Here is a 115,343-nt window from a genome sequence, read left to right as displayed (position 1 = left end):
TTAATGGTAAATAAGGCGTCACAAACCGATATTCATATATTTTATTCCTTGTAAACTCTATTTCATCCTCAAAAATTTCAATCTCTTTCTGAATATCAAAAATCAAATTTCCATCAATATCCAAATAATCAATATCTTCAAAAATTTTTTTATTTATCTCAGTAACATCCTCACCAATTCCCATTACAGAAAGCGTATTTTTATCAATTTATACTGTAATTTAGGATACGAATAATTATATCCGTCTAACAGATGATTATGAAATAATACATTTTTTTTATATTTATCTGCCAAAAAACCTCTTAATTTTTCTAGGTCTCTCATTGTATGTGTTTCTTTTCGTTTGAATTTTAATATCGAGTATTTCACTAGTACAACTCCTTGTTTTTTTACAAAATTTTATTTAAAAGTTATAAAAATCTTGAAATTTAATTTTTTATAATTACTTGTCCAAATCCATAATTAGAAAAATCTCCTATTCCGTTAAATTTAGCAAGCATTAATATCGCATAAATTAAATTTTTATATTGTTTTTCTACTATTTCAATTTCAATCTCTCCTAAATACGAAGTTTTATTTAATCCTCTTATTTTCACATCTTTAGTATAATATTTTTCTTTTTTCACAATAAAAATTCTCTCTTTTTGATTAATTATCCAACTAAAATCTTCATCACAATATTCAGAAAATTCTTCTATAATTTTATGGAATATTTTATCAAATCCAAATATAAATTTACCTTCATTTGTATCAATTATTGGAGTAACAATTTTCACTCTAAAATTAGAGCGTAATTCTTCTTGATTATTTTCTATTATTTCTTCTAAATTATAATATCCTGTCCAAATTTTATCATTTGAAATTATACCCTTTATTTTAAATTCATTTTTACCAATAAAAAAGATTTCTTTATTTAAAGCTTTTCTAAATAATTTTTGAATAATTGAAGAAAAATATTCTGTTTTCTTTATTGTTATCATTATCTTATAATTTTTTTCTTCACTTAATAGGAAATTATTTTCAAAAAAATATCCAAAAAATGAAGATACTCTAAAATCATTTAAATTTATTTCAGGAAACATTCTATTAAAAAATTTATGTATTTCTATATTATAGTTATCTTCTGTAATAACAGTATTTTTAACAGGCGATAATGAAATTAAAAAACTATTCATTAAATATTTACCTCTTCTACTTTTATTAATGCCCATCCCATAGGATAATTATTTTCATCAAATATTGTTCTTGATTTTTCATCTGGTTTTTCTGTAACTAAATTTATTGTTTTATTATTAAATCCTGTATATTTTCCTATTCTGATTAAACTTATATTATTATCTCTATTTTTGAAAGTATCAAATATTTTTTTCAGAAATTCATAAAATCCTTTTATATTGTAACTATCTTTTTCTCTTTTCTTTTCAGTTTCAAAGTTTATTATATTTTCTACTTTATCATCTAAAGAATCTATTAATTCTTTCATTCCAAAGCTCTTTTTATAACCCATTTTTAAATTTTCTTTCAAAGAGTATTCTGTTGACACAATATTAAAATTTATTCCTTGTTCAAAATCTATTTCATTTCCAAAATTCTCTTTTTCAAGTTTATCAATTTCATTATATATTCCACTTAAAACTTCACAAAATAAATTCCCTTCTTTTATTTGAAGCACATTTACAGAAAATTTTTCAAGTTCAATTTCTTCTGTATCAAAAATCTTGACTGTTTTAAAAGGATCTTTTTTAGGCTCTAAACCTGTTATATTTTGATTTTTATCAATCCTTTTAGCATTTAAAATATTAGCTTCCATTATTTGAGCTTCATTTTTCTTTTTTTCTACTTTATATTTTTTTTCATTTTCTAAAAAATAACTATATATAAAAGCTGTTCTTAATGCTCCTTTTATTGAACTTCCTGGAATATATTTTTTATCATTGTATCCAATAAACTCAAAAATACTTAGCTGACTATTTTCTTGACTTCTGTCATCTAATTTCTCTTTATAATACTTCTCAAAATCAGAAGACACTTTTTCTTTGTAAATATAACCCCATTCCTCCCTGTAATTATCGTGTATCCAACTTCTTATGTTAAAAAGGTTATTCTTTTTAAGTATTTTATAAAAATTCTCTTTTTCAGAATCACTCATTTTATCAAAAACTTCTGACATATCAATTCTATACATGTATTCAGCTTTAACTGTATATTCATACGCCTCTATATCTTTTCCACTTCCAATATGAATATCTGTCAATGGAAGTAATTTCACATTATATTTTTTTGCTACATTCATTAGTTATCAACTCCCACAACAAAAGGAATAAGGCATTGAATACTTTTATTGTCATCTATTTTTAAATTCTCCAGTACTCGCCCTTTTATCAAATCAGATTTTCCTTTAAAATAAGATCCTTCTGTATAACAAATAAAATAATTTTTGAAAGGATTCTCTGTCATATATGCTTTAGGTTTTTTAGTAAGAAGATTGGAATTTATAACTTCTATATTATCTTCTTCATTTGGAATATAATTAGAAAGAACTATAAAATTACCTTTATCTTTTCTCTTATTAAATATTTCCTCTTGTTTCATTTCAATAATTTCAAATTGTCCCTTTCCTGTACTTGCACTTTTTCCATATCCATTAAAAGATATATATTTTAATCCGTTTTCAAATTTTTTTATATCAAAATTATCTCTTATTTTTACAAAATTTCTATTTCTGTTTCTTCCAAAAATCTAATTTCATTTTGTTCAAATAATCTCGTGTCATTCTCTTCTTCTTTAATAGTTCCGAGTCTATTTATTTGATTTCGTATTCTACCTTCTATTATAAATGATTTTCTACTTTCATTTATTATTTTATTTTCATCTGTTTTCCCATTTAGTATTTCTTCTAAAAAATTTTCATTGATTTTTGGATTACTTGGATTACGAAGACTTTTTCTTTTTTCTAAATTAGAAAAATCCCTTTTTCCTTCTAAAACATCTAAATAAATCTGTTCTAATTTTTTACCATTTAAAAGTTCTTCAAATACACCTCTACTAATATATTTTTTCTTTTTAATAGCTTTGTAAAACTCTATTTTTTTTCTATCAAATTCTTTTAATTTAACATTATCTATTTCATCTAAGAACTCTTTACTTAGTTCTCCAAAAATAGGATAGTTTCCATTAATTATCGGATTTGAAAAAATGAAAGGCGGATTATAATTTTTTGTTTCTTCTACAAGAGTTTCAATAAATTCTTCTCCTTCTATCATTTTTAAAGCCCAAATCATAGATCCAAATAAAGTATCAGACTGAATAGGTGTTAAAAATGAACTCTTAGGTTTTAATTTTATTTTCCAAATACTATAATTCATTTTCTAATCTCCTAATTTTATATCATCTAAGTCTATATTTTCTTCCTGTCCATTAAACAAATTTTCTATTTTCAAATTCTCAAATTTTATTTGTCCGCTTCCTCTAGAAACTGAACCTCCAAGTCCTTCGATTTCAACTAATTTTAAACCATCTTTTATCATTTTTTCTATTTCATTTTTGTTATCTATACTTAAAACTTTAAAATTAATTTCCATATTAAAAACTAAATTTCTTGGAACTCTTTCTAGATTTCTTGGATTAGCACTTGAATCAAGTCTATTTATACTATTTTCTGTTTTTAACTCCGTATCCGTTCCCTTTTTCTCTTTCATTCTTTTTACTTCTTTTTCTGAATTTTCACTCAAAAATACATCTTTCACTGTTATTCTTGTAGGTCCTTTTTTACCGTTTCCGCCTGCTGTTGCTCCAAATACATTTAAAAGTACGTCATTTTCAATCCCTTCTGGTAATTTATCGTATACTTTTCCATTACTATTAATATTTCCAGTATACCATTCTAATAAATATCTCATTTTTCCTTTTAAACTACTTCCTGGTATATAAGGATTTCCTGTTGATACATCTCTTACAATTGGATTATCATTTCCTCCTATTTCAATGACACCTTCATCTCCTCCAATATGTAATCCTGTTTCTAATTTTATTTGTCCACTTATTTTATATATTTCTACTAATTTATATTTTGACATTTCTTTTCTCCTTTTCTATCTATTATTTACTCCACCAAGTCCATATGTATATCCTATGACAGTTTCAAAAAAAGTTTTAAAGTCTTTGAAGTATATTTTCTTATCATTATTAACAATGTAATCAATATTTTCTTTCATAAATATATAAAAATTTTTTGGCAATTTATTATTACCACTTTTACCTCTTCTATATTCTAGTTTTGATTTTAAAATTAATAATTCTATTGCTAAATTTCCTAATTCTTCTTGATTTTCTTTTTCATCATTTCTATCATTTTTTATATATTTTAATTTTAATTTATTTATTTCATTAAAAAAAGCTCTCAATTGTGAATTACTTAATTTTTCTTTCGATAATTCTTCAGCTATCTTTTGAGATTCTTCAAAAATAAGTTTTTTTCTTAAAATATTTTTTGATTCGTTTCGATAACCTTCTTTTTTTATACTATCCATTATTTTTTCTATTTCAGACTTTGAATCCTGACTTTGATTACTGTTATAATTTCTATTATTCCTATCTCTTCGAGGATTTCCTTGATAACTACTTTTTTTTTCTCGAGTTTCTGAATTACTTATTTTCTTAAATTCATTTAAAGATATTTTACTATTTCCCATATTCTTCACCTGCTACTTTCTATTCAAATAAATTATATAGTTTAAAACTATTCTCATATATTTTGTTAAAAAATTACCTTTTTCTTCATTTATTTCTTCCATAAATTTATTTCTCAGTTCTTTAATTATTTCAATTTTTTCTTCATTATCTTTAATTATTTTTTCTATTTTATTTTTTTCTTGATTGTCTTTTGCTTTTTCCAATTTCTTTCTATTTTTTTCAATTTTAGATTCAAGTTCCTTTAGTTTTGGCAATATATTTCTACCATAATCATATTCAAATTTTGAAACGTATGTTAATAAATTAAAATCAATATCTTTTCCAGCTTTACTACTTTTATCAATTCCTGATAAAGATTCATATAACTTCTCAGCCATTTCTGTATAATTCAAACATCTATACAAAAATGCTTGTGTAATTATTCCCCTTTCTTCTTTATTTCCATATATTTTTTGTAGTTTTTCAGCAAACTCAAATATTTTTTCAAATTCATCCCATTTAAATGATCTATCAAATAAAGTAAGAGCATTTTTATCTTTGTCAATTTCTTTAGCTTTTTCTTCGAGTTCTCCTGCCATATCTATACCATTTATTATTTTTAATTTAGGATGGGAGATTGCTATTCCTCCTGATAAAGTTATCTCTTCATTTTCTGTTACGAATTCTTCAAATTTTTTTCTTATAAAATATGACACATAAATTATTTTATCCCAAGGGCCTATTATAACTAAGTCATCTCCACCTGAATAAAGAACATAAATATTACTAAAATCAATTTCTTTTTTTATTTTATTAACTAACCAAATTTCTGCTTTTCCTATTTCAAAGATAGAATTCATCCAATATGAGAAAAAGTATTCCATATTTCTACTTAAAGTTGATATTCTTGAAATGGATCTAAAGTCAGTTTTTTTGTTTTTCTCATCCTCTTCTTCTAATTCTTCATCTGAAACATTTTTCTTCTTTTTAAATCCTATACTGAATATCATTCCAAGATTATCTACATCTGCTTTATAAACCGCTATTTTTTTATTTCCTGTCGCTGCATTAGAAATACTTTCAAAACTTTTCAATGAACTTTTATCTTCTTCTAAAGGTGCATAATTACTAATAAATCTTAATATCGTAGGATAATTTTCAACTATTTCAACATTATTAAGAGATATTACTAAATCTATTTTCTCGTTTTTCCCTGAAATATCAATATCTTTTTTTGATTTAAAAAACTGAATAGACATGTTTTCAATAACTTCAAAACTTTCTTTATTATCTGCCTTATGATTATACCTTATTCCTATAAACCTAGCTTTAGGAATTTTTCCTCCCATTTCTTTAAACTTTTCATTTAACCTATCTAAAGCCGTTGTTCCATCATCTCTGTATTCTACATCAAAAATTGGATTTTCCTTTATTTGATTGAAAAATCTTTTATCTTTTTGCCAATTTAACTCCCTATTTCCTTTTTCAAGAATTTTAGTAAATTTTTTAGCTATTTCATCACCATTTGCTTCAAGTGTTACAATATTTACAAAGAGTTGTCCAAAAAATTCTTTATACAAATAATTATTTAATTTTTCTTTTATCTCTTCAATTTTTTTCATTGAATCTTCTGTATTTTGAAGTAAAATATAAAATTTCCCACCAGCAGTTAAAATAATATTTGTTAAATTTAATTCAAATTCTCTTATTAAATGTAATGCTATTACATCACTTATCATTTTTACAAAAAATGATTTTCCTCTCAATATTTTTGCAGCACCTTCTGATTTTATTCCATCATAAATAAAATTCTGAATTCCACTAACATCTCCTACCAAAACTGTAAATTGCTCTGTTTTTTCTCTAGGTTGATTTCCTGTTTCTAAAATATTTTTCTCTTTATGGTACTTATAAGAAGCCAGTACCAATGCTGATGTGCTTTTCAAATGATCAAATAATGAAATATCAGATATTTTAGTCTGGGTATCTGAGGCAATACACCACATGTATTTTTCCATTAATAGATACAAATGTGAAAAAAACACATCATAACTGCTACTATTAATTTTCTTTACTTCTTCAAAAAAATTACATACATGTTTGTACAATTCCTCTTCAGTATTTTCTTTAAAATTATTTGCATCTTTTCCTGATGCAAGTCGTTGAGAAAATATTGTCTTATAATTAAGTGTTCTTAATTTATATGCATAATATGATGATACACTTTCATTTAAATCTTTTTTCAAAGAGATTGTTTCAAATATTGGATTTAAAGGCCTTCTCATCCAATGAGTATTTTCCTTTTGGTTATTTTCTACAGGTTCGTCTCTTCTCTCAGTAGCAGAATAGTTATCTGCTCTTGCCACTATGTTTCCTATTCTCTGTAATTTTTCATTTTCAATATCTTTAACCGAAAGTTTAACTTCTTTAAAGTTAAGACTTTCATGATGTTTTAAAACAAGTTCTTTCAGATTTTCTAATAATTCAGAATTTTCTATAATTTTATTTTCTTCTAAAAAGCATATAAATTCTTTTGACAGTACAGGATGTTTATATGTTTTGTATTCTTTATTTTTTATATTTTTTACATAACTTGACGACCTATTAGTAAACTTTCCAAAATCGTGTAATAATCCTGCTAAAGAAACAACTTGTTCCATATTTTCTAATCTAAACATCTCTCCTCCTTTTTTATTAATATTTTTCTTAGACTTTTCTATTTTATTTTATTTTATACTATATTTTTACTAAACAATAATCTTTATATAATAAATGTTAGTTAGTTAGTTAGTTAGTTTATTTATATTATATGTAAAATTATAAATTTCAATATAATTTCTTAATGAAATATTTTTCAAGAAGTGTTTAAATATTCATTATTTTCATTATTCAGAGTCTTATCTTCCAAAAGTGTAATTTCAATACAAAACTATTCATTAATTTTTCCTTTCTTTTTAAGATTTTTATTCCATTTTCTTTGTTGTCTATTTTTACCTTTATTTATTCTTTCATAATTTAAATTTTTATTCTCTCCCTCTAAGATTAACCTAAAAATTTAATAAAGTCAATAGTAATATATAATTTTTTATGTAAATATACTATTTTAATTTATTATCTTGTATTTTAAATCAATTTTAATTTTTTATATTTTTTAAACTTTAGATTTTAGAAATTTCTTATCATTAATGTAATTTCTATTTTTTAATAAGACTTAATAAAATATACATTATCAATATAATTTAAAACAATACAAAAAGAGCTGTCTTAAACCTGGACAACTCCTAAAAAAATCTTTTTATTTGTATTTTGTAATTTCAATCCTTATTTTAATGGATATACTACTTTTACCATATTTTTGACAAAACCCTTTATTCATTAGTATTACAGAGATTTTTTCAGACATTAAAATTGAAATTTTTTGACTAATTTTTATCATTTTTTGCTGTTTTTTTAGCATTTTCCGTAACTCCTAATGTTTATTTTTATTGGTTTTGAGAGAAATTTTCGCAATTTTTTCATTTTTTGTAGTGGTAGGAATTTTACTACAAACTTATTTTACCATACTTTTTGATTTTTCAAAGTTTTTTAAAAATTTATAATTGTAAACATTACTTTTATAAAACATATTGTTTTAATTTAGTAATTATCAAAAATCTATTATAAATAAAAAAAGAGAAAATTAGCTACAATTCATGTTATTGAAAAAAGTATTTTCTCTATTGTTTTTATATTTTTAATGATTACCTTCCACAAATTTTTTTATAATAACAGTCTCTGCATTTTGTTCCGCCTTCTACTTCTAGCGGGTAGCGTTCTGTCTCTATTAGTTCCAATATTTCAGAAATTTGTTGTTTTATTTTTTTAAAATCTTTTTCTGTATATTCAAATTTTTTCAATGAATGTCCATTTAAAAACAATATATAGCCCTTTTGAGAGTTGATGTTATAATTTTCTTCAACTAACATAGAAAACATTGCCATTAGATATTTGTATTGGTTTTCTTCTCTTGCGGTATATTTGGAATTGTGATAATAAAGCGGGACTATTGTTCCGTCTTGTAAATAAAGTATTTCATCTATTTTTCCATAAAAATGATATTTTTCTGAATCTAATTCTTTATTAAATTCTTTATTTTCCCATTGTGATAAGTTTTTTATGTCCTGTTTTCTTAATTTTAATCTTTCCCATATCCACTTTCTATTTATTCTTCCTTTTTCTTCTAATCTTTCTTCTTCTGCCTTTTTAAAATCATTCATTTTTTTTTCAAATATTTTTAATACTTCTTCATAATATATAATTCTAGGACAGTATATATAGTCTAAAACTTCAAACATTGATATTTTTTGAGATTTGATAACTTCCATTTTTATTCACCTCTTTTAAAAAAATAACACTGGCTTTTCATCTTTAACAATGTCCTCTTCAAAAGACAAACCTAGCAATGTTGCCTTTTTATAATCCGCTTCACAAATTGGAAAAATATATACCAAATCTTCTTGCAAATCAATAACTTTTTTACTTTCTCTTATAATTTGATCTATTTCATCCTTTTCTATATTTCCTAAAAATACTGACTTTTGAACTCTGTATAATCCATGCTTTTGTGCTATCTTAATTAATCTATTTCTATTTCTATCATCTGTTATATCATATATGAACCATGTCATCATTTTCAATCACCTACTTATGTATTTTTAAATTTACTCAATCTTAATTTATTAATAATTTTATTTTGATATTAAACAATTTGCCAATTCATGACATTCAAATTGTAATTTATCCAAACTTGATATATTCCTGTTATTATACCGTACCTTTTTTTCCAATCTGTTATAAAAACTTTCCACCAAAACTTTTTTCCCGTCACCTACTAATGTAATTCCATCTCCTTCTCTTTTAAAAAAATATTTCTGAATTCTTTTCTGAGTAAAAAGTGAAAACACAGTTCTGCTAACCAAATGTCTATAACCTTCAATAATATCAAAAACAAGTGATTTTTTCCCATAATTGTCCGTGTGGATTATTCCAATATAAGGATCTAGGCCCGCTATTATACAGGCTTTTTCAACTTTACTGTATAATATTCCAAAAGCATAGTTTAACATTGCATTGAATTCATCTTGAGCAGGGTGCATACTTCTTTTTTCAAATTTAAATTCTTTTGGCATCAATTCTGACAATGTTTGATAATATATTTTTGCTGCATTTCCTTCATATCCCATCAAAGTCCCTCTTTTTGCACTCACATCTCCTTCTACTAATTTAATTTGATAAATATATCTTTTCATTTCATTTACTTGTTTATCTAAAAATGCTTTCTTTGCTTCTCTTTTTATTTTCGAATCTTCCAAATGTTCTGCACAATTTTTAATCTTTTGTATCAATATCTGTTTTGCTATCTCAACTCCTTTTTGAGTACCAAATATTTCCAACTGTTTTCTTCTTATATTAGCTGTCGATCCAAATTTACTTTGCCAAAATCTTCCATAAGGATTCCCAAAATCATCAACAATTACAATATCAATATTATTTTCCACTGCCAATTTTATGACATCTGTTGTCAAAAATATCCCTTTTGCCAACACCAATGATTTTATCTTTTGCGGAGCCACCGCCACCCTTTTCTCACTCGTCGTTATCTCAAACAAATCATCTCTTTTTTTCACCATTGTCCCTAAATCTGTTATATATAGTTCCATAGTTTTTTATCCTTTCCTATTATATTTTTCAAGATTCTTTAAAAACATTTATATTTAACTAACTAATTCTTATATAGGAACTCTTGTTTGCCTTTAATTTTTCTTATTAAAGCCTCATTATTTGCTTTTCTAATGATTATTATAATATTTATTTTTACGTCTTTTCATCACTTTATCTAAAAAAAACCTAAAAAATAACTAAAGTCAATAGCAAACCCAAAATTTTTATTCTATTCTCAAATAATCAAAAAAATAACCATTGCTTTTTCACAATGATTATTAATATTTTTTATTTCTTATTTTACTGGATACACTACTTTTGTGAAAATCCTTTATTTATAACTATTACAGAGGTTTTTTCAGACATTAAAGTTGAAATTTTTGGACTGATTTTTATCATTGTTTACTGTTTTTTTTGGCATTTTCCTTAACTCCTAACGGTCAATTTGATTGGCTTTAAGTGAATTTTCTTTCCTTTTTTCATTTTTTGTAGTGGTAGGAATTTTTTCTATAAATTTGTTTTACCACACTTTTTTGATTTTTCAAAATTTTTTTAAAAAAATTTTATACGGAAGTAGATTGTAAATGCCACTTTATATAAAACATATTATTTTAATTTAGTAATTATCATTATTTTGTATATTTTATTCATATCTAATAAATTTTACGTGTTTGAAATAACTGATTTTTTTTACAGTTTCACCATCTTTTATTTCTTCAACATTTCTTTCAGTATAGCTGTACACAGGAATTAATTCATTTTCTATTGACCATTTCACAAGATTGTAAGTATATCCCCAGTTGCCTTGTATTAAAATTATATCTCCTTTGCTAAAATTTTCTTTAACAAATTCTTTTATTTTTTCTAAATTCTCTTTATAATCTTTTTTTATTAAAACATTTGACCACATATTTTGTAATTCGTTTGGTAAACTTTCAATTTTTTTTACTTCATATTTTTCGATTAATTCTTTTTCCTGATTTTCTGTTAATTGATGCGAAAATACTAATAACGCCTTTTTATTTTTCATTTCCTATCTTTTTCCTTTCATTTTCGTAAAAATTAATTTTTTTTCGTAATCTATACACACTATAATTAATATATAATCATAAAGGAGGTGATAAATATGCTTACTACTATTATTGTTACTCTAGTTATTACACTTTAAATAAATTAATCACTTTTGTAAGTTAGCTGTTCATTTCGTAATCTTTATCGTTTATAATTTATACAAATCACAAAGGAGGTGTTAGTATGAATCCTATTATCATGGGTGCCATTGGTACAATTATTACTGCTGTTATTACTGATACTTTAAATAATCTTTAATTCGTAAGTTCATTGTTTGTTTCGTAATCTTTACCGTTTATAATTAATACATAATCGTAAAGGAGGTGATAAGTATGAATCCAATTATTATCAATGCTGCTGCTATTGTTACTACTTTAATCATCAAGGCTATAAATGACAATTAATTTTATGCTGCCTTATTTCTCTTATTACAAATATAAAGGAGGTGTGTATTTATGAATCCAATTATTATCAGTGCTATTGCCACTATTATTACTACTCTGGTTACTGACGCTTTAAATGATCTTTAATTTTTGTATCTTTATTGTTTATATTTTTAGGAGGTGTTTTTATGATTACTAATATTCGTGATATTCTTCTTATTGATATTATTCCTATGATTACTAATTGATTTTTTATCGTCTAGCCAGTGGTTAATTCCGCTGGTTTTTTATTACCATTGAAATTTACCTGAAATAAATATGCTGTAATTTGCTTTTTGTGAATTCACCAGTATAAAATCTTCTTCTAAGAGATTATTTTTTTTCATTTCTTCTTTTATCAATTTATTAATTTCTTTTATTACTGATTTTACTTCATTAAAGATTCTAGATATTGGAGATGGATTTTTAGCTTCCTTTCTTAATTTTCTATCTCTATTTTCTAAAATATTACGTACTTCGTTAGATCCTAACTTTCTTTCAGTATTAGCCACTTCAAGCAATTTATAAATAGGTATGTATTTTATATTATTTGCTTTTAAATTCACATTTATTTCCAAAAAATTATTTTTTGCTTCGAGACAAGGAATTTTTATAAAAGTTTCTCCGAAAGTCAGTTTTAGAGTTTCCTCTTTCAACTCTTTTTCAAAATCAAAATCAATAACATCTTCGTCTTCATATATATAGTTTGTTATTTCATCTAAATTATTAAATTCTTCTTCCATTCCATCAGCTTTAATTTCGTCATTTATTTTTTTGACTACTTCATTTAAATAAATTTTATTTCTTTTACCTGATAAGAAATATACTTTTGCCATTAAATAATAATAATATTTATCCTTATCAAATTCAAAATATTCTTCCTCAAACTTTTTGAAATCCTTTTCTTTTATACCAAAAACTTTATCATTAAATTTAAACCACTCAATTTCTCTTTTTTCAAAATCTTCATAATCTTCATATAAAATTAAAAATAATAAAAAACATATAACTTTTTTTAACTTATTTTGTGTTTCCTTTTCATAGGATCTCTCGTAATTAAAAATTTTTTTCAATATCTCTTCTAACTTGTCATAAAAACTATAACTGTCCTCATCCAACATTTTATCAAGATCAAAAATTTTACTTATTTCACTATAAAAAAATGCCATATCATCTCTTCCTGTTATCTTATAAAACTTCGCTACATTATGATAATCCATTTTTTCTATTGCTTCATTAATCATTGTGTATATGCTCAAATGTTCTTTTATAGGCTCTTTCATAAAATTTAAAGTCATAGTTGGATATAAATGTATATTCCCATTAGCTTTCTTTATTTCTCCATTATTTACAACATATCTTGAAATTTGCTTTTCATTCCAGTTAATTGCTCTAATTTGTCTTTCCGATGAAATTCTATACATTGCTGTAGATAATGTTTTCATTCCCAATGTAGTGTCAAAAATAGTATCTAATTTTGATATTTTACCTGCATAAATTAATTTTTTTATTTCTTTATAGCTTTCTTCGATAGTATTTCCAACTATCTGAATACCAAATGATTTTATATTTTTCCCTTTCATATCTTCTGAAATTTTGTTAAAACTTTCTATAGTTTCTTTAGTATACAAAAAATATATTTTTTTTACATTTTTAAATATCCTTAAATCCTTTTCAAACGGCAATTCAGAAAAAATATCTTTCTTTTCCGAATAACTTACAGCCGACACAATTTTTGTAATTCGAAAATTATCAAGATCAGCTTCTTTTGCAAATTTTTCTCCCTGTTCTTGAATTATATTTTTATAATCCCTTTCCAATAATAATTTCTCTTCAGATGCCATTTCATTATTTTCATAAAAATACAATTTCAAAATTAAATCCATTAACTCTCTATTTGTTTCATAACTTTCATCAACCATATTTAAAACTTCTTTTTTTATACTATCAAGTGTTAGTTCCATGTTTATATTTCCTATTCTGCATAAAAAATAATTTCTTTTATTTTTTTGAAGTTTTTTTCTAGTGTATTTCTAAAGGTTAAACTATCTGTTCTAGATCTTGGTTCCCCATTTTCTTTATTATCTTTAAGATTAAATCCTCCATGATTTATATCATTTCTAATATTTTTTATATTTCCATAAAGAGATTTTAGTTTTTGAAAATCTATTTGTTTTTCATTTAGTTCTCTAACTATATTTTGCATCTTTTCAATATCTCCTGAATATTCCTTTATATTTTCAAGACCTATAAAATTTGAAAGTTCTTCTCTATTGTTTTTATTTGTATAATCAATATTAGCTTTATTTAATAAAAATGTTATTAGGCCCTCTTGTAACATCGTAATTCCTTGCTGAAATAGTTTTTTTTCAATACACCATTCTACAGCATAAAAAACATTATTTACATTTTTGATTTTAAAATTATGAATATCTTTTTCTATTTTATCAATAACTAAAGTAAATGGAGGATATAAATCTTTCTTAACTTCTCTCATTTCTTCTTTTATAACTGCTATTTTATTACCTTCTACTATATTAATTCCCCTATTTGTATATATATCCAATGCTATATCTTCTAATTTTTTTGAAATATTTCTAAGATTATTTTTATCTCTATTAACATCTTTTGACTTAGATTTGAACTCTTTCTTTGCTAAATCTGAAAAATGTTCTGCCATTCCAGTTTTTACAAAAGAATATCCTGATAAAGACCAATCTTGTAATTTTGAAAAACTAGTAAAATCCATAATTGGACTCACTTCTATCTCGTTACCATCATCATCTTTTGCCGTATATTTCATTTCAAAAGCACCATAACATAGTTTTTTTACTTTTATATTTTTTAAAAATTTTGCATGTTGTAAAAGTAAAAGTCCCAACATAGGCAAAAATCTATAACTATGTGTTACATCAAAAGTCACTTCATCGTTTTCTTCTAAAACATCATAAATTTTCTGAAAAATAGACCATATCTCCTCTTCATCTTTTCCTTTTACAATTTCAATACTTTTGTACTTATAATTTTTTTCTTCTTCTAATTCTTTAAATCTATTTTCATAGGCTTCTTTTGTACAAAAAATATATTTCTCATCAAAAGTATTATTTTCGATTTCCACTACAGCATTTTGAATAAATTTAACATTTTTACTAATCTTATCTTTTTCTTGATCAATGTAATTACTCGGAACATATCCACCCTTTGGTCCTAATCCCAAAAAACTTAAAAATACTCTTCTCGATTTTCCTTTTTCCATTTCATATCCTCTCCTTATACAATAATTTTAATATTCTTATTTTTCTAAAAGTCCATTTGAATATTTATTTTCATAATAATTAATAAATTTTTTATCATACATTACAATTCTTAAAAATTCTATAGAATCTTTTAGATATTTTATATCATTATTTACTTGCATTCTTTTGCCTAAAGAATGTGAAATATCATTTCTTATTTCTTGAGATTTAAATAAAATTCTACATAATCTATGTTCTTTTTTTTCTAATTCATTTTTATGTCTTATACTGTTTAATTTTCTTTGAGAATAATAAAAATGATCCTTTATTTTCAAACCTATCCCTTTTTCACAATTCTCCAATCCAAGTATATCAATCACAAAATTCCTTATACTTTCGTTTATATTAATTGCAACCATAGCATATTTTTTTTGATTAAAATACCAGTTACCCAGTTCTAAAAGAATCTCGTAATCTTTTTCTGATTTTTTAAAATGTTTTAAAAAATTCTCAACTACATTTGGTATTATTAATTTCCCTGGACCTTCTACCATATTTATTTGATTATGCAGTTCCTTTAGGGATTGTATATTTTGTTTTATACTTCCAACATAATTTAAATTCAAGCTATCAGAAAAATCTTTTATATTATCCTTAACTTTATTATCTTCCATTATTTCTAATAAACTGTAACTATTCCCATAATTTTTAAATTCGTTTGCTCCCTTTATCCATTTCATCAAATCATAAAAAGGTTTTAGATTAATTACCGATGCTACTTTTATTGAATTTCCCTCGTCATCTACATCATCATCCAGTTCTTCCAGCATACCATAAGTTATTATTTTTATCTTAATATTTTTATCAATAACATCCGTTATATAATTCATTACCAAAAACATCCACATTGCATTTGATCTAAAAGAATGTGTTATATCTAAATAAATTTCATCATTTATATCCAGAGAATTTATTATCTCCATAATTTCTGAAAAATTTTCAAAAATTTCATTTTCATCCATTCCATATTTGGTTACAATCATTTCCACATTTGAAAATTTACTGTTAAACTTATTTGCATCTATTAAATTTATTTCTGTATTTTTATTGGCTTTTTCTGTAATATTTCTTAATTCCTTTTTATATTCTTCATCTATTGTTATTTTATTTCTTTCGCAATAATGCACATACAACTTATCCCACATAGAACCCGCTGTTCCAATATATATCGTTTTATCTATCTCATAATGTTTTTCCAAAACTGATGTAACAAAATATTCATCTTTATATATTTTATATGTTTTTAGATCTTCATTTTTTATTCTATAATCAGCTTTTCTATAATCTCTTTCTTTACTATTACGATCTATCATCCCTTTACCCAATCCCGCTATAAGTATCTTCGCCATCCCTATTTTCTCCTTCTTTTCCAATTTATTTTTTCAACAACCTTATCATTCTCTTTACCAATCATTATTTTAACATTTATTTTTTATCTAAGGATAACCTAAAATTTTAACAAAGTCAATAGCAATCTATAATTTTATTCTATTTTCTACTATTTTTCTATCAACTTTTTATTTTTTATAAAAAAAAATAATCATTGCTTTTTACACAACGACTATTATTGCTTACCTTGTTTTAATAGATATACTACTTTTACATACTGAAGAAAAATTATTTGCACCAGACAGATTGGATGCAGTTTCAATCCTTGTTTTAATGGATATACTACTTTTACCGTACTTTTGCGAAAATCCTTTATTTATAAGTGTTACAGAATTTTTTTCAGACATTAAAATTGAGATTATTTGACTGATTTTTAGCATTTTTTGACGTTTTTTTAGCATTTTCCGTAACTCCTAACATGCATTTTTATTGGATTTGAGTGTATTTTCTTTCCTTTTTTTCATTTCTTGTAGTGGTAGGAATTTTTTCTACAAACTTATTTTACCACATTTTTCTCTTTTTTCAAAATCTTTTTGAATATTTTTTCAAAAAAAATGAGAACCACTAATTAAAGCTCTCATTTTCATACATTTCCAAACTTAAATCAAGTCATCCGCATTCACTTCTTCATCAAATTTAAAGTCATCATCATGCAAATGCACCACTTCCAACGCCTTTTCATAATTCGTAGATTTTTTCGAGAAAAAATCGTGCTGCGTTGTTTCTACATTTAATCCATTTAGCACAATTGGATTTACATTCTTCACTTCAAATTCTTCTTCAAATCCTAGATTCATCAAGGCTTTGTTCGCATTATAACGGATGTATTCCTTCACATCGCCTGTAAGCCCAATATCCCCATAAATTTCATCAGTATATCTTGCTTCATTTTCGTACAAGTCGTACATCAATTTTTTCAGTTCAGCTCTCATATCTGCTTTTTCCTCTTCGCTGAAAGAATTGTATAGCTCTTGGAACAATAGCCCGACAAAAACTCCGTGAATCGACTCATCAGCTATGATTTTCTTGATTATATCGCAACTTGCAACCATTTCTCCCTGTCCTGCAAGCCAAAGCGGCAAAAAGAATCCACTGTAAAACAAATAAGTTTCCAAATAAACCGAAGCTGCCAGAGCCATCGCAATATCTCTTTTTGAAGCCTCAGGATTGTTCATTTTCTGATAATATCCGTCAATTTTATTAGCTTTATACTGCAAGTGCGGATTTTCCTGAACCCATCTGAATGTTTCATTAATCTCCCTTGTAGACGCAACCGTTGTAAATATTGTCGAATAAGACTTTGCATGAATTGTTTCCATCATACACATATATGAAAGCACCGAACGATTTTGCAGCGACTCAATATGATCAATAATTTTCGGCATCCCTGTATGGCTCTGTAGCGTATCCAACAGCGTTAATCCTCCTAGTACATGCAAATACGCCAATTTCATGGCAGGCTCAAGCGAATTCCAGCTATCAATATCCTTCGACGGAATATACTCCGTATCAATCCAAAACTGCTTCAAATTCTGCTCCCAAAACATCTCCACATAATCATTTTCCGGTGTGTTCCAGTTTACTGCCTCATATATTTTTTTCTCCATTTTTTTGTTTTCCTTTCTAAAAAACTCATCTCTTTTTAAAAATTTACTGTCCATTTAACTCCCCGTTTTCTTTGAAATCTAAAATAATTTTTCATAATTTTATTTCTATTTATCCCAATCTCTTGGAAAATCCCTCTCTGTCTCTGAATAATCCTGAAATCTCTTTTGATAAACTTCTTTCGGATTAATTCCATTCTTTTTTAAATATTCTTCAAACTTCATTTTTGTATCTTCATCAAAATATTTATAATACATCCAAAAAGTATTTTCAACACTCTTTTCTATAAAATCAGCAAGTAAATTGTAATTTGATTCAACTTGTGCTGTTTCTAAAGCAGTATAGTATTCATCTCTATCTTCATTTCGTATAACTGTAATCGGATAACCATTTTTCATAAGCTCCAAATTCAAAAGTAATCTCCCAGTCCGTCCATTACCATCAATAAATGGATGAATCTTTCCAAAATCAGCATGAAAACAAGCAACCTTCATTATCAAATCATTATTTTCACTACTATTGAATTTTTCAATCAACTCCGTCAACTTCTCTTCAACAAGATAATAAGGTGTCGTTTCAAATCCAGCACCCAAAATTTCATTATTACTTTTCTTAAACTTCCCTCTATTCTCAATATCATCATTCAACACAAGAGCATGAAATTCTCTTATCAACCTCAGTGATAAAGATTCATTTGTTTTTATAACTTCCTTGAGAAAATTAAGAGCATATTCCTGCCCCTTCACTTCCTCATGTTCTTTCAAACTTTTCCCTTTCACAGTAACCCCATATTGAAGAATAATATCCGTTTCTTTCAAAGTAAGAGTGCTACCTTCAATCGCATTTGAATTATAAATAAAATTTGTTTTAAGATTATTTTCCAATTTTGTCAGAATCCCTTTATTTAAGGGTCTTTTTTTTTCTAAAAAGTTTTTTAAACTTTCAATTTTAGATATTTTAAACATTTTTTATCTCCCTCCCCTTTTATTTAATAGCAAAAAATTTTGATGTTATTTATATTCTCATAAGCAAGTTTTCATAATTCTTCCGACCGCTTCAAATCATCAACCTGATTAAGTCCAACTGCTATTTTCCAACATTTTTACTTTTTATATTTGTAGGTTGTTTCTTGTATTTTCTTAATATTTGCTTTCTATAAATAACATCTCTTTTATTTTTATTTATACTGTTTTTTTAGATATTCTTCAAATTTTATTTTCGTATTTCTATTAATTTATCTTTATTAATTTATTTCTTTTATTTCTAATTTATTTTTTAGTTTAGTAATTTCCTTATGTTTTTTTAAAGCATACTTTTTTATTAAAGAGTTTACACTTCTTTCACAAGAAAAACCACTTGAATATAAAAATATCAATTTTATAGCTTTGTTATTCTCTAAATTAATCAAATCAAAAAGATCTTCAAAAAAAGTATAGTCAGCATCTGCAAATGAATGTCCATAAAAATATATTTTAGAAAAATTATTTGTTTCTATTAATTTCTTCCATTTTTCTTCAAGTTCCTTTCTTCTATTTTTTTATAAAACCTTTAAGTATTTCTTTAATAAACTCATCTTTAATTTGTACATCATCTATACCAAAAATTAAATTCGATTCTATTTTTCCTATTTTGTTTATTTCTTTTTTAATATTATTCTCTAAATTATTAAGTTCATCTATAATATTTTTACCTTTTGTAGATTTAATTTCTATATTTTTTAAATTAGGTACTACACTGTTTAATAATGTAAGAGTATATCTCAAACTCTTAGACTTGTAGTTTAGCTGTGATACTTCCATAATTTTTTTTATCTCGTTTTCTATTGATGCAAAATAAATTTTTGGATTTCCAGTAAAATCATTTATATCTCCATTGATATTAATCATTTCTTCTATATTTAAATTATTTTTATCATTAATAAATTCATTTAAGTAATTTGTATAATTAAAATTAATTATATATTTTTTTTCTTTTCCATTTTTAAAAAAATTATTTATACTTTTAATTATTTTAGAAGCCATTTTTTTCTTTAGTGCTTTATCTACCGTAACTTCAGTTTCTTTATTTTGAATTTCTAGTCTTAAAAATTTATTTTCAAAACTTTTATTTTTATTAATTTTACCAGATATATCTTTAAGTGTTAATATATTTTTTACGTCATTATTTATCTTTAAAACATATTCTCCGAAATAATTCTCAAAAATATTAAGTTGTTCTTTTAAATATATACATTTCTTATCATTTTTATTTATTATTTTTAATTCATCTTTTTTAAAATCTATATCTTTATTATAATCTGTGAATAAAATCTCTAAAAGAAAATTTAAATACTCTATTTCAAATATTAAATTTTCTACATAGTTTTGATATTCTTTTATGCTTATTTTATTATTAAAATATTCCTCTGTTTTTTAAAATTATTTTTAGGACACTTTCCATATTATCTCTTTTAATTTTTTCATTTTCATTAAAATTTTTCAAATATCTTTTTTTTACTTTTTCAAATTTACTTTTTCTAAAACTAAGTCTAACTAATTTTATAATTTTTTCTAATTCTAACTCTAAATCATTCCAATTATCTTTTATAAAAAGTGTTAATTCATTGAATCTATTATTGAATATTTCTATTAAATCTTGTATATAACATAAAATTTGCTCCTCAACCCATTGCCATTCATTTTTTTCAACTTTAATTAATAATAAAAATATAATAAATACTCCATATTCATCTACAAATCTATTTGTAGTTCTAGATTTCAATGTTGAAATTATTTCTTTATGAACACAATAAATATTCTCTTTTATTTGTTTCTGATTTTTTTCATTAATAGACTCCTCTAATTTTAATAAAAAATTATTTTCTTTTAATTCATAATCATATTTTTTCAGTTTTTCACTAAAATATTCCAATCTTTTTTTATCATATTTTTCAATATTTTTTCTATCTTCTCTTACTACATTAATAATATTTTTCATATTATTGATGTCAATATATTCAAAAAAATCATTATAACTTGTTTTCAATCCTAAGTTTAAATCAAAGCCATTTCCAATTACATACAATACCTTCTCGGTTCCTATACTCATACATGTTAATCTCCTTTTTTTTAATACTAATCTTTGTTTATCAGATATTTAACTAAACCGAACATGAAATACACTCCTCAATCGTAGCCTTCCTAGTTCTCGTATAATAAAGCGATTTCAACCCCAATCTATGAGCATAAATATAAAGCCTAGCCAAATCTCTAGTGCTATCCGTACTCTTCGTATACAAGATAGTCGAAATTCCCTGATCCACGTGTCTTTGAATTACAGAAATTAGTTTCAAGATATTTTTTTGATCCATATCGTAAGCGGACTTATAGAAGAAGTAGTTGTCGTTTGTCAAGTACGGCATTGGATAGAATGTCGTACTGTCTCCGTATTCTCTTACTTCGATTGTGTCAACTACTGGCATTACTGAGGCTGTGGAGTTCATTATGTAGGATGTTGACTGGTTTGGGGCGATTGCCATTCGGTAGGCGTTGTAGACTCCGTGTTTCATTACTTGCTCTTTTAGGTTTGCCCAGTCTTCTTTTGTTGGGATGTAGATTCCTTCAAATAGCTGTTTTATTTTTTCTGTTTGTGGCATGTATTCTTTTGTAATGTATTTGTCAAAGTAGTTTCCGTTGGCATATTCAGATTTTTCAAAGTCCTTGAAAGTTTCGCCTTTTTCTTTTGCGATTTCCATTGAACGTTCCAATGAATAGAAGTTTACCATCATAAAGAATACGTTACAGAAGTCAAGCGCTTCCTTACTTTCGTACATAATAAAGTTTTTAGCCAAGTACCCGTGCAGGTTCATTGCTCCCAGCCCTACTGAGTGCAGCTCGTCGTTTGCTTTTTTTATTGACGGAACAATATCAATGTTTGTTAAGTCTGATACCATTGTAAGTGAATCAATCGCCGCTTTTGTGGCTTCTTTTATTCTCTTATTTTCCATTACAGTTGCAATATTTAATGAACCTAAATTACATGAAATTCCACGTCTTATCGTATCTTCCTCATAATATGCATTAATGTCTGAAACTTCTGATAATTGCATAATTTCAGTACATAAATTTGAGAATTTAACTGTTCCGATTTCTTTTAATGCGTGTTCTTTATTTGCATTATCTTTAAAGAATAAATAAGGGTATCCACTTTCTTTTTGAGTTTGAGAAATTTTTACAAGAAGTTCCCTTGCGTTTATTTTTTTCTTTTTAACATTTGGATTATCAACCAGTTTTTCATACATTTCATTCATATCCATCTCATCCAGATATTGCCCATATTCAAGGAATACTGTGTGTGGATTAAACGTGTAACAAACTTCATCTTCCATTGCCAGCTGCATAAATTTATCTGGAACAATAACTCCGATTGACAATGATTTTATTCTGATTTTTTCATCTACATTTATTTTTTTACTATCCAAAAATTCATTAATATCAGAATGGAAAACATTCAAATAAACCGCTCCAGCCCCAGCTCTTTGTCCTAACTGATTTGCATACGAAAAAATATCCTCTAAAATCTTCATAATTGGTAAAACTCCAGAAGCTCTACCTTCAACTCCTTTTATTGACTCTCCTCTTGCTCTTACTTTAGAAAGGTTAATCGAAACTCCTCCACCAATCGAAGAAAGTTTCATTGAAGAATCAAAAACATATCCAATTCCGCTCAAATTATCTCCCATTTCATCAAGAAAACAAGAAACAAGCTCTCCAGAACGTTTTTTTCCAGAATTTAAAAAAGTTGGCGTAGCAGGCTGATATTCTTGATTTATCAACATCAAAGCATACTCTTTTGCCTTTTCAACATTTCCCTGTGCTAAGTATAGCGAAACCGTTGCAATCCTGTCCTCATATCTTTCCAAAAATTTTTCTCCAGTGTCATCCATCAAAGCATAACTTTGATAAAACTTAGACGCACTCATAAACGAAGCAAATCTAAACTTCTTATCATAAACCAGCTTAAACACTTCCTTTATCTCATCGTGGCTATACATCTCATAAAAATTAATATAATAATCATTTTTTATCAAATATCTCATCTTTTCCTCAAGATTATGAAAAAACACCGTATTTTTATTCACATAATCCACAAAATACGAATAAACAGCCTCCTTATCTTTCTCCAGCTGAAAATCCTCACCTTGTTTTACCATTATCTCGTTATTTAAGTATATCCATTTTTTTGCTCTTTTATCTACCATCATCTTCTCCTATTTTTTTATTTTATAATTTAGCTAAATTCAATGATTACATAAAATTAAAAGTTAGTTATTTTCCAAATAATCTATATAATTTTCCACTTCCGTACTTGTTCCCGACAGCTCAAATTTCATCAATACTGGAATTCCATATTTCTCTTGAATTTTATCAGCTGCTAGTGCGAAAAATTGTCCCCAGTTTCTATTTCCGCTAGAACTCACTGATTTTATCAATTTGCTATTATTTCCATTTTCTAAAAACTTGTCTGTTGTTTCTGGAACTTCTCCAATTTTTGTTGTGAATGTTAGAAAATGCCCTTCGTTTTTGATTATCATAGTTGGATTTATTTTTATAAAATGCCAGTCTGGACGTTGTGATTGCATTTTTTTTATAAACCGCTCAACATTTCCTGTTTTTGAATCATAATATATATACATTGATTTCACCTTACTTTTTGGCATTTATTCTATTTTTTACTGAATAAATGGCTAAAATTTTGTTTTGTTTTCCAAATTTTGACATAAAATATACTCAAAACTAAATATTTTAATAAAAATTGTTTTGAGTATTATTATTAATTACTTTAAATTGTCTTTTTAGATTGTTCCAAAATTACATCATTGAGATGATTTCATTGATTTCTTCTGGCTTAAAGCCGATTGTTCTTTTTATTTCTTCGTTTTCTTCAAATAAAATTACTGTTGGAACGCTTCTTACTCTGTATTTTACAGCGATTTCTGGATTATCAAATGGATTTATTCTTTCATATTCCACACCTTTTTTATCTAATAGATCTGACACCATTGCACATGGATTACAGTCATTCTTTTCAAACTTTATTATTTTTTTCATTATTCTTTTCTCCTCCTATTTTTACACATAAAACACAATATGTAGTGTTTTTTCTGATTTTTTTATCGTATATGTAGTGTATCTTATTTTTAGAATTTTTTCAATAAGATTATATTTAATTTTTGATTAAATAGTTTTCTAAGTTGATGGATAAAGGGATTTTATAGATTATATATTTTATATATTTTATATATCAAAATTCTCTTATTTATTACTATTCAAAAAAGTTGTGAAAAAATAATAGTTTTAATAATAGTATCGTTTTTTTATTTAATATTAATGTAAAATTATAGTCAATCTACTTAATTGGCAATTATAAAAACAAAAACGATAAAGATTGAATAACAGCAGTATTTAATAGATTCCTTGTCAAAGAGTGGAGAACAAATCTAATATGAAATTTAACACATTTCATAATCGAGTACAACACCTTTTTAACGTATTTTACAAATAATTAATATTTCTATATACACATACGCCTTTTTATGATAGAATAAAAATAAAGTTTAATGACAGGAGCTGAAAAAATGACAGAAAATAAATATAGGAACTCATACAATTTGTTACAGAATGATTTAAAATATAAAATATTACTGCTGGATGGAGCAATGGGAACGATGATTCAGCAGGAAAATCTAACTGCCGATGATTTTGGCGGAGAAAAATATGAGGGATGTAATGATTATCTTGTGCTGAAAAGACCTGATATTATTAAGAATATTCATAAAAAATATCTCGAAGCTGGAAGTGATATTATTGAAACTAATAGTTTTGGGGCTTTGGATATTGTATTAAAAGACTATGACTTGGAAGATAAAGTTTTTGAGATGAACAAAAGGGCTGCTGAACTTGTAAATGAGGCTATTGCAGAATATAAAAGCGAGAATCCTGAAGTTACACGAAATCTTTATGTGGCAGGTGCATTAGGACCTTCTAACAAGTCGATTAGCGTTACTGGAGGCGTAACTTTTGAAGAGCTTATTCATAATTATTATACTGCTGTTTCAGGGCTTATGGCTGGTGGAGTTGACTTAATTCTGTTTGAAACTATTCAAGATACGAGAAACTTGAAAGCCGCTTATTTAGGGCTTAAAAAGGCAATGGAAGAAAATTATACTGTTCCATTAATGCTGTCTTTTACAATTGAAAGTACAGGAACAACACTTGCAGGACAGACTGCGGATGCCTTTTATTATGCTGTAAATCACATGAATCCATTTTCTGTGGGACTGAACTGTGCAACTGGACCTGAATTTATGACACAGTTTTTAAAAACATTGAATAATATTTCAAATACGTATATTTCAGTTTATCCAAATGCTGGGCTTCCTAACGAAGACGGAGAATATGAGGAAACTCCAGACACATTGTCAGCAAAAATTGAGCCGTTTTTCCAAAATAATTATTTAAATATTGTTGGTGGGTGCTGTGGAACTACTCCTGAACATATTCAGAAAATTAAGGAAAAAAGTGTAAACTATTCTCCAAGAGTTATTGATGAAAACAAGGATTTTAACGATGTATCAGGGCTAATTGCTCTAGAAATGCCAAAAGATAGACCAGTTTACGTAGGTGAACGTACGAATGTTATTGGTTCACGTATTTTTAAAAACTTGATTGCAAGTGAGAAATTTGATGAGGCGACAGAAGTTGCAAGACTGCAGATTAAGGGGCGTGCAGATGTAATTGATATTTGCCTTGCGAACCCTGACAGAGATGAGATTGCTGATATGAAAGCATTCTTGGATAAAGTAGCAAAATTTGCGAAAGTTCCGCTTATGATTGACTCAACTGATATAAATGTCGTTAAGGAAGGGCTTACTTACTTGCAAGGAAAAGGAATTATAAATTCGATTAACCTTGAAGATGGGGAAAAGAAATTTGCTGATATGGCAAAAGTTATTAAAGATTTTGGGGCTTCTGTCGTTGTAGGGCTGATTGATGAGGAAGGTATGGCTGTTTCTGTTGAGAAAAAATTGAAAGTTGCCAGAAGAAGTTATGAGCTGCTTACGAAAAAATATGGAATTGACGAAAGAGATATAATTTTTGACACATTAGTTTTCCCCGTTGCTACAGGAGACCAGAAGTATATAGGCTCTGCCACAGCAACAATTGAGGCAATACGTCAAATTAAAACTGAAATGCCAAATGTAAAGACAATTTTGGGAGTGAGTAATATTTCATTTGGGCTGCCAATCGCTGGAAGAGAAGTTTTAAACACTTATTATATGCAAAAGGCTTACGAAGCTGGACTAGACTATGCGATTGTAAATACTGAAAAAGTTATTCCTATGAGTGAAATTTCAGACGAAGAAAAGGAATTATCAGAAAATATTTTATTTCACACAGATGACGAAAACGTATCAAAATTTGCAAACTTCTACCGTGAGAAAAAAGCCGTTCAAAAAGTTGTTGACACAAGCAATCTAACTACTGAAGAAAAGGTTTCCAATCTAGTTGTCGAAGGAAGTAAAAAAGATTTGACAATATATCTTGACGAATTGTTAAAAAAATATTCTCCAATTGATATAATAAACGGTCCTCTTATGACTGGAATGGATGAAGTTGGAAGGCTGTTTAACAACAATGACTTAATTGTTGCCGAAGTGCTACAAAGTGCCGAAGTTATGAAAGCTTCAGTTTCTCATCTGGAACAATTCATGGAAAAAGATGAATCGTCTGTAAAAGGGAAAGTAATTATGGCAACAGTAAAAGGGGATGTTCACGACATTGGAAAAAATCTGGTTGGAATAATCATTGGAAATAATGGTTACGAAGTAATTGACTTAGGAATAAATACACCTGCCGAAAAAATCCGTGAAGCAATTATTGAACATAAAGCAGACTTCTTGGGTCTTTCTGGACTTCTTGTAAAATCTGCCACAGAAATGGTGAATACTATGGGCGTTCTGCATGAAGCTGGTATTGATATTCCAATATTTGTAGGAGGTGCGGCACTTACGGAAAAATTTACTGTAAATAAAATTGAGCCTGCCTACAAGAATAACATCGTAATTTACTCAAGAGATGCAATGACAGCTCTTGCAGACTTGAACAAAATGATTGATGAGAAAAAATTTGAAGAGTTTAAGGAATATTTGCAAAAACGTAGAGAACTCGTAACAATTAAAGATGCAAAAAAACTTGAGCAGCTAAAAGTTAAACCAACGGTAAGTGATATTAAGGATGCTGACGGAACATTCGATTTTTCAAAAGTTGAACTTCCAAAATATGACTTTGAAAAAATTTATAAGCCGCAAACATTAAATAAACAAATTATAACAAATATAAAGGCGAAAGATGTATTTCCATTCATAAATTTACAAATGCTAATTGGAAAACATCTCGGAATGAAATGGATTGTAAATAATCTAATTGAAAAGCAAGATCCTAGAACAATAAAATTATACAATGAAATTCAGGATATTATCGAAAATGGCGACGAATACTTTGATATAAAAGCTATCTACAAGTTTTTCCCTGTACGTCGAAAAGCTGGAGAAAGAAAGGAAGATTTCAAAATCGAAGTTTTATCAGATGACTTGTCAACTGTATTAGAAACATTTGATTTTCCAAGACAAAAATATGGACAGTATTTATCATTAAATGATTATGTAAATCCAGATGGAATTGACTATATCGGATTCTTTGTCGCAACTGCAGGAGAAAAATCAAGACTTGTTTCAAATGAACTTAAAGAAAAAGGTGAATTTTACAGAGGGCACATTGTAAACTCTGTAGGACTTGAACTTGCTGAAGCAACATCAGAATATATTCACAAGATGATGCGTCAAGACGTAGGGATTATCGACAAAGACATTAGCATAAACGAAATATTGAATGCTCAATATCAAGGAAACCGTTATTCTTTTGGTTATCCAGCCTGCCCTGATTTGAGTGACCAAAGAAAATTATTTAATCTTTTAAAACCAGAAAGATACGGAATCTCTCTAACAGAAGAGTTTATGATGTATCCAGAAGCTACAGTAAGTGCGATTGTATTCTCACAGCCGTTCTGTAAATATTTTAATATGTAGTTTTTTAAAGTTTTTGTAAGTGAAGTTTATTATTTTAACTTATATAATGCACTTTTCTTATCAAAGGAGAAACAAAATGTATCAAATAATAAAAATGATTTTATTAAGTTCAATTTTTATGGATTATATTGATATTCAAAAGTTGGATAAAAGCGGACTTACAATACATATTATTGAAATAATGCTTGTTTTGTCACTAATTAATGGAATTATAAATTTATATGACGAGAAAAAATTTTTTATAATTGAATTTTTTATGATTATTTTATTTCACTTAAATGGAAACAAGATTATTCTAGAAAATTTTTCATTTTTTTGGCAGTTAATGAAATTAATCGGCGTTTATATTCTTCATCTTCTCATTACAACCGATGTTGGAATGGATGACAATAATATCAATCCTTTTTCTAAAACTGAATGGACAATAGTTTCAATTACTGTTTTAATATTTTTACTACTAATGTTAATTTTTAATATTGAAATTAACAGTTTAAACATTCTATCACTTTATTGCATTACATTATTTGAATTAAAAGGAATTTTTATAAACATTACAGAATATATAGAGAATCAAAAGAAAATCGAAAAGGAAAACAGAGATAAATGGCAAAAATAATAATTCGTGATAAATTAAAATTTAGGATATTCCCAAAAATAATATGGATTGATAATGAAAAGATAAATTAAAAGCAAATTCAGAAAAAGCTGCCTATGTACTTATGCAAAAATATCTTAACGAAGGAATTCCTAAAGAGAATATTACTTTAGATTCTGTTGATATAAATAGATAATAGCACATAATGATTATAAATTTTATTGATCACGAGGGTAAAGTTTATTTTATCTCTATGGAAGGTCTTCAAAATAGACAAACATTAATGGAAATGGCAAAAGTTATTGAAATTTGGAAGCCAACTAAATAAAATTTATAACAAAAAATTGGAAGAAAATCTAAGATTTAAAAACTTCCAATTTTTTTTATTACTTTTAACTAATCACATTTATCATAAAAAGTAATTTTTTTATAATTTATTTTCTTTTTCCTGCTTTTTTTACTTCTTTCTTCTCCACAAAAACAATCTTTTTCACATCATCATAAGTTTTCGCAAAGTAGAATTTCATCTGGTCTGCAATTTCCTTTGGCAATTCCTCCGTATCAACCTTGTTATCCAAAGGAAGCACAACATCCCTTATGCCAACTCTATGAGCTCCAATTACCTTTTCTTTAATTCCACCAACTGCCAGAACTTCTCCAGTGATTGTAATTTCTCCAGTCATTGCCACATCTTGTCTAACTTCCTTATTAGTCAATACTGAAATTATTGCCGTTGTAATTGTAATTCCTGCTGATGGTCCGTCTTTTGGTACTGCTCCTTCAGGAAAGTGTAAATGAACATCTGTTGTTTCATTGAATTTTTCTTTTATTCCAAGTTCATTTTTTATGTGCCGTACATAAGAATATGCCACTCTAGCTGATTCCTTCATTACATCTCCCAGCTTACCAGTAAGCTGCAGCACACCTTTTCCTTCCATTTTTACCGCCTGCACTTCCATAGTTGTTCCTCCAACCGCTGTCCATGCAAGTCCATTTACAACACCAATTTTACCTTCTTTTTCTTTAATTTTATCAATTCTGAATTTGGCATTTCCCAAATATTTTTTGACTTTTGCTTCAGAAACAGAGATTTTCTTGCTGTCAGATTTTGATAAAAGTATTTCCTTTGCTATTTTTCTAAATAATTTACCAATTTCTCTTCGTAAATTTCTAACTCCAGCTTCTCTTGTGTATTCATTTATAATTTTCATGACTGCTTTATCAGAAAATGAAATTTTAAATTCTTTTAATCCATTTTCTTCTTGTGTTTGAGGAATTAAATACTTTTTAGCAATATTTAATTTTTCAAATTCTGTGTATGACTCGATTGAGATAATCTCCATTCTGTCACGAAGCGGTCCTGGAATTCCGCCCAAATCATTTGCTGTACAAATGAAAAATACATTTGACAAGTCAAAAGTATGATCAATGTAATGGTCTTCAAATGAGTTATTTTGTGCAGGATCTAATACTTCCAGCATTGCTGAAGCAGGATCTCCTCTAAAGTCAGAAGCCATTTTATCAATTTCATCAAACAGCATTACAGGGTTATTCACTCCAACCTGTTTCAGTGAGTTTATGATTCTTCCTGGCATTGCTCCCACATAAGTTCTTCTATGTCCACGAATTTCAGCCTCATCTCTTACTCCACCAAGTGAGATTCTTGTAAATTTTCTGTTCATTGAACGAGCTACCGAATGTGCAAGCGATGTTTTCCCTACACCTGGAGGCCCTACAAGACAGATAATTGAACCTTTTAACGTTTTATTTAATTTTTTGATTGCCAAAAATTCCAAAATTCTTTCCTTTACTTCTTCCAATCCGTAATGATCTTCATTCAGTATTTTTTCAGCTTTTTTTATATCAATTTCATCGCTAGTAGAAACTTCCCACGGCAATTCAAGTACAGTTTCCAAATATGTTCTAATCACTGAAGATTCTGCAGAAAAATCAGGCATTTTCTTCATTCTTGAGAGTTCTTTCACTAATTTATCCTTCAAATCTTGAGGAATTTTAGCATCCCTTACTCTTTGATCAAGTTCTTCTAATTCCTCGTCAGAATCTGTTCCTTCTCCCATTTCTTCACGCATTACTTTTATTTTTTCACGTAAATAATAGTTTTTCTGAACTTCTGCCATCTGTTCCTTCACACGATTTTCAATTTCACGTTCAAGCATAAAAATTTCAATTTCTCTTTCAAGTATGCTTAAAATCTTATAGGCTCTTTCTTCCACGTCCAGCGTTTCAAGCAACCCTTGCTTTACATCTGTCGCAATCATAAGATTAGTGCAGATTAAATCAAAAACTTTGTCAATACTGCTAATTTCCTTTATATTATAAATAATATCAGGCAACACTTTGTTAGTTTTTTTGGCATATTTTGAAAATTCATCAATAACTTTACGCTTCAACGCCTCAGCTTTACTTTCATCAATTGGTTTTGAAAAAATTTCTTCATATTCAGCATAAATAACGCCATTTTTATCTTTTGAAAACTGATTGATAAGAACTCTATGCTTAGCTTCAACCAGCACTTTTACATTTCCATTTGGCATTTTTACTGTTTGTATAATATGAACTAAAACTCCAGTTTCATATACGTCTTCTGGAAATTTCGGTTCTTCTATATTTGCATCCTTTTGCGACGTAAGAATTAGCTTATTATCAAATCTTGCAACTGCTTCTTCAAGACTTTTCAGGCTTGACTGCCTACCAATAAAGATTGGAGTTACAACGCCTGGAAATACAACTAATTCTCTTGTAGCTATAAACGGTTTGTTTTGCATAATTTCCCCTTTCATATTTTATTAACATTCTAAAGTCATATAATTTCTTTGCAAATCTATTATCTAAATATAAAATAAATGAACTTATATTTATATTTTCTTTATATTTTTAAGTATTTACTATTCAACAATCACTTTATTCTTATCTGTGACAGCTTCCTTCGTAATTATCACTTTCTTAACATTATCTTTTGACGGAATTTCATACATCAAGTCAGTCATAACGCTTTCAATAATTGAACGAAGTCCTCTAGCTCCAATTTTTCTCTTAAGTGCCAGCTGTGCAATCTCAACAATCGCATCCTTATCAAATTCCAAATCCACATTTTCCATCTCAAAATATTTTTTATATTGTTTAACAAGCGAATTTTTAGGCTCTGTCAATATTTTTATCATAGCTTCTTCATCAAGCCCATGAAGAGCTGTAATTACAGGTAACCGTCCAATTAACTCTGGAATTAACCCAAATTTTATCAAATCTTCAGGCAATACATTTTCAAATAAAGTTAAGTCATCCAATTTAGTCTTAATTGTTTCCAGTCCAAATCCAACCCTTTTTTCATTAACTCTATCTTTAACTTTCGCTTCCAGCCCTTCAAATGCTCCACCAACAATAAATAAAATATCCTTCGTATTAATTTCAATCATTTCCTGATTTGGATGTTTTCTACCACCTTGAGGCGGAACACTTGCAACAGTCCCTTCAATAATTTTAAGCAGTGCCTGTTGAACTCCTTCTCCAGAAACATCCCGTGTAATTGACATATTTTCTGATTTTCTCGCAATTTTATCAATTTCATCAATATAAATAATTCCGTGTTCTGCCGTTTCAATATCGTAATCTGCAGCCTTTATCAACTTCAAAAGCACATTTTCCACGTCATCTCCAACATATCCAGCTTCCGTCAATGTTGTCGCATCCGCAATCGCCAAAGGCACATTCAATGTTTTCGCTAGTGTCTGCGCAAGCAAAGTTTTTCCACTTCCAGTAGGCCCTACTAGCAGCACATTGGATTTTTGAAGCTCCACATCATCATCTGTTTTTTTCTGCTGTTTATGGGTTATTCTCTTAAAATGATTATAAACCGCCACGGATAAAACTTTTTTAGGCTGTTCCTGTCCGATAATATATTCATCAAGTTTAGCCTTTATTTCCTTGGGCTTTAACAATGTAATTTCCCTATTATGCTCATTTTCATCATATTCCCTAAAGCTGTCCAATAATTCTGCACTGTCTTCTATACATTCATTACAAATAAACACATCATCCTCTTCAGGACTTTGTATTAACCGTTCCACTTCATGCTCTTCCCTGCCACAGAATGAACAGTAATTTTTTTTCTTATTTGCCAATATTTTTCACCTCATTTTTTCTTTATATAATTCCTATTTATATATTTTTATTATTAATTTCTATTTTATTATTTTACTTATTATTTTTTTACGCAGAGGTATCAAACGCCATACTTCTGCACTCCCACTTTACGCAAAACTTTTTATAATTTTAAAAATATATTTTAAATAAAGTTTTTATAAAATTTTATCAATTAATCCGTAATTTACAGCTTCTTCTGGCGACATAAAGTTGTCTCTTTCAGTATCTGCATAGATTTCTTCTACTGATTTTCCAGTTGCTTCTGATAAAATTTTACTTGTAATTTCTTTCATTCTTTCGATTTCTTTTGCTTGAATCTGAATATCTGTCGCTTGTCCTCTTGCTCCACCTAATGGCTGATGAATCATTATTCTTGAATTTGGCAATGAGTATCTTTTTCCTTTTGCTCCTGCTGACAACAATACTGCTCCCATACTTGCCGCTTGTCCTACACAAACTGTAGAAACATCACTTTTAATGTGACGCATTGTATCATAAATCGCAAGTCCAGCTGTAATTACTCCACCTGGGCTATTTATATACATGACAATATCCTTTTCATTATCCTGTGCATCCAAGAATAGCAGCTGTGCAACAATCGCATTTGCCATCCCATCTTCAACTTCTCCACTTACAAAAATTATTCTATCTTTCAAAAGTCTTGAATAAATATCATAACTTCTTTCCCCACGTCCATCATTTTCAATAACTACTGGACTATATACTGACATATTATTTCCTCCTCTTTCTATAAATTTTTCTTTTATTTTATTATTTTTTATTTTCTTTGTTATTAAATATGCTTGTTATCCCAATTCTTTTTATTTTTACAAAATAGTGAAAAAGAATTTCGCAATAAACTATTTTATCACAAAATTCTTCTAAAATCAAAATATTCTTTTTAATCTGTAATTTAAAAAATTACTATTTAACTTTTGCTTCGTTTACTAATAAATCAATTGTTTTTTGATTTACTAATCTGTAGTTTGTTTCATCAATAAATCTTTCATAGTTTCCATTTTTTCTTACATCAGCGATCAATGCATCTTTTTCAAGTCCGTACATTGCAGCCAATTTTTCAATTTCTTTTGATACTTCTTCATCAGTTGCTTTAATTTCTTCAGCTTTTGCAATTTCAGCTAATACTAATTCTGTTTTTACAGCTTTTTCAGCATTTTCCTTTGAACTTTCTCTCATTGTTTCCAATGTTTGTCCAGTCATTTGGAAATATTGTTCCAATTTCATTCCTTGCATTTGCAATTGTTGTGCAAATCTATTGATTTGGTAGTCAATTTCTCTTTGAACTAATGCTTCTGGAACTTCAACTTCTGTTGCATTTACTACTGCTTCTACAACTTTGTTCTTAAATTCATTTTCTGCTCTTGTTTCTTCTCTTTTTATAATATTTTCTCTAGTTTTATTTTTCATATCTTCAACAGAATCAAATCCTAATTCTTTTGCCAAGTCATCATTTAATTCAGCTTCTTCTTTTCTCTTAATTGAATTTACTTTTACTTTAAATAAAGCTGGTTTTCCAGACAAGTTTGCAGCTCCATAATTTTCAGGGAATGTAACGTTTACATCAAATTCATCACCTTTTTTGTGTCCTGCAATTTGATCTTCAAAAGTGTCAATAAAGCTGTGAGAACCTAATGTCAAGTCATACCCTTCAGCTTTTCCTCCATTAAATGCTTCTCCATCTATAAACCCTTCAAAGTTAATGTTTACAACATCATCATTTTTAGCTTCTTCATCTTCTGCGATTTCTTTTAATTTTGTGGCACTTTCTTTTAATCTTTCGATTTCTTCGTTTACAGTTTCATCTGTAACTTCTACATTTTCCTTTTCTGCTTCCACACCTTTATATTGCCCTAGCTCAAATGTAGGCAATACAGGTATTGTAAATACAATCTCTACTTTGTCATCGTTATGTTCATATTTTTCAAGTTTAATATCAGCAATTGGTTTTAATTCATTTTCTGCAACTGCTTTTCTATATTCATCAGAAATAATATGATTTAAGATTTCCCCTTCAATTTCCTTTTTAAATTTATTTTCAATAACTTTCGCAGGTACATGTCCTGGACGGAATCCGTCAACTTTTGCATCTTTAAAATGTACTAAAACATGTTCCTTTAAATGTTTTAATTCTTCTCCTTCTCTAACTACTGATACTTCGTAAGTTGTTTCATTTAATTTTTTTACTGCCATTTCTTTAATTCCTCCTAAAATTTTTTATTATATATAATTTATATTAATTAATTTAATTATTTAAAATCCTTTATTTTTAATTCAATAAATAAATCTGAATGAACAGACTTAAATATTGGAGTATAAACTATTTTAAATTTTTTCTTGTAAAAATTATTTGTTTTTAATTTATGTCCTAAATTATAGCCAATTACCGAAATGATACGGTTATTTTTTCTGACAAATCCTTTAAAATGCCGATTATTTATTCCAAACTTTGTTAAATTCAAAAAATTTACATCAGCATCCATAAAGTTAGGCTCTTGATTATCCAGACCGAAAGGTGAAAGCCTATTTATGTCATGCAGTTTTCTTTTATTCAAATTTTCAATATTCAGCCAAGCATCCACATAAAGTATTTTTTGAACATTTCCTCTATTTTTTATAGCAAGTTTATTCCGCAGATGTTTTTCTATTTCACCTAAATATTTTTCAGAAACAAGAAATCCTGCCGCCAAATCATGTCCTCCAAATCGCTCCAGCTTATTTGAAACACTTTTTAAAATATCAAAAATATTAACTCCTTCAATGCTTCTGCAAGATGCCTTCCCATATCCATTTTTTATTGAAACCAAAATTACTGGAATATTATATTTTATGGAAATTCTTGAACAAACAACACCAATTACGCCAGAATGCCATTTTCTACTTTTCATAAAAATATACTTTGGACGTTCCAGTCGCTGTATTTTTTCCTCCAATTCATTATAAATCTCATTTTCCAAATAACGCCTAATTTTATTGGCACGTTTCATTTCCTCAATTATTGAGAAAAGTTTAAAATCATCCTCTTGAATAAAGAAATTTACAACAATTTTTGAGTTGTCAATTCTCCCAAGTGCATTAAAAATTGGTGCTACAAAAAATCCAATATCGCTAGTTGTTATATTTTTCGGATTTATCTTTAAATAGTTAATAATATACTTCAAACCTTTTATTTTCGTTTTTTTTAGATTACTTAATCCTTTTTTTATGATAAATCTATTTTCATCAGTCATCGGCACAACATCTGCAACCGTCCCAATCATTATAATATCCAAATAATCATACAATATCTTTTTATTTGCGCCATAAGTTTCATATACTGCATCTGCAAGTTTAAAAGCTACTCCAGAGCCAGATAAAAATTTATTTGGATAATTTTTACTACTTTTTGGATTTATTGTAAGAACTCCAAGATTTTCTTCCTCGTTTTCAAAAATGCCAGTTTGCCTATGATGATCCGTTATAATTATGTCAATCTCTCTGTTTTTAAGCATTAATATTTCTTCAAGATTATTTATGGACGTATCAACCGTTATAAACAACTTTGCATCCCATTTTTTCAGAAATGCCAAAACATGCTTATTTATGCCAGTTCCTTTATGAACCCGATTTGGAATGTAATAATCTACATTTAATCCTAATCTTCTCAGCATCATTACCAAATATGCCACTCCAGAAATTCCATCAACATCATAATCCCCATAAACTATAATTTTTTCTTTATTTTTCCCAGCCTTTTGTATTCTTTTAACTGCATTTTCCATATCTTCAAACAAAAATGGATTATGAATATCCTTTTTATCTGAATTTAAAAATTTATGTACCTTTTCCTTTGTATTAACTCCTCGGTTTAAAAGAAGCCTTGAAATTAATTTACTTTCACCAAATTCAGAACTTTTTGATACCAAATAATTTTTATCATAGCTTTTTAATTCCCACTTCATTACAAGATTAATCGCTTCCTTTTTTGTATAATTAAACACCTTAAAATCAGAATTTTACTAAAATTTCTATATTCAGTAATTAGATTTTATTAAATTATTTTTTGAAATCCTAATTTTAAAGCCTTTTTGCATCTTTATTCTATTCAGTATCACTATTTTCTTTTTTTATTTCACTTAATATTGAAGCTATCTTTACACCATATTCAACACTATCATCCAAATGAATTCTCACTTCTGGAACAAATCTTACTGTCAATTGTGATCCAATTTTTTTTCTAAAAAATCCTTTTAATTTATTCAAATCTTCAATAATTTTTTCTTTATTTATATTATTTTTCAAATCAAGTATTGAAAATGTCAGATCAAGATATCTTCCATCTTTCGTAAGTTCTACCTTGTGAATTGTAACAAGATTTTTTATTTTTTCATTTTTTATCTCTGTCAAAAGTGTCATTCCAATGATTCTTGAAATTTCTTTTTCCAGTCCTTTTTTTCTTCTATCATTCATAAAATTATCACCTATCTTCGTTATCTTGGGATTTCTTCCATAATATACGATTCGATAATATCTCCAGCCTTAATATCATTAAAGTCTTGAATACCAATTCCACATTCCTGTCCCATTACAACTTCCTTCACATCATCCTTGAAACGTTTCAATGAGCCTAATTCCCCATCAAAAATAATAATTCCATCACGAATTACACGGATTTTAGAGTCTTTTGTAACTTTCCCGTCAACAACAACAGCTCCAGCGATATTTCCAACATTTGACACTTTAAACACTTGCTTAACTTCAATTCGCCCAAAGTAAACTTCCTTAAACTCAGGATCAAGCATTCCTTTCATCGCTTTCTCTATTTCTTCAGTTGCGTGGTAAATTACGTTATAGTTTCTAATTTCTACTCCAGTTTTTTCGGCAATAATTCTGGCTGGTGTTGTTGGACGCACGTTAAATGCGATTATAATTGCATTTGAGGCTTCTGCAAGTTTTACGTCCCCTTCAGTTACTGCTCCAGCACTTCCTTGAATTACGTTAACAACAACTTTTTCGGTATTAAGTTTTTCAAGTGATTCCCTTAATGCTTCAACAGATCCTCTTGAATCGGCTCTTATGATACATTTCAATTCTTTTAATTCCTGCTCTTCTAATTCTTGCGACAAACTTTCCAATGAAATATGCTTTTTCTTGTTTTGTTCGTTTACTTTTTTCTCTCTAATAAAGTCCTCTACAATTTTCTTAGCCTGCTTATCACTTTCTACACCATACAGAATATCTCCCGCATTTGGCACAACGTTAAATCCTGTAATTTCCACAGGCTGCGAAACAATTGCCTTATTTATTTTCTTACCTCTGTCATCAAGCATTGAACGAACTCTACCGTGAGATTCCCCTGCTACGAATACATCTCCAATTTTAAGTGTTCCTTCCTGCACAAGCACATCGGCAACTGCTCCCATTTTAGGGTCCAGCCTTGATTCCACGACAACTGCTTTAGGACGTTTGTTTGGATTTGCCTTCAATTCTTCAAGTTCTGCTGTAATTAATATTGTTTCAAGAAGTTCTTCCAAATTAATTTTCTTTTTGGCAGAAATTTCAACAAATTCGGTAGTTCCTCCCCATTCAGGCGACATCAGACCGTATTCAGTCAATTCAGTCCTAACCTTCATAGGATCTGCACCTGGCTTATCAATTTTGTTAATGGCAACGATTATTGGCACACCAGCTTCCTTAGCGTGCGAAATAGCTTCCACAGTTTGAGGTTTTACCCCATCATCAGCCGCTACAATCAGAATCGAGATATCCGTAATGTTCGCACCTCTTGCCCTCATTTCAGTAAACGCCTCATGTCCTGGAGTATCAATAAATGTAATTCTCTGACCTTTCCAATTTACTTGGTAAGCTCCAATTTTTTGCGTAATTCCTCCAGCTTCATCACCCATTATATTTGTATGTCTAAGCGCATCTAACAGTGATGTTTTACCGTGGTCAACGTGTCCCATGATCGTAATAACAGGTGCTCTTGTAACAAGTTCAGCTTCCCTATCCTCTTGTTCAAGATGATATTTTTCACCATAACTAATTTCTTCGACTATTTCCTTTTCCACGATTACTTCATAGTCAAGAGCCACTTCTTCAGCCTCTTCAAATGATAAAATTGCATTTGCCGTAAGCAATTTCCCTTCCATAAAGAATTTTTTAATTATATCAGAAACATTAATTCCCAATTTTTCAGCCAGATCTTTAATAACAATTTCATCTCCAATTGTTATCATTCCTATGCTCTCTCCTTCAATTCTAACAATTTCATCCTTGACAGCTTTTTCATGTTTTTTATTTTTCTTTTTCTTTTTGTCGTCTTTTCTAAAATCAGAACGAAGCTCTTTTTCATGCTGTTCTCTATCTCTTCTATTCTTTTCGTATTTTTTCTTTTCAAATTTTCCTTTTCCTTTTCCACCAGCTTTTCCCTTTTCAGTAACTGATGCTGCTGGAATTTCAGATTGTGCATCTTTTTTCCCGCTAGAAAAATTCTTATTGTCTCTTCTAAAGTCATCTCTATCTCTGTTAAATCCGCCTCTATCGGAAAATCCTCTATTATCCTGTCTATCCCTAAAGTTTCTTGTTCCGTTTTCTCTGTTATCACGACTATCTCTATTGTCTCTATTTTGAAAACCTCTGTTATCTCGATTATCTCTTGGCTGGTTATTCCCTTCCCTATTAAAACTTCTATTGTCTTTTCTAAAGCTATTGTCTCTTCCGTCTCGCTTGAATCCTTCTCTGTTCCGATTATCTCTATTTTGGAAATTTCTCGTTCCGTTTTCTCTGTTATCTCGGCTATCTCTGTTGTCTCTATTTTGAAAACCTCTGTTATCTCGATTATCTCTTGGCTGGTTATTTCCTTCCCTATTAAAACTTCTATTGTCTTTTCTAAAGCTATTGTCTCTTCCGTCTCGCTTGAATCCTTCTCTGTTCCGGTTATCCCTATTTTGGAAGTTTCTCGTTCTGTTTTCTCTGTTATCTCGGCTATCTCTATTCTGATAATTTTGCTTATCTTTATTTATTTCATTTCGTTTATTATTATTCTGACTACTCAAATTAACTTTCATCTCCATTTTCTTTTTATTTTCGTTTTTATCAAATTTATTTTTATTATTATCTAAATTATTATTTTGCTTTTTCTCCAATATTTGTTTTGGATTATCATAATTTTTGTTAATATTTTTTAGTTCATTTGATTTATTTTGCCCAATATTATTGTTTTTTTGATTGTCTGAATGATTATTTACCGTTTTACAGCAGTTTCTTTTAGTTTTTCTTCATTTTTATTCAGATTTTCAGTTTTACTGCTATCATTTTGATTTTGATTCTGAACACCCTTTTGAAGTTTTTTCCGTATTAAATCCACTTCTTCACTGCTTAGCACATTCATGTGATGTTTTTTATCAATTCCAAATTTTCGGATTTCCTCCATAAATTTAGATGCCGTAAAACCATTTTCCTTTGCTAATTCATGCACTTTCATCCATTCATCACCTCCACTTTGCTTAATATTCCTTTTATTACTTTTTTATTGAAAATGCCGACAACATTTACATCCCTTGAAAAAAGTCTTATCAATTCCTCTTTTTTTTCAACAAATATAATATCAAAATTAAAATTTTCCTTTAATTTTTCAAATTCTTCAATATATTTTGCCCTTATATCCCTAGGAATTATCAAAAGTTTCACTTTCCCCTTTTTCACTCCATCAATTGTTTCATCAATCCCAAAAACAAAATATTCAGAATTTTTCATCGGCTTTAAAATATCAATTATACTTTTTTTTTCAAACTTTATTTGCTCCAGCATTTTTACAAGCTGCTCAATTTCAATCTTATATTTTCTATTTTTTGAAAGCCTTTCAACACATTCATTCGTTTTACAGACATAAAATCCTCTTGCCTGCACTTTCATTTCCCTGTCAAAAATATATTTCCCATTTTGCTCAGAAATTCTAAAAAATTCAGATTTTTTACCCTTCCTTCTGCAGCAAATACACATTCTTTCAGGTTTACTTTTCTCTTTATCCATTTTATCATTTTTTTTATTTTCTAAATTCTTTCCATCAACTGTATCCAAACTTCCTAATTACCTCCTTGTTCGATACAATTTTAACTATATTGTAAAAGCTATTAATCGAAATTTCAATTTTTTTACTTTGAGCTTCTAATAAAAAACTTAATCTTAATTATAACTTTTCACTTTTACAACTGTCTAATTGTCCCTATTCATTATCTTCGCTAAGCCCTGCAAATGCACTTTCTTCAACTTCAATATCATTTTGCGAATCACTAGTTTTTTCAATATTTTCTGTTTCATCTAATGAATCTTGAAATGCACTTTTTTCTTCAAGTTCATCTTCTTCGCTTCCAGCCATTTCATCTGATCCTGTATGAATGTCAATTTTTACGCCGCATAGTCTTGCTGCAAGTCTTGAATTTTGTCCTTTTTTACCAATCGCAAGTGATAATTGATTTTCTGCAACAACTACTTTTGCAACTTTTAGATCGTTTTCACCTTCTTCAACAACCTCCACAGATAAAACTTGTGCAGGATTTAAAGCATTTTTTACAAATTCCCTAACATCTTCATTCCAAAGAACAACATCAATCTTTTCTCCTTGCAGCTCATCAATAATAGTTTGGATTCTCATACCATTCCGCCCAATACAGGCACCTTTTACATCCAAATTCTCATCACTTGAATAAACTGCCACTTTAGAACGGCTTCCAGCTTCCCTTGCAATATTCTTAATTTCAATTATACCTTCATAAATTTCAGGTACTTCAAGTTCCAATAGTCCACGCAGCAATTCTTCAGATTTTCTAGAAACAAAAGTTTTTGTAAACTTAGTCGCTTCCTCAACTTCTCCAATAAATATCTTAATTCTGTCCCCTTGCACAAATTTATCCATCGGCGACAATTCCTTTTGTGGCACAATCGCTTCAAGTCCATTTATATCAACGTATAAATTTCCCTTTTCATCAGTTTTTCTGACATTTGCAGATACAATTGAATTTTCAATTTCCTTAAACTTATTAAAAATATTTCTTTTTTCACATTCCCTAACCTTTTGCACGACAATCTGCTTTGCATTCTGAATCGCATTTCTCTTAAAACTTTCCGCATTAATTTCAAAATCCAGAATATCTCCCAGCTTAGCACGTTTTTTCACAGAAATTGCATCTTCCAGACTAATTTCCTCTTCAGGATTTTCTACATTTTCCACAATCAGTCTTTGCGAATAAACCTTCACATCTCCACTATTTCTATTTATAGTTACTTTTACATTATCCTTTTCACCATAATTCTTCTTATATGCCGCAAGCAATGCAGTTTCTATTGTTTCCAGCAATTCTTCCTTTAAAATTCCCTTTTCCTTTTCCAGTTCATCAAGTGCTTCCAAAAATATTTTTTGATCTCGCCCTTTCATCATTCCTCCTCACTATTTAATATGCCATTCGGTAATTCATATATTAAATTTGCTTTCTTTAATTTAGAAAGTGGTATTTCCACTATTTTTTCCAACTTATCGTCCAAAAGAAAAACCGTATCATCTTCAAATTTTTCCAATTTTCCTATAAATTTCTTTGTCCCTTCAATATTGCTCTTAGCCTGAACGTTAATTCTCTCTCCCAAGAATCTCACAAAATCCTTAGGTTTTTTCAATCTACGCTCAACCCCAGGCGTCGAAACCTCCAGAAAAAACTTCTCTTCGATCAATTCATCCGCAATTCCATCAATCTCACGGCTAAAATCAATACAATCATCAAGTGTCGTAGTCCCATCCATTTTCTCCACATACACTCTCAAATAATTATATCCCCCATCCCTCACATATTCCAAATCTGCCAACTCCAGATTCATTTCCTTTAAATGCGATTCGATTTTCTTCTCAAACTCATTTAAAATCTGTTCCATAAAATTACACCTCATATCTAAAACTAAAGAGTGGGCTAACCCACTCTCTACCTAAAATTATTTTCTATAATTATAATAACACATTTTTACTTTTTTTTCAACCCCCTATTTTTTTTATAACAAAAAAAATAACCTTATACAAAAGTTGTTGTTTTTTAACCCTTATTTTAATGGATAACTTACTTTAACTTTAAAGAAAAACACTGTTGCGAATTTCGGACCAGGGGGGTTTCAATCCTTGTTTTAATGGATAACTTACTTTAACAATATGTACCAAAAGCACATTATGATGTAGTGGTTAATTCGTTTCAATCCTTGTTTTAATGGATAACTTACTTTAACCAATTATGGTTAGCAGTTAGAAAATATATTGATATGTTTCAATCCTTGTTTTAATGGATAACTTACTTTAACAGATTTAGATACTATGTATAAAAGTACATTTTCACCAGTTTCAATCCTTGTTTTAATGGATAACTTACTTTAACTTCTTATTATAGGCGAAAGCATAAACCTAAATTTTATAGGAGTTTCAATCCTTGTTTTAATGGATAACTTACTTTAACCTTCTTTGTGAAGGTCTTACCAAACCCTGGAGGAAACAAGGTTTCAATCCTTGTTTTAATGGATAACTTACTTTAACCTAATATTCCTACGGATAGTGACATTGGTGTTGTATTGTTTCAATCCTTGTTTTAATGGATAACTTACTTTAACCCGTACTTTTGAGAAAATCCTTTATTTATAAGTGTTACAGAGATTTTTTCAGACATTAAAATCGTATTTTTTGGCTTAATTTTTATCATTTTTTGCTGTCTTTTTGATATTTTCCGTAACTCCTAACGTGCATGTTTATTGGCTTTGGATAGGTTTTTCTCTGCTTTTTTAATTTTTAGTAGTGGTAGGAATTTTTACTACAAACTTATTGTACCACATTTTTTTGATTTTTCAAAATTTTTTTTTAAAAATTATTATCATAAATAAAAAGATACCAAAAAACAAATTTTGTAATTTAGTATCCTTCTTCAAATCTACTTCCATTAATTTTACTTCATAGATGAAAATATTTTATTCAAGGCTTCTTCAGCCTTTTTTGAAAGATTGCTTTTTGGAAATTCTTTTACTGTATAAGTACATCTTTCAACCAACCCTTTTTGTGACATTCCTTTATTTATTTTTGCTAATTCACCTTTTTTTACAATTATAGCCATGATAATCTCTCCTTGAATTAATTTATACTATTTTCTAATAACAAAGAAAGATTAACAGCTCAGGATATTTATTTTATTAAATTCTAAGTTTGTATAGTTTCTAATAAACCTCCGCACCCTTCAAATTAATCTTCTTCTTCTCGATAGTCCAATTATCTGATAATTTTGCAAGTTCCTTTTTCATATTTTCTAAAAATTCATCATTATCGTAATTTAATGAAATTAAAGTTGGACCTGCACCGCTTATATATTCTCCTAAAGCACCGTGTTTTTTAGATGCTTCAAAGATTTTTTCTGAATTGTTTATTAATGCAAATCTGTAAGGCTGGTGAATTTTGTCACCTAAAAGGAAACGTAAGTTGTCATATTCTCCTTTGTTAAAAGCATTTACAAGTAATCCTAGTTTTGAGATGTTGTTTATTGCATCAGAAACTAGGTACATTTTTGGTAAGACGCTTCTTGCTTTTTCTGTTGATAATTTAAAATCTGGAATCATTACATAGAAACATAAATCGTCTGAATTTATTAATGAACTGTAAACAAGGTTTTCCTTATCGTGAGCAGTAAGTACCATTCCTCCAAAAATCGCAGGTACTACATTGTCAGGGTGTCCTTCCATTTCCACAGCAAGTTTTGCTACTTCGTTAATATCCAGCACATCTCCCGCAAATTTATTTGCAATCAAAATCCCAGCAACGATAGCTGATGAGCTGCTCCCAAGTCCACGTGAAATTGGAATATCGTTTCTTATAATGTTTACTTTATAGCTTGGAATATTTTTTACCAAATGCTTTTCAGTATATTTTATCGCTTCAAAAATTAAATTATCCTCAATCGGAATTGAAAATGGCTTTCCATTTTCCAAAAATTCAATTTTATTGCTTTCTTCTACTTCGAGTTCCAAAAAATAATCCAATGCAACTCCTAAACAATCATAACCTACACCAATATTGGCCGATGTTCCCGGCACTTTTACCTTAAATTTTAAACCCATCTTTATTCCTTTCTTTTTATCATCATAATTTCTATAAGAATAGCCTTGCAGCAAGACTCAATCTAAAAATACAACAAAATATTAATAATAAATACATAACTTTATAATTTTTATTATCTTTCATAAAATACAATACAGCTAATGAAATAATTACAAAATCAATAAATGTAGGTAAAAATATTATATTTACAAAAATAAATAATAAACCTATCCAATAATTTATTCCTAATAATGAAAATCCTGTATGAAATATATCTTCAAATAAACAGAAATATAAAACTATTATACAAATATAATACTTGTATGCCTTGCTCTTTTTTCTTATAAATATATATAGCAGACCAAATAGTATAAAAAACAGAAGTTCTCCGTTTAAATATCTTGCATTTAGTATAATTTTTGAAAAATATTCAATGTCGAATAATTTTATTCCCATTAATAATGTCTGTCTATTCAAATAAAATAAAGTAATGCTTTGGAAAATAAAAATTTCAAAATCAAAAACAAATTTATTTCCAAATTTATCATTTTCTTTTTTTACAAAAGAATTTAAAATAGAAAATATTAAACCTGCATTTGTTATAAAAAATAAATTATTTTTAGATAATACTATTGATACTGTCAGAAAAATTATTTTCAAATAATTTAAAAAATCTACCTTCTTTATTAATTTTTTCAATTCCTTAAAATACTTACTTGCATCCATTTGCTAATTATCAACTTTCAAAAAATACTATATTGTCAAATCCAAGTAATGAGCCCATTTTATTTGACTCAATTCTCGTAGTGCCTTCAATGCTCTTCTTCCAACCTCACTGTCTACTGTTAAAAGCATAATTGCACTATTTTCACGTCTACCTACATTCATTGTGGCAATATTTATATTTCCTCTTCCTAAAGTTGCCCCTACAGCTCCGATAACTCCTGGCACATCTTCATTTCCTAAATAAATCATATTATCTGAAATTGCCATATCTACATCGTGATTTTTTATACTTATGATTCTTTCTTCATTATTCATCCCAATTGTTCCAACAACGTAGATTTTTTTACCTTCTTCATTTGTTATTACAAATTCTATTGCTGAAGAATAATTTTTGTATTTATGATCTTTTTTATTTATTGAAATATTAATTCCTCTTTTTTCAGCTAATGGTTTTGAATTAATGTAATTTACTTCTTCCTTTAGTACAGGCTCTAAAATTCCTTTAATTGCAGTTGAATCTACAAGAGCTGTTTCTTGTTCTGCAATTTCTCCATAATAATTAATGGCAACATTTGTAATTGGAGTTTTTTCAATTTGAAAATAAATTTTTCCCAATTTTTCAGCTAGATTTATATATGGTTTTACAATTAAAAATTCTTCTCTTCCAATTGCAGGCAAATTCACAGCTGTTTCAACTATTTCTCCACGAAGTCCATTCAATACCTGCTTTACAACCTGAGTTCCAACATTTCGCTGTGCTTCATAAGTTGTTGCTCCAATGTGTGGAGTTGTAACCACATTGTCAAATTCATATAAAACACATTCTGAACGTGGTTCAACAGCATGTACATCATATCCAAAACTTGCGATTTTTCCATTTCTTAATCCTTCTGCCACAGCTTCTTCGTTAAAAAGTCCTCCACGTGCCGCATTTACAAGTCTTACTCCATCCTTTAACTTGTGAATATTTTCAGCGTTTATCATATCCACAGTTTCCTTTGTTTTAGGAGTATGAATAGTTATTACATCTGCCTTTTCCATTAATTCATCCAACGTTTTAGCCTTTTCACAGCTATATCTCTTAAATCTTTCATCTGAAATGTATGGATCATAAGCAACTAGTTTCATTCCAAATGCTTTCATTCTGGTAGCAACTAATCCTCCAATTCTTCCAAGTCCGATAATTCCTAATGTTTTTTCAAATAATTCATTTCCTACGAAAATTTCTCTTTCCCATTTTCCACTTTTAATAAAATTATTTGCTGCAACAATATTTCTGGAAGAAGCAATCATAAGTCCAATAGCGATTTCACAAGCTGAAACTGTATTACTGTCTGGAGTATTTGCTACAATTACACCGTGTGCAGTTGCTTCAGGGATATTAATATTATCAGTTCCATTTCCAGCACGTCCTACTATTTTTAGATTTTTAGCTTTGTCTAGCAGTTCTTTATCCACTTTTATAACACTTCTCACAATCAAGGCATCGTATTCATGAATTATTTCTAAAATTTCTTTGCGTGAAATTCCAACTTTTACATCAACTTTTACATCTCTAGCCTTTTGCAGTCCAGCAACTGCTTCATCATCAATATATTCACCAACTAAAACTTTATACATATTTCCTCCTCATAAATTTGCAATTTTATATCTAATATCTTACCATAAATCAAGACACAATTCAATATATACTCAAATCCTTAGCAGGTTTAAGTTTTTTAAATTATAGATTTACAATTTATCATATTTATTATATAATATATTTAAATTATTTTTATACTGAACTCTATAAAAACACAATAATATTTAGTTAATTATAATATGAAGCCAGATTAGTTATTAAATAGATGTGATTTTAAAAGGATTTAACTCTCTTGATTAAATGATTATAAATTAAATATCCCATGATTTTAAGTTCAGTTTTAAATCAATTTTGCTATGTTTTATAAAAAATAAAAAAAGGAGCAACTCAATATGGCAAGTTACAAAAATTTTGACTTTAAAAAATTATACTTTCTCGTGTATATTGCTTTGATTTTAATAGTCGTGTTTTTAGTATTTAAATTGGGAATATTTCTATTTCCATTTACAATAGCACTATTTTTTTCAATATTAACACAACCATTTACACGTTTTTTACAAAAAAAGCTAAAACTTTCAAAAAAACTTTCAACAATAATTTCAATTATATCATTTTTACTTATATTTTTTGGAATTATTGGCTGGGGATCACTAAAATTAATAAGTGAAATTTATAAATTATCTCAAAATCTTAACAGTTATAGTGAAATGACACAAAAATTGTGGGCTAGTGGCATGGAAAAAATTTATGCCTATCTGGGAAATTTCCCGTCAGGCTTTACAAAACAAATAAATGAAACAATAAATAGTTTTATTTCTACAGGTTCTGCAAAACTTGGACTATTTATAAAAGGTTTAATCAGTTTTATTACATCAATCCCAACTGTTATTTTATATATCTGTATTACAATTTTGGCAACTTTCTTTATTAGCCTTGACAGAGATAAAATTGTAACTTTTTTGGAGCAACAGCTTCCAAAATCATGGCTAGACAAGGTCTTCAATATAAAAACAGATATGTTTACAGTTCTTGGTTCTTATATTAAGGCACAAATTATTTTGATGACAATTTGTTTTTTTGAACTTCTAATATGCCTAAATTTATTGTCATTCTTAGGGTTAAACGTACCTTATCCCCTACTAATGTCCATAATAATTTGTTTAATTGACGCATTACCAATTTTAGGAGCAGGAACAATTCTAATCCCTTGGGCAGTAATTTCTTTTGCATTATCAGACATAAAACTTGGAATTGCTCTGATAATAATTTATCTATTTGTCCTATCAGTTAGACAAATGCTGGAACCAAAATTAGTAAGTCAAAATTTAGGAGTCCACCCTTTAATTACTTTAATTTCTATGTATTCAGGATTTAAGATTTTTGGAGTAATTGGATTCTTAATCGGGCCTATAGTAATGATCATTTTAAAAAATGTATTTTCAAAAGAGCTGGAAGTTGGATTTTTTAGAGATATTTTTAGCAGTGATACTTCTAATAATAAAAAAATAGAAAAAAAGTCAAAAAAATAAAATGAATTAAAAAAGACAAAAAAGAAGGACAGTTTTTAAACCTGTCCTTTTTTTACAAATCTAAATTCAACTCTACGATTTTTTCCTCTTCCTCCATTTGTTTCATTGCTTTTAGCTGGATTATTTTCGCCACGCCCCATTATTGCAACTATTCTATCTTTTGAAAGTCCTAATTCTATCAATTTTGAACTAACTATCTCAGCTCTTCTAAGTGACAATCGCTTATTATATGAAGCCATACCACTTGTATCAGTATATCCAATAATTGATACAAGAAAATCATTTCTTTCAATATAATCTTTTATGTCATTTAATACAGGATAAGACTCTTTTTTTAAGTCAGTACTGTTTTTATGAAAATTTAACTCATCTGAACTTAAAGAAATAATTTCTGATTTTGACATTTGCACTCTTTCAGGGTTATTTATAGGTTCTTTTTGAATTTCAAAGACTTCAGGTTGTGAATTTAATAATGAACTTTCTTTTTCAGATTGAGACTGCGTTTTTTCAGAATTTTGTGAAGACGAAGCCTTATCATCATTAACAATTTTTGTTCCGCTACCATCGTCTTTCAATATAACTGTTATTAAATCAGGATTATCTTCAGGTGAATTAGTTTTTGAGGATGATCTTTCAGGATTTGGTGTGTCTAATGTAGGAACATCTTTTGCATCTTGCTGTATATCCGCCACATTTGGACGTATTATATCTTTTCGCATTTCAGCAGTAGTTATTTTTTCAGAAGCTAGAGGTACTGTCATTGCCACCATTGAAGAAACTGCAACTAATGTTGGTTTTTTCATAATTTATTCTTCCTCCTTCTATATAGTTATTTTTGACTATTTTCTAAACCATATTTCTTGATTAATTCATCATATTTTCCATTTTCTCTCATTTTTTTCAGTTCAGCATTTATTTGTTTTATCAATTCTGGATTTTTTCCCTTATCAATAGCCATTGCCATTCCAATTGAAGCAGGTTTTTCATCAAAAATTTCCATTTCTGGATTTTTTTTCATATATTCAGTAGCAACTGCCTTTTCTAAAATAATTGCATCAATTTTCCCTGCCTTTAAATCTAAAATTATATTTACAGTACTTTCATTTGGCACAACTGTAGCACCTTTAATGGCTCTTGCTTCAATTTCTTGAATTGTCCCTAACTGTACTCCAATCTTTTTACCACTTAAGCTATTTGGAGTAACTGAATTATTACCTTTTTTTCTCAAATAAGTTTCTTTAGAAATAAAATAATCATCTGTAAAATCAACTGATTTTTTTCTTTGTTCAGTTGAACTCATTCCAGAAACAATAATATCAATTTTCCCTGCCTTTAATGATGGAATAAGTCCATCAAATGACTGATCCATAATTTCAATTTTATATCCAAGATTTTTCCCAATTTCATTAATCATATCGATATCAAATCCTGTTATTTTTCCATTTTCAACATATTCAAATGGAGCAAAAACCGCATTTAACCCAACTCTTAATTTTTTCTCACCATTGTCCTTTTTTCCACACGACATAATCCCAAAAATTAACAATGCCAACACTAAAAATATTTTTTTCATATTTTTTCCTCGCTTTCTATTTTTTAATAATCTTAATTCAATAATCACTAACTATAAGTTAAATTTATCTAAAAAGATTTTATCATAAATAAAATTAATTCTATAAATTACAATTTTTAAGAAAATTCTATTTTTTATTTTAATTTCTTAATTCATTAGTTTACTTTTCTAATCTTTTTTAATTTCCAAACCATATTTTTTAACTAATTCATCATATTTCCCATTTTCCTTTAACTTTTTTAAGTCTTCATTTATTTTCTTAATGATTTCTGTATTTTTCCCTTTATTAAAAGCAATTGCCATGCCATAAGGCAATTTTTCTTCATAAAAAACTTCTATGTCAGGATTTTTTTTAATAAATTCCTTTGCAACAATATTTTCCAAAATTACCGCATCTGTTTTACCATTTTTTAAATCCAGTATCAAATTAATAGTTGCATCGTTTGTCACAACATTTGCATTTTTTATTTTTCTAGCTTCTAATTCTTGAATTGTCCCCAATTGAACTCCAATTTTTTTACCAGCTAAACTTTCTATTGAAGTAATTTTATTATTTCCTTTCTTTTTAAGAAACATCTGTGTTGACTTGTAATATTCATCTGTAAAGTCAACTGATTTTTTACGTTCTTCAGTTGCACTCATTCCAGAGATAATTGCGTCTAATTTCCCTGCCTTTAATGATGGAATAAGAGCATCAAATGGCTGAACTTTCATTTCAATTTCATATCCCAAATCCTTTCCAATTTGTTTTATTAAATCAATATCAAATCCGACAAGCTCTCCCTTTTCAATATATCCAAATGGAGGAAATACTCCATCCGTTCCTACCACAAGTTTTTTTGTTCCCTTATTACCAGCACTATTCTTATTTCCACAAGATAAAATTCCGAAAATTATCATTGCAACTATTATTAATATTTTTTTCATATTTTATTACCTCTCTGTTATTTATTGATACTAAATCCTATTTAAAAAATAAAACTTGCTTTATTTATTTTCTGACAAGGGAACTGACTCCTTACTAAACTAAATTTACAATAATTCCATTGTTTTAATGGGAAATAGTATAAGATGTCCTTAACTTAATGATTTAACACTTTATCTAAAAATTCCTTTGCCCTTTCAGTCTTTGGATTTTCAAATAATTCAGCAGGCTTTGCATCTTCCAGAATATATCCTCCATCCATGAAAAACACTCTATTTGCTACATTTTTTGCAAATCCCATTTCATGTGTTACCACTATCATTGTCATCCCCGCATGTGCAAGTTCTCTCATAACTTCTAAAACTTCTCCTATCATTTCAGGATCAAGTGCTGAAGTTGGCTCATCAAACAAAATTATTTTTGGATTCATCGCTAATGCCCTTGCTATCGCTACCCTTTGTTTTTGACCGCCAGATAATTTATTGGGATAGGCATCTCTTTTATCAGCAAGCCCTACTTTTTCAAGTAATTCCATTGCTAATTGTTCAGCTTTTGGTTTTGATATTTTTTTTAGCCTAATCGGACCTAAAGTAATATTTTCCAGTACTGTTTTATGTGGATATAGGTTAAAGTGCTGAAACACCATTCCAATTTCCTCTCTAATTTTGTTTATATCTGCTCCACGTTCCAAAATATTTTTATTATTTATTATAATTTCTCCAGAAGTTGGCTCTTCAAGCCTATTTATACAACGTAAAAAAGTTGATTTTCCACTTCCAGATGGTCCGATGATGGAAATTACCTCTCCTTCTTTTATTACTGTGCTAATTCCCTTCAGAACTTCTAAATTTCCGTATTTTTTCTTTAAATCCTTTATTTTTATCATTTCCTTACTTACTTTGCCATTAGCTCCATCAATTCCTTCTGGTTCTCTGCATTTTTTATTAAAACTAATCATTTTCCTTTAATTTCATCTCCAATCGTTTCCCAATAAATGAGAATAATTTTACACTTACATAGTAAACTACACCTGTAAGCAGTATAGGCTTTATACTGTAATAAGCAGCCTGCAAACTTTTACTGTTCATTGTAACATCCATAACGCTGATATATCCTACAATAGAAGTTTCTTTAAACAAATTTATAAATTCATTCACAAGAGCAGGTAAAATATTTTTTACAGCTTGTGGCATTATAATTTCATTCATTGCCATTTTATAAGGCATTCCTGTAGCTCTGGCAGCCTCCATCTGACCTTTGTCGATACTTTCAATTCCTGAACGGATTGTTTCTTCAACATAAGCTGCACTATTAAGTCCAAGAGCAATAGCAGCTACCCAGTAATTATTGAAAATTACTATTACAAAGGAAAGTGTCAATAACTGTAACATCATTGGAGTTCCACGCATTATATCGACATATTCATCAATAACTGCATCTTTTATCATGTTAAAAACTTCATTTCCAGTTTTTTGGAATTTCAAAAATGCTAAAAACATTCCAAATAATATCCCAATAGCTGCACCTACAACTGTAAGCCCAAGAGTAGTCACAAAATAGCTACTTGCATAGATTTCCCATTCTTTAGGCTTCATATCATGAGGAAACACAAGAAGCACTGTAATCACGACTACTGCTACGAAAAATGTTGTTTTTATTATTTTTCTAGTTTTTTCTAAATCTTCCATATTCTTTATGAACTTTGATTTTTGTTCATATCCTCCTTATATTTAAATTATTATAATATTATTATACCTAATATTTATTTGTTTTTCAATAAGAAATTTCAAAAAAAATTATTTTATACAATATACCGATTTTAAAAAAATAATCACATTATATTTTATTTGGAAACCAATAATTCAATTATTCAAAGTATTATTTTGATTGATAATCACATACTTGAAAATGTCTAAAAAACAATTAATTTATTAATCAAATTTTTTACAGATAAATTTTCAATAAATCAAATAAAAATATTATAACAAGTGACACAGAAACAATAATTCCAAGTCCAAATTTTTTTAACGACAAAAAAGTAACTGCAACCATTCCAATTAATATTTTCACAATGTCATAAAGACTTGTTCCACCTGAAGTAAAAATATCTGGAAATACCATAAGTACCAGCACCGAATATGGCAATGCCTCAAAAAATTTATTCATTATCGGATTTTTTGGAATTTTCACAAACAGTGGCAGCAATCTTAAAGACACTGTTACCAATGCTGAAATGGCTATTACTTTAAAAACTTCAGAATTATTCATTTTCTTTTATCTCATCCTTTCTATGTCTTATCGCATATATCAAACTTGAACCTATCATAATTAAAATCATTGCCCAGCCGCTGCTTACCATATTTAGGACTGGCAAATACATAAATGCCAATTTTGCTGCAATTACGTAAAGTACAACTTCAAAAAATTTTGGCAGTTTTTGTAGTGACATTACTAACAGGCTGAAATATATTGAATATAAAATAAAACTTAAACTTGCACGAAATGTTTCTGGTATCATATTTCCAAAAAGTGACCCAAGTACAGAACTGCTAGCATAGCATAAATAAGGAACTGTATTTAATCCAATAATATACCAAGGCGATCTCTCTTCCTGTATAACAGCATAAGTTATTGTCTCGTCAGTAAGTCCTGCCCCAACTAATATTTTTTCAAATAATTTTGTTCCACTTTTTAATTGCCTAAAAATTAGCAAATTTAAAAGCAAATATCTTAAATTAATCATAAATACCGAAATTATAACTTCTATTGCTGTAGAATGCTGTTCATATACCATTTTTAAAAGCATTGCTTCCGAGCCGCCCGCATAAATCCCAAATGACATTGCTGCCGTAACAATCGTATACATCCCATTGTTTTTAGCAATTAGTCCAACTGTCAATCCAAATGGAATATAAGCTATTCCCATTCCAATTCCAGCTTTTAGCCCTTTTAAATATTTTGCCGTGTTAGTCATTTTTTTCCTTTCTATTATTTATTATCACCTAAATTTTTGGAAATAATAAATTATTTTTTGCAAGGAGTCCAATTTAATCTTTTACTTTTAAAAAAGCTGCTTCTTACTTAAGCTAACTCCTTTACCTCACGCTTATAATGCGTCCTTTCCTCTTTCTCTCGTTCTGATTCTAATTACATCATCTATTGGAAAAATAAATATTTTTCCATCACCAACTTCTCCTGTATAAACGGCATCTATTATAATATCTACTAGCCTTTCAACATTATCATCCTGTGTTATTATTTCTATTTTTAATTTTGCAAGTAATGTCGGTGTAATTTTTTGTCCACGAAAACTTTCTGCATAGCCTTTTTGATTTCCATGTCCTAATACTTGACTTACTGTCATTCCTCTTATTTTGGCTTTTGTTAATGCATCTTTTAAATCTTCCAATTTGTCAGAACGAATTATTACTTCTATTTTTTTCATAATTTTCTCCTTAAATTAAGAATCCAATCCCATAAATGTTGGATATGCAGTTTCCTTATGTTCACTGTCATCCATTCCTACAGCTTCTTCTCTATCCGAAGCTCTAATTGGCATAAATACTCCAATGATTTTTATTATTATAAATGTAAAAATTCCAGACCAAACAGCCGTTATCAGTATGGCAGCAATTGTTGCAACAAAAAGATGAGTTCCGCCATATAAAAGTCCAAAATTTCCCTTTTCTGGCGTCAAATTTGGCATTGTAAAAATCGCTGTTGCAACTCCGCCAAAAATTCCACCAATACCATGACAACCGAAAGCATCTAATGCATCATCATACTGCAATTTATGTTTTAATCTAGAAATTGCAAAATAGCAAATTGGGCTGACTAATAATCCCATTAAAATCGCCGAACCATAAGAAACATAACCTGCACCTGGTGTAATTGCCACAAGACCTGCAACTAGGCCAGTTGACGTTCCAACTAATGTCGAAGTCCCGTTATTTAGCTTTTCAATAATTACCCAAGAACACATTGCCGAGGCAAGTGATAACATTGTTGTAATAAAAGCGTGAATCGCTGTACTATTTACTTCCAAAGCCGAGCCTGTATTAAATCCTAGCCAGCCAAATGCCAAAATTCCTGTTCCAAGCAATACAAACGGCACATTGTGCGGACGATACTCCGTTCTCGTAAATTCTCTTCTCTTTCCAATAATCATCGCTAGGACAAGACCAGATACTCCTGATGAAACATGAACCACATCTCCACCAGCAAAATCCAAAGCACCCATTCTTGCAAGAAGTCCTCCGCCCCAAACCATATGAGCTAAAGGATAATAGACGAATATTAGCCAAATTGGAGAAAAAATCAAAAGCGGAGCAAATTTTATTCTTCCAGTCACAGCACCTGTTGCAATACTTACTGTAATTATTGAAAACATCATCTGAAATACTGCAAAAACTGCATCTGGAATTTTATAACCTTTTGTACTTGCTGTTTCGCTTACTCCATGGAATAAAATATTTCCAAAATTTCCCACAAATTTGCCACTTCCAGAAAACGCTAAAGAATAACCCGCCAAAAACCACATCACAATTGCAATAGCAATTGGAATTACAACCATCATCATTGTATTAATGACATTTTTTCTTCTTCACAGACCTCCATAAAAAAATGCTAGTCCTAAAGTCATTAAAAACACCAATGCTGATGAAAATAAAACAAAAACGATATTTGCTGTATCCATACTGATACCTCCTTCATTTTAAATTTTCGACATCCTGTGTCCTTTAATAATTCATTCTAGCAATTTTAAAAAAATTAGTCAAATATATTATATATATACTTTTCATATATAAAATTTATTTTTATTTCAATAATCCCCAATTTTTAGCTACACTTCCATTAGCTTTTAATGGAACTTTCTTAAATTTAACCGTTTTTTCCATAATTTTTTCAATTTTTTCCATATATTCCTTAGCAAATTCATCACGAACTTCAAAAATCAGTTCATCGTGAACTTGAAGAAGCATTTTGATATTTTCATCATTTTTAAATTCCTCATAAAGTTCAATCATAACTTTTTTTATAATATTTGCCGCCGTTCCCTGAACAACAGTATTTACCGCCATTCTTACAGCCTGTGCCTGTACATTTTTATTTGTCGCATTAATTCCGCTAATATATCTTCTCGTACCATAAAAAGTTTCCACAAAACCATGAAGTTTAGCCGTTTCTGTCACAATATCCAAAAATTTTCTGACTCTCGGATATTCCTCAAAATATGTTGTAATATATTGAGAAGCCTCCTGAACCGTAATCCCCAGTTCCTTTGACAGTCCAAACGGTGTTTTCCCATAAAGAATACTAAAATTAATTACTTTTGCAATACTTCTCTCGTGCCGTGAAATTTCATCTTCTTCAGTTTTGAAAAATATCTTTCTCGCTGTCAGGTTATGCAAATCCTGATTATCCTGATACGCCTGCACCAAATGCCTGTCTTTTGACAATTCCGCCAAAACTCTCAATTCAATTTGTGAATAGTCAAACGAAATCAAACTATGCCCTTCCTTTGCAACAAAACCTGTACGAATCCTTATTCCATCATCTGTTCTTACAGGAATATTCTGTAAATTTGGATTTGCCGATGAAAGTCGTCCAGTAGATGTTCCATTTTGGTTAAAAGTCGTATGAATCCTGTCATCTTTATCCGCCAGTTTTGGAATTGGCTCAATATAAGTTGACAATAATTTCTTATAAGCCCTGTATTCCAGCAACTTTTTCCCAATCATCCGTTTGTCTTCTGTCAATTCTCCATTGTTAGCAATCATTTCCAGAACTTCCACATTTGTTGAATATCCAGTTTTTGTCTTTTTGCCTGATGGAAGCTGTAATTTTTCAAACAAAACTTCCCCTAATTGTTGTGGCGAATCAATATTAAATTTTTCATTGGCAAGTTCGTGAATCTCATTTTCAAGCGTACTTAACTTTTGCTCAAGTTCATTTTGAAATTCACTGAAATATTTCTTATCAATTTTTATCCCCGTTTCCTCCATTTGTGCCAATACTGGTATTAATCGACTTTCTAGCTTGTCAAATATATTTAGAAATTGCTCATTTTGCAATCTGTTTCTAAAAATTGTTTCCAATTTATAAATAAAAAACGTTCTCTTTGACAAAAACTCACAAATCACATCATCTGAAACATCGCTAAAATCCTTCTTTCTTCGCTCCTTCTTAAATTTTTCCTCAAAAGTTGCAATCTCAACACCAAACTCATCTAGAATTATTTCCTCAATTTCTTGTAAACTTTCTGTCCCAAGTACATATCTTGCAAGTAAAATATCAAAATATTCAGTACATTTTATTCCAAACCTGTCATTATTTATCCCATAAGTTTTACCGCCAACAGAATATCCAAAATACTCGCTTTCCCCATTTTTCATATATTCTTTCACATTATAAGCGATAATTTCTTTTTCACTTAGCAATCTATAAATATTTTCAATATTTTTTTTATTATCTTTCTTTTCATCAACATTATTACTTAAACTAAACAAGTTAATTTGTACTCCAGATTCTACATTTTCTTGTTTTCCATTTTGCAAAATATCTTGAAGTTCACTGTCCAAAAGCACAATATTCGTTTTTTCATCACAAATGGAAAGTCCAAGCATATTCTCAAAAATAGCCACTTTTTTATCCATTTTCTCAATCATAGAATAAGCATCATTCCAGCTAATAACTTTTCCATAATTTTTCTCAAAATACACTTTTTCATCTTTAATTTTCTTAGTTTTTTCAGTTTTCTGAGTTTCTAATGCAATCTCTTCTGCCTTTTTCTTCTGAGCCTCATATTCTATTGTCAACTTTTCTTTTAAAACTTGAATTTCATCAATTTTTTTATCTATTTCTGAATTATGTTCGTACTCCACATGCTCATAAAAATGTGAAATTCCATCAAAAATCGGATTTTCCTTATCATACTCCAATTCCTGCTTTTCAACTTTTTCTCTTTCAAGTCTCTCTTTTCCAATTTTTCTTCAGCAATTTTTTTATTTTTTTCTAAAACTAACTTCTCTTCTTCAGTAAGTTCCTTTTGATTTCCATTTTGCAAGAATCTTTCCTTTTCTTCTTCCACAGCTTTAGAAAATCTTTTAAAATCAAGCTCTTCATAAAGTTTCAAAAGGCTGTCAAAATCCTTTTCCTCAAATTTCAATTTATTTTTATCGTATTCAACATCAAGCTCCCTTTTCACAGTTGCAAGTTCCCGACTTATAAAGGCATTTTCCTTATCAGTCAGTAATTTTTCTTTCTGTTTCCCTTTTATTTCCTCAATATTTTCATAAATTCCTTCCAAGTTTCCATAAGCTGTAATAAGTTTCACACCATTTTTAGGACCAATCCCCGTAACTCCTGGAATCCCATCCGACTTATCTCCCATAAGCCCAAATAAGTCAGGAATCTTATCAGGTGTAACTCCCAAATACTCAACCACATCTTCATCAGTCTTTATATGCTTAAATGCAGAATTTTTATCCCCTTTTCCAAGCAAAGCAATATTAATTTTGCCATCCACAAGCTGTGCCAAATCCTTATCTCCAGTTATTACAAAAACCTCAATTTGTTCATCAGCATCATTAGAAAATTTTGTAGCGAAGGTGGCAATAACATCATCCGCTTCCTGTCCAGCCTTCTTATATTTGGGAATCCTATATCCATCCAAAACCTTCATAATAGTATCAATTTGCATAACAAGCTCTTCTGGCATACTTTCCCTATGTGCTTTATAAGTCTCCAGTTCTTCAGTTCTCTCTAACTCGTCCCTTTTCACATCCAGACAAGCCACTAAATAATCAGGTTTAAACTCCCTAATCACATTTTCTAAAGTATTAATAAAACCAAATGTAGCTCCAGTAGACATTCCGCTGCTATTTTTCATTCCCATTAATGCAAAATGGCTTCTATACATAATCGCACTCGTATCCAATATAACCGCTCTTTTCAACTTAACTGTCCTCTTTTCTTTTTTCATTTTTGCTTTTTTAATTTTCAATATGATAAAAAAATACCATCCTATTTCTAAGACAGTATTTTAAAAATATACTATTTTTTTTATTATGCTTCTGCTCTTTCAGGATAAATGCTTACTCTTTTTTTACCCTTTCCAAATTTTTCAAATTTTACATATCCATCAGTTAATGCGAATAAAGTATAATCTTTTCCTAATTTTGCATTAGTTCCAGCATAAAATTTACTTCCTCTTTGTCTTACAATGATGTTTCCTGCTTTTACAGCTTCTCCATCATATTTTTTTACTCCTAAATATTTAGGATTAGAGTCTCTACCATTTCTAGTTGATCCTTGTCCTTTTTTTGAGGCAAATAACTGTAAGTTTAATTTTAATAACATTTTCCAACCTCCTCGATTTTTTCTTTATGTTTTTAATTCATAGTTTTTTTCAAATTTTACTTTTGTGAATCTAATATTTTTTATTATTTGTCTTCTATTTTATCCCCAAGTTTCACAAAATCACTATAACTTCTTGCAACCGCCTTTAAATATGAATACATTGATTCAATCAGAATATCCGCCTTTTCCAGTTCCTCATCAGTTAATTCAGAATCCTTCAAATCACAGCTAATAAGCCCATCCTTCTCAACATACTTCAATTTTTTTTCAAGTTTCAAAGTTTCAATAAGCCCATTAATCGTCATTTGTCCCACCGATGAAACAGCTGCACAAATTACATCTTCTCCATATCCTGAAAAATCTGCATGTCCCTTTATTTCAAAATATGTTATTCTACCATTTTGTCTTTGTGTTTCTATTTTTATCATTTAAACCACAACATCTTTCACAGTTCAAAAATTAATTTTATAATTTTAATACTATCTTAATTATGCATTAATTGATTTAATTTCAATTGCTGTAAATGATTGTCTATGTCCTTTTTTTCTGTAGTAAGTTTTTTTGTTATATTTAAAGTTAATTTTTTTATCAGCTCTTCCATGTGATTTAACTGTAGCTACAACTTTAGCTCCTTCTACAACTGGAGTTCCAACTGTTACGTTTTCTCCTTCTCCAACTAATAGAACTTCATTAATTTCGATGTCTGAATCAACATCAGCCGCTAATTTTTCAACTTTTAATACAGTTCCAACTTCTACTTTATACTGTTTTCCACCTGTTTTAATTACTGCAAACATTTATGTTCACCTCCAAATAATTTATCGCTATTATTGGTATTAGCCACCAATTTTACGCGTACATCTTAATTAGTTTACTATATTTTCATTAATTTGTCAAATTATTTTTTTCTATAAATATTAAATCCAGTCGCCTGATTTGTTGCCATTATTGTAATATCTGAAATTTGCACGTGTTTTGGCTGATTTGCAATATAAAGTATCGTATTTGCAATGTCTTCAGGCTTTAGTGCCTCAACTCCTTCATAAACCTTTTTAGCCTGCTCCATATTCCCATGAAATCTCACATTGCTAAAATTAGTTTCCACAATTCCAGGCTGAACAGTTGTAACTTTTATATTTTTATCAATCGTATCAATCCTAATCCCATCACTCAACACTTTTACAGAAGATTTTGTAGCACAATACACAGCAGCTCCTGCATAAGCATAAATTCCAGCAGTCGATCCAATATTTATAATATGCCCTTCATCATTTGCAACCATGCTAGGCAAAATCTGTCTTGTAACATACAACAGCCCCTTCACATTTGTATTTATCATCTGTTCAATATCCGCAATATCATAATCTTGAAACTTGTCCAGCCCTAGAGCAAGCCCTGCATTATTTATAAGTACATCAACTTTCTTCACATCTTCCAGTATTTTTTTAGTAAATTTCACAACATCATTATACTTTGTGACATCAAGCACAAAAATATATGCATTAGTGCCATATTTCCTGTCAATATCCGCCTTTATCTCCTTCAACTTGTCCAAATTTCTGGCACACAAAATTACATTATCTCCATTTTTAGCAAATGCATAAGCAGTTTCCTTACCAATTCCACTTGTAGCACCAGTAATAAAAATATTTCTATTCATAAAAACTCACTCCCTATATTTGAATTTTTCATTATTTATTTTAAAAATGATTTTTTTAATTTATTTAAAATCGAATATACTTTACTTCTATGCTCTATTTCAACAGCTAAAACTATCAATTTATCATCTTGTATTTCAACTACTATCCTGTAACTTTTTAATGGTTTGTACTTCCAATATCCTTTTAAATTATGGCTCAAAGCCTCCCCTTTGATTCTTGAATTTTCAGAATTGTTTATTTTTTTAGAAAATCATAAATTTTTTTACTTGTATTTTTATCCATCTTTTGTAATTTTTTTGCTGCATATTTAGATAACAATACTCTATATTTCACTTAAAATCCCATTTTCTTTCCAAAATCTTCAAGAGGTATCATTGGGGATTTTTAGCTTTTCAGATAATTTCATTATTCTTTTTATTTCTGATTTGGAAATTTGTTCATTTTCTTCTATTCTATCTAATTCTTTTGATATCAAATTATTAATAAAGTTGTTATCATATTCCAAAACTTCTTTTAACTGTTTTTGTTTTTTTTCGTTTAATTCAACATCTATGATCATCGTACTTTTCTCCTAAAATAGATTTTGTAATTTTTTTAGAATTCAAATAATTTTTAAGTTTATTTAAAAATATCCACATTTTTATTATACCACAAAATTTTAATTTAAGTGTTATTTTATGTCCAATTTATTTTTCTGATGAAATTTTTGTCTCAACTTCAGTTTAAAAATCCCTATCCCTTTCTCAATACTCATCTCCTGCGAAAACTTATACACAAACATATTTGTAAACTTCAAATCCATTTTTTTATTTGATCCCAAATCAACAAACATTTCCAAATTTCTATAATCACTTTTTTGTAAATATGACTCAGCCCATTCCACCAAGTCTATTATATTTTTTTTATTTCTTTCATACAAGTCATCATTCACACTTTTATTTTCTGAATTTAAATTATTTCCAGTATTTTCCAAATTTGAAATAATTTTTCCAGTTATTTCCATTTCTACTGTGCTTCTGCTATTTGCTAAATTTGTATCTTCTGCAAGTCCAATTTTGTATTTTACTTCGATAATCTCATCTTCACTTACATTTATTTCCTTTTTACTTTCCTCATCTCTAATTCTTAATCTGTATTTCATTTATCCCACCCCTTAATTTTTTTAAAAAACTGCTATTTCATCAATTTTTACTGTTTCCTCAACACTTACAACTCCAAAATGATTCTTCCAAAAAATCTTCAATTCCAGTCCAAATTCCAGAAATAACAATTCTAACGTTTTTATTTTTGCGATATTCTCTTTATTTTTTTCTCTATTTATATAAATTATTATTTTATTTTTTTGATGTTTTTCCCTATAAATAAGCGAATCTAAAAAAAAGTATTTAATTCCAAACTTAAAATTTTTCATAGAATTGACATTATTAATTTTTTCATTATAGATCAAAAGTGCCACATATTCCTGCTCTTCCCTATTCAAAAGCAAAAAATATTTTTTTAAATTCTTTCCTAAAATTCCTTTTCTTATATCTTCTGAAATTTTTTCACAAAAAATGTCAATCACTGTCGTTCCACTTGCAAAATCAAGTTCCCTTAAATAACTTATTGCATTATTTTCAATATTTTTCTTAAAATCCTTTAAAATAAATTCTTTTTTATTTTCTCTTGATTCGTCAATTGTATTTTTTCTGCGTCTAAAACTGCTTATTTTAGATTCTTTTTTAACAACATTTTCCGTTGTCAAATTTTTAATTTTATTATCCTTTTGAAGTTTATTTTCAAGTTCAAAAAAATTATCATAATAATTTACAAAATCAGTAAAAATTTTATTAAATCTCACATAAGGATTTATTTTCACAACCTTTTTTATTTCAAATTTATCATAAAAAAAATCATCATTTACCTCAATATATGCTGATACATTATTCTCCAGCTCAAATTGTGTATTTATAGGAACTGCCCATATATACGGATATCCTTTTTTATTTTTATTCGCCATGCAGATACCCCCTGCACTCAAATTCTATGTAATTATTCTGGATTTCTGAAATTAAAAAACTTACTTTGTCCTCTGAATATTCATTAAAATTCTTAATTTCCACAAACAGGTTTAATTTAGGTTTTTTATCAAAATATTCCCTTTGAAATTCATTCCTAAAATTTTCATTGCAGTCATAAATATCCAGATTTTCTTCAATATTTTCCTTAAAATTAATATCTTTTAGTATAATTTCATCCTTTGTAAACTCATATTCCAAAAAATATTTTTCCAAAAATGCACGGCTTCTTGTATTTTTATTTTTTTTTTGGATTTTATCAATAAAACTTTCATTTTTAAAATTCGTAAAATGAAAATAATTTTCCTGTTTCTCACTATTTTTTTCAAAAATTTCAAGCATTTTTCTACATTTTTCTATTGGCTTTATGGAAAAAATATCCCATACATCACCTGTATTTTTCTTTGAAACAATGCTTAATTTATTTTTTCCGCTGTAATAACAGCAAACAATATCCTCATTTTGATGATTTGATACTAAAATTTGCTCGTTATCTTCAAAATTTATTGTATATTCAAAGGATAAATCAATTTTTGTTGGACGTACAAATATGGTGCTTATGATCTTTTTTCTTTCAATATTCCAAAGTAATTCCCTATTTTTTAGCACTCTATCCTGAATTTCTTCAAAATCATAAGTAATCTCACAATCTCCATTTTGAATTCTTTCCAAAATATCCCTTTCAATTTCAAAATCATACTCAACTAGCTCAACTTTATACCATCTCATAAAATGTGCCATATTAAGAGTTTTCCAGCTTTTTCCATTAAGCTCAAATGAATTGTGCAATTTTTTTATTTCATCAAAATAACTTTTATCCCTTACAACTTTTACTTTAATTTCGTAATTATTTCCATCAATATTTATCCATCCAGCAAATTCCCTTTCAGAAACCTCATTAATTTTACATAAATCTAAATTTAAATAAATATTTTCCAAATAAATATGTCCATAATTTTCATTAAAAACACCCACTTTATCAGCTACTGGAAAAAAAACACCATCCATTTTAAATACATCCTCACTTTTTACCAGCACTGTTTCAACAAAAATGCTTTCATTATCGGAATTTTCAGCAATCTTTACTTCTAAAAACCTGTCTTTAATTTCCTGAAACCTCTCCTGCATTTCCACATTCATTTCAAAAAACATTTCTCTTAGACTTTTTCCAAGCATTTCTTTTTCAAAAATCTCATTTTCTCTATTCATAACCCCTCCAATATTTAACTATATTTTAATTTTATCATATAATTAAATTTTTTTCAAATATTTTTATTAAAAATTTAATATTTTTGAAATATAAAAAATTTTAATCTTTTACAATTGTAAAAGTATAAAAAAAATGCTAAAATTAATTAAAATATAAGACATTATTCTACTAAAATAAAAAATTGCAAAATTATACTCAGGAGGAAATATTTTATGAGCTATCAAACTATAATTGTCGGAATTGCAGGAGGGACTGGTTCTGGTAAAACTAGTGTAACTCAAGCTATAATCAAAAATCTGGAAAGAACTGGGATTCACTCAATTTTACTTGAACAGGACTCGTATTATAAGAGAAATGACCATTTAACTTATGAACAAAGAACTAAATTGAATTACGACCATCCAGATGCAATTGATTTTGATTTGCTTGAAAAGCATATATTGGCATTGAAAGATGGAAAATCCATTGAAAAACCTATTTATGATTTCCAAGTTCACAACAGAATCAATGAAACTCAACATATTGAGCCTGCAAATTTAATTATTGTGGAAGGAATTTTAGTACTTGCCATTGCAAAAATTAGAGAACTTTTTGATGCAAAACTATTTGTAGATACTGATGATGATGAAAGACTCTTAAGAAGAATTGAAAGGGATTTAAATGAACGTGCGAGAAGTTTTGAAAGTATAAAAAATCAGTATATAAATACTGTAAAACCGATGCACTTGGAGTTTGTCGAACCTTCTAAAAGATATGCAGATGTTATAATTCCACGTGGAAAAGATAATAAAGTGGGAATAAAAATGGTAGCGAGCAGACTCCGATATTTATTTAATAAATTAAATAAAAAATAATAATAAAACAAAAAAAATTGAAAGGAGTATATGGTAATAAAAAAATTATCATACAATAAATATTATGAAAATAGTTGTAATTGGAGGCGGAGCAGCTGGAATGATGTTTTCGACTCAATATAAAAAAGCAAATCCTGAAGATGAGGTTATTTTATTTGAAAAATCCTCTTATGTGGCTTGGGCTGGATGTCCAACACCTTATTTCATTGCTGATGAATTGAAGAAAAGTGATGTTCTGCACGGAACACCTGAAGATTTTATAAAGCGTGGAATTAATGTAAAAATTCATCACGAAGTTACAAAAATAGATTTTGAAAATAAAACTTTAACAGTAAAAGGCAATGAAATTAACGGGACAATTTCTTATGACAAATTAGTGATTGCTGTTGGAGCAAAATCGTTTGTGCCAAATATTGCTGGATATTCTCAAAATTTGGAAAATGTATTTACTTTATCACATGCAGAAAATGCCTTTAAAATAAAAGATTATCTTAACGAAAATAAATCAAAATTAAAAAATGCAGTTGTTGTAGGAGCTGGATTTATTGGACTGGAAATGGTTGAATCATTTAGAAAAAATGGATTAAATGTTACACTAATTGAAAAAGCTGATCAAATTTTTCCAAATGTTTCTGAAAACTTGAAAAAAAGAATTTATAAAGAAATAGAAAATAATGATGTTGAATTAAAATTAAATTCAGGAGTTACAGAAATAATTTCTGAAAATAATGTAGCAAAATCAGTAAAACTGGATAATGGTGAAACTGTAAACTTTGATATTGCATTATTTAGCATTGGAATTACTCCAAATATTGATTTTCTACCTAAAGAATTAAAAACTGATTCTGGAAAGATTACTGTAAATGATAAATTTGAAACAAATATTAAAGATGTATATGCAATTGGAGATTGCGTTTTTAACAAATATTACAAAACTGACAGAAATTTATATGCTCCATTTGGAGATGTAGCAAACAAGCATGGAATGTTCCTTGCAAAACACTTATCTGGAAAAGATGTGAGCTGGAAAGGGTTAATCCGTTCTTTTGCAACTTCATTTTATGATGTAAAACTGGCACAAACTGGACTTTCTCTAAAAGAAGCTCTGCAATTAGGATACAATGCCGATGTAGTTTCAATGAAAGCAATGTATAAAAATTCTGGCTTTGAAGATTCTGTTCCTGCAAGTGCTGAAATTATTTACGATAAAGATAAAAAAATTGTTCTTGGCGGAGCAATGGTCGGAAAAGAAGCAGTAGCACAATTTATAGATCAAATGGCTATCGTTATTGCTCTTGAAACACCTATTGAAAAATTCATAGAAATTGACTTTGCATATTCCCCAACAAATGCAAGTGTCTGGAATCCGTTATTAGTAACATACAGAAAAGTTATTAAATAAAACAGGAGTTTTTATGAAAAAGAAAATTGAAAAATTACATAAAAACAAAAGATTCCGTATGAGTTATCAAGTTATTTTTATTTTCTTGGCATTATACAGCTTTGTCACTACACTTTTAGATTTACATGGCGATATTAGCATTTTTAATAATCCAATCCTGGAATTTATTGATGTATCAATTTATTTAATTTTTGCAGTGGATTATTTTATACGTTTTACAAATTCAGACAATAAATTAGATTTTATTGAAAGCAATATTCCTGATTTAATCTCAATTATTCCGTATTATTCTATTTTTAGGCTATTCAGAATTTTTAAGATTAGACGTTTAGCAAGAGTTTTTAAGCATTTAAAACTGACAAAAGCTTATTTGTCTGTAAAAAAATTCTACAAAAAAATAAAAAAAATCTTGAGAGCAAATGGACTTATTTATTTGTTAATATTTGCTGTACTTGGAATCATAGTATCTGCCCTAATAGTTTCCTATGTCGAAAAACTCTCTTATTTTAATAGCCTATGGTGGGCTTTTGTAACTGCAACTACTGTTGGTTATGGAGATGTCTATCCGCATACATTTATTGGAAGAATAATTGCTATTTTTCTGATACTGATTGGAATGGGAACTTTTGGAATGATTACAGGAGCAATCACAAGTTATTTCTTAAATCGGCAAACTGATTTAATTCCAGATGATGATTTAGATGAATATGTCTTAAACTCCCAAAACTACACAGATACAGAAAAACAGGAAATTATAACTTTTATACAATTTATAAGAAACAAAAGAAAAAAATAAATTATACTAAAATCCTTTTAATACAGGAAGAATAGTAAGTTTTAACTAACCTTATTATTCTCCTGTATTTATTATTCTCCTGTATTTTTTATTTTAGATATGTCCGATAATCTAAGTTCTTTTTATCTCTATAAGGAGTCAAGGCCTCTTGCTTTAGAATATTTATTTTATTAAATTCTAAGTTTGTATGGCTATCGAATAGGTCTATTAATTGCTATGAACTTTTTTCCCTTTAATTCTTACATCTGAACTTAATGATTCCATTGTTATTTCCTTTTCTTTTCCAATAATATTTATCTTAGAGCCATAAAAATCAGCATCTCCAATCGACTCTATCCCCAAATAATTATTCGAAGCCACTATCATGTTCTGATTAGCCTTATTTACAAAATTATCTGCATTTTCAACTATATTTGGTGATTCCACACTGTATTTTTCAGCTGTTTTCACTTCAAAAGTGTTTAAATTCAAGCTAAAATTAAAATCACTCTGATTAACCTGGAAATTTCTTTTGGTATAATCGCTAAATCTTCCACTTCCTTTATTGTTTATTGCCCACGACACTTTTGCAAATCGCTCGTCTTCATTTGGAAAATAAACTTCCACAGTATCATTTACTTCAGGAGTGCAGAAAAATCCAGTATTTGTCTGTGAATAAAAAGTCTGGTAACTTAATGGAAATCTTTTTATCCCATAATCATCGTACGCTTTATCATTACTTTCACTATTGCTTCTTTCTTGAACAATTTTTTTCAGCCCTTCTGCAAATCTGACTTCCATTTTCGCAATTCCACCATCTTCAAATACCCGTTCAACATTAGCTTCAATCCTGCACCCTTTTATTTTTTCATTATATTTCTTGAATATATAATAACTCTTCATATCCGTTGCTAAAAATTCACTTTTTAAAATAAAATCCTTCAAAAATATTCTAGTTTTTAATACAGAAAAATTACTTTTATTCCCACTAGAATCTTTATCATTTACTTCATTTTCTACAGCGCTTTCAGAAATAGAAACAGTATCTCCCAAATTTATTACTTTATTTGACTGCACTTTATAATATAGATTTTTATAATCTCTTACCAGCGAATAATCTGAAAAATATTTATTTTCCTTCTTAATTTCCCCCATTTCTACAATTCCAAACAATATTATCCCTTGCTCAACTACAAACAACCCAGTTTTCAACTGACTAGTAAGTCTTACTAAAAATTCCCAATCTGTTTCATCAAACTGCACAACAAGACTGCCAATCTGCTTTTTCGCAATATCAGAATATTTTATTTCCAGCTTTTTATCAGCATAATCTTTATTAATCTCATCAATTATATCTGAAAACATTAAATTCCTATCCTGAAAAACCCGATACTTTTTCTCATTTTTCCTGTCAAAAAGCACACTTTTAGAAAACGCCTTCATCAAAATCCTGCACCCATAACTTCCATAATCTAATATTTCAAAATAATCAACTATTCCACAAAAAATCTTCCTTCTGACATTCTGATTCGACCCTGAAAGTTCAATTTCAATTTCAACATTTTCCTTTTCAATAATTCTTTCCAGATTCTTCCTTTGCTCTTCATCCATTTCCAGCTGCATTTCCAGCTTCTGATGTTCATTAATATTTTCATTCAGCACAAATTCTCGAATTACAAAATTATCCAGATTTTTCTTATCTAGTATAATTCCAATATTTTTTCCTTCATACATATTTTCCATATTTGTACTTTCATTCCCCATTTTCGTCACCTCAATTTACCTTTTTTATATAATATTTAATAAAATATTAATATATTTTTATTATACTATATTTTAAATACTTTTTCAATCTTTTTATAAATTTTTTCCATTTTAAAATTATTAATTTTAGTTTTAAAATATTTTCTAATAATTTGACTACACTAAAAAATAATAAAATTTAAATTATTTATTGAAAAATACCTTTTTTTATAATATAATAAACTTGTTCAAAAAACTCACAATTTATAAAATTTATCCAATAAATTATACAGCTACTGAACAAGTTTAATATTTAATCAGAAGAAAGGAAAAAGTACCTATGTTTATAAATACTATAAAAACAGGTTTTTTAATGTTTGGATTAGTTTTTCTCTTTGTAGCAATTGGCGGTGCATTGGGAAATCAGCAAGGGGCATTAATTGGACTTATAATTGCTGGTGCTATGAGTTTTTACAGTTACTGGTTTAGTGATAAAATGGTTATCAAATCTTATAATGGTCAAGAAGTTAATTCCCAAAATAATCCAAGATTATATCACCTAATACAAAGATTGTCCAAAAATGCTGATTTACCTATGCCAAAAGTTTACATAATTCCAGAACGACAGCCAAATGCCTTTGCAACTGGAAGAAATCCACAAAATGCAGCCGTAGCTTGTACTGCTGGACTGCTTGAATTGATGGATGATAATGAGTTGGCTGGAGTAATGGCTCACGAACTTGGACATATAAAACATCGGGATATTTTAATTAGTACAATTGCTGCTACATTTGCTGGAGCAATTGCAAATATTGCAAGATTTTTACCTTATGCATCAGGCGGGAACAACAGAAATGGCGAAAAAAGACGAAATAATGTCGCTGCTGCAATGCTAGTATCACTTTTAGCTCCAATAGCTGCTTCCATAATCCAAATGTCTATTTCAAGAAAAAGAGAATATATGGCGGACAGAGCTGGAGCTGAATTTTCAGGAAATCCTTTATATTTACGTAATGCACTCCAAAAATTAGAGAATTACAGTCACAGTATTCCAATGAATAGAGAAGATCCAGCAACAGCCCATATGTTTATCATAAATCCTTTTTCAAGCCTTGGAAGCCTAAAGAATTTATTTAGTACTCATCCGTCTACCGATGACAGGATAAAAGAACTTGAAAAAATGGCAAGAGAAGAAAATTTATTATAGTAAAATCTATTGGGATTTTTATTTTACTTGAGAATTTGCTTTAAATATGATAAAATATACAAAAATTATCAAATATATATGGAGATAAGATATGATTAATACTTTTACATTTTTAACACTATTATTACTTTTTGTACGTATTTACTCGCTTGTTTCAATTTTATTCCTAAGCGGAAAGCGAGTACAATTTGCAGAAAGAATAACTGTATTTATACTTTTATTTGAAGTTTTGACTATATTTTTATATACTTTCTTTAGTTCATTCCGTTATTTATTACCACCAGCTTTAATGTTGCTAAAAACTCAAAAAATTTTTATTTTGAAAAATTTTTCAGTAACGCTTCTAATATATTCTATTTTAGATTTGACATTAAGTTTCACATTCGGAAGTCAAAATATCTTCAAATTTATAAATAGATTTCTAGTAGGAATCATATTATTAACAAATATTATTTATGGTTTTATGTTAATAATATAAGTTCATTAAAAAATAGGTAGCCTGAGTGAATCATTCTCAAAAAGTTACCTATTTTTATTATTTAAATTAACTTTACACTACCCTTCCTGTTTTTCAAGAATCATATTTACTTCCTCAATAATTATATCTGGATTTAACCCATGAACAGCAATCCCTTCACCTAAAGTTTCCGCACTCGAAATAATGCATCCAACACATCCAAGCCCGTATCTCATCAATACTTGTGCAATAATCGGATATTTTTCTACAGCTTCCATTATATTCATATCTTTTGTTACTTTTTCCATAGTTATTTCCTCCTATTTGAAATTTTATTTTATATTTTTTTATTCACAAATCCTTTAAAATAAAACTAAACTTTAAATTTAAACTAAATGTTATATTTCAGGAATTTGATACTAAAGCAATTATGATAAATCTCATAAAACATAGCCAATAATATTTATTTATTACAAACTTATTATTTAAACGAGAAATAATAATACCACTCTATAAGTATAGCAAATTATATCATTTCAGTCAACTTTTATAAACAAATATTTTTTTAATCAAATAATATTTAAAATTTTTAGATAAAAATAGAAAAAGATTGAATTAGAATTATTATAAATGACTCCAATTCAATCTAAATTTATAAATTTATTTTAATAATTTACTTTAACTTATTTTGCAGCTTCATATTTTTTAGATACTACATCCCAGTTTATAACATTAAAGAAAGCTGTAATATAATCTGGACGTCTATTTTGATAATTCAAGTAATATGCATGTTCCCATACGTCTATTCCCAAAATTGGAGTTCCTTCTGAACATCCACAAGGTGTTACACCTGGCATTAATGGATTATCCTGATTTGCTGTTGAAGTTACTTTTAATTTTCCATCTTTGTTTACAACAAGCCAAGCCCATCCTGATCCAAATCTAGTCGCAGCCGCTTTTGAAAATTCTTCTTTAAATTTGTCAAAACTTCCAAATGCTTCATTTATTTTTTCAGCTAATTCACCTTTTGGCTCTCCGTCTGCATTAGGTCCCATTACTTCAAAATATAGATTATGGTTATAAAAACCTCCACCATTATTTCTAACAGCTCCACGTATATTTTCTGGTAATGCATCTAAATTTGTTAAAATTTCTTCTATTGATTTTTCCAAAAATTGTGGTGCATTATCCTTTAATGTGCTATTCAAATTATTAGTATAAGTTGCATGATGCTTTCCATAATGAATTTCCATTGTTTTTGTATCAATATTTGGCTCTAATGCATCAAAACCGTAAGATAATTCTATTTGTTTAAACATTTTTATCACTCCTAACCTTTTATTTAGATATATTTTATCACATTATTTTTGTAAAATCAATAAAAATTTATATTTTTTATGAATTTGTTATTATTACAATTAAGAATAAGGTAACTAAAATATTTGCTATCATTTAATAGAAAAATAAACGATCTACTCTTTTATAATATATCCAACACTTCTTACAGTCTTTATAATTTTTTGATCATATCCCTTATCTATCTTTGATCTCAAGAAATTAACGTACACATCTACAATATTACTTTCTGAAACGAAGTCTATATCCCAAATTTTTTCAGAAATCATTGTTCTAGTAAGAACTCTATTTTTGTTTCTCAAGAAATATTCCAATAATAAAAATTCCTTGTTTGTTAATTCTATTTCTTTTCCATCACGTTTAACTTCCCTATTTGCAGGATTCAATGTTAGATCATAGGCTGTTAAAATTCCCATTTCATCTTCAGTAAGCCGTTTATTTAAAATTCTCACTATTGCTCTAAATTTGGCTGAAAGTTCTTCCAATCTAAAATCATTGTAGACATAGTCATCTATTCCCTTCAGTAGAGCTTCGGTTTTCGAATATCTGTCATCTTGTTCAATTGCCATTAGAATATAACTTTGTTTTTTATATCTTGTTATTTTTTCTATTGCCAATGGAAAATCTTCAATCGAGTTAATATCCAAAAAAGAAATGTCGAGAGTCTCTGTCTTTAGGGCATCTATCATTTGTTCTTCATTTTCTGCCAATATAACATTAAAACTTAGTTCCTTTAATAACTGTCCCACTACCATTCTGGTTTTTTCATTTTTATTAAATACTAATACTTTCATTTTTCTATTGTATAATAAATATATTACAATTACGATACATTTAAAATACCTCTCCTTTCACATTTAATTCTCTTTTTCTGTTTTTTCAATTACTTTAGCAATTATATCGTTCATTCTTCTTGAAGCTAAAGAATCGTTTGAAATAAATGGTAATCCATTATCACTTGATTCCACAATATTTCCATCCAATGGTATTGATCCTAAAAAGTCTGTTTTTTTCTCTTGGGCCATTTTTTCGGCACCACCTTTTTTAAAGATATTAACTTCTTTTTGACAGTCAGGGCAAATAAAACCACTCATATTTTCGATTACACCGAGTACATTCAAGTTAATCAATTTAGCAAAATTTATTGATCTTGTAGAATCCAGCAAAGAAACCTTTTGCGGTGTTGTCACAATAACTGCTTTTGAATCAGTTCCTATATTCTGAGCAATACCCAATGTTTCATCACCTGTTCCTGGCGGCAGGTCGACTATTAAATAATCAATCTCTCCCCATTTAATTCCTTCCAGCATTTCCATTATTGCCGTAATTTTTTGCGGTCCCTTCCATACAACTGGTGAATTATCAGGAACAAAAAAACTTAATGATGATATATGCAAGTTTTCTGTTATCTCCAGCGGTTCAGAAATTCTTGAAAGCTTTACTCCTTCTTTCCCAAACATGATCGGAATATTAGGCCCATGCAAATCTGCATCAAGAATACCAACTTTGTATCCCCGTAACGACAATCCATAGGCTAAATTAACAGACATGGTCGTTTTCCCAACTCCACCTTTTCCACTCATCACTACTATTTTATGCTTAATCTTGGACATATTGGAATCAATTCTTTGCTTTCGTTCAGCTAAAGCCGGATTAGTTTGCATCCATTCCTCCTATTCTAAAAATATTATAATTTTATTTAACTTCCCTACTTTAATTAAATCATAAACTTAGAAAAAATACAAGCAATTTTTTAGATTTCTTTTAAAAAAAATTAATTTTTTTATTACATTAAATAAATTATATTTAAAAATGTTTTTATTAAAAAATATACTAGACTAATTTGTATCTTTTTTATATAATATATGTAAGTTTGGTTATTAAAATTAATAAATAGAAAGGAACAATCAATTATGAATATTTACTTAAAAAGAAATATAAAGAGACTAATGCTCTTTTTAATTCTAACTCTTGCACTTATATGTAAAACAAAACCAGAAGATAAGTATTTTTGGTATACACCACACGAAGTCATCTCAAATGCTGATAAACTTCAGCCAGGAGATATTCTCATTTTATCAAAAAAACCGACTTTACGTTCAATGTGGGGACATGCTGCTGTTCTTAACGAACGTAAAAAAATAATTGAATTTCCAACATATTCTGCAGGTTACAGCGAGAGTCCAATATATGCCTGGGAAAATCTTGATAGAAAAATTGCCATTTTCAGATTGAAAGGAATAGATGAAAAATTTAAATCAGCACTATTTAAAGAAATTGATGAAACTATAACTAAACCTTATGGATTAACATTTACCAAGGATTTTGACAAAAGGCTTTACTGTTCACAATTTGTATATTTAGTATTTAAAAAAGCGGGGAAAAAAGTTGGTCGTGAAGTAGATCTAGATTCCAATGGAGGCGGATGGGTTATGCCATTTGACATACTGGATTCCCCTTTACTTGAAAATATATCTATTTATGCCCAATAAATATCTTATTTAACAAATAACTTTGTAATAAAAAAACTGTCTTGCATAATTTATTTTTTAATAAATATTACTTGACAGCTTTTTATTTTCTATAAATAATTAACTCTGTTTCTAAAAATTTTTTACTAATTCTGTTAAAAAATATAAAATTATTTTAACAAAAAATAATATTAAATTTGAAAACTAGGAATTTCTCCCAATGTTGTCAAATCATAAGGTGTACCTTGATAAACATGATGATTTATCCAATTTGAAAACAGTAAATTTGCATGGGCTCTCCACACAAAAAGCGGTATTTTAGTTGTGTCATCGTTTGTATAATAATTATAGGGAATTTTTATATCTTTTCCTAATTTTACATCTCTCTCATACTCTTTCGCCAATGTCATTCTATCATATTCCAAATGCCCCATAATAAAAATATTACGTTTATCTCGGCTACGCACAATACTCACTCCAGCTTCTTTAGAATTGGCAATGATTTCTAGTTCAGGAATTTTTTCTATATCCTTTGCATGGACTTCTGTATGCCGTGATTGCGGCATATTAAACACTTCATCAAATCCACGCAGCAGCATTGTATGGCAAATATCAATTTTTAATGGATAAATTCCAAAAAGTTTTTCCTTTAATGGATATTTTTTGATTCCATAATGATAATAAAGTGCCGCCTGTGCTCCCCAGCAAATACACATTGTAGAATAAACATGGGTTTTGCTCCACTCCATAACTTCTGTCAATTCCTTCCAGTAAATAACCTTTTCAAAAGGCATATTTTCCACAGGTGCTCCTGTTATTATAAGTCCATCAAAATAATCATTCTTTATATCATTGAAAGTCTTATAAAAATTCGACATATGTTCCTTTGATATATTTTTAGATACATAAGATGTCATCTTTAAAAAAGTTACTTCAATTTGAAGCGGAGTGTTACTTAAAAGTCTTAATAATTGTGTTTCTGTTTCAATTTTGGTAGGCATAAGATTTATTATTATAAATTTTAAAGGACGAATATCTTGTGACAATGCCCTTCTTTCATCCATTACAAAGATGTTCTCCTTTGCTAAAATATCTACAGCCGGTAAGTTATTTGGTATTTTTATAGGCATTGCATATTCTCCTTTCTATTATTTTGACTAAAAATTTGATTACATAACATTTATCAATTATCATAATAATTCATAAATGTTATAAACAGAATTAATAATACTGAATTTAATATTATTTTTAAATAATATATATCGTTATGTAGACTCAAAAAAAAACAATACAGCAATAAGGAAATCTTCTAAAAAATAAGAACTAATTATAATTCTCACAATAATATAAATCAGAGTTATAAATTCTGGTAAAAATAAAAATATAAACCATCTAATTGTTTCCAATTGATTTAAACTTTTTTCTTTATTAATTAAAATATCTCCTTCACAAAATTAATTAACTTTCTCTAAGTGCCAATGGCATTGTGAAGTAAAGCGATTTATCATTATCTTCATCCTTTACAATTACTGAACTTTTATTGTTTAGCAACTCCAGCACCGTAACTTTTCCCTTAATTGTAGAAATAAAATCGAGTAAAAATTTAACATTTAATGATATTCTTAAATCTTCACCCTCTTGAATCGTTACAATTTCTTCTTTTATCTGTGCATTTTCACTCGTTCCTGTAAGCAGCAGCTTATTATTTGAAAAATTAAATATCCCACCATTTTTAGATTCTTTATTATCTCTGACAAATATAGCTGTTCTTCTCAATACTGACAAAAAATCCTTTGTATTTAACAATATCTTTTTATTATGCTGTGAATTATTCAAAATTGATTTATAATCTGGAAATTGGAGATCAATTGTACGAGTTAATATTTCCACATTTGACAATTTAAAAAATACTTTTGAGCCATCTGATTTGACTACAATCTTTTCCTCATCTATCAACTTCATAATTTTTATTAATCCATCAATTGTCTTTAATGGAATGCTCAAGCTAAGATTTTCCTTATTTCTTTGAGAATCTTCCAAATCTTCTTCAATATATGTCAATCTATATGTGTCAGATGAAACAAGTTTTAATTTATTTTCCTCAATTTCAACTCTGATACAGTTTACAGCAAGGTTTTCTGGATTTGGAGAAGCAGATATTTTCACATTTTCAATATTATTTAATAATTTCGCCTTTTCAAATACATATTCAACTCCATTTTCAAGTCTTGACTGAACTGGAAAATTTTCTACATCATATAATGAAAATTCAGTATTTGTTGAACTTGCCTGAATTATCAATTTCCCCTTTTCCTCAATTAAAGTTATTTTATCATCAGAAATTTGTTTTAAAAATTCTTCAATTAACTTATGTTTTATAACAATTTTTCCATCTTCTTCCACTTGTGCTTTTATTTCTGTATTTATAGACAGTTCCAAATCTGTTCCCCGTAAGATTGCCTTTCCTTCGTTTGTTTCAATATAAATTCCAGAAAGAACTTCTCTTATTTTATTTTCAGTTACTGCATTTTCAACTATAGTCATAGCTCTCAATAATGATTTTCTATCTACAATTATATGTAACATACTTTCACCTCTTCTCTATAATATATCCTTATATTCTTCCAAATGTCCCTTTAATTTTGTTATAGCTTTTTTCTCAATTTGCCTAACTCTTTCACGTGTAATCCCCATTTGTTCGCCTATTTCCTTTAATGTATGGATTTTATTGTCATATAATCCATAACGATATTCGAGAATTAACCTTTCACGCTCATTTAAAACCTTTTCAAGCAATTCCTTCATTTCAATAAGCTGATCCTCTTTTATTATCTTATCTTCAACATCATCATTTTTCCCAATAATATCCTCCAGATAAATATTATCGCCTATTGTTTCATTTAATGACATTATATCCTGAAATTCACCTAAAAGCAATATAACCTTGCTTTCCTTTAAATCAACTTCCTTTGCAATATATTCTGTTGATGGAGCTTCACCGTGAATGGCATTATAATCTTTTATGACTTTATTTACTTTTGATAATTGCTCATATTTATAAGATGGTATTCTAATATCCCTTCCAATATTGATAATTGCCTTTTTAATTGACTGTTTTATCCACCATACTGCATATGTGCTAAATCTATGACCCTTCTCATAGTCAAATTTATTTATAGCCTTTATCAATCCAATATTCCCTTCGCTAATTAAATCAATTAGAGGCAATCCATTTCCAAGAGATTTTTTAGCTGTACTTATTACCAGTCTTAAATTTGATAAAATCAGTAACTGTCTTGCCTGTTCGTCATTATCTTTCCTAATTCGCTTTAGCAGTTCGTATTCTTCTTCCTTTGAAAGTAAATCAAATTTTTGAATATCACTTAGATATAACGACATTAAGTTTAAGTTGTTATCTTCCATTACCTCACTCCAATTTTATTTTTTATATATTTCTCAATTTAAAAATTCTGACTTCAAATCTCTGCTCATAAATGTAGATTCCAATTCTGAAACCGGCTTTCCGTCATAGATTACTTCATAAAGTGCTGTAAAAATAGGTGCCTTCAAGTTGTTTTCCTTTATAATTTTATAAAGAGCTTTTATTGTTTCTGCACCTTCTGATACCATATTCATGTGTGAAACTATATCTTTAATTTTTTGTCCTTGCCCCAGCTTTTCCCCAACATATCTATTTCTACTATGTTTGCTTGTACAAGTTACAATAATATCTCCAAGTCCCGACAATCCCATAAATGTTTTTGGATTAGCATTATAAAATTTTGCAATTTCAAACATTTCATTAATTCCACGAGTTATAAGGGCAGCTTTTGTATTATCTCCATAACCCATTCCATCGGCAATTCCTGCTGCGATTGCAAGACAATTCTTTAATGCGCCCGCAAGTTCAGCTCCCATAAGATCCGTTCCCGTATAAACTCTAAAATAAAGATTGCTAAATGTAGTTTGAACGATTTTTGCAGCTTCTTCATCCTTAGACACAGAAAGTATTGCAGATGGCAGTTTTTGTGCCACTTCTTCGGCATGTGTCGGCCCAGCTAGTAAAACATAGCTATATTCCTTATTTTCCAGTTCTTCAGCCACAATTTCAGAGATTCTTTTTTTTGTAGCAATTTCTAAACCTTTTGCAACATTCACCAATATTATATTATAATTTAAGAAATTTTTCAATGTTTTTAAAACATTTCTTAAAAATTGCGTTGGAGTTGCTAATAATAAAATATCAATTTTTCCATATTTTTCAGGATTTTTTAATATTTCTCCATAATCATCTACGACATTAAGACTATCAGGTAATTTTATATTTGGTAGAAATTTGGGATTTTCCTTTGTACTACGAATAACTTTTCTAACTTCCTCATTATGCTCCCACAAATATACTTTATGTCCATTTTCCAATAATAGTTTTGAAAGGCAAGTTCCCCAACTTCCACCACCAATAATTAGTATATTTTTCATCATTATCCCTTTCTTTCATTATATATTTATAGTATTAAATATTTTTATTTGCAATTATATTTAATTATAAATTTCTTATTTTTTACTTTTTAAGCTAAACTTGGATTCCGTTCCATTTTTTAATCTTTCAATATTGCTTTTATGCTTTACAACAATTAAAATTGCTATTAAAATTCCTAGAATAATATATACTATTTGCTGATACAAAAAATATGTAAAAATAGGAAGCGATATAGCTGCAAAAATTGAAGAAAGTGAAACATATCTAAAAATAGAAAAAACTACAAAAAATACGATAGCTGCAAATAATATAGCCTTCGGCACTAAAACTAAAAATACTCCAAGTGTTGTCGCAACAGCTTTTCCACCTTTAAAATTCATAAAAATAGAAAATACATGTCCTAGAATTGCACAAATTCCAACCAACACATAATCTAAATTTGATATTTTTGTCAAATTTTCAAAAAAGTCTACTTTTAATAAAACTGCCAGCAATGTTGGAACTAATCCTTTTGAAATATCCAGTATTAATGTTAAAATACCTAATTTTACCCCTAAAACACGTGCAGCGTTTGTAGAGCCTGTATTTTTACTTCCATGCTCACGGACATCTATTCCTTTAAACACTTTCCCTATCCAAAGTGCATTTGGCACACTTCCCAAGATATATGAAAATGCCATTAATAAAATTGTAATCATTTTTATTCCTCTTTTTATTTAATAAATTATTTATTATTTTTATCAACTTTTTCATTCTCTGCAGATTCTATTTTTTTAAATTCCAATAAATGACTTTGATTTTCAGTCATTTTGTCGAAAAACCTTTTTTCTCTGTATAAAAATACTAGAAGTATCAAAAAGAACATAAAATCTGTAAACGGCTGCGCAATCCATACACCCTCTAATTTCCATACATTTGAAAAAACTATGACAACTACTAGAAATATAACAACTTGCCGCATTAAATTCATTACAACCGAATATTTTGAACGCCCAGTTGCCTGAAAATAATTTGGTACAGTTATTCCAAAAGATGAAATTATTACAAGCGAAAAATAAATTCTAATAGCTTTTATTCCTTCTCTTAAAGCTTCAGGTGTACTCTTTTCATTAAAAAATAAAATCAATTGTCTTGGCAAAAGCATTACGATTACCCAAAATGCAAAAGATAGCATAGCTCCTGCACCTATGGCTGTCATTAAGGACTTTCTAACTCTTGTAAAATTTTTCGCACCATAATTAAATCCGATTATTGGCTGAACCGCTTGAGAAACTGCATAGACACTCATTGTCATAATCGGCAAATAGGAATTTATAATTGTCATAACTGCCACACCATAAGTTCCGCCATAAATATCTACAATTTTATTTGTTACAAGCCCCACTCCTGAACTTGCAGCTTGTAGTAAAAATGGCGACATTCCAATCGAGAAAATATCCTTTACTACTTTTGGATCTAATCTCAATTTTGAAAATCTTATCGTAATAACACTTTCCTCTTCCAATTTAAATCCAAACATATCAATTTTAAAAGGCAATTTCCCAGCAATTAAAAACCACAATACAAATATCGCAGATAATAAATTTCCAATTAAAGTTGCATAGGCAGTTCCTTCAATTCCAGTGTGCATAATCATTACAGCCACATAATCTAAAATAATATTTACAACTGCTCCAATTAACATTGAAAACATTGCAACTCGTGGTGCTCCAGCTGCATTCAATACATTTGTAAGTCCAAATGAATAAAATAACGGTAAAATTGCCAGTAATATTATTTCCAAATAAGCCCTTGCATAGGGCAAAGTTTCATTATTAGCACCTGAATATCGTAAAACCATGTTAATATTCAATATTAAAAATAAATATAATAAAATTCCTAAAACTGTAAACAATGTTACAGCATTTCCCAATATTTTTTTTGCTTCTCCCTTTTTTCCTTGTCCAAGCCTAATCGAAATAATAGTCCCAGCTCCAACTCCGATGAACATTGAGAAAGCAATGATTAACATAACAATATAAAAGGCGATTCCCGCACCTGCAAGTGCCTTTTCACTAATTTTTCCAACAAAGAATCTATCAACAATGTTGTAAAGAACAACTGCAGCAGATCCAATAAGTGTTGGTATGAAATATTTTATAAATAATTTCAAGACAGAACCCTTTAACAGTTCTTCACGCTTTTTTTCCATATTTTTTCCTTTTTATAAAATTTATAAAGTTAATTTTTATTTTTTAACAGATAATCGACAATTTTTTTCAAAACCCCAAAATTACCTAATTTTTTTCTTTCTCTTTTTAACTCTAAAATAATATTTTGTTTATTTTTTTCCATGATTTCCATTTCTTCAAGCAATTTTTCCACAGAAAAATCCTCTTGCAGCAATTCCTTAAAAATTTCCCTATTGGCATTTAAATTAGTAAGAGTTATATATTTTATTTTTACTATATGACGTGCAATAAAGGCATTAATTGCTGAAGTTTTATAAACCACTATTACAGGCAAACCCATAAGTGAAATCTCAAACGTTACTGTTCCAGAAGTTGCTATCGCATATTTACAGTCCTTCCGAATATTTTTTATTTTATCAAAAGTTATTTCCAAATTCGGAATTTTCAAGATATCAATTTTATATTTTTCTTCAAAATTACGAATATATTTTTTATGTTCTTCACTTGCCAATTTCATTAAAAATTTTTCTTTCTTAACTTTTTCATTCCTAACTAATTCTACAATTACTGGCAAAAATTTCTCAATTTCCTGTCGTCTGCTTCCTGGAAGCAGCAATATTTTCTCTCCCAATTTATTAGAAAAATCATATTTATCAACAAATGGATTGCCAAAATACTCCACTTTCAGCCCTTTTGTCTCATCTCTTTTCAAACTCTCATCATAATATTTTTTCTCAAACGGAAAAATTACAATAACATCGTCAAACTTTCGCAATTTTTTTATTCTTCCTTTTCCCCAAGCCCAAACTTTAGGCGGAATATAATAAATCATCCTCATGTTTTGCAGTTGTTTTTTCAATATTTTCTTTTTCAGTAATTCAAAAAATTTCAAGTTAAATCCACCAAAATCAACAAAAATAACAGTTTCTATCTCATTTTCCCTAATAAACAACAAATATTCATGTGCCTTTTTCGTAAAATAGCTATATTTTTTTAAAGCCTCTATAAATCCCATAACATCATTATTTTTAATATGGTTTACAGCCTTAACCCCAGCTTTTATCGACTTATCCCCAACTACACCAAAAAATTCAATATTTTCATTCTTTTTTTTCATTTCCTCAACAATGTATGAAGCATGTAAATCTCCTGACATTTCACCGCAGGAAATAAAAATTTTTTTCTTTTTTTTTGATTTTAATGTGTCATAATTATTTTTCATTTTTTTAGCCTTTTACATTTTTTTATTTTGAAAAGGATTTAAAATTTCCTACTTAAACTTTAAATTTTAATCCCCTTTATAAAAATTTTATTTTTATTTGCAAATTTAATAACTTCCTCTTTATCAATAAATAGCATTTTGTCAGCTTCTATCACAATTCCGCGTCCATTTATATCTGCTACCTTTTTAATTGTTTCCAGCCCAATTGTTGGAATATCTATCCGATAATCTTGATTTCGTCTTGCCATTTTCACAACAATGCAATTTTTTCCAGCCAATTCCCCTCCACGTAAAATCGTTTTATCAGTCCCTTCCACACCTTCTAGTGCGATAACCGATTCATCTTTTACAACAACTGTCTGCCCTGCATCAATATCAGTTAGCATTCGTGCAGCTTCTATTCCAATTTCTATTGTTTTTTCCTCATTTTTATTTGGAGAAGCCTTTGTATAAACTTCATTCACTGCAATATATTCATCTAACAAGTAATTTTGAGGCAAAACTTTGATATTTTCAGATTCAATATAATTAATTATCGCCTTTAAAATATTTTTATCTTTTTTATTTTTTGTAGATAATAATATTTTTGTCGCTGTCAAATCAAATTTTAAATTTGAAAAAATTAGATTTTTTTCAACTTTTCCAAGCATTATTAATTGAGTTATCCCATTTTTCTTAAAATATGAAATTATTTTCCCAACTTGAGCTACGCTATACTTTACAGAATTCTTATGCTCCTTTACACTATCCTCTACACTTTCAAACAGATAAACCGAAAATGGCTCAATGCCCTTTAAAATACACTGATTCAAAAATAATTCCGGTAACTTTCCATTTCCGGCAATTAGACCTACTTTTCCCATTATCATTTTTTATTTTTCCCTTTTTATTTTTTCTTTAAAAAAATATTTATATTAAAAAATTAACTCAAAATAAAACATAGATTATTTTGAGAAATTTTATATTTTAAATTTTTTATACAAATTTTTGACATTTAATTTTGTAATTGTATAATAAAATAACTTTAAAACTGAACTCCAAAGTTATGAATATTTACTCAAATCCAAATTTTTCCAATTTATTTAGATTCTATTTTTTAAGAGCTCAAGTGCACTATCTCAAAGTCCTATATTTTATCTTGTAATACCTCTTTTACTTTTTCGTATAAAATTAATAAGATTTTGAGCTTCCTCATATTGTCCGTATTCACGTTCAACTGTCTGAAGAGCTTCTTCCAGTTTCAATTTTTTCTTAAATATGATTTTATACAGTTCTCTTAATCTTTTTATTTGCTCAGTTGAAAAGCCTCTACGTTGAAGCCCTACAATATTTATATATACAGCTCTTGCCTTATTACCTTCAGACAGCATATAAGGAACAACATCCTGATTTACAGCCGAACATCCACCTATCATTGCATGCCGTCCAACTCTTGTAAATTGATGCACAGCAGTAAGTCCGCCAACCACCGCATAATCTTCCACTTCTACATGTCCCGCAAAAGTAGCCGCATTTGCCAACACACAATTATCTCCAATTATACAATCATGAGCAATATGAACATAAGCCATTACAAGTGTATTATTTCCAACTCTTGTTTCATATTTATCCGTAGTTCCCCGATGAATTGTAACAAATTCACGAATTTTATTATTATTCCCAATAACAACCCTAGTTTTTTCCCCTGCAAACTTCAAATCTTGTGGATCCTTCCCAATTGATGCAAAAGAAAAAATATAATTATTTTCACCAATAATTGTTTCACCCTCAATTACAACATGTGATTCTACAACAGTTCCATTACCAATCGTAACTTCTGAACCTATAATTGAGTAAGCCCCTATTTTTACATTTTCTCCAAGTTTAGCATTCGGATCAACAATTGCCGTTGGATGTATATTATTTAAACTCATAAATTAATACCTCTCGTTTTTTATTTGTCTTTACATATCTGTTACAGCAAATTTCAATTCACCTTCACTTACAACAGTTCCATCAACTAAACATTTCCCTTTAGCTACAATAATATTTCTTCTCACGCTTAATTTTTCCACTTCAAGTCTTAATTGATCTCCAGGCACAACAGGTTTTCTGAATTTACATTTATCAATTGACATAAATAAAGGTATTTTACCAGGTTCTAGCATAAGTAATCCAACTGCCTGCGCAAGTGCTTCCATTTGTAAAACTCCTGGCATAACAGGTTTTCCAGGGAAGTGCCCTTGAAAAAATTCTTCATTCATTGTTAAATTTTTAATTGCAACCAAACTATCTGTCCCATTTTTTTCTATTACTCTATCTACCAACAAAAATGGATATCTATGTGGCAATATTTTCATAATATCCTCTATGTTCATAACTGTTTCATTTGCTGCCATATTTTTTATTCCTCCTAAATTTATATTTTATTTATTTTAATTCTTTACTCAAAATTAAATCTAGTTTAAATTCAATTTTTTAAATGAAAACTGAAATTTTATACCTATATTATATTTGATTTTTTTACAAATTACAAGTGTTTTTTATATTTTTCACAAATATTTTTTTGCAATCATTCCAGTTAATTGTGAATTTACAAAATGCCCAGCTTTTATTGCAATAACATGAGCTTTTATTGGAATTCCCAAAACATATAAATCTCCAATTATATCAAGGATCTTATGTCTAACAAATTCATCTGGGTATCTTAGCCCTTCTGAATTCAACGGTCCATCTGCTCCCACTACCACAGCATTTTCCAAACTTCCTCCCAATGCTAAATTATTCTTTTTAAGAAAATCTATTTCATAATCAAACGCAAAAGTTCTACATTTAGCAATGTTTTCCACATAATTTTTCAAATTTACTTCCAGCTCATAATACTGCGATTTTAAAAAACTATGGTTAAAATCAATAGTATAAGATATTTTAAATCCGTCATAAGGTAATGCCATCACATATTTCCCAGCCTTCTCATCTGAAAAAATAACAGGCTCTTTAATCACAACAGGTTCTATTTCCTCATCCAATTCTAAAATTCCCGCATTTTCAATTTTTTCTACAAATTGAATTGAACTTCCATCCAAAATCGGCATCTCATTCCCTTCAATTTCTACAAAAATATCGGTAATCCCGCAAACTGAAAGTGCCGACATAAAATGCTCAATCGTATGAAGTTTCACTCCATCTTCATTTTGAATATTAGTCCCTCTTTCCAAATCAAACAAATTTTCATAAGCAACTTTTATAATATTGTTTTTATTATTGACATCTATTCTTTTAAAAACAATTCCATTTTCTTGACTCACGGGTTTTAGTATCATTTTTATCTCTTCACCCTTATGAAGTCCAATTCCCGAAATTTCAACTATATTTTTAATAGTTTTTCTTTTCATTTTTTCCTCCATTTCCTAAAATTTTAGTTCATTTTTTATTTATAAAATCTTTTTTTATTATCCGTAAATATTATATCATAAAACTAAATATTTTTCCTTTTATTATTTTGTGAATTAAGCAATAATTTATTGCTTGACATTAACTTCAATAACTAATTATAAAGTAATACCCAAAACTTTTGACAATCAATATGAAAAAAATCTAAAGAAAATACTTAAAAATAGTCTAAATTTTGGGACGCCCTCCATTTATTACCTTTAATCTTTTTTCAAATACTTTTTGCATTCTTTCATTCTCCAGCAAATTCTGTATATTCCCTCGCTGTCTTAACTACTTTTCCTTTGACATAAAGTAAAATATTCTTTTTTATCCATTATGTAATCCTCCTTTTCTATTCTCTAATTTTAGTTTTTGAAATAAAAAAGGAGGACTATGACATTTTGACATAACTAGTCCTCTTTAATAAATTTTTATTTTATATCTATGTTTTATTTTTGGAGTTTCAAATATAATAATGGAGATAATAATTTTGACATATCCATTAATTATAAATAATATTTTTTATTCTTCATTTAATCTAACAAGAAAATGTTTAAATTGTTCTTCATCGCTATCCAGCTTTCCAAAAAAAAATTCATCAATTTGCTCGACTAACGGGACAGCTTTTTGTAATATTTCTTCTCCTTTTTTATTTAAAGTAACAGCTTTTGCTCTTGTATCTTTTGAATGTTCTTTTCTCTTTACAAAATTATGTTTTTCCAGTAAACCTAATATCTGAGATATCGTCATAACATCTATCCCAGAAAGTTTTGAAATCATAATTTGTGTGACTTCATTACTATTTTGTGATAAATAAGCAAGAGAAGCTAAAACAACAAATTGAGGGTGTGTTAAATTCATTTTCTTTAACTCTTTTTTTATCATTGAATGCCATTTATTGTATACTCTCATGAACAACAATCCTGTTGATTTTTCTGAATTATTTTTATATTTTGATGTAAACAAACAGCAACCCTCCTATCTTTCCAAGCAATTTTTTAGAATAAATATAGATTGAGGAACATCTGAAAAAACTTGACTTAAAAATTCTAAATGTTGCTCATCTTCACTATCTAAAATTACAGTATGTTTTATATTTACGCTTCCATCATTGTTATTAATTATTTGATGACCAAAAAGAATATCTCCAAATGGAGTTCCTGTTTTATCCCAAAATTCTTCAAAAGGTCTTACAAGTGTAAGATGATATTCCATAGGAGGCATTCCTTCAAGTTCCATAATTCCGTATGAACCTGTCTCAAACCCACCTTTTAATGTGATATTTTTTAAATCTTTTTCCCAATCATACCATTTTTCAATATTTGCATAGTATTCCCACGCATCTTCTTTTTTTGCTTTGATTTTTAAACTAAAACTAAATTCCATTATATTTCCTCCTCATTATTATATGTATACTTATTATAAAATATTTTACAATATTTGTCAACAAGATTTCTGATAGATATTATTTACCCAATATATTGACTATATTTCAAACTATACACATATTGCAACAGAACAAAAAAAGTTAAATTTTTTTCAAAAAAAATAGCCCTAAAAAAGGCTATTCTAAAAAAATGAAACTCAGGTATTCAAAACCTAGTATTTATTACTATATTTTAAATTTTCTTTTTATTATTCAATTATTTTACCAAATTTTTATTCTATCTTCAGGAGTCTTATACATTTTATCCCCTGGTTTTGTCTCAAATACTTTATGGAATGCATCTATATTTTCCAAAGTTCCATTTACACGGAATATATTTGGTGAATGTGAATCTGTTTTTGCTAAGTTTTTTAAATATTCTGGTGTTGATTTTTGTCGCCACATTCTTGCGAAACTTAAAAAGAATAATTTATTTATTGTATCTGGGTAGGCTTTTGAAGAATTTGGATGATCCTTCAAATATAATTGCAATGCATCATAAGCGACATTTAATCCTCCAAGGTCTGCAATATTTTCTGTTAATGTGTATTTCCCATTAACATAAACTCCATCTCCAACTGTATATTTTGAAAATTGATTTTCCAATTTTTTTGTAGCCATATCAAATTTCGCTTTATCTTCAGCAGTCCACCAATTTTTCACATTTCCATCGCCATCATATTCAGCACCAGATACATCAAATGCATGAGTAAGCTCATGTCCAATAATTGATCCTATTGCCCCAAAATTACTTGCTACTTCTAATTTATTATAATCATAAAATGGGTATTGCAAAATTCCTGCTGGAAATACAATTTCATTACTAGTTGGAGAATAATAGGCATTTATTGTATGAGGTGACATATACCACTCTGTCTTATCTACTGGTTTTCCTACCTTTTTAAGCTCTTCATTATAATCCCATTCGCTGATTCCTTTTAATTGATCATACAACGAATCATTACTTGATATTGTCATTTTGCTGTAGTCTTTCCATTTATCAGGGTATCCTATTTTAACATTTACTTTTGCCAACTTTTCAAGAGCCTTTTTCTTAGTTGCAGCACTCATCCAATCTAATTTTTCAATTCTGTTCTTCATTGCTTTCTTAATATAATCAACCATTTCTTTTGCATTTTTCTTGGCTTCTGGCGAAAAATTTCTTTGAACATAAATTTTACCAATTATTTCTCCAAGACTGCCATCTGTAAAATTCAATGCTCTTTTCTCAAGAGTCTCTCTTTCCTTCTGTCCGTTCAAATATTTTCCAAAAAATTCAAAACTTCTTGCACCAAGCTCATCATTCAAAACTCCTGCCGCAGAACTAATTAAGTTATATCTCATGTAATCTTTAATTATGTCGATATTCTCATCATTTACAAAATTATCCAAATTTTTATAATAGTTCAACTCTGTTATTATTACTTTATCTGTTTTTACATTCAACTGTTTCAAATATTGAGCCAAGTCTACATTTTTAGATAATGTGCCTAAATCACTTACTTTTACTGGATTATTGTATTTTTTTACATCGTGACGTTCTTCATTTGTCATTAATGTATTTGCAATCCCTTTTTCAAAAGCAACTATCTTTTTAGCTCTTTCAAGTGTATTGTCTTCTCCCAAATATTTTAACATATCACTGACATATTTCGTATATTCCTCTAATATTGCCTTATTTTCCTTGGTATCTTTTTGATAATAATCTCTTGACAATCCAATTCCTGCACTTCCTAAATATATCGCATTATTTTTGGAATTATTAAGATCAGTTCCTACTCCCCATCCATAAAATTCAGAACTTCCATATTTTGTAACTTCTACATTATATTTCTTCAAATCCTCAATATTTTGGATCCCGTTTATTTTTTCCAAGTCTTTTTGAATAGGCGACAATCCTTCTTCATTTCTTTTTTTCATATCAGAATAACTGTCATAAAGTGTTATTACCTTTTTTTCATCCGCAGTTAATGAATCCTTTTTATTCTTTAATTCATTTATCAAATTACGTAAAAAATCCTGATTTTTCTCATTAAGTTCATAAAATGATCCCCAAGCTGGCTTTGTACTTGGAATTTGCGTTTTCTCATCCCAATTTTCATTTACATATTTGTAAAAATCATCTTGAGCCTTAGATTTAGTACTTAAATCGTTAAATAGCTCCTTATCTTTTTCCTTCAAAAGTTTTGCCTGCTGCTTTTCATAGAAATCCCAAAATCCTGATTTTTTTTGAGCAGCCAGTGCTGCTGTATTTCCAGCATTTTGATATGATCTTTCCAATGAAAATTTATTATTATCAGTATTCTCATTTTCTGCATAAATCAAATTAACACTAACTAAAAATAGTGAAATTGCAATTAGTTTTTTCATTTTCTACCCATTTCTTTATTTACAAAGAAACTTATCCTTTCCTTTTTATTTTTCATTATTAAATATCATTTTACACTAATCCTTCTTTAAAAAATAAAAATAATATTCTCACGTTCAAACCCTAATTCTACTTAGTTTTCTCACTTAAATTTTTATAAATTTTAAAGAAGTTTGGATATATTATACATTTTTCTTAAATTTATTTCAACAAATTTATACAAAAACATAAATTTTTTTATTTTATATTAAATTTATTTTTCTAATAATAAATATTAAAAAAATAGCCTTAAAATTAAATTTAAAGCCATTTTTGTTTTGATTATCCTAAAATTAAAATGCTGGAATTACTCTACCATCATATTTTTCTTCAATATATTTTTTTACTTTTTCACTTTGTAATGCTTTTACAAGTTTTTTTACTCTTTCATCATTTTGATTTTCTTTTAAAACAGTAACAACATTTACATAAGGAGAATCTTTACCTTCTATCAAGATAATCTCATTTTTTGTAACTTTTGCATCAATCGCAAAGTTTGAATTTATAATTGCTCCCGCAACTTCACTTAATCTTGGTGCAATTTGTTCATTTGATAATGTTTCAATTTTAATATTTTTTGGATTTTTAATAATATCTGCTGGTGTAGAATCTAATTTTGTGTTATCTTTTAATTTTATAATTCCAGCTTTATCAAGTAAAATTAATGCACGTCCTCCATTTGTTGGATCATTTGGAATAATTAAAGTATCTCCATTTTTCAGATCATTAACATTCTTTATTTTTTTAGAATACAATGCCATTGGTTCTAAGTGAATATTTCCAACTGCTACCATATCAATATGATTTTTCTTACCAAAATCTTCCATATACGGAACATGTTGGAAAAAGTTAGCATCTATACTTTTATCTGCAAGTGCCTTATTTGGCTGGACGTAATCATTAAATTCAACTACTTCCAGTTCGATACCTTCTTTTTTCAAATCATCCTTTACCAAATTTAATAATTCAGCATGCGGGATAGGTGTTGCTCCTACGATTAATTTTTCAGTTTTTGCAGCTCCACTTTGACTGCTAGTTGATTCCTTATTTTCATTTTTATTTCCGCAAGCTACTAAAAATAACGCTATTGCTAATAATAATGATAATATTTTTCTCATAAATACCTCCAAAAATTTTTATTTATAATTTATTTTACAACTGTTTTTACTAAAATACTGGAATAATTACATCTTTATATTTTTCTTCAATATATTTTTTGACTTTTTCACTTTGTAATGCCTTTAATAATTTTTGAATTTTAGGGTCATTTTCATTGCCTTTCAATGTTGCAAGGACATTTGCATATGGAGAGTCCTTATCTTCTTTCAAAAGTCCATCATCTTTATAAGACAATCCAGCATTCAATGCAAAACTGCTATTTACAATCGACGCTGCCACTTCAGGCAATCTTGGTGGCAACTGTTCAGCTGAAAGTTCTTCAAACTTTATATTTTTTGGATTGCTTATAATATCCTTCAATGTTGCTTCCGTATTTTTATTATCATTTAATTTTATAATCCCACCTTTATCAAGTAAAATTAGTGCACGTGCTAAGTTTGTCGGATCGTTTGGCAATAAAATAGTATCTCCATTTTTCAAGTCATTAATACTTTTAATCTTTTTAGAATAAAGTGCAAGTGTTGGTAAATAAACCTTTCCAACTGCTACCATTTCAAATCCATTTTTCTTACTAAAATTTTCCATATATGGAATATGTTGAAAGAGGTTCGCATCAACTTCCTTTGATTGCAACACTTTGTTTGGCTGAACATAATCATTAAATTCGACTACCTCCAATTCAATTCCCTGTTTTTTTAAATCATCTTTTACAACATTCAAAATTTCTCCCGCTGGAACAGGTGTAGCTGCTACCTTTAATTTTTGAACTTTTTTATTTTCAGCATCTTTTGCAGATTTATCAGAATTTCCACAAGCTACAAAAAATAATGCCATAACTAAAACTAATAAAATTTTTTTCATAAAATCATCTCCTTTGCTGTATTTATCTTAATAATTATATTTAAAAGAAATTTATTTATTCAATTTTCATTTTTATTTAATTCAATTTCAAAAAATTTAATCATATTTAATTAAACTATACTCTTTTTCTTTTATTTGTTAATATTTTTACTATACTATTTCCAATAAATTGTATAATTTGTACAAGTAAAATTATAACAATTGTTGCTTGCCACATTACTTCAGGTTTAGATCTTTGATAACCATCAATTACAGCGGCATTTCCAAGTCCACCACCACCGATTGTTCCAGCCATTGCAGAATATCCAATTAAACTGATTAATGTCAAAGTCATCCCATGAACGAGTGCAGGCATAGCCTCAGGAATCATAACTTTAAAAATAATTTCAGGAGTAGTTGCTCCCATTGATTTTGAAGCCTCTATAAGCCCTTCATCCACTTCTTTTAATGCTCCTTCAATAATTCTTGCAACAAAAGGTGCAGATCCCAATGAAAGTGGAATAATAAATGCTATACTTCCATATGATTTATGCACAAGTAATCTTGAGAGCGGAATTAATAGTACCATCAAAATTATAAAAGGAATTGATCTTGTAATGTTTACAATTATCATATCCAATAACTTGTGAATTGTTTTATTTGGTTTTACACCTTTTTCATCAGAAGTGACAAGTAAAATCCCAATCGGAAGTCCGATAATTAATGCTGCAATTGTTGAAATAAATACCATGTAAACTGTTTCCCATAATGGAACAACCATATTTTGAAACTGAAAAAACTTAATCCAATCAAATCCCATTATAACACCTCCGAATCAATTTTATTTTCTTTTAGCCATTCAATAATGTCCTTGGCTTTCTCTTCACTTGCAGAAATTTCTATTAACAAATTTCCTACAATGATATCACCTACTTTATCAATAAATCCGCTCAAAATATTTACTTCAACATCATATTTACGGATAATTTTTGTGATATACGACTCATTTACCTGATCTTCATTATATTTTAATCTTAACCGCAATTTCCCGTTATTTTCCTCACGTTGTTTCTTTTCTTCCTCTGTGCGAAATTCTTCATGGGAAATATTTCCTACAAATTCTTTTGCTAAATCTGTTTTAGGATTCAGGAAAATTTCTTTTGTTTCACCTTTTTCAATAATTTGACCATCCGACATAATTGCCGTTTTATTGCATATTTTTTTTATAACTTCCATCTGGTGAGTAATTAAAATTATCGTTATCCCAAATTTTTTATTTATATCCTTCAATAGTTCCAAAATAGAATTAGTAGTTCTTGGATCAAGTGCCGATGTTGCCTCATCCGACAGCAATATTTTTGGATTATTCGCCAATGCCCTTGCAATCGCGACTCTTTGCTTTTGCCCTCCAGAAAGCTGTTCAGGATAATTCTGTTTCTTATCTGAAAGTCCAACAATTTCCAGCAGTTCATCTACTCTTTTTTCTATATCCTTTTTCTTCCATTTTGAAATCTCCAATGGAAAAGCCACATTTTCAGCTACATTTCTTGAATTTAATAAATTAAAATGCTGAAAAATCATCCCTGTTTTTTTTCGATATTCACGTAGCATTTTCATATTAAATTTCAAAATATTTTTATTCTCATATCCAGTAATTGTATTATTCTTTTTATCAACAATTTCCTGTTTTACCAAAATTTCTCCAGAAGTAGGCTCTTCTAATCTGTTAAGAAGTCTAATGAGTGTCGACTTCCCAGCTCCACTAAGTCCCATAATTCCATAAATATCACCTTGTTCAATATCAAGGTTTACATTATTTACAGCTACTAATCCCTTACCGTTGTTAAGCTGATATTTCTTAATCAAATTTTTTATCTTAATAAAACCCTCCATATTTCACCTCTTTTATTTTTCTCTTTATTTCTCTAGTTAAAAAGATTATATTATTTATTACCTTAAAAGTCAACTTCTTTTTAATTAATTTTCGATTCCTTTGTTATAATTTCTAAATTTGTCGCAATATATACTCAAACCCATTCAAAATTGAACTATTAAAAATCATAGAAACCTAGGATTAAGTAAAATAGTCATAGCTTTTAAGTTTGGTTTTAAATGAGTTTTACTATATTATACAATCTCTGTAATAAAAAATAAATATTATGATAAACTTAGTTATTCAAATTTTTTTATATTATAACATTATTTTATTGTATATACAAGTCATATTTAGAAATTTTTTTATATTAATGCCTTATTTAATTTAAAAATAATATCTATATAATAAAAGGGCATTATAATTTAATTTCATAATACCCTAAAATTAACGTTAAATTTTATTTATTTGCATTCAAAAATTCTCTTACTCTTTGAGAAGATGGGTTTTCAAATATTTGCTTTGAGGTTCCTGTTTCCAGTATCTCACCCTCTTCCATAATAATCACTCTATCTGAAATTTCACGTACAAATTTCATTTCGTGGCTCACAATCAACATCGTTATTTTCTGACTTTTTAATTTTCTTATTATATCCAGTACTTCCTTTACAAGTTCCGGATCAAGTGCCGATGTAGGCTCATCAAAAAGCATGATATCTGGCTGCAGTGCCAATGCTCTTGCTATTGCAACTCTTTGCTTTTGCCCTCCTGAAAGTTCATTTGGATAATTATTAATTTTATCAGAAAGCCCTACCAGACTCAACATTTCCTTTGCAAGACTTTCAGCCTTTTCTGTATTCATATTCTTTACTAATTTTAAAGTTCTAACTATATTATTTCTAACTGACATGTGTGGAAATAAATTAAATGTTTGAAAAACCATTCCTGTTTTTAAGAGCATTTCCTTTTTTATTTTTCTATCTACATTTTTATCTGTTAAATTGTTTCCTTCAATCAAAATTTCTCCAGATGTTATCGACTCAAGATCTACTATACATCGCAAAATTGTTGATTTTCCACTTCCTGAAGGCCCTATCAATGAAAGAACTTCTCCTTTATTAATATGCAAATTTATATTTTTTAAAATTACATTCTCGCCATACTGCTTTTTTAAATTCTTTACCTCTACTATTTTTTTTTCACTTTTCACGATTTATCTCCCAATTTATTTTATTTAAATTTTTTTGTTTAAATTTAATGTTTTTAATTCTTTAAATTCTAACTTTATTTCTTTTTTCAATATTTTTAAACAATCTATCAATCGCAAAACTTAGTACAAGATAAATAATAATCGCACAGATATACGGCGTAATATTATAATAAATGTTAGCCAGTTCCTTTGTTCGCTTCATAACTTCAGTTACAGCTAAAACATATATAAGCGAAGTATCCTTTATAAGCGTAATTGCTTCATTTCCCAATGTTGGCAATACTCTTCGTATCGCCTGTGGTAAAATAACATATATTATTTTCTGCCAATAGCTATAACCAAGTACTTTTGCAGCTTCATGCTGTCCCTTGTCAATACTTTCTATCCCACTTCTCATAATTTCCACAAGATATGCCGCATAATTTATAATAAATGTAATAGTTGCCGCAGTATATGGCTCAAGCACGATTTTATATCCACCAATTTTCATAAGCGGAATTCCGTAATAAACTACCATTAATTGCAGCATTAAAGGTGTCCCACGAAAAATCCAAGTATAAATCGAAATAAAGAATTTTACTATTTTATTTTTTCCTGTATATGCCAACGCTCCTAAAATTCCTAACGGGATGGAAAATAGAATTGTAAGTATATACAGCATTATAATGTTAGGTAATGTTTTTACCAGTTCTATAAAAATAGGTAATATTTGGCTCATTTAATCTTTAAACCACTTAGAATAAATTTTTTGGTAGGTCCCGTCTGCTTTTAGTTCTTCAATGGCCTTGTTTATTGCTTCTATTAACTTAGTGTTACCTTTTTTAGCGGCAATTCCATATTCTTCTTCTCCATAATTATCGCTTAAAATATTGTAAAGTTCTTTTTTGACTTGAGTTTCTTTTGTCTTTTTAGTATATTTTGCCAATACTTCATCAGCTATAATTGCATCAATTCTTCCAGCATCAAGATCCATAAATGCCTGATCATATTGTGCATAAGTTTTAAATTCCTTAAATGTCTTGTCTTCACCTGTTTTTTTAACCGCTTCTTCTCCACTGCTTTCACTTTGACTTCCAACAATTTTCCCTTTTAAATCAGCTTTTGCCTTAATACTTGAACCTGTTTTTGTTATTATAAGCTGATGACTTGTCAAATATGGCTTCGTCATTTCAGTTTCTTTTTTTCTCTCATCTGTTATAGTAAGTCCATTCCAAATTAAGTCAATATTTCCACCATTTAAGTCAAGTATCTTAGAATCCCAGTTTATTGGCTTAAATTCAACTTCACTTCCTAACTTTTGAGCTACCGCTCTAGCCAAATCAATGTCAAATCCTACAATCTCCCCTTTTTCATTTTTAAACCCCATTGGAACAAAGGAATCATCTAGTCCAACTATAATTTTCTTAGGAATTCCGTTAGCATTGTTTTCTTCTTTTTTTTCTTCCTTCTGGACACTGCACATAAAAATACTCAATGCCAAAACCATCAACAACAACATTTTTTTCATTTCTACTTTCCTCCTGCCTTTATTTATAACTAAAAATTTGATGCTTTCTTCATAAAAATGGTTTAATATCCATTTAATTTCACTCATTTATAATATACCATTTTTTTTAGCTTTTTGTCAATAATTCTAATATATAAGTTTTATATAATTTAATATATTTTATTAATGATTAAATTTGATTTTTTATTTAATTACTAAAGTTAATTTATTACTTTTGTATCAGTAAAACATTAAAAACATTCTCCAAATCAGTTTTAGCACTTAAAATATTACTTGCACTTACCACTACATCCTGAATATTTTGATTTTTTACACCTGTCAGCATTTTTTGCGTATTTTCAGACAATGCCTTTGAGCTTTCCTTTATTTTCTTAAAATCTGACTCGCTTATATTTTCTTTTTTTGCATTTTCAACTGTCATTCCAGCTACGGCCTTATATGCTTCTTGCAATTTAGTATTAGCACCTTCCAAGGCTTTTACTTCATCTTCATCAAAATTCAAGTTATTTTTACCAAAAGCAGTTTCCTCAAATATATTTGCTGAATTTAGAAATTTTAAGATATTTAATTTTGCTGTTTTCCCGTCCTTTTGTAATTTTATTTCCATTTTTTTATTAATTTCTTCCGCAAATTCATGCAAAGAACTAGAAAGAATTTTACTGTTTTCAAGCCGATTTCGCAAGACAACTTTGTACTTTTCATTTAATTCATCAACTTTTCCCAGTTTATCAGTTTTATAATTTCCGCTTTCAAAATAATCATTAATTTCTGTCAATACCTTTTGTTCCTGAATTAAAGAATTAATTAAATTTTCAGCATTTTTATCAATAGCTTCCATTTTTGGACTTTTTTGCATTACATCCGTTATTTCTTTAATATATTCACCTATTAAATTAATTGAGCCATCAAGATTCACAATAGATATTATTTCGCCTGAGATATTCTTTATATTTCCATTTGCATCAGAAAACTCATCTTTTTTTATTTCTGTAAAAAAATCATTCCATTCTTCCGAATTTGGCTCTTCGCTTATTTTTAAATATTCACTATATTTTTTTATTTCCTCATTTGAAATATCTTTTTTTACATTTGCCGCTTTTACCTTTTCCTTATCTTTACTATTTTTTTTATTATCACAAGCTACAACAGCTACTAAAGCTATTACTCCAATTAAGATATATTTTTTTAATTTCATTATTTTTTACCTCCAAATTCTTTTATTTATACTAATCCTGCAATTTTTAAGATATAAAGCCAGCCTGTCAATGTAAATATACTCATAATTGTTGTAACCATAACTGTTCCAGAAGTTACTGAGCCATTATGCCCCATTCCCCTTGCCATCGTAAATGAAGTTGGAGTTGTCGGACTTCCCAGCATTCCAAGCACCGCAACTAATTTTTCATCTTTAAATCCTGACTTTACTGCTATTGGTAAAAATATTGCAGTAAGTATTATTAACTTAAACGAAGATGAAGCTAGCACGATTTTTATTTTAGAAAAAACTTCCTTTATATCAAAGCTCGCTCCAAGTGCAAGTAACCCAAGTGGAGTTGCTGCTGCTGAAAATGTCGAAATAGATTTTTTCATAATAACAGGTTGCGGAATTTTTAACATTGCCCAAACCATTCCAGCTAAAATTCCTAATATTAAAGGATTTTTAATAACTCCTTTTAGCGTATTTTTCAAGACAACTCTATTTAATTTCCCCTGTTTCGGACGAAGCAGCATTAAAATCACAACCGAAGCCACATTATATAAAGGAACTACCCCAATTACCATAAGTGCCACAATTTTAGCCTCTCCATACACATTCTGCACAAAGGCATAAGCAAGCAAAGCCGCACTACTTCTAAAGCCAGCCTGAATAAATTCTCCACGAATCGACCTATCTTTCAAAAAAATTGATGTCACACACATTATAACAATTGAAAGACACGTAGTAAAAAAGCAAAATAGCAAATATTTCAAATCCCAAATTGCCGAGAAATCGGATACTGATAATTCCTTAAATAAAAGTACAGGCAAAAGAGCAAGAAATACAAACCTATTCATTTTATCTGCAAATTCCAAGTCTATAACTCCAACTTTTCTAAAAATATATCCAAGTATCATAAGTAAAAATACTGGCATAGTCGCATTCAAACAAAATATTAATTCTTTCATTTTCCTCCCTTATTAAATATTAAATTAGTCATTTGTAAAAGTAAAAAATTCCAATAAATATAGTATTTTTTAAATTTTTAGCTCTATTATTTTTCTCGACTCTCTGATAAGAAATCTTGACCTCTTGTTAGGGCTATTATATGTTAAAATTTTCTCTTTATGAAACCCTTTATTCATTAGATAAAATAAATAAATTTACTTTTTATAAAAAATTTTTTGATATCAGTCATTTAAATTTTGAAGTTTCTTTCTTTTGATTGTCCTGACCTTTGTGATTAAAATACTGTTGTTATTCCATACTTACCACTTTGACACCTCCAAATATTAAAAGTCAAAATGCATATAATCAGCTCTTGAAAATCCAGCTCCCCAAGTCCATCCTTTTTTAGAAAATGCTTTTACAACATCTCCGTCTGGAGTAATAGAATAAGGATTTATTCCTGGTTCCCATTTTTTACCTACTAAAACTTCTCCATCAGCACTTACCTGAGGATTTTCATCAGGATTTATATCTATTGCACGGCCAGTACTATGAAGGCTAGTTAGCCCATTAGATCGCCAATTATAGCCTCCTAATGATTTAATAGGAAATTTTTCTGGTCCATTGTATATTTCAGTAAATATACTTTTCACATCTTCTGCTAATAAATTTAATACTTGTACTTTTGCCTTACTTGAAACCTTTTGTCCATTTTTTAATTTCCATATAGGAACCTCAACCCAAACCATATGTTTTACTGCAGTTTCATGAGAAGGATTATCATAAACATCTTGTAATTCTGCATCAATTCTTTCGTGATATTCAGTATAATATTCCCACATAGGATCAGTAACAATTTCTACTTGTGGTGTTTGAACATTTTCGCTTCTTGATTGGCTATTATCTGGTATATTTTTATTTTCTCGATTTCCTGATTTAAATATACCTTTTATTTCATTATAAGCATAAAGTTTATTTCCTGTTGAGATTATACTTAAAATAGAAAATACTCCTATAAAAAATTTTAATTTTTTCAAATTCTATCATCTCCTTTGTCTTTTATATTAGATATGTTCGATAAACTAAGTTTTTTTCTACAAGGGATCAAGACCTCTTGTTTTAGGATATTTATTTTATAATCTTATCAATAATTCCCCCACCAAGACAAACCTCACCATCATAAGCAACCACAATTTGTCCCAATGTTACTGCCTTTTGCGGCTCATCAAAAATCACTTCATATTCATTTTCATTTAATGTATTAATTATAGCTTTTGTATCTTTTTGTCTATATCTAAATTTTACAGTACACTCCAATGGAAACTGCATTTCATTTATAAAGTTAAAATCCGTTGCAATTAAACCTTTTGAGTAAAGCACTGAATTATCGCCTTGCGTTACAATCAACTCATTTTTTTCCAAATCCTTGTCCACAACAAACCAAGGCTCTCCAGTCCCTTCCTTGGTATTTCCAATCCCAATTCCTTTTCTCTGTCCGATTGTGTAATACATAAGTCCATTATGATGTCCTAGCACTTTTCCTTGCGTATTTACAATGTTTCCATCCTTTGCAGGTAAGTATTGCGATAAAAATTTATTGAAATCACGTTCCCCAATAAAGCAGATCCCTGTACTGTCTTTTTTCTTTGCTGTTGCCAAATTATATTTTTCAGCTATTTCACGGATTTTCGGCTTTGTGTATTCTCCCAGTGGAAATAGAACTTTTTCCAATTGCTCTTGATTTAATTGACAAAGAAAATACGTCTGATCCTTGTTATCATCAATTCCTCTTAACATAGTCGATTTAATCTTTCCATCTTTTTCTTCGTGAACAATTCTCGCATAATGTCCTGTTGCCACATAATCAGCCCCAAGTTTCATCGCATAGTCCAGAAATGCACGAAATTTGATTTCCTTATTACACATCACATCAGGATTGGGCGTTCTTCCTTTTTTATACTCATCCAAAAAATATGTAAAAACCTTGTCCCAATACTCCTTTACAAAATTTACCGAATAATAAGGTATTCCCAACTGTTCTGCCACAGCAATTACATCCTTATAATCCTCTTCTGCCATACAAACCCCATTTTCATCCTTTTCTTCCCAGTTTTTCATAAAAACACCAATTACATCATATCCTTGTTCTTTTAACAGAATTGCCGCAACAGAGGAATCCACTCCGCCCGACATTCCTAATACAACTTTTTTTCTTTTTTCCATAAAAAATCCTTCTCCTTCCCTCTTTTTATAATTCTCTAACTTCTTTCATTATTAGTCATTTTATAAAAAAAGTATACCATAATATCTATTAACAGACAAGAAAATATATTTGAATAATTATTTCCTGATTAGGCATATACTTAAATTCCAACTATTTTAAAAAGTAAAAAGCACTCTAAAGAGTGCCATTTCTAAAATTATTATCCATAGTCTATTCAAAAACCTCCGTAGCATTTGGAACTTCATTTCCCAATGCCACATTTAAAGCCACAATCGCCACTTCCAGCTGACTTTCATCTGGTTCTCTTGTAGTAATTTTTTGCAGCCACATTCCTGGAATTGCAACCATTTTGGCAAAGATATTATCCAGATGATAACTTGTCCAACGTTGAATTTCATAAGAAAGTCCAGCAACAAAAGGTACAAACAAAATTCTTGTTATTAACTTGTAAATTAACATTGAAAAATGTCCAGTTGGAACTTTAAAAAATAAATCTACTGTTGAAAATACCAGAATACTTATGAACATTACAAGTAAAAGAAAACTTGTACCACATCTTGGGTGAAATCTTGTACATACTTTCGCATTTTTAGGCGTCAATTCCTTCTCCATTTCATAGTTCATAATGCTTTTATGTTCTGCCCCGTGATATTCAAAAACCCTCTGAATATCCTTAAAAAACGAAATCCCATAGATATATCCTAAAAAAAGTGTTAATTTTATAACAGCTTCCACAATATTAGCCTTCAAAATATTATGTTTGAAGAAAAATCCTCCAACAGCTGATGGTAACCACATAAATACAGCAATCCCCAATAAAACTGAAGTCATAACAGTAAACCCAACTTGTTTATCCGTCAATTTTTCCTCTTCATGTCCAGCCTGATTTGATGCAAAAATAAGCTCCTTCGTCCCAACAACCATGGCATCATAAAGTGCTATAACTCCCCTTACAAAAGGCACTTTCAACCATCTGTTACTTTTTTCAGTAAGCACTACCTTCTTATAAACAATACTCCCATCCTGCTTACGAACTGCTGTTGCAATCGCTTTAGGCCCTCTCATCATAACTCCTTCGACAACAGCCTGTCCTCCGACAGTTACTTTTTTATCTCTCATTTTTACCTACTTTCTTTCTATTTTCTAAGTTTATTATATTAAACTTGTTTGATAATTCATAATTTATCAATTTTTTAAATAATTTTAACATACAATTTTAAATAAGCCTATTATTAAAATTTATTTTTAGTTTATTCTCTATCAATTACCGCTCTATTTTTTATTCTTTTTAATGATTTATTAATATGTTCAGCCTTATATTTGCTAACTCCTTTTATTTTAGCAATATCCGAAGCTGTTGACATCAAAATTGACTGAACATTTGAAAATTCCCTTACAAGAATTTCCCTATCTTTTTTACTTATTTTTGTTATATTGCTCAAAAGTCCGTATCCACGTGGTTCTATCTTTTCATCTAAATTTATGATATTTGTATCAAATCCAAGCAGACATACGATTTTTTCATCATCCAGCAATTCCTCTTTTGTCAAAGATTTCACTCTTAATCCAATTTTCTCTGCTGTTTCGTTACTCACTTTATAATCTTTTATAAGAGCATCAAAACTTTCATTTTTATTTAGCATTATTTCTTCATACTGGATTTTTATAAGCCGTCCTTCACTTCCAAGTTCTGCCATATATTCGATTAATTCCTCTGACATTCTGAAAAGGAGTCCATACATTCTCACGCATTCTAAAATATCATAAAGCGTTACCATATTATCGAATTCCAAAATAGACAAATTTACGTGATTTTTTTCGATTGTAAGGGAATATTTCTCAAGAGCGGTTATCGCCTGTGAAGATTTTGTCAGTAAATCTCCAATTTCATTTAACAAATATCTAAATTTTCCATAATATATTGTTATCTTATTTCTTCTTTCAGAAACAGCTACAACCAAATTCCCCTTTTGCTGAGCAATTCTATGTGCTGCCTGATGTCTTGTTCCACTTTCATCTGTTTCTATCGAATAATTAGGCTGCAGCTGAATATTTGCCCCATAAATTGTCTTTATATCTTCTGACAAAATAATTCCGCCGTCCATTTTAGATAGCTCGTAAACTTTTTGCGGTGAATATACTGTATTTAACTCAAATCCGCCTCCCATTACATCTTTTAGATTATTAGGATTTCCTAGAACAATTAATGCTCCTAGCTTTGCCTCCTGAATTTTATCTATTGCTTCTCTTAGTGCTGTTCCAGGTGCTACTCTGGCAAATATATGTTCCAATATTTTCTTCTTATTAACTGCCTTTTTTACCATATTTCATCCTTTCGCCTTTTTTCTGATGGCTTATCTTATCCTCTCGACAAGTTCACTTATATTACTTATATAATTCAGTTTTATTTTTGTTTTTTCTTTCTCAAAATCAGCCTGATGGCTTTTTGGAAGGTATACCCCTGCAAATCCCATTTTTTCCAGCTCATTTACCCTATTTTTGATAAAGGACACTTTTCTCACTTCTCCTCGTAATCCCAATTCGCCAATAGCTGCTATTTTCTGACTTATCGGCACACCTTTTACTGAAGATAAAAGTGAAAAAATTACTGCTAAATCAGAACTCCTGTCATTTAAGTCAATTCCTCCCGGAATATTTATATAAATATCCTTTGAATTTACATCTACTTCTAAAGAACGTGACAAAACAGCACTTAATATTTCCACACGAGTTTTATCATATCCCTCCACCGTTCTTCTCGGCATTCCAAAATTCGGTGTTCCCAATAACGACTGCACTTCAAATAAAAATACACGACTTCCTTCAAAAATTGGCACAATAATACTTCCAATATTTTTTTCATCTCTATCACTTATGAAAAATTCAGACGGATTTTTCACTTCACTAATTCCATTTTCCTTCATATCAAAAATTGAAATTTCATTTGTAGAGCCATAACGGTTCTTTATCGAGCGGATAATCCTGTAATAGCTATTTTCTTCACCTTCAATTTGCAAAACTGCGTCAACCATATGTTCCAGCAATTTCGGCCCTGCCAATTTTCCATCTTTTGTAACATGTCCGACAATATAAAATGCGATTTCATTTTTTTTAGCAATTTCAATGATTTTTAAAGTTGTTTCCCGAATTTGTGTTACGCTTCCGGGAATGGAATTCACATTTTCAGAATAAAGTGTCTGAATTGAGTCAACTACAACAACTTTTGGCTTATCCTTTAAAATTACACTTTCAATTTTTTCAATATTTGTATCATTTAAAATATACAAATTTTCACTTTTTACATTGACACGTTCTGCACGCTGTTTTATTTGCCGTGGCGATTCTTCCCCAGAAACATAAAATACATTTCCAATCTTCGCATATTCCTGCGACAGCTGAAGCAGAAAAGTTGATTTTCCAATTCCAGGACTTCCTGTAATAAGCACAACTTCTCCCTTTATCAGACCGCCTCCCAGCACTCTGTCAAATTCCTCAAAAGGCGTTACCATCCGAAATTCCTTTTCTATTTCAATCTCTGTTATTTTGCTAATTGAAACATCTTGTGATTCCACATCCTTAAAGGTTCTTTTTATATCAATTTCCTCTTCAAATGTTCCCCAAGCATCACAATTTGGACATTTTCCCAGCCATTTTAACGAACTGTAACCGCATTCTGAACATATATATTTAGATTTTCCCTTTTTTGCAGCCATTTCTAGATTCCCCTTTTATTTTTTAACTTTATCAATTAATCTACGTTCTACATTTTCAGTTACAAAAAAACTCAGATCCCCTTTATTTAAAGCAACTTCCTTTACAAGGCTAGAACTTAAATACAAATATTCCCTTGAAGCAGTCAAAAATACTGTTTCAAATTCACTTTTAGCAAGCGTCTTATTTGTAAGTGTAAACTGCAGCTCATATTCATAATCTGACAATGCACGTAAGCCTCTTATCAAAATATTCACATTTTCTTTATACATAAAGTCAACTAATAATCCATTAAAAATCTTTATTTCAGCTTCTATACCTTCTTTTTTTAATATTTCCTGTATCATCTCAACTTTTTCCTCATCAGAAAACCAGGCTTTTGATTTTGTAGAATTTTTAAAAATACCTATTATTAACTTGTCAAATAAGTTTGAAGAACGCTTTATAATATCAATATGACCTCTTGTTATTGGATCAAAACTCCCTGGATACAATGCTATTTTCCCCATCTTGTTCTCCCGTTTTTATTTTTTTATTTTTTCACTATTGCATTTTATTCTTACTTTTCTATTTTTTTAATTTTGAAAGAGCTTCCTTTGCTGCATGTTTTTCAGCTTCCTTTTTACTCTTCCCAATTCCTATTCCATGAACTGTGTTATTCCAGCTTACAGACATTTCAAAAACTTTATCGTGATCAGGACCGCTAGTTTTAATTAAATTATATTCGGGCATTTTTCTGTATTTCCCTTGTACAAATTCCTGCAGAACTGTCTTATAGTCACCTGTTCCTTCTATTTCTTCCAATTTATTTATTTTTCCAAGTAAAAATTTCAATGCAATATTTTTTGCAGTATAATAATCTGAATCTTTAAAAATCGCACCAATCAATGCCTCAAAAGCATCTCCCAAAATAGATCTCCTATGTCTTCCGCCAGACATAACTTCCCCGTTACTCAAATACAAATATTCTCCTAGTTCAAGCTCACTTGCAATAGTTGAAAACACAGGTTCACTTATAATTTGACTTTTCAGTTTTGCAAGCTCCCCTTCGGTCTTCTTCTCATAAAGATCATAAATATATTCAGTCGTTATAAGGTTTAAAATTGCATCTCCCAAAAATTCCAGCTTCTCATTATTGAATCTTCTATCTTTTTCGATTTCATTAGCATACGATCTATGCGTCAATGCTTCATGCAAATATTTTTCATTTTTAAACTCATACCCTATTTTTTTTATCAATTCATTTACATTTCTATTTCCATTATTTTCCATTTATCTCACCTCCATATTTTTATTAATTTCTAACGATAAATAAAAAAACCATTATAATTTTTACAGTTATTTATTTTAATATTTTATTCTTAAATTCCACCTAATTTATTTTTTGTTATTCCTTTAACTATAATTTTTTTTAACAAAGAAATAAAAAACCTATATCTAATAAAACATAATTTTAGTAATAACCTATTTTTTTTTCTACAAGGGGTTAAAACCCCTTGCTTTATAACATCTGCTTTATTACAATTAAATACATATTGAGTTTTTAATAAATCCATTAATTCTTTTTATTTGTATTTTCTAAATGCCAGCACTGCATTATGCCCACCAAATCCAAGTGAACTTGACATTCCTACTTCAATATCCCTTTTTACAGGTTTATTTGGCACATAATCCAAGTCACATAATGGATCAGGATTTTCATAATTTATAGTTGGCGGCATAATTCCTTCTGAAATCGCAAGCGCTAAGAATCCAGCTTCAATTCCTCCTGCTCCACCTAGCAAATGTCCAGTCGCACCTTTTGTAGAACTTACAGCAAGTTTGTATGCATGTTCTCCAAATGCTGTTTTTATTGCTTGAGTTTCATTTTTATCATTTGCAGGCGTAGAAGTTCCATGCGCATTGATGTATCCAACTTCTTCAGGTCTTATATTTCCTTGCTCCAAAGCCATTCTAAATGCTCTTGCAGCGCCTTCTCCACCATCAGCTGGAGCTGTCATATGATAAGCATCCCCAGTTTCTCCATATCCTACAACTTCTGCATAAATTTTCGCTCCACGTTTTTTAGCATGTTCTAATTCTTCAAGCATTAACACTCCAGCACCTTCTCCAAGTACAAATCCATCTCTATCAGCTGTGAATGGCCGTGATGCCTTCTTAGGATCAGGATTAGTTGACAATGCCTTTAAGTTTGCAAATCCTGCTATTCCTGACGGAGTTACTGTAGCTTCTGTTCCTCCAGCAATCATTGCATCAGCTTTTCCTAATAAAATTGCCTGAAAAGCATCTCCAATAGAATTTGTTCCTGAAGCACATGCTGTAACGACTGTTTTATTAGGTCCTTTCGCTCCAATATAGATTGAAGTATTTCCAGAAGCCATATTTAGGATTGCTGCCGGAATATAAAAGGGTGACACTCTTCTTGGCCCTTTTGTAACAAGTTTTTCAACTTCCTGTTCAATTACATCCAGTCCACCAATTCCAGAACCAATAATTACTCCAATTCTATCTGCATTTTCATCAGTAATCTCAAATTCTGCATCCTTTAATGCTTCTTTTGAAGCTGCAATTGCAAATTGTGAAAATCTAGCTATTTTTTTTAATTCTTTTTTCTCAATATAATTTTCAGGTACAAAATCCTTTACTTCTGCAGCTATATGAACTGAATGCTCTGAACTGTCAAATTGAGTAATTTTATCAATTCCACATTCTCCTGCCAATAAATTTTTCCAGGCCTTATCTTTTCCAGTCCCCAATGGAGTTACTAATCCTATCCCTGTAATAACTACTCTTCTCATTAATACACCTCTCATTTTTATTTTTTTATAATTAAATTTATATTTCCTCCCATTTAAATAGTGAATTTATTATGAATTCTTCTTATCAAAATATGATTTCTGCATTTTAAATGGAGTTTAGTATTAATTCCTAATACTAAATTTATTTTAATCAATCCAATTTTGTAACAATAAATTTATTTTAACATTTTTTCATTTTTTTTTCAATAAAAAAGGGGGAAGAACCCCCAAAAAGTTTTATATCTTATTGTTTAGCTTCGATGTATTCCATTACATCTTTAACAGTTTTAATTTTTTGTGCATCTTCATCAGGAATTTCAATATCAAATTCTTCTTCAAAAGCCATGATTAATTCAACTGTATCCAATGAATCAGCTCCTAAATCATCAACAAAAGATGCATCTTCAGTTACTTGATCCTCATCTACACCTAATTGATCTACAACTATTGATTTAATTTTATCTAGCATTATAATGCCACCTCCATATTTATTTTCTAAAATTATTATATCAAATGAATTTAAAAAATGCAACAAAAATTCATTGATATTTAAATATTATTTAAACTTTTTTTATTTGTATATACATTATTATGCCATTTTTTTAATTTTATTTAGCTTTTTTACACATTTCAATGAAAAACTCATGTACTTTAAGATCATCATTTAACTCGGGATGATACGAAGTCACAAGAATATTATTTTTCTTTGCTGCGACAATATTTCCATCAACTTCCGAAAGAATCTCAACTTTTTTTCCCACACTTGAAATATACGGTGCTCGAATAAATGTCATAGGAATAACTCCAAGCCCTTTAAATTCACTTTCAGTAAAAAAACTTCCAAGCTGTCTTCCATAGGCATTTCTTCTAACTTTTATATCCATCGCTCCTAAATAAGTCCGGTTATCATTTTCAATTTCCTTTGCCAAAAGGATTAAACCTGCACAAGTACCAAATACAGGCAGTCCTTTCAAAATAAGTTTTTTTATGTCATCAAATAAATCAAGATCATAAAGCAGCTTCCCAATAACTGTACTTTCTCCGCCTGGAATAATCAATCCATCAACATCATTATTATTAACCGCATTACTTAAATCAGATTTTTTTCTTATCTCAAATGATTCTATCCCAAGTTTTTCAAGCATTTTTATATGCTCTGCAAAAGCTCCCTGTAAAGCCAATACGCCAATTTTCATTACTTACCTCTTTCAGCCATAAGTATTTTGATTTCATTTTCATTGATTCCAACCATAGCTTCCCCCAAATCTTCAGAGATTTCAGCTAACACTTTTGGATCGTTGTAGTTAGTAACAGCTTTAACTATCGCCTGAGCTCTTTTTGCAGGATCACCAGATTTGAATATTCCTGATCCGACAAATACCCCTTCGGCTCCAAGCTGCATCATTAAAGCAGCATCTGCAGGGGTAGCAACTCCACCTGCTGCAAAATTCACTACTGGTAATTTACCATTTTCGTGAACATATTTTACTAAATCAAAAGGGACTTGCAATTCCTTGGCAGTGAAATAAAGCTCGTCTTCCCGCATATTCTGTATTCTTCTTATTTCCTGATTCATCATTCTTATATGTCTTACCGCCTGCACGACATCTCCAGTTCCTGGTTCACCTTTAGTTCTTATCATTGAAGCCCCCTCAGCTATTCTTCTAAGAGCTTCTCCTAGATCTTTTGCCCCACATACAAAAGGAACTTTAAATTTTTTCTTATCTACATGAAATTTATCATCAGCAGGCGATAAAACTTCACTTTCATCTATATAATCAATTTCTATCGCTTCCAAAATTTGCGCTTCCACAAAATGACCGATTCTAACTTTTGCCATTACAGGAATTGATACAACTTCCTGTATACTTTTAATCATTTTAGGGTCGCTCATTCTTGAAACTCCTCCCACAGCTCTAATATCAGCTGGAATTCTTTCAAGTGCCATAACCGCAGCTGCTCCGGCTGCTTCAGCTATTTTTGCCTGTTCAGGAGTGGAAACGTCCATTATAACTCCACCTTTTAACATTTGTGCCAAATTTTTGTTTAATTCATATCTTTCATTTTTCATAAAATTCTATCCTTTCATCATTAAGAAGATTTTTTTCACATACTCATTATACTCCTATTTTAAAAATTTTACAAATATAAATTTTCAGATACAAATTTAACTTAAAAGTTCCATTAATTCCTTATCACTCATCTCAAATAGTACTTTTTCCCCATCTTTGTTTTCCAACAGATTTTCACTCAATTGACGTTTACTTTCCTGAATTTTTATAATTTTTTCTTCAATCGTACCTTCTGTCACAAGTTTTATAACCTGCACACTTTTTTTCTGTCCAATTCTATACGCCCTGTCACTCGCTTGATTTTCTACAGCAATATTCCACCAAGGATCATAATGTATCACGACATCTGCCCCGACAAGATTTAGTCCAGTTCCACCTGCCTTTAACGAAATTAGCACCGCTTGCCGCTCTCCAGCATTAAATTTATTACAAATATCAACTCTTTCTTTAGATTTCACATTTCCATCAATATAAAAATACTCAATTCCCATATCTGCAAGTTCCTTCTCAATTTCCTTCAAAGTACCGACAAACTGTGAAAATATCAATAACCTATGCCCATTTTCAGTTATATCTGGCAAAATATCACGTAACACTTCCAGTTTTGCTACTTCCCCCTTATAGTCCTCCTTAAATAAAGTTGGAGAATTACAAATTTGACGCAGTTTTGTCAAAATTGCAAGTATTTTCATTCGATTATTATCATTTTCGTTAAATTTCTTCATTTCACTCTTAGCCTGCTTAATATAAGACATATATAATTGTTTTTGCTCTGTACTTAACGTTACAACCATATTAGATTCAATTTTATCAGGTAATTCAGTTAGTACTTCCTTCTTTGTTCTTCTTAGCAGAAATGGAGCAATAATTTCACGTAAATTATTTATTTTAGAAGAATTTGGATTTACAATGGCTTCCTTATAAGTTTTCTTAAATTTTGTCAAATTATCGAGGTAACCAGGTATTACAAAGTCAAAAATTGACCACAATTCTAAAATATTATTTTCGACTGGTGTTCCTGTCAATGCAAAATTTACTTTACTGTTAATTTTCATAACAGCCTTCTTTATTTGAGAGGTTGTTGTTTTTATATTTTGAGCCTCATCCAGAACCACCACATCAAATTCCCTATTTTTATATTCTTCAATATCATTTCTCAAAGCCTGATAAGTTGTTATAAGGAATCCCTTCGACCCTTTTGAAATAATTTTCCTTCTTTGGGCTGCCGTTCCTTCAACTAAAACTGGAGTTATTCCAGTAAACTTAATAATTTCTTCCTTCCAATTATAAAGCAATGAACTTGGCACAATAATTAATGCCGAAAAATTTCTATTTTCCTGATAAATTTCATTTAACAGTGAAATTGTCTGTAAAGTCTTACCAAGTCCCATATCATCCGCAAGAATCCCTCCAAACCCAATGTCATACATATTTTTCAGCCAGTTAAATCCTAACTTTTGATACGGAAATAAATTTACCTTTATATTATTAGGTTCAATTTCTTCACGATTTTTTATTTTATGAAATAAATCTTTAAATTCATCTATTTTTACAAGATCTTCCTGAATATTTTTAGAAATTTGTGCAAGCTGAAGAGCTTTTATTTTAGAAATTTTATTTTCTCCAACCTTCAAATTAGAAATGGAATCTACAATTCCAACTAATTCTTCAATACTTTTATTGGCAATTTTTACCAATTCCCCACTTGAAAGAGTTATATACTTTTGTTCATTTTTTATAGCTTCCATCACAATTTCCACATCTTCAGCCTTTATTCCTTCAATATCAAAACTGACATTCAAAAAATTATTTTCAACTTTTTTTATTCCAATATGGACATCAATATTTCGTGCATTTTTTATTTTATTTTCCAAATGAATTTTTACTTTATCCGCATATTTTTTATCAATATACTCTGAAATTTTCCCCAGTCCTTCATAATTCACATTATAAGTACCTTCAATTAATTCCACATTTGTAATAGAATAACCTTCGACAAGCTTTTTCAATTCTTCAAGTATTTTCGCATTTTTTCTAGGAATAAAATATTTCCCATTTTTTTCTGCCGCACAGACAGTATTTGATAAATTTACCTTCACAACTTCCTTTTCATCAGTTTCCGACACAAATATATCAATATTTCCATCTTCCTCGATATATTCTGCAACATTAATATTTTCATAACTTAAAACCGCACATAGTTTTCTATTATCCTCATCTGAAAGCTGATTAAACAGCTCTGTATCTAATAAATCAAATTTCTCAAAAAATCTTTCTTCATTTTTATCCATTTTAAAGACTTTCGTTGTATCATTTGCAAATGTATAAAATGGACTATTTTCAGAGATTTTTTCAATATTTCTTATTGTAATTCTACCATTTTCCATAACAAACAAAGGTTCATAACTATTCATTATCTGTTTAGTTTCCCCCAATAAAACTAAGTTTTTCCCCTTTTCCATAGCCGTAAGCAGTTTATTTAAAAGCATTTCATAGACTTTTAGACCTTTTTTATCTTTAATTCCACTATTTATTACACTTTGAATCTCTTTACTGTATTCATAAATTGCATTGATTATTTTCTGATTAGTTTCATTGAAAAAACAGTTTTTAGGACTGTACGTAATTTTAGAGGTAATTTCATACTCTCTTTCCTTTATGACAGCTTCAATAAATTTCAAAATATCCTTTACATAATATATTTTCTTAAATCCTGTTTTTATCCGTAAAATATAATCTGGCACATTATTTTCCTGATTATAGTCATACCCGTATTTATAATCGCTGTAACTTCCTTCATCAATTTCCACTTCCAGTCGCATTTCCTGCTTTTCCTCATAATCTATATTTTCACTTTCCAGATGAAGATTATAAATTTTGTTAATCTTTTCAGAAATATTTTCTAATATTTCCCCATTATTTTCCACCGCTTGAAACTCAACTATTCCATTTTTCTCTATAAACTCAGCATTTCCAGCCTTTTCTCCATTTTCTTCAAAAAATTCAAATTCAACTGCATTTTTATTTTTTAAATTAATATTTTTCAGATTTTCATTGTCAATATTATATGCTTCCACAGAAATACTTTCTGATTTACCAGAATTCATCGCATTAAATTTTTCTTCCCTAAGTTTAATTCTCTGACGTGATTTATTTTTTCCATTGTCTTCAGTTTCTTTCCTTTTAGCATTCTTCACAGCCTTTTCTTTTTCTTTTTTCCGCTCTTCCTTAATTTGAGCCAGTTTTTTATTATCTTCTTCAAAATCATCCTCAAACATCATTTCAATTTCACCAGTCCCAATAACTTTTGAAATTTTTTCTGAATGATCAGCCATCATTCCCAATGTCACAATATGTTTACAACAATTTTTTTTATTATTTTTAAAAAACATGCAGTCGCAATTTGCCTCTATAAATTTACCCTTTCTCTGCTCAACTGTAATAGAAGTTTTGCACAAACTGTTTTCCTTATACTCCCCTTCCACTGTCATAAAATTCCCGTCAGCAAAAAGTGCAGTTATATTTCCCAAACTTTCATTATAATATTCCTGCCCAATTACAAAAATACTCGGTGTAATTTGTTTTTTTAATTCTAACGAAATACTCTTTTGTTCCATCTTTCTCCCTTACTTTTATTTATATAATCATTTGTAAAAATCTAAAAAATACAACATTTATGCAATTTTATTTTTCTTATTTTTTCCACTTCCTGATGAGTCGTCAAAATCCTTTATAGTTATAAATACTGCTGTTATTCAATATTTCATTACTTTTACAATTGCCTATTTTATTTATATACTCAAACTTAATAATATTTTATCATTATTACTGCATTCTCATCTTTTCCATAGTAATTTTTCCTTATGGAAATTTCCTCAAACCCAATTTTTTTATAAAGTTTTAGTGCCTTTACGTTTTTCTCATTAACCTCCAGTAAAAATTTATTTTCAGAAAAACCTGTTTTTTCTTTTTCCGAAAGATCATTTTCTTTCAAATTTTTCCTATCTTCACTTAATTTTCCCATACTTTCAGTCATCAGTATTTCACCAAAACCTCGCCCTTGATATTTTTTTTCTATTGCTAACTCAAAAATATCCGTGCTCTCTATTGTACCATAAAACACAACATATCCCAACACATTTTTCTTATTTTTCTCATTTTTATCAAAATTTGTTTTTTCTTTTTGCTTTTTTCCAAAATTTTCATCTTCTTTTCTACTCTCATCTTTTAATTTTTTCACAAAGATATTTTCTCCCATAAAATTAAATAAGCAGTATATCTCATACTGCTCACCTAACATCATCTCAGAAAAATACTTATCCCCAACTTTATTTTTAAAGTTTTCATTATGAATCTTTACCAATTCATCAATAATATTTTCCATTTTATTCTCCATTTTTTAATTAATTTAATTATAAAAATAATTATAATTTTATAGCAAGAAACAAGTCACCAAATAAATTATATCATAATAATCCTATTCTATTTAATGGCCACCATCTCACAAGCAATTCCCCTTTAATTCTAGGTTCAGCCACAAGTCCAAAATATCTGGTATCTTTACTGTTTGAAGTATTATCTCCCATAGCCATATAATAGTTTTTATCAAGCGTTATAGTTTCTCCATTTAATAATTTTTTAAATAATTCATCATTATATTTAAAATCCATAATTGGCATAACCATTTCATTTCTGCCTTCCACTTTTAAAGTAAACGTGTAATATTTATTTGTCAATGTATTTCTTGGATCAGCAGTAAATTCATCATCATTTCCAATTATATCCTTAAAGTTTTTATCCGTCTTTATTAATTCTAAAAATTCTTTTCCTGTGATATTTTTAAAACCTTTTCCATCATAATAACTTTCCCAGTCAACTTGCCCAATTAAAGTACCGTCAGTCGTTTGTCCAAATACTTTATCAATTACAACGACTTTATCCAATCTCACTTTGTCTCCTTTTTTAGGAATATAAATTTTATTATTCATAAGTAATCCTTCAGGAAGATAAAATTTTTGCGGTGTCAATCTTTCTAAAACTTCTGATTTTTTATCATTTATCATTATTGCTCCACCAACAGCTTTAACTTTCTCAGAATTAAATTTATCCATAGCTTCGTCATATTTCTTCATTTCTTCATTAAATTCTTTTCTACTATTGGCTGTAGTTGGATATTTTGGATCACTATCAACATTTGCGATCTCAAATTCATTTGTAGTCATTTTTCCTTTTGCAATTTGAAGCGTAGTTCCTGGCTCTCCAACTATTCTTTTTGTATACATCACTTTATCGGTCATTGGCTCCTTAAATGCAATTATTTGACCTACTTTTGGGTCTGAAAAATGATATTTTACCATATTTGTAAAAACTCTATCTTTAACTAATATCGTAGGCTCCATTGAACCTGTAGGAATAACATAATTCCCAATATAAAACATTTGAATAACTGCAACTAAAACAACTGCAAGCAGTGCATTATCAATTCTTGTCAATGCCTTTCCAAATGTACTTCTCTTTCTTTTTTCCTTTGCAATTCTTTCTTCTACTGAAAGATTATCATTTGGAAATACTTTTTTAAATGTTTCTGAAACATCTTCATTTTTTATTTTTGATTCTGTAACAATTTTTTCCAATTCTTTATTACCTTGTACAGCTTCCTTCAAAATTGACTGCTCTGTAATTTTTTCCACTG

General features: G+C 28.7%; 109 protein-coding genes, 1 pseudogene and 1 CRISPR repeat array (2 of these 111 only partly in view). Of the genes and pseudogenes, 8 read left to right on the top strand and 102 right to left on the bottom strand.

Features of this window, described 5'->3' with window-relative positions; translation table 11 throughout:
• The 24 genes from F1564_RS04845 to F1564_RS04735 all read right to left on the bottom strand — a co-directional run.
• On the bottom strand, nt 1-184 hold the 5' portion of the coding sequence (locus F1564_RS04845; protein ID WP_232053404.1) for a CRISPR-associated endonuclease Cas6. The gene continues 281 nt to the left of window position 1, outside the view; only the first 184 of its 465 coding nucleotides appear in the window; its start codon is at nt 182-184; its stop codon lies beyond the left edge, outside the window.
• Nucleotides 184-369, bottom strand: a complete 186-nt coding sequence (locus F1564_RS10290) for a hypothetical protein (RefSeq protein WP_232053403.1) — start codon at nt 367-369, stop codon at nt 184-186. Before F1564_RS10290 ends, F1564_RS04845 begins: the two co-directional genes overlap by 1 nt.
• 59 nt (nt 370-428) lie before the next feature.
• Nucleotides 429-1,175, bottom strand: a complete 747-nt coding sequence (locus F1564_RS04840) for a hypothetical protein (protein WP_018450055.1) — start codon at nt 1,173-1,175, stop codon at nt 429-431.
• Nucleotides 1,175-2,293 (bottom strand): type III-A CRISPR-associated RAMP protein Csm5, encoded by a 1,119-nt coding sequence (csm5, locus tag F1564_RS04835; RefSeq protein WP_018450056.1) that lies wholly within the window; start codon nt 2,291-2,293, stop codon nt 1,175-1,177. Before csm5 ends, F1564_RS04840 begins: the two co-directional genes overlap by 1 nt.
• The gene (locus F1564_RS04830) at nt 2,293-2,592 is read right to left on the bottom strand and encodes a hypothetical protein (protein ID WP_149201902.1); all 300 of its coding nucleotides are present in this window, start codon (nt 2,590-2,592) and stop codon (nt 2,293-2,295) included. Before F1564_RS04830 ends, csm5 begins: the two co-directional genes overlap by 1 nt.
• Before the next feature lie 113 nt (nt 2,593-2,705).
• Nucleotides 2,706-3,365: a hypothetical protein gene (locus F1564_RS04825; protein WP_149201901.1), complete on the bottom strand. Its 660-nt coding sequence runs from the start codon at nt 3,363-3,365 to the stop codon at nt 2,706-2,708.
• A gap of 3 nt (nt 3,366-3,368) precedes the next feature.
• Nucleotides 3,369-4,076: a type III-A CRISPR-associated RAMP protein Csm3 gene (gene csm3, locus F1564_RS04820; RefSeq protein WP_018450058.1), complete on the bottom strand. Its 708-nt coding sequence runs from the start codon at nt 4,074-4,076 to the stop codon at nt 3,369-3,371.
• 15 nt (nt 4,077-4,091) lie between these two features.
• A complete protein-coding gene (csm2, locus tag F1564_RS04815) occupies nt 4,092-4,691 on the bottom strand; it encodes a type III-A CRISPR-associated protein Csm2 (protein ID WP_018450059.1) in 600 nt (199 codons plus the stop codon).
• 12 nt (nt 4,692-4,703) lie between these two features.
• Nucleotides 4,704-7,349, bottom strand: coding sequence for a type III-A CRISPR-associated protein Cas10/Csm1 (cas10, locus tag F1564_RS04810; RefSeq protein WP_018450060.1), 2,646 nt, complete (start codon nt 7,347-7,349; stop codon nt 4,704-4,706).
• Nucleotides 7,350-8,411: 1,062 nt separating this feature from the next.
• Nucleotides 8,412-9,035, bottom strand: a complete 624-nt coding sequence (gene cas4, locus F1564_RS04805; protein WP_018450062.1) for a CRISPR-associated protein Cas4 — start codon at nt 9,033-9,035, stop codon at nt 8,412-8,414.
• A 15-nt stretch (nt 9,036-9,050) separates the two neighbouring features.
• Entirely contained in the window at nt 9,051-9,341 is a 291-nt protein-coding gene (gene cas2, locus F1564_RS04800) for a CRISPR-associated endonuclease Cas2 (protein WP_018450063.1), read from the bottom strand.
• A gap of 57 nt (nt 9,342-9,398) precedes the next feature.
• Nucleotides 9,399-10,370 (bottom strand): CRISPR-associated endonuclease Cas1, encoded by a 972-nt coding sequence (cas1, locus tag F1564_RS04795; RefSeq protein WP_018450064.1) that lies wholly within the window; start codon nt 10,368-10,370, stop codon nt 9,399-9,401.
• A gap of 644 nt (nt 10,371-11,014) precedes the next feature.
• Nucleotides 11,015-11,401, bottom strand: coding sequence for a CRISPR-associated protein Csx20 (gene csx20, locus F1564_RS04790; RefSeq protein WP_018450065.1), 387 nt, complete (start codon nt 11,399-11,401; stop codon nt 11,015-11,017).
• A 714-nt stretch (nt 11,402-12,115) separates the two neighbouring features.
• Nucleotides 12,116-13,828: a hypothetical protein gene (locus F1564_RS04785; RefSeq protein ID WP_018450066.1), complete on the bottom strand. Its 1,713-nt coding sequence runs from the start codon at nt 13,826-13,828 to the stop codon at nt 12,116-12,118.
• Between the two features lie 11 nt (nt 13,829-13,839).
• Nucleotides 13,840-15,120, bottom strand: a complete 1,281-nt coding sequence (gene csx2 / locus F1564_RS04780; RefSeq protein WP_018450067.1) for a TIGR02221 family CRISPR-associated protein — start codon at nt 15,118-15,120, stop codon at nt 13,840-13,842.
• 36 nt (nt 15,121-15,156) lie between these two features.
• Nucleotides 15,157-16,509, bottom strand: coding sequence for a TIGR02221 family CRISPR-associated protein (gene csx2, locus F1564_RS04775; RefSeq protein WP_018450068.1), 1,353 nt, complete (start codon nt 16,507-16,509; stop codon nt 15,157-15,159).
• Between the two features lie 222 nt (nt 16,510-16,731).
• Entirely contained in the window at nt 16,732-16,950 is a 219-nt protein-coding gene (locus F1564_RS04770; RefSeq protein WP_018450069.1) for a hypothetical protein, read from the bottom strand.
• Between the two features lie 198 nt (nt 16,951-17,148).
• Nucleotides 17,149-18,156 carry a class 1b ribonucleoside-diphosphate reductase subunit beta gene (gene nrdF / locus F1564_RS04765; RefSeq protein WP_026231211.1) on the bottom strand — a complete coding sequence of 336 codons (1,008 nt, stop codon included), beginning with the start codon at nt 18,154-18,156 and terminating at the stop codon, nt 17,149-17,151.
• 105 nt (nt 18,157-18,261) lie between these two features.
• Entirely contained in the window at nt 18,262-19,119 is an 858-nt protein-coding gene (locus tag F1564_RS04760) for a Fic family protein (RefSeq protein WP_018450071.1), read from the bottom strand.
• Between the two features lie 564 nt (nt 19,120-19,683).
• On the bottom strand, nt 19,684-20,175 hold the full coding sequence (locus F1564_RS04755; protein ID WP_149201899.1) for a hypothetical protein: 492 nt from the start codon (nt 20,173-20,175) through the stop codon (nt 19,684-19,686).
• Nucleotides 20,176-20,545: 370 nt separating this feature from the next.
• Entirely contained in the window at nt 20,546-21,241 is a 696-nt protein-coding gene (locus F1564_RS04750) for an AbiH family protein (RefSeq protein WP_149201897.1), read from the bottom strand.
• Between the two features lie 52 nt (nt 21,242-21,293).
• Nucleotides 21,294-23,393: a class 1b ribonucleoside-diphosphate reductase subunit alpha gene (gene nrdE / locus F1564_RS04745; protein WP_018450073.1), complete on the bottom strand. Its 2,100-nt coding sequence runs from the start codon at nt 23,391-23,393 to the stop codon at nt 21,294-21,296.
• 63 nt (nt 23,394-23,456) lie between these two features.
• The gene (gene nrdI / locus F1564_RS04740; RefSeq protein WP_018450074.1) at nt 23,457-23,828 is read right to left on the bottom strand and encodes a class Ib ribonucleoside-diphosphate reductase assembly flavoprotein NrdI; all 372 of its coding nucleotides are present in this window, start codon (nt 23,826-23,828) and stop codon (nt 23,457-23,459) included.
• 175 nt (nt 23,829-24,003) lie between these two features.
• Complete coding sequence (locus tag F1564_RS04735; protein WP_018450075.1) at nt 24,004-24,243, bottom strand: thioredoxin domain-containing protein; 240 nt, start codon at nt 24,241-24,243, stop codon at nt 24,004-24,006.
• A 527-nt stretch (nt 24,244-24,770) separates the two neighbouring features.
• Between F1564_RS04735 and metH the strand changes: the two genes are divergently transcribed.
• Both metH and F1564_RS04725 read left to right on the top strand, forming a co-directional pair.
• Entirely contained in the window at nt 24,771-28,280 is a 3,510-nt protein-coding gene (metH, locus tag F1564_RS04730; RefSeq protein ID WP_018450076.1) for a methionine synthase, read from the top strand.
• Between the two features lie 76 nt (nt 28,281-28,356).
• Complete coding sequence (locus F1564_RS04725) at nt 28,357-28,896, top strand: hypothetical protein (protein ID WP_018450077.1); 540 nt, start codon at nt 28,357-28,359, stop codon at nt 28,894-28,896.
• Between the two features lie 413 nt (nt 28,897-29,309).
• On the opposite strand, the gene lon is transcribed toward F1564_RS04725, so the two are convergent.
• From lon to serA, 15 genes are all read right to left on the bottom strand, one after another.
• Nucleotides 29,310-31,661: an endopeptidase La gene (gene lon / locus F1564_RS04715; protein ID WP_018450079.1), complete on the bottom strand. Its 2,352-nt coding sequence runs from the start codon at nt 31,659-31,661 to the stop codon at nt 29,310-29,312.
• Nucleotides 31,662-31,781: 120 nt separating this feature from the next.
• Nucleotides 31,782-33,014 carry an ATP-dependent Clp protease ATP-binding subunit ClpX gene (gene clpX, locus F1564_RS04710; protein WP_018450080.1) on the bottom strand — a complete coding sequence of 411 codons (1,233 nt, stop codon included), beginning with the start codon at nt 33,012-33,014 and terminating at the stop codon, nt 31,782-31,784.
• A gap of 177 nt (nt 33,015-33,191) precedes the next feature.
• On the bottom strand, nt 33,192-33,767 hold the full coding sequence (gene clpP / locus F1564_RS04705) for an ATP-dependent Clp endopeptidase proteolytic subunit ClpP (protein WP_018450081.1): 576 nt from the start codon (nt 33,765-33,767) through the stop codon (nt 33,192-33,194).
• A gap of 193 nt (nt 33,768-33,960) precedes the next feature.
• Nucleotides 33,961-35,247, bottom strand: a complete 1,287-nt coding sequence (tig, locus tag F1564_RS04700; RefSeq protein WP_018450082.1) for a trigger factor — start codon at nt 35,245-35,247, stop codon at nt 33,961-33,963.
• A gap of 56 nt (nt 35,248-35,303) precedes the next feature.
• Nucleotides 35,304-36,995, bottom strand: a complete 1,692-nt coding sequence (gene recJ, locus F1564_RS04695; RefSeq protein WP_018450083.1) for a single-stranded-DNA-specific exonuclease RecJ — start codon at nt 36,993-36,995, stop codon at nt 35,304-35,306.
• Nucleotides 36,996-37,134: 139 nt separating this feature from the next.
• Entirely contained in the window at nt 37,135-37,503 is a 369-nt protein-coding gene (rbfA, locus tag F1564_RS04690; RefSeq protein WP_018450084.1) for a 30S ribosome-binding factor RbfA, read from the bottom strand.
• Nucleotides 37,504-37,523: 20 nt separating this feature from the next.
• Nucleotides 37,524-40,103 (bottom strand): translation initiation factor IF-2, encoded by a 2,580-nt coding sequence (gene infB, locus F1564_RS04685; protein WP_232053402.1) that lies wholly within the window; start codon nt 40,101-40,103, stop codon nt 37,524-37,526.
• 176 nt (nt 40,104-40,279) lie between these two features.
• Complete coding sequence (locus tag F1564_RS10285; RefSeq protein ID WP_232053401.1) at nt 40,280-40,519, bottom strand: translation initiation factor IF-2 N-terminal domain-containing protein; 240 nt, start codon at nt 40,517-40,519, stop codon at nt 40,280-40,282.
• On the bottom strand, nt 40,516-41,115 hold the full coding sequence (locus F1564_RS04680; RefSeq protein WP_018450086.1) for a DUF448 domain-containing protein: 600 nt from the start codon (nt 41,113-41,115) through the stop codon (nt 40,516-40,518). Before F1564_RS04680 ends, F1564_RS10285 begins: the two co-directional genes overlap by 4 nt.
• A gap of 145 nt (nt 41,116-41,260) precedes the next feature.
• Nucleotides 41,261-42,469, bottom strand: coding sequence for a transcription termination factor NusA (gene nusA / locus F1564_RS04675; RefSeq protein ID WP_018450087.1), 1,209 nt, complete (start codon nt 42,467-42,469; stop codon nt 41,261-41,263).
• Entirely contained in the window at nt 42,469-42,957 is a 489-nt protein-coding gene (locus F1564_RS04670) for a ribosome maturation factor RimP (protein WP_018450088.1), read from the bottom strand. Before F1564_RS04670 ends, nusA begins: the two co-directional genes overlap by 1 nt.
• A gap of 152 nt (nt 42,958-43,109) precedes the next feature.
• Nucleotides 43,110-43,674: direct repeats of the CRISPR family, unit length 37 nt; unit sequence GTTTCAATCCTTGTTTTAATGGATAACTTACTTTAAC.
• Between the two features lie 329 nt (nt 43,675-44,003).
• Entirely contained in the window at nt 44,004-44,168 is a 165-nt protein-coding gene (locus tag F1564_RS10175; protein WP_018450089.1) for a hypothetical protein, read from the bottom strand.
• A gap of 100 nt (nt 44,169-44,268) precedes the next feature.
• Nucleotides 44,269-45,162 (bottom strand): homoserine kinase, encoded by an 894-nt coding sequence (gene thrB, locus F1564_RS04665; RefSeq protein WP_018450090.1) that lies wholly within the window; start codon nt 45,160-45,162, stop codon nt 44,269-44,271.
• A 31-nt stretch (nt 45,163-45,193) separates the two neighbouring features.
• Nucleotides 45,194-45,868: a hypothetical protein gene (locus tag F1564_RS04660; RefSeq protein WP_018450091.1), complete on the bottom strand. Its 675-nt coding sequence runs from the start codon at nt 45,866-45,868 to the stop codon at nt 45,194-45,196.
• A 27-nt stretch (nt 45,869-45,895) separates the two neighbouring features.
• Nucleotides 45,896-47,488, bottom strand: a complete 1,593-nt coding sequence (gene serA / locus F1564_RS04655) for a phosphoglycerate dehydrogenase (RefSeq protein WP_018450092.1) — start codon at nt 47,486-47,488, stop codon at nt 45,896-45,898.
• A gap of 354 nt (nt 47,489-47,842) precedes the next feature.
• Here serA and ytvI point away from each other — a divergent pair, with 354 nt between their 5' ends.
• The gene (ytvI, locus tag F1564_RS04650; protein ID WP_018450093.1) at nt 47,843-48,979 is read left to right on the top strand and encodes a sporulation integral membrane protein YtvI; all 1,137 of its coding nucleotides are present in this window, start codon (nt 47,843-47,845) and stop codon (nt 48,977-48,979) included.
• A 35-nt stretch (nt 48,980-49,014) separates the two neighbouring features.
• Here ytvI and F1564_RS04645 read toward each other — a convergent pair whose 3' ends face one another.
• The 21 genes and pseudogenes from F1564_RS04645 to F1564_RS04555 all read right to left on the bottom strand — a co-directional run bounded on the left by F1564_RS04645 (nt 49,015) and on the right by F1564_RS04555 (nt 64,765).
• On the bottom strand, nt 49,015-49,782 hold the full coding sequence (locus F1564_RS04645) for an OmpA family protein (RefSeq protein ID WP_018450094.1): 768 nt from the start codon (nt 49,780-49,782) through the stop codon (nt 49,015-49,017).
• Between the two features lie 26 nt (nt 49,783-49,808).
• Nucleotides 49,809-50,552 carry a basic amino acid ABC transporter substrate-binding protein gene (locus F1564_RS04640; protein WP_018450095.1) on the bottom strand — a complete coding sequence of 248 codons (744 nt, stop codon included), beginning with the start codon at nt 50,550-50,552 and terminating at the stop codon, nt 49,809-49,811.
• Nucleotides 50,553-50,720: 168 nt separating this feature from the next.
• Nucleotides 50,721-51,479: a basic amino acid ABC transporter substrate-binding protein gene (locus F1564_RS04635; RefSeq protein WP_018450096.1), complete on the bottom strand. Its 759-nt coding sequence runs from the start codon at nt 51,477-51,479 to the stop codon at nt 50,721-50,723.
• A gap of 155 nt (nt 51,480-51,634) precedes the next feature.
• Entirely contained in the window at nt 51,635-52,363 is a 729-nt protein-coding gene (locus tag F1564_RS04630; protein WP_026231214.1) for an amino acid ABC transporter ATP-binding protein, read from the bottom strand.
• A 64-nt stretch (nt 52,364-52,427) separates the two neighbouring features.
• Nucleotides 52,428-53,165 (bottom strand): amino acid ABC transporter permease, encoded by a 738-nt coding sequence (locus F1564_RS04625; protein ID WP_018450098.1) that lies wholly within the window; start codon nt 53,163-53,165, stop codon nt 52,428-52,430.
• Nucleotides 53,166-53,421: 256 nt separating this feature from the next.
• A complete protein-coding gene (locus F1564_RS04620; RefSeq protein WP_018450099.1) occupies nt 53,422-53,745 on the bottom strand; it encodes an AzlD domain-containing protein in 324 nt (107 codons plus the stop codon).
• Nucleotides 53,738-54,451, bottom strand: coding sequence for an AzlC family ABC transporter permease (locus F1564_RS04615; protein ID WP_018450100.1), 714 nt, complete (start codon nt 54,449-54,451; stop codon nt 53,738-53,740). Before F1564_RS04615 ends, F1564_RS04620 begins: the two co-directional genes overlap by 8 nt.
• 132 nt (nt 54,452-54,583) lie before the next feature.
• Nucleotides 54,584-54,922 carry a P-II family nitrogen regulator gene (locus tag F1564_RS04610; RefSeq protein ID WP_018450101.1) on the bottom strand — a complete coding sequence of 113 codons (339 nt, stop codon included), beginning with the start codon at nt 54,920-54,922 and terminating at the stop codon, nt 54,584-54,586.
• Between the two features lie 15 nt (nt 54,923-54,937).
• Nucleotides 54,938-56,068: pseudogene (locus F1564_RS04605) on the bottom strand (ammonium transporter); the annotation flags it as partial.
• Nucleotides 56,069-56,080: 12 nt separating this feature from the next.
• A complete protein-coding gene (locus tag F1564_RS10205; protein WP_018450103.1) occupies nt 56,081-56,173 on the bottom strand; it encodes an ammonium transporter in 93 nt (30 codons plus the stop codon).
• A 121-nt stretch (nt 56,174-56,294) separates the two neighbouring features.
• Nucleotides 56,295-58,418, bottom strand: coding sequence for a DNA polymerase (locus F1564_RS04600; RefSeq protein ID WP_232053400.1), 2,124 nt, complete (start codon nt 58,416-58,418; stop codon nt 56,295-56,297).
• The gene (locus tag F1564_RS10280) at nt 58,334-59,461 is read right to left on the bottom strand and encodes a 5'-3' exonuclease (RefSeq protein ID WP_232053399.1); all 1,128 of its coding nucleotides are present in this window, start codon (nt 59,459-59,461) and stop codon (nt 58,334-58,336) included. Before F1564_RS10280 ends, F1564_RS04600 begins: the two co-directional genes overlap by 85 nt.
• A gap of 83 nt (nt 59,462-59,544) precedes the next feature.
• Entirely contained in the window at nt 59,545-59,838 is a 294-nt protein-coding gene (gene rpmA, locus F1564_RS04595; protein ID WP_018450105.1) for a 50S ribosomal protein L27, read from the bottom strand.
• An 83-nt stretch (nt 59,839-59,921) separates the two neighbouring features.
• On the bottom strand, nt 59,922-60,266 hold the full coding sequence (locus F1564_RS04590; RefSeq protein ID WP_018450106.1) for a ribosomal-processing cysteine protease Prp: 345 nt from the start codon (nt 60,264-60,266) through the stop codon (nt 59,922-59,924).
• Nucleotides 60,267-60,326: 60 nt separating this feature from the next.
• Nucleotides 60,327-60,635 (bottom strand): 50S ribosomal protein L21, encoded by a 309-nt coding sequence (gene rplU, locus F1564_RS04585; RefSeq protein ID WP_018450107.1) that lies wholly within the window; start codon nt 60,633-60,635, stop codon nt 60,327-60,329.
• 101 nt (nt 60,636-60,736) lie between these two features.
• A complete protein-coding gene (locus tag F1564_RS04580) occupies nt 60,737-61,498 on the bottom strand; it encodes an SDR family NAD(P)-dependent oxidoreductase (protein WP_018450108.1) in 762 nt (253 codons plus the stop codon).
• 35 nt (nt 61,499-61,533) lie between these two features.
• Entirely contained in the window at nt 61,534-61,698 is a 165-nt protein-coding gene (locus F1564_RS04575; RefSeq protein ID WP_018450109.1) for a type II toxin-antitoxin system RelE family toxin, read from the bottom strand.
• Nucleotides 61,699-61,860: 162 nt separating this feature from the next.
• Nucleotides 61,861-62,058 carry a hypothetical protein gene (locus tag F1564_RS04570; RefSeq protein WP_232053398.1) on the bottom strand — a complete coding sequence of 66 codons (198 nt, stop codon included), beginning with the start codon at nt 62,056-62,058 and terminating at the stop codon, nt 61,861-61,863.
• Nucleotides 62,059-62,169: 111 nt separating this feature from the next.
• Nucleotides 62,170-62,640: a hypothetical protein gene (locus tag F1564_RS04565; protein ID WP_018450112.1), complete on the bottom strand. Its 471-nt coding sequence runs from the start codon at nt 62,638-62,640 to the stop codon at nt 62,170-62,172.
• A 21-nt stretch (nt 62,641-62,661) separates the two neighbouring features.
• Nucleotides 62,662-63,498: a hypothetical protein gene (locus F1564_RS04560; protein ID WP_018450113.1), complete on the bottom strand. Its 837-nt coding sequence runs from the start codon at nt 63,496-63,498 to the stop codon at nt 62,662-62,664.
• Nucleotides 63,488-64,765, bottom strand: a complete 1,278-nt coding sequence (locus tag F1564_RS04555) for a hypothetical protein (protein ID WP_018450114.1) — start codon at nt 64,763-64,765, stop codon at nt 63,488-63,490. Before F1564_RS04555 ends, F1564_RS04560 begins: the two co-directional genes overlap by 11 nt.
• 213 nt (nt 64,766-64,978) lie before the next feature.
• Here F1564_RS04555 and udk point away from each other — a divergent pair, with 213 nt between their 5' ends.
• The 3 genes from udk to F1564_RS04540 all read left to right on the top strand — a co-directional run bounded on the left by udk (nt 64,979) and on the right by F1564_RS04540 (nt 67,818).
• Entirely contained in the window at nt 64,979-65,620 is a 642-nt protein-coding gene (gene udk / locus F1564_RS04550) for a uridine kinase (RefSeq protein WP_018450115.1), read from the top strand.
• Between the two features lie 64 nt (nt 65,621-65,684).
• Nucleotides 65,685-67,022: an FAD-dependent oxidoreductase gene (locus F1564_RS04545; RefSeq protein ID WP_018450116.1), complete on the top strand. Its 1,338-nt coding sequence runs from the start codon at nt 65,685-65,687 to the stop codon at nt 67,020-67,022.
• Between the two features lie 13 nt (nt 67,023-67,035).
• The gene (locus F1564_RS04540) at nt 67,036-67,818 is read left to right on the top strand and encodes a potassium channel family protein (protein ID WP_018450117.1); all 783 of its coding nucleotides are present in this window, start codon (nt 67,036-67,038) and stop codon (nt 67,816-67,818) included.
• A gap of 207 nt (nt 67,819-68,025) precedes the next feature.
• Here the strand turns inward: F1564_RS04540 and F1564_RS04535 are convergent, their stop codons facing one another.
• Nucleotides 68,026-69,561 (bottom strand): contractile injection system protein, VgrG/Pvc8 family, encoded by a 1,536-nt coding sequence (locus tag F1564_RS04535; protein ID WP_018450118.1) that lies wholly within the window; start codon nt 69,559-69,561, stop codon nt 68,026-68,028.
• A gap of 319 nt (nt 69,562-69,880) precedes the next feature.
• Here F1564_RS04535 and htpX point away from each other — a divergent pair, with 319 nt between their 5' ends.
• Nucleotides 69,881-70,747, top strand: a complete 867-nt coding sequence (htpX, locus tag F1564_RS04530; RefSeq protein WP_018450119.1) for a zinc metalloprotease HtpX — start codon at nt 69,881-69,883, stop codon at nt 70,745-70,747.
• A 555-nt stretch (nt 70,748-71,302) separates the two neighbouring features.
• Here htpX and F1564_RS04520 read toward each other — a convergent pair.
• From F1564_RS04520 to F1564_RS04505, 4 genes are all read right to left on the bottom strand, one after another.
• Nucleotides 71,303-71,512, bottom strand: coding sequence for a DUF1858 domain-containing protein (locus F1564_RS04520; protein ID WP_018450121.1), 210 nt, complete (start codon nt 71,510-71,512; stop codon nt 71,303-71,305).
• Between the two features lie 375 nt (nt 71,513-71,887).
• Nucleotides 71,888-72,523, bottom strand: coding sequence for a superoxide dismutase (locus tag F1564_RS04515; RefSeq protein ID WP_018450122.1), 636 nt, complete (start codon nt 72,521-72,523; stop codon nt 71,888-71,890).
• A 153-nt stretch (nt 72,524-72,676) separates the two neighbouring features.
• Entirely contained in the window at nt 72,677-73,354 is a 678-nt protein-coding gene (locus F1564_RS04510) for a response regulator transcription factor (RefSeq protein WP_018450123.1), read from the bottom strand.
• A 63-nt stretch (nt 73,355-73,417) separates the two neighbouring features.
• Entirely contained in the window at nt 73,418-74,224 is an 807-nt protein-coding gene (locus F1564_RS04505) for an Mrp/NBP35 family ATP-binding protein (RefSeq protein ID WP_018450124.1), read from the bottom strand.
• 249 nt (nt 74,225-74,473) lie between these two features.
• On the opposite strand from F1564_RS04505, the gene F1564_RS04500 reads away from it, so the two are divergent.
• Entirely contained in the window at nt 74,474-75,052 is a 579-nt protein-coding gene (locus tag F1564_RS04500; RefSeq protein WP_018450125.1) for a YiiX/YebB-like N1pC/P60 family cysteine hydrolase, read from the top strand.
• Nucleotides 75,053-75,222: 170 nt separating this feature from the next.
• On the opposite strand, the gene metA is transcribed toward F1564_RS04500, so the two are convergent.
• The 37 genes from metA to lepB form a co-directional block, all read right to left on the bottom strand.
• On the bottom strand, nt 75,223-76,161 hold the full coding sequence (gene metA / locus F1564_RS04495) for a homoserine O-acetyltransferase MetA (RefSeq protein ID WP_018450126.1): 939 nt from the start codon (nt 76,159-76,161) through the stop codon (nt 75,223-75,225).
• Nucleotides 76,162-76,489: 328 nt separating this feature from the next.
• A complete protein-coding gene (gene dnaN, locus F1564_RS04490) occupies nt 76,490-77,617 on the bottom strand; it encodes a DNA polymerase III subunit beta (RefSeq protein WP_018450127.1) in 1,128 nt (375 codons plus the stop codon).
• Nucleotides 77,618-77,632: 15 nt separating this feature from the next.
• The gene (locus tag F1564_RS04485) at nt 77,633-78,454 is read right to left on the bottom strand and encodes a sigma-70 family RNA polymerase sigma factor (protein ID WP_018450128.1); all 822 of its coding nucleotides are present in this window, start codon (nt 78,452-78,454) and stop codon (nt 77,633-77,635) included.
• Nucleotides 78,455-78,487: 33 nt separating this feature from the next.
• Complete coding sequence (locus tag F1564_RS04480; RefSeq protein WP_018450129.1) at nt 78,488-79,510, bottom strand: NAD(P)H-dependent glycerol-3-phosphate dehydrogenase; 1,023 nt, start codon at nt 79,508-79,510, stop codon at nt 78,488-78,490.
• A 75-nt stretch (nt 79,511-79,585) separates the two neighbouring features.
• On the bottom strand, nt 79,586-80,209 hold the full coding sequence (gene plsY, locus F1564_RS04475; protein ID WP_018450130.1) for a glycerol-3-phosphate 1-O-acyltransferase PlsY: 624 nt from the start codon (nt 80,207-80,209) through the stop codon (nt 79,586-79,588).
• Nucleotides 80,210-80,235: 26 nt separating this feature from the next.
• A complete protein-coding gene (locus tag F1564_RS04470; protein WP_018450131.1) occupies nt 80,236-81,702 on the bottom strand; it encodes an MATE family efflux transporter in 1,467 nt (488 codons plus the stop codon).
• 29 nt (nt 81,703-81,731) lie between these two features.
• On the bottom strand, nt 81,732-82,904 hold the full coding sequence (locus tag F1564_RS04465; protein ID WP_018450132.1) for a lipid-A-disaccharide synthase: 1,173 nt from the start codon (nt 82,902-82,904) through the stop codon (nt 81,732-81,734).
• Nucleotides 82,905-82,963: 59 nt separating this feature from the next.
• Nucleotides 82,964-83,773 carry an LpxI family protein gene (locus F1564_RS04460; RefSeq protein ID WP_018450133.1) on the bottom strand — a complete coding sequence of 270 codons (810 nt, stop codon included), beginning with the start codon at nt 83,771-83,773 and terminating at the stop codon, nt 82,964-82,966.
• 264 nt (nt 83,774-84,037) lie between these two features.
• A complete protein-coding gene (lpxA, locus tag F1564_RS04455) occupies nt 84,038-84,817 on the bottom strand; it encodes an acyl-ACP--UDP-N-acetylglucosamine O-acyltransferase (protein ID WP_018450134.1) in 780 nt (259 codons plus the stop codon).
• Nucleotides 84,818-84,847: 30 nt separating this feature from the next.
• Nucleotides 84,848-85,282, bottom strand: a complete 435-nt coding sequence (gene fabZ / locus F1564_RS04450; protein ID WP_018450135.1) for a 3-hydroxyacyl-ACP dehydratase FabZ — start codon at nt 85,280-85,282, stop codon at nt 84,848-84,850.
• Nucleotides 85,283-85,435: 153 nt separating this feature from the next.
• Nucleotides 85,436-86,278: a UDP-3-O-acyl-N-acetylglucosamine deacetylase gene (gene lpxC / locus F1564_RS04445; protein WP_018450136.1), complete on the bottom strand. Its 843-nt coding sequence runs from the start codon at nt 86,276-86,278 to the stop codon at nt 85,436-85,438.
• A gap of 562 nt (nt 86,279-86,840) precedes the next feature.
• Nucleotides 86,841-87,284 carry a MarR family winged helix-turn-helix transcriptional regulator gene (locus F1564_RS04440; RefSeq protein ID WP_018450137.1) on the bottom strand — a complete coding sequence of 148 codons (444 nt, stop codon included), beginning with the start codon at nt 87,282-87,284 and terminating at the stop codon, nt 86,841-86,843.
• Between the two features lie 12 nt (nt 87,285-87,296).
• Nucleotides 87,297-87,704, bottom strand: coding sequence for an SRPBCC family protein (locus tag F1564_RS04435; RefSeq protein WP_018450138.1), 408 nt, complete (start codon nt 87,702-87,704; stop codon nt 87,297-87,299).
• 262 nt (nt 87,705-87,966) lie between these two features.
• Nucleotides 87,967-90,114 (bottom strand): M13 family metallopeptidase, encoded by a 2,148-nt coding sequence (locus F1564_RS04430; RefSeq protein ID WP_018450139.1) that lies wholly within the window; start codon nt 90,112-90,114, stop codon nt 87,967-87,969.
• A gap of 330 nt (nt 90,115-90,444) precedes the next feature.
• Nucleotides 90,445-91,269 carry a MetQ/NlpA family ABC transporter substrate-binding protein gene (locus F1564_RS04425; protein ID WP_018450140.1) on the bottom strand — a complete coding sequence of 275 codons (825 nt, stop codon included), beginning with the start codon at nt 91,267-91,269 and terminating at the stop codon, nt 90,445-90,447.
• A 49-nt stretch (nt 91,270-91,318) separates the two neighbouring features.
• Nucleotides 91,319-92,131 (bottom strand): MetQ/NlpA family ABC transporter substrate-binding protein, encoded by an 813-nt coding sequence (locus tag F1564_RS04420; protein WP_018450141.1) that lies wholly within the window; start codon nt 92,129-92,131, stop codon nt 91,319-91,321.
• Nucleotides 92,132-92,246: 115 nt separating this feature from the next.
• Nucleotides 92,247-92,930 carry a methionine ABC transporter permease gene (locus F1564_RS04415; RefSeq protein ID WP_018450142.1) on the bottom strand — a complete coding sequence of 228 codons (684 nt, stop codon included), beginning with the start codon at nt 92,928-92,930 and terminating at the stop codon, nt 92,247-92,249.
• A complete protein-coding gene (locus F1564_RS04410) occupies nt 92,930-94,003 on the bottom strand; it encodes a methionine ABC transporter ATP-binding protein (RefSeq protein ID WP_018450143.1) in 1,074 nt (357 codons plus the stop codon). The genes F1564_RS04415 and F1564_RS04410 overlap by 1 nt, the downstream gene beginning before the upstream one ends.
• A gap of 440 nt (nt 94,004-94,443) precedes the next feature.
• Nucleotides 94,444-95,175: an amino acid ABC transporter ATP-binding protein gene (locus tag F1564_RS04405; protein WP_026231216.1), complete on the bottom strand. Its 732-nt coding sequence runs from the start codon at nt 95,173-95,175 to the stop codon at nt 94,444-94,446.
• Between the two features lie 79 nt (nt 95,176-95,254).
• Entirely contained in the window at nt 95,255-95,911 is a 657-nt protein-coding gene (locus F1564_RS04400) for an amino acid ABC transporter permease (RefSeq protein WP_018450145.1), read from the bottom strand.
• Nucleotides 95,912-96,700: an amino acid ABC transporter substrate-binding protein gene (locus tag F1564_RS04395; protein ID WP_018450146.1), complete on the bottom strand. Its 789-nt coding sequence runs from the start codon at nt 96,698-96,700 to the stop codon at nt 95,912-95,914.
• 208 nt (nt 96,701-96,908) lie between these two features.
• Nucleotides 96,909-97,895, bottom strand: a complete 987-nt coding sequence (locus F1564_RS04390; RefSeq protein WP_018450147.1) for a DUF3829 domain-containing protein — start codon at nt 97,893-97,895, stop codon at nt 96,909-96,911.
• Nucleotides 97,896-97,921: 26 nt separating this feature from the next.
• Complete coding sequence (locus F1564_RS04385; protein WP_018450148.1) at nt 97,922-98,866, bottom strand: AEC family transporter; 945 nt, start codon at nt 98,864-98,866, stop codon at nt 97,922-97,924.
• Nucleotides 98,867-99,190: 324 nt separating this feature from the next.
• Nucleotides 99,191-99,883 carry a M15 family metallopeptidase gene (locus F1564_RS04380; protein ID WP_018450149.1) on the bottom strand — a complete coding sequence of 231 codons (693 nt, stop codon included), beginning with the start codon at nt 99,881-99,883 and terminating at the stop codon, nt 99,191-99,193.
• A gap of 91 nt (nt 99,884-99,974) precedes the next feature.
• Nucleotides 99,975-101,069: a tRNA 2-thiouridine(34) synthase MnmA gene (gene mnmA / locus F1564_RS04375; protein WP_018450150.1), complete on the bottom strand. Its 1,095-nt coding sequence runs from the start codon at nt 101,067-101,069 to the stop codon at nt 99,975-99,977.
• A 211-nt stretch (nt 101,070-101,280) separates the two neighbouring features.
• On the bottom strand, nt 101,281-102,189 hold the full coding sequence (locus F1564_RS04370) for a DUF1385 domain-containing protein (protein WP_018450151.1): 909 nt from the start codon (nt 102,187-102,189) through the stop codon (nt 101,281-101,283).
• A 131-nt stretch (nt 102,190-102,320) separates the two neighbouring features.
• Nucleotides 102,321-103,394, bottom strand: coding sequence for a DNA integrity scanning diadenylate cyclase DisA (disA, locus tag F1564_RS04365; RefSeq protein WP_018450152.1), 1,074 nt, complete (start codon nt 103,392-103,394; stop codon nt 102,321-102,323).
• Nucleotides 103,395-103,424: 30 nt separating this feature from the next.
• Nucleotides 103,425-104,783: a DNA repair protein RadA gene (gene radA, locus F1564_RS04360; RefSeq protein ID WP_018450153.1), complete on the bottom strand. Its 1,359-nt coding sequence runs from the start codon at nt 104,781-104,783 to the stop codon at nt 103,425-103,427.
• Between the two features lie 15 nt (nt 104,784-104,798).
• Entirely contained in the window at nt 104,799-105,290 is a 492-nt protein-coding gene (gene coaD, locus F1564_RS04355; RefSeq protein WP_018450154.1) for a pantetheine-phosphate adenylyltransferase, read from the bottom strand.
• Nucleotides 105,291-105,348: 58 nt separating this feature from the next.
• Nucleotides 105,349-106,053, bottom strand: coding sequence for a ribonuclease III (gene rnc / locus F1564_RS04350; protein WP_018450155.1), 705 nt, complete (start codon nt 106,051-106,053; stop codon nt 105,349-105,351).
• 293 nt (nt 106,054-106,346) lie between these two features.
• A complete protein-coding gene (gene fabF, locus F1564_RS04345) occupies nt 106,347-107,579 on the bottom strand; it encodes a beta-ketoacyl-ACP synthase II (protein ID WP_026231217.1) in 1,233 nt (410 codons plus the stop codon).
• Between the two features lie 244 nt (nt 107,580-107,823).
• Nucleotides 107,824-108,048, bottom strand: coding sequence for an acyl carrier protein (locus F1564_RS04340; protein WP_018450158.1), 225 nt, complete (start codon nt 108,046-108,048; stop codon nt 107,824-107,826).
• Between the two features lie 139 nt (nt 108,049-108,187).
• Nucleotides 108,188-108,775, bottom strand: coding sequence for a pyridoxal 5'-phosphate synthase glutaminase subunit PdxT (pdxT, locus tag F1564_RS04335; protein ID WP_018450159.1), 588 nt, complete (start codon nt 108,773-108,775; stop codon nt 108,188-108,190).
• Nucleotides 108,775-109,650, bottom strand: a complete 876-nt coding sequence (gene pdxS / locus F1564_RS04330) for a pyridoxal 5'-phosphate synthase lyase subunit PdxS (RefSeq protein WP_018450160.1) — start codon at nt 109,648-109,650, stop codon at nt 108,775-108,777. The genes pdxT and pdxS overlap by 1 nt, the downstream gene beginning before the upstream one ends.
• Before the next feature lie 96 nt (nt 109,651-109,746).
• Nucleotides 109,747-113,268 (bottom strand): DEAD/DEAH box helicase, encoded by a 3,522-nt coding sequence (locus F1564_RS04325; RefSeq protein WP_018450161.1) that lies wholly within the window; start codon nt 113,266-113,268, stop codon nt 109,747-109,749.
• A 188-nt stretch (nt 113,269-113,456) separates the two neighbouring features.
• Entirely contained in the window at nt 113,457-114,035 is a 579-nt protein-coding gene (locus tag F1564_RS04320) for a GNAT family N-acetyltransferase (protein WP_018450162.1), read from the bottom strand.
• Nucleotides 114,036-114,117: 82 nt separating this feature from the next.
• A protein-coding gene (gene lepB, locus F1564_RS04315) for a signal peptidase I (protein ID WP_018450163.1) crosses the window boundary here: on the bottom strand, nt 114,118-115,343 show its 3' portion. Its footprint extends 451 nt past the window's final position; the window shows 1,226 of its 1,677 coding nt (coding positions 452-1,677); its start codon lies off the right edge, out of view; the stop codon is at nt 114,118-114,120.

Origin of the sequence: Leptotrichia shahii, assembly GCF_008327825.1 — a bacterium.
Lineage (GTDB): Bacteria > Fusobacteriota > Fusobacteriia > Fusobacteriales > Leptotrichiaceae > Leptotrichia > Leptotrichia shahii.
Note: the sequence above shows the minus strand (reverse complement) of the source record. Positions and strands in the feature narration are given on the sequence as shown.

Coding starts and splice junctions, on each gene's coding strand:
- fabF (WP_026231217.1), bottom strand. CDS start 107,579: ATGAGAAGAGTAGTTATTACAGGGATAGGATTAGTAACTCCATTGGGG.
- infB (WP_232053402.1), bottom strand. CDS start 40,103: ATGAAAGTTAATTTGAGTAGTCAGAATAATAATAAACGAAATGAAATA.
- F1564_RS10175 (WP_018450089.1), bottom strand. CDS start 44,168: ATGGCTATAATTGTAAAAAAAGGTGAATTAGCAAAAATAAATAAAGGA.
- pdxT (WP_018450159.1), bottom strand. CDS start 108,775: ATGAAAATTGGCGTATTGGCTTTACAGGGAGCTTTTGCAGAGCATATA.
- F1564_RS04370 (WP_018450151.1), bottom strand. CDS start 102,189: ATGAGAGATAAAAAAGTAACTGTCGGAGGACAGGCTGTTGTCGAAGGA.
- radA (WP_018450153.1), bottom strand. CDS start 104,783: ATGGCTGCAAAAAAGGGAAAATCTAAATATATATGTTCAGAATGCGGT.
- csx2 (WP_018450067.1), bottom strand. CDS start 15,120: ATGGAAAAAGGAAAATCGAGAAGAGTATTTTTAAGTTTTTTGGGATTA.
- F1564_RS04460 (WP_018450133.1), bottom strand. CDS start 83,773: ATGATAATGGGAAAAGTAGGTCTAATTGCCGGAAATGGAAAGTTACCG.
- F1564_RS04470 (WP_018450131.1), bottom strand. CDS start 81,702: ATGGAAAAAAAGCGTGAAGAACTGTTAAAGGGTTCTGTCTTGAAATTA.
- F1564_RS04430 (WP_018450139.1), bottom strand. CDS start 90,114: ATGAAAAAACTAATTGCAATTTCACTATTTTTAGTTAGTGTTAATTTG.
- F1564_RS04390 (WP_018450147.1), bottom strand. CDS start 97,895: ATGAAATTAAAAAAATATATCTTAATTGGAGTAATAGCTTTAGTAGCT.
- F1564_RS04615 (WP_018450100.1), bottom strand. CDS start 54,451: ATGACTAACACGGCAAAATATTTAAAAGGGCTAAAAGCTGGAATTGGA.
- F1564_RS04400 (WP_018450145.1), bottom strand. CDS start 95,911: ATGAGCCAAATATTACCTATTTTTATAGAACTGGTAAAAACATTACCT.
- F1564_RS04325 (WP_018450161.1), bottom strand. CDS start 113,268: ATGGAACAAAAGAGTATTTCGTTAGAATTAAAAAAACAAATTACACCG.
- udk (WP_018450115.1), top strand. CDS start 64,979: ATGAGCTATCAAACTATAATTGTCGGAATTGCAGGAGGGACTGGTTCT.
- mnmA (WP_018450150.1), bottom strand. CDS start 101,069: ATGGAAAAAAGAAAAAAAGTTGTATTAGGAATGTCGGGCGGAGTGGAT.
- F1564_RS04570 (WP_232053398.1), bottom strand. CDS start 62,058: ATGATCATAGATGTTGAATTAAACGAAAAAAAACAAAAACAGTTAAAA.
- cas1 (WP_018450064.1), bottom strand. CDS start 10,370: ATGGAACTATATATAACAGATTTAGGGACAATGGTGAAAAAAAGAGAT.
- lpxC (WP_018450136.1), bottom strand. CDS start 86,278: ATGAAAAGAAAAACTATTAAAAATATAGTTGAAATTTCGGGAATTGGA.
- clpP (WP_018450081.1), bottom strand. CDS start 33,767: ATGTCAGTATATAGTCCAGTAGTTATTGAAAATGATGGACGTGGGGAA.
- F1564_RS04750 (WP_149201897.1), bottom strand. CDS start 21,241: ATGAGTATAGGAACCGAGAAGGTATTGTATGTAATTGGAAATGGCTTT.
- F1564_RS04480 (WP_018450129.1), bottom strand. CDS start 79,510: ATGAAAAATATACTAATTATTGGTGGTGGAAGTTGGGGAACTTGCCTT.
- disA (WP_018450152.1), bottom strand. CDS start 103,394: ATGGTAAAAAAGGCAGTTAATAAGAAGAAAATATTGGAACATATATTT.
- metH (WP_018450076.1), top strand. CDS start 24,771: ATGACAGAAAATAAATATAGGAACTCATACAATTTGTTACAGAATGAT.
- F1564_RS04420 (WP_018450141.1), bottom strand. CDS start 92,131: ATGAAAAAAATTTTATTAGTTTTAGTTATGGCATTATTTTTTGTAGCT.
- F1564_RS04735 (WP_018450075.1), bottom strand. CDS start 24,243: ATGAAAAAAATAATAAAGTTTGAAAAGAATGACTGTAATCCATGTGCA.
- F1564_RS04540 (WP_018450117.1), top strand. CDS start 67,036: ATGAAAAAGAAAATTGAAAAATTACATAAAAACAAAAGATTCCGTATG.
- pdxS (WP_018450160.1), bottom strand. CDS start 109,650: ATGAAAAATGAAAGATATGAATTAAACAAAAATTTGGCACAAATGTTA.
- F1564_RS04830 (WP_149201902.1), bottom strand. CDS start 2,592: ATGAAACAAGAGGAAATATTTAATAAGAGAAAAGATAAAGGTAATTTT.
- F1564_RS04760 (WP_018450071.1), bottom strand. CDS start 19,119: ATGTTTAAAATATCTAAAATTGAAAGTTTAAAAAACTTTTTAGAAAAA.
- F1564_RS04580 (WP_018450108.1), bottom strand. CDS start 61,498: ATGAATAGAAATATTTTTATTACTGGTGCTACAAGTGGAATTGGTAAG.
- nrdE (WP_018450073.1), bottom strand. CDS start 23,393: ATGGTAGATAAAAGAGCAAAAAAATGGATATACTTAAATAACGAGATA.
- thrB (WP_018450090.1), bottom strand. CDS start 45,162: ATGGGTTTAAAATTTAAGGTAAAAGTGCCGGGAACATCGGCCAATATT.
- F1564_RS04825 (WP_149201901.1), bottom strand. CDS start 3,365: ATGAATTATAGTATTTGGAAAATAAAATTAAAACCTAAGAGTTCATTT.
- nrdF (WP_026231211.1), bottom strand. CDS start 18,156: ATGGAGAAAAAAATATATGAGGCAGTAAACTGGAACACACCGGAAAAT.
- plsY (WP_018450130.1), bottom strand. CDS start 80,209: ATGATTACAATTTTATTAATGGCATTTTCATATATCTTGGGAAGTGTG.
- dnaN (WP_018450127.1), bottom strand. CDS start 77,617: ATGTTACATATAATTGTAGATAGAAAATCATTATTGAGAGCTATGACT.
- F1564_RS04515 (WP_018450122.1), bottom strand. CDS start 72,523: ATGTTTAAACAAATAGAATTATCTTACGGTTTTGATGCATTAGAGCCA.
- F1564_RS10205 (WP_018450103.1), bottom strand. CDS start 56,173: ATGGATACAGCAAATATCGTTTTTGTTTTATTTTCATCAGCATTGGTG.
- F1564_RS04660 (WP_018450091.1), bottom strand. CDS start 45,868: ATGGATGCAAGTAAGTATTTTAAGGAATTGAAAAAATTAATAAAGAAG.
- F1564_RS04395 (WP_018450146.1), bottom strand. CDS start 96,700: ATGAAAAAAATGTTGTTGTTGATGGTTTTGGCATTGAGTATTTTTATG.
- F1564_RS04560 (WP_018450113.1), bottom strand. CDS start 63,498: ATGGCGAATAAAAATAAAAAAGGATATCCGTATATATGGGCAGTTCCT.
- F1564_RS04840 (WP_018450055.1), bottom strand. CDS start 1,175: ATGAATAGTTTTTTAATTTCATTATCGCCTGTTAAAAATACTGTTATT.
- F1564_RS10280 (WP_232053399.1), bottom strand. CDS start 59,461: ATGAAAAAAGAAAAGAGGACAGTTAAGTTGAAAAGAGCGGTTATATTG.
- F1564_RS04770 (WP_018450069.1), bottom strand. CDS start 16,950: ATGCTAAAAAAACGTCAAAAAATGCTAAAAATCAGTCAAATAATCTCA.
- F1564_RS04510 (WP_018450123.1), bottom strand. CDS start 73,354: ATGAAAGTATTAGTATTTAATAAAAATGAAAAAACCAGAATGGTAGTG.
- lpxA (WP_018450134.1), bottom strand. CDS start 84,817: ATGAGTTTAAATAATATACATCCAACGGCAATTGTTGATCCGAATGCT.
- csm2 (WP_018450059.1), bottom strand. CDS start 4,691: ATGGGAAATAGTAAAATATCTTTAAATGAATTTAAGAAAATAAGTAAT.
- lon (WP_018450079.1), bottom strand. CDS start 31,661: ATGCAAAACAAACCGTTTATAGCTACAAGAGAATTAGTTGTATTTCCA.
- F1564_RS04640 (WP_018450095.1), bottom strand. CDS start 50,552: ATGAAAAAAATATTTTTAGTGTTGGCATTGTTAATTTTTGGGATTATG.
- F1564_RS04435 (WP_018450138.1), bottom strand. CDS start 87,704: ATGGAATTTAGTTTTAGTTTAAAAATCAAAGCAAAAAAAGAAGATGCG.
- F1564_RS04625 (WP_018450098.1), bottom strand. CDS start 53,165: ATGGAAGATTTAGAAAAAACTAGAAAAATAATAAAAACAACATTTTTC.
- nusA (WP_018450087.1), bottom strand. CDS start 42,469: ATGAAAGGGCGAGATCAAAAAATATTTTTGGAAGCACTTGATGAACTG.
- fabZ (WP_018450135.1), bottom strand. CDS start 85,282: ATGGCAGCAAATGAAACAGTTATGAACATAGAGGATATTATGAAAATA.
- F1564_RS04535 (WP_018450118.1), bottom strand. CDS start 69,561: ATGGGGAATGAAAGTACAAATATGGAAAATATGTATGAAGGAAAAAAT.
- F1564_RS04415 (WP_018450142.1), bottom strand. CDS start 92,930: ATGGGATTTGATTGGATTAAGTTTTTTCAGTTTCAAAATATGGTTGTT.
- F1564_RS04645 (WP_018450094.1), bottom strand. CDS start 49,782: ATGAAAAAACCAACATTAGTTGCAGTTTCTTCAATGGTGGCAATGACA.
- F1564_RS04555 (WP_018450114.1), bottom strand. CDS start 64,765: ATGAATAGAGAAAATGAGATTTTTGAAAAAGAAATGCTTGGAAAAAGT.
- F1564_RS04340 (WP_018450158.1), bottom strand. CDS start 108,048: ATGCTAGATAAAATTAAATCAATAGTTGTAGATCAATTAGGTGTAGAT.
- F1564_RS04630 (WP_026231214.1), bottom strand. CDS start 52,363: ATGATAAAAATAAAGGATTTAAAGAAAAAATACGGAAATTTAGAAGTT.
- htpX (WP_018450119.1), top strand. CDS start 69,881: ATGTTTATAAATACTATAAAAACAGGTTTTTTAATGTTTGGATTAGTT.
- F1564_RS04425 (WP_018450140.1), bottom strand. CDS start 91,269: ATGAGAAAAATATTATCATTATTATTAGCAATAGCGTTATTTTTAGTA.
- coaD (WP_018450154.1), bottom strand. CDS start 105,290: ATGGGGAAAATAGCATTGTATCCAGGGAGTTTTGATCCAATAACAAGA.
- csx2 (WP_018450068.1), bottom strand. CDS start 16,509: ATGGCGAAGATACTTATAGCGGGATTGGGTAAAGGGATGATAGATCGT.
- csm5 (WP_018450056.1), bottom strand. CDS start 2,293: ATGAATGTAGCAAAAAAATATAATGTGAAATTACTTCCATTGACAGAT.
- ytvI (WP_018450093.1), top strand. CDS start 47,843: ATGGCAAGTTACAAAAATTTTGACTTTAAAAAATTATACTTTCTCGTG.
- F1564_RS04320 (WP_018450162.1), bottom strand. CDS start 114,035: ATGGAAAATATTATTGATGAATTGGTAAAGATTCATAATGAAAACTTT.
- csm3 (WP_018450058.1), bottom strand. CDS start 4,076: ATGTCAAAATATAAATTAGTAGAAATATATAAAATAAGTGGACAAATA.
- recJ (WP_018450083.1), bottom strand. CDS start 36,995: ATGAAGTGGGAATTAAAAAGCTATGATAAAAATTATTTGGTATCAAAA.
- nrdI (WP_018450074.1), bottom strand. CDS start 23,828: ATGTATATATATTATGATTCAAAAACAGGAAATGTTGAGCGGTTTATA.
- F1564_RS04500 (WP_018450125.1), top strand. CDS start 74,474: ATGAATATTTACTTAAAAAGAAATATAAAGAGACTAATGCTCTTTTTA.
- cas10 (WP_018450060.1), bottom strand. CDS start 7,349: ATGTTTAGATTAGAAAATATGGAACAAGTTGTTTCTTTAGCAGGATTA.
- serA (WP_018450092.1), bottom strand. CDS start 47,488: ATGTATAAAGTTTTAGTTGGTGAATATATTGATGATGAAGCAGTTGCT.
- rplU (WP_018450107.1), bottom strand. CDS start 60,635: ATGTTTGCAGTAATTAAAACAGGTGGAAAACAGTATAAAGTAGAAGTT.
- csx20 (WP_018450065.1), bottom strand. CDS start 11,401: ATGAAAAATAAAAAGGCGTTATTAGTATTTTCGCATCAATTAACAGAA.
- cas2 (WP_018450063.1), bottom strand. CDS start 9,341: ATGATGACATGGTTCATATATGATATAACAGATGATAGAAATAGAAAT.
- F1564_RS04410 (WP_018450143.1), bottom strand. CDS start 94,003: ATGGAGGGTTTTATTAAGATAAAAAATTTGATTAAGAAATATCAGCTT.
- F1564_RS04590 (WP_018450106.1), bottom strand. CDS start 60,266: ATGATAAAAATAGAAACACAAAGACAAAATGGTAGAATAACATATTTT.
- F1564_RS04385 (WP_018450148.1), bottom strand. CDS start 98,866: ATGAAAGAATTAATATTTTGTTTGAATGCGACTATGCCAGTATTTTTA.
- F1564_RS10285 (WP_232053401.1), bottom strand. CDS start 40,519: ATGAAAGTGCATGAATTAGCAAAGGAAAATGGTTTTACGGCATCTAAA.
- metA (WP_018450126.1), bottom strand. CDS start 76,161: ATGCCTATAAAAATACCAAATAACTTACCGGCTGTAGATATTTTAGCA.
- F1564_RS04610 (WP_018450101.1), bottom strand. CDS start 54,922: ATGAAAAAAATAGAAGTAATAATTCGTTCTGACAAATTGGAAGATTTA.
- F1564_RS04785 (WP_018450066.1), bottom strand. CDS start 13,828: ATGGAACTAACACTTGATAGTATAAAAAAAGAAGTTTTAAATATGGTT.
- F1564_RS04505 (WP_018450124.1), bottom strand. CDS start 74,224: ATGCAAACTAATCCGGCTTTAGCTGAACGAAAGCAAAGAATTGATTCC.
- F1564_RS04670 (WP_018450088.1), bottom strand. CDS start 42,957: ATGGAACAGATTTTAAATGAGTTTGAGAAGAAAATCGAATCGCATTTA.
- tig (WP_018450082.1), bottom strand. CDS start 35,247: ATGGCAGTAAAAAAATTAAATGAAACAACTTACGAAGTATCAGTAGTT.
- F1564_RS04465 (WP_018450132.1), bottom strand. CDS start 82,904: ATGAAAAATAATTATGACACATTAAAATCAAAAAAAAAGAAAAAAATT.
- F1564_RS04755 (WP_149201899.1), bottom strand. CDS start 20,175: ATGGCTTCTAAAATAATTAAAAGTATAAATAATTTTTTTAAAAATGGA.
- cas4 (WP_018450062.1), bottom strand. CDS start 9,035: ATGGAAGTTATCAAATCTCAAAAAATATCAATGTTTGAAGTTTTAGAC.
- rbfA (WP_018450084.1), bottom strand. CDS start 37,503: ATGAATGATAGAAGAAAAAAAGGACTGGAAAAAGAAATTTCAAGAATC.
- rnc (WP_018450155.1), bottom strand. CDS start 106,053: ATGGAAAATAATGGAAATAGAAATGTAAATGAATTGATAAAAAAAATA.
- F1564_RS04485 (WP_018450128.1), bottom strand. CDS start 78,454: ATGGAAGATAACAACTTAAACTTAATGTCGTTATATCTAAGTGATATT.
- F1564_RS04545 (WP_018450116.1), top strand. CDS start 65,685: ATGAAAATAGTTGTAATTGGAGGCGGAGCAGCTGGAATGATGTTTTCG.
- rpmA (WP_018450105.1), bottom strand. CDS start 59,838: ATGTTATTAAAATTAAACTTACAGTTATTTGCCTCAAAAAAAGGACAA.
- F1564_RS04725 (WP_018450077.1), top strand. CDS start 28,357: ATGTATCAAATAATAAAAATGATTTTATTAAGTTCAATTTTTATGGAT.
- F1564_RS04635 (WP_018450096.1), bottom strand. CDS start 51,479: ATGAAAAAAATATTAATAATAGTTGCAATGATAATTTTCGGAATTTTA.
- F1564_RS04565 (WP_018450112.1), bottom strand. CDS start 62,640: ATGAAATACAGATTAAGAATTAGAGATGAGGAAAGTAAAAAGGAAATA.
- F1564_RS04620 (WP_018450099.1), bottom strand. CDS start 53,745: ATGAATAATTCTGAAGTTTTTAAAGTAATAGCCATTTCAGCATTGGTA.
- F1564_RS04520 (WP_018450121.1), bottom strand. CDS start 71,512: ATGGAAAAAGTAACAAAAGATATGAATATAATGGAAGCTGTAGAAAAA.